The organism is Novosphingobium sp. ZN18A2 (genome assembly GCF_036784765.1).
Taxonomy (GTDB): Bacteria; Pseudomonadota; Alphaproteobacteria; order Sphingomonadales; family Sphingomonadaceae; genus Novosphingobium.
Window position 1 is genome coordinate 1397642 of record NZ_CP136651.1, and the last position, 115343, is coordinate 1512984.

General features: G+C 64.1%; 100 protein-coding genes, 1 tRNA gene and 1 pseudogene (1 of these 102 cut by a window edge). 64 read left to right on the plus strand and 38 right to left on the minus strand.

The window, feature by feature from the left end:
- Positions 1-40 precede the first annotated feature (40 nt).
- Entirely contained in the window at positions 41-1825 is a 1785-nt protein-coding gene (locus RXV95_RS06975) for an ATP-binding cassette domain-containing protein (RefSeq protein ID WP_338468283.1), read from the minus strand.
- A 145-nt stretch (positions 1826-1970) separates the two neighbouring features.
- Here RXV95_RS06975 and RXV95_RS06980 point away from each other — a divergent pair, with 145 nt between their 5' ends.
- From RXV95_RS06980 to RXV95_RS06995, 4 genes are all read left to right on the plus strand, one after another.
- Positions 1971-2693 carry an SIMPL domain-containing protein gene (locus RXV95_RS06980; protein WP_338468284.1) on the plus strand — a complete coding sequence of 241 codons (723 nt, stop codon included), beginning with the start codon at positions 1971-1973 and terminating at the stop codon, positions 2691-2693.
- Between the two features lie 73 nt (positions 2694-2766).
- Positions 2767-3081, plus strand: a complete 315-nt coding sequence (locus tag RXV95_RS06985; protein WP_338468285.1) for a hypothetical protein — start codon at positions 2767-2769, stop codon at positions 3079-3081.
- Positions 3082-3226: 145 nt separating this feature from the next.
- The gene (locus RXV95_RS06990; RefSeq protein WP_338468286.1) at positions 3227-3904 is read left to right on the plus strand and encodes a response regulator transcription factor; all 678 of its coding nucleotides are present in this window, start codon (positions 3227-3229) and stop codon (positions 3902-3904) included.
- Between the two features lie 73 nt (positions 3905-3977).
- Positions 3978-5297, plus strand: a complete 1320-nt coding sequence (locus tag RXV95_RS06995; protein ID WP_338468522.1) for a HAMP domain-containing sensor histidine kinase — start codon at positions 3978-3980, stop codon at positions 5295-5297.
- A gap of 147 nt (positions 5298-5444) precedes the next feature.
- On the opposite strand, the gene RXV95_RS07000 is transcribed toward RXV95_RS06995, so the two are convergent.
- The 3 genes from RXV95_RS07000 to RXV95_RS07010 all read right to left on the minus strand — a co-directional run bounded on the left by RXV95_RS07000 (position 5445) and on the right by RXV95_RS07010 (position 7490).
- Positions 5445-5942 carry a MarR family winged helix-turn-helix transcriptional regulator gene (locus tag RXV95_RS07000; RefSeq protein WP_338468287.1) on the minus strand — a complete coding sequence of 166 codons (498 nt, stop codon included), beginning with the start codon at positions 5940-5942 and terminating at the stop codon, positions 5445-5447.
- A gap of 86 nt (positions 5943-6028) precedes the next feature.
- A complete protein-coding gene (locus tag RXV95_RS07005) occupies positions 6029-6202 on the minus strand; it encodes a rubredoxin (RefSeq protein ID WP_338468288.1) in 174 nt (57 codons plus the stop codon).
- A gap of 16 nt (positions 6203-6218) precedes the next feature.
- Positions 6219-7490: a cytochrome P450 gene (locus RXV95_RS07010; protein ID WP_338468289.1), complete on the minus strand. Its 1272-nt coding sequence runs from the start codon at positions 7488-7490 to the stop codon at positions 6219-6221.
- Positions 7491-7639: 149 nt separating this feature from the next.
- On the opposite strand from RXV95_RS07010, the gene RXV95_RS07015 reads away from it, so the two are divergent.
- The 3 genes from RXV95_RS07015 (at position 7640) to RXV95_RS07025 (ending at position 9769) form a co-directional block, all read left to right on the plus strand.
- Positions 7640-8272 (plus strand): TetR/AcrR family transcriptional regulator, encoded by a 633-nt coding sequence (locus RXV95_RS07015; protein WP_338468290.1) that lies wholly within the window; start codon positions 7640-7642, stop codon positions 8270-8272.
- A 64-nt stretch (positions 8273-8336) separates the two neighbouring features.
- Complete coding sequence (locus tag RXV95_RS07020) at positions 8337-9137, plus strand: TlpA disulfide reductase family protein (RefSeq protein WP_338468291.1); 801 nt, start codon at positions 8337-8339, stop codon at positions 9135-9137.
- Positions 9137-9769 (plus strand): DsbA family protein, encoded by a 633-nt coding sequence (locus tag RXV95_RS07025; protein ID WP_338468292.1) that lies wholly within the window; start codon positions 9137-9139, stop codon positions 9767-9769. Before RXV95_RS07020 ends, RXV95_RS07025 begins: the two co-directional genes overlap by 1 nt.
- Before the next feature lie 17 nt (positions 9770-9786).
- On the opposite strand, the gene RXV95_RS07030 is transcribed toward RXV95_RS07025, so the two are convergent.
- On the minus strand, positions 9787-10386 hold the full coding sequence (locus RXV95_RS07030; protein ID WP_338468293.1) for a murein L,D-transpeptidase catalytic domain family protein: 600 nt from the start codon (positions 10384-10386) through the stop codon (positions 9787-9789).
- 73 nt (positions 10387-10459) lie between these two features.
- On the opposite strand from RXV95_RS07030, the gene RXV95_RS07035 reads away from it, so the two are divergent.
- On the plus strand, positions 10460-11608 hold the full coding sequence (locus RXV95_RS07035; RefSeq protein WP_338468294.1) for a L,D-transpeptidase family protein: 1149 nt from the start codon (positions 10460-10462) through the stop codon (positions 11606-11608).
- A gap of 82 nt (positions 11609-11690) precedes the next feature.
- Positions 11691-12722: a quinone-dependent dihydroorotate dehydrogenase gene (locus RXV95_RS07040; RefSeq protein WP_338468295.1), complete on the plus strand. Its 1032-nt coding sequence runs from the start codon at positions 11691-11693 to the stop codon at positions 12720-12722.
- Positions 12723-12780: 58 nt separating this feature from the next.
- Here the strand turns inward: RXV95_RS07040 and cydX are convergent, their stop codons facing one another.
- From cydX to RXV95_RS07055, 3 genes are read right to left on the minus strand one after another with little or no spacing between them, the layout of a single operon-like run.
- Positions 12781-12891, minus strand: coding sequence for a cytochrome bd-I oxidase subunit CydX (gene cydX / locus RXV95_RS07045; protein ID WP_338468296.1), 111 nt, complete (start codon positions 12889-12891; stop codon positions 12781-12783).
- Positions 12892-12933: 42 nt separating this feature from the next.
- Positions 12934-14082 (minus strand): cytochrome d ubiquinol oxidase subunit II, encoded by a 1149-nt coding sequence (gene cydB, locus RXV95_RS07050; RefSeq protein WP_338468297.1) that lies wholly within the window; start codon positions 14080-14082, stop codon positions 12934-12936.
- A gap of 24 nt (positions 14083-14106) precedes the next feature.
- Positions 14107-15690: a cytochrome ubiquinol oxidase subunit I gene (locus tag RXV95_RS07055; protein ID WP_338468523.1), complete on the minus strand. Its 1584-nt coding sequence runs from the start codon at positions 15688-15690 to the stop codon at positions 14107-14109.
- Positions 15691-15825: 135 nt separating this feature from the next.
- Here RXV95_RS07055 and RXV95_RS07060 point away from each other — a divergent pair, with 135 nt between their 5' ends.
- The gene (locus tag RXV95_RS07060; RefSeq protein WP_338468298.1) at positions 15826-17364 is read left to right on the plus strand and encodes an ATP-binding cassette domain-containing protein; all 1539 of its coding nucleotides are present in this window, start codon (positions 15826-15828) and stop codon (positions 17362-17364) included.
- Positions 17361-18974 carry an ATP-binding cassette domain-containing protein gene (locus tag RXV95_RS07065; protein WP_338468299.1) on the plus strand — a complete coding sequence of 538 codons (1614 nt, stop codon included), beginning with the start codon at positions 17361-17363 and terminating at the stop codon, positions 18972-18974. The genes RXV95_RS07060 and RXV95_RS07065 overlap by 4 nt, the downstream gene beginning before the upstream one ends.
- A gap of 9 nt (positions 18975-18983) precedes the next feature.
- On the opposite strand, the gene RXV95_RS07070 is transcribed toward RXV95_RS07065, so the two are convergent.
- From RXV95_RS07070 to RXV95_RS07095, 6 genes are all read right to left on the minus strand, one after another.
- Positions 18984-19340 carry a metalloregulator ArsR/SmtB family transcription factor gene (locus RXV95_RS07070; protein ID WP_338468300.1) on the minus strand — a complete coding sequence of 119 codons (357 nt, stop codon included), beginning with the start codon at positions 19338-19340 and terminating at the stop codon, positions 18984-18986.
- Positions 19337-20023 carry a peroxiredoxin gene (locus RXV95_RS07075; protein ID WP_338468301.1) on the minus strand — a complete coding sequence of 229 codons (687 nt, stop codon included), beginning with the start codon at positions 20021-20023 and terminating at the stop codon, positions 19337-19339. The genes RXV95_RS07070 and RXV95_RS07075 overlap by 4 nt, the downstream gene beginning before the upstream one ends.
- Before the next feature lie 113 nt (positions 20024-20136).
- Positions 20137-21387 (minus strand): TetR/AcrR family transcriptional regulator, encoded by a 1251-nt coding sequence (locus RXV95_RS07080; RefSeq protein WP_338468302.1) that lies wholly within the window; start codon positions 21385-21387, stop codon positions 20137-20139.
- Between the two features lie 8 nt (positions 21388-21395).
- Complete coding sequence (locus RXV95_RS07085) at positions 21396-23153, minus strand: AMP-binding protein (protein ID WP_338468303.1); 1758 nt, start codon at positions 23151-23153, stop codon at positions 21396-21398.
- A gap of 60 nt (positions 23154-23213) precedes the next feature.
- On the minus strand, positions 23214-23786 hold the full coding sequence (locus tag RXV95_RS07090; protein ID WP_338468304.1) for a carboxymuconolactone decarboxylase family protein: 573 nt from the start codon (positions 23784-23786) through the stop codon (positions 23214-23216).
- Positions 23786-24961, minus strand: a complete 1176-nt coding sequence (locus RXV95_RS07095; RefSeq protein WP_338468305.1) for an acetyl-CoA C-acyltransferase — start codon at positions 24959-24961, stop codon at positions 23786-23788. The genes RXV95_RS07090 and RXV95_RS07095 overlap by 1 nt, the downstream gene beginning before the upstream one ends.
- Before the next feature lie 299 nt (positions 24962-25260).
- Between RXV95_RS07095 and RXV95_RS07100 the strand changes: the two genes are divergently transcribed.
- From RXV95_RS07100 to RXV95_RS07125, 6 genes and pseudogenes are all read left to right on the plus strand, one after another.
- On the plus strand, positions 25261-26037 hold the full coding sequence (locus tag RXV95_RS07100; RefSeq protein ID WP_338468307.1) for a thioesterase family protein: 777 nt from the start codon (positions 25261-25263) through the stop codon (positions 26035-26037).
- A 20-nt stretch (positions 26038-26057) separates the two neighbouring features.
- Entirely contained in the window at positions 26058-27284 is a 1227-nt protein-coding gene (locus RXV95_RS07105; RefSeq protein WP_338468524.1) for a serine hydrolase domain-containing protein, read from the plus strand.
- Between the two features lie 42 nt (positions 27285-27326).
- Positions 27327-28562, plus strand: a pseudogene (locus tag RXV95_RS07110) (3-hydroxyacyl-CoA dehydrogenase NAD-binding domain-containing protein); the annotation flags it as partial.
- A gap of 10 nt (positions 28563-28572) precedes the next feature.
- Positions 28573-30132, plus strand: coding sequence for a class I adenylate-forming enzyme family protein (locus RXV95_RS07115; protein WP_338468308.1), 1560 nt, complete (start codon positions 28573-28575; stop codon positions 30130-30132).
- A 51-nt stretch (positions 30133-30183) separates the two neighbouring features.
- Positions 30184-31677 (plus strand): MFS transporter, encoded by a 1494-nt coding sequence (locus RXV95_RS07120; RefSeq protein WP_338468309.1) that lies wholly within the window; start codon positions 30184-30186, stop codon positions 31675-31677.
- On the plus strand, positions 31674-32708 hold the full coding sequence (locus RXV95_RS07125; protein WP_338468310.1) for an NADPH:quinone oxidoreductase family protein: 1035 nt from the start codon (positions 31674-31676) through the stop codon (positions 32706-32708). Before RXV95_RS07120 ends, RXV95_RS07125 begins: the two co-directional genes overlap by 4 nt.
- Positions 32709-33004: 296 nt before the next feature.
- On the opposite strand, the gene RXV95_RS07130 is transcribed toward RXV95_RS07125, so the two are convergent.
- Positions 33005-33430 (minus strand): MarR family transcriptional regulator, encoded by a 426-nt coding sequence (locus RXV95_RS07130; protein ID WP_338468311.1) that lies wholly within the window; start codon positions 33428-33430, stop codon positions 33005-33007.
- 132 nt (positions 33431-33562) lie between these two features.
- Between RXV95_RS07130 and RXV95_RS07135 the strand changes: the two genes are divergently transcribed.
- The 3 genes from RXV95_RS07135 to RXV95_RS07145 all read left to right on the plus strand — a co-directional run bounded on the left by RXV95_RS07135 (position 33563) and on the right by RXV95_RS07145 (position 37636).
- Positions 33563-34417 carry a p-hydroxycinnamoyl CoA hydratase/lyase gene (locus RXV95_RS07135; protein WP_338468312.1) on the plus strand — a complete coding sequence of 285 codons (855 nt, stop codon included), beginning with the start codon at positions 33563-33565 and terminating at the stop codon, positions 34415-34417.
- A 149-nt stretch (positions 34418-34566) separates the two neighbouring features.
- Complete coding sequence (locus tag RXV95_RS07140) at positions 34567-35994, plus strand: M20/M25/M40 family metallo-hydrolase (RefSeq protein WP_338468313.1); 1428 nt, start codon at positions 34567-34569, stop codon at positions 35992-35994.
- A 31-nt stretch (positions 35995-36025) separates the two neighbouring features.
- Complete coding sequence (locus RXV95_RS07145) at positions 36026-37636, plus strand: NAD(P)/FAD-dependent oxidoreductase (protein ID WP_338468314.1); 1611 nt, start codon at positions 36026-36028, stop codon at positions 37634-37636.
- Positions 37637-37779: 143 nt separating this feature from the next.
- Here the strand turns inward: RXV95_RS07145 and RXV95_RS07150 are convergent, their stop codons facing one another.
- A complete protein-coding gene (locus RXV95_RS07150; RefSeq protein ID WP_338468315.1) occupies positions 37780-38154 on the minus strand; it encodes a tetratricopeptide repeat protein in 375 nt (124 codons plus the stop codon).
- A 302-nt stretch (positions 38155-38456) separates the two neighbouring features.
- Here RXV95_RS07150 and RXV95_RS07155 point away from each other — a divergent pair, with 302 nt between their 5' ends.
- Together RXV95_RS07155 and RXV95_RS07160 are read left to right on the plus strand one after the other, a co-directional pair.
- Positions 38457-40085, plus strand: coding sequence for a hypothetical protein (locus tag RXV95_RS07155; RefSeq protein WP_338468316.1), 1629 nt, complete (start codon positions 38457-38459; stop codon positions 40083-40085).
- A gap of 92 nt (positions 40086-40177) precedes the next feature.
- The gene (locus tag RXV95_RS07160) at positions 40178-42874 is read left to right on the plus strand and encodes a TonB-dependent receptor (RefSeq protein ID WP_338468317.1); all 2697 of its coding nucleotides are present in this window, start codon (positions 40178-40180) and stop codon (positions 42872-42874) included.
- A gap of 71 nt (positions 42875-42945) precedes the next feature.
- Here the strand turns inward: RXV95_RS07160 and RXV95_RS07165 are convergent, their stop codons facing one another.
- The 3 genes from RXV95_RS07165 to pobA all read right to left on the minus strand — a co-directional run bounded on the left by RXV95_RS07165 (position 42946) and on the right by pobA (position 47262).
- Complete coding sequence (locus RXV95_RS07165; protein ID WP_338468318.1) at positions 42946-45204, minus strand: transferrin receptor-like dimerization domain-containing protein; 2259 nt, start codon at positions 45202-45204, stop codon at positions 42946-42948.
- A gap of 134 nt (positions 45205-45338) precedes the next feature.
- Positions 45339-46010: a response regulator transcription factor gene (locus tag RXV95_RS07170; RefSeq protein ID WP_338468319.1), complete on the minus strand. Its 672-nt coding sequence runs from the start codon at positions 46008-46010 to the stop codon at positions 45339-45341.
- A gap of 82 nt (positions 46011-46092) precedes the next feature.
- A complete protein-coding gene (gene pobA, locus RXV95_RS07175) occupies positions 46093-47262 on the minus strand; it encodes a 4-hydroxybenzoate 3-monooxygenase (protein ID WP_338468320.1) in 1170 nt (389 codons plus the stop codon).
- 112 nt (positions 47263-47374) lie between these two features.
- Here pobA and RXV95_RS07180 point away from each other — a divergent pair, with 112 nt between their 5' ends.
- The 4 genes from RXV95_RS07180 to RXV95_RS07195 all read left to right on the plus strand — a co-directional run bounded on the left by RXV95_RS07180 (position 47375) and on the right by RXV95_RS07195 (position 50653).
- Positions 47375-48232 (plus strand): helix-turn-helix domain-containing protein, encoded by an 858-nt coding sequence (locus tag RXV95_RS07180; protein ID WP_338468321.1) that lies wholly within the window; start codon positions 47375-47377, stop codon positions 48230-48232.
- A 136-nt stretch (positions 48233-48368) separates the two neighbouring features.
- Entirely contained in the window at positions 48369-49502 is a 1134-nt protein-coding gene (locus RXV95_RS07185) for a cobalamin-independent methionine synthase II family protein (RefSeq protein WP_338468322.1), read from the plus strand.
- Complete coding sequence (locus RXV95_RS07190; protein WP_338468324.1) at positions 49499-49894, plus strand: nuclear transport factor 2 family protein; 396 nt, start codon at positions 49499-49501, stop codon at positions 49892-49894. The genes RXV95_RS07185 and RXV95_RS07190 overlap by 4 nt, the downstream gene beginning before the upstream one ends.
- Before the next feature lie 6 nt (positions 49895-49900).
- A complete protein-coding gene (locus RXV95_RS07195; protein WP_338468325.1) occupies positions 49901-50653 on the plus strand; it encodes an IclR family transcriptional regulator in 753 nt (250 codons plus the stop codon).
- 10 nt (positions 50654-50663) lie between these two features.
- On the opposite strand, the gene RXV95_RS07200 is transcribed toward RXV95_RS07195, so the two are convergent.
- The 7 genes from RXV95_RS07200 to RXV95_RS07230 form a co-directional block, all read right to left on the minus strand.
- A complete protein-coding gene (locus tag RXV95_RS07200) occupies positions 50664-51677 on the minus strand; it encodes a hypothetical protein (protein WP_338468326.1) in 1014 nt (337 codons plus the stop codon).
- Between the two features lie 102 nt (positions 51678-51779).
- Positions 51780-53174: an aminomethyl transferase family protein gene (locus tag RXV95_RS07205; protein ID WP_338468327.1), complete on the minus strand. Its 1395-nt coding sequence runs from the start codon at positions 53172-53174 to the stop codon at positions 51780-51782.
- A gap of 137 nt (positions 53175-53311) precedes the next feature.
- Entirely contained in the window at positions 53312-54154 is an 843-nt protein-coding gene (locus RXV95_RS07210; protein WP_338468328.1) for an HAD hydrolase-like protein, read from the minus strand.
- Positions 54151-55623 carry a biotin carboxyl carrier protein gene (locus RXV95_RS07215; protein ID WP_338468329.1) on the minus strand — a complete coding sequence of 491 codons (1473 nt, stop codon included), beginning with the start codon at positions 55621-55623 and terminating at the stop codon, positions 54151-54153. The genes RXV95_RS07210 and RXV95_RS07215 overlap by 4 nt, the downstream gene beginning before the upstream one ends.
- On the minus strand, positions 55620-56957 hold the full coding sequence (locus RXV95_RS07220; protein ID WP_338468330.1) for a biotin carboxylase N-terminal domain-containing protein: 1338 nt from the start codon (positions 56955-56957) through the stop codon (positions 55620-55622). The genes RXV95_RS07215 and RXV95_RS07220 overlap by 4 nt, the downstream gene beginning before the upstream one ends.
- The gene (locus tag RXV95_RS07225) at positions 56954-57406 is read right to left on the minus strand and encodes a biotin/lipoyl-containing protein (RefSeq protein ID WP_338468331.1); all 453 of its coding nucleotides are present in this window, start codon (positions 57404-57406) and stop codon (positions 56954-56956) included. Before RXV95_RS07225 ends, RXV95_RS07220 begins: the two co-directional genes overlap by 4 nt.
- A gap of 4 nt (positions 57407-57410) precedes the next feature.
- A complete protein-coding gene (locus RXV95_RS07230) occupies positions 57411-58622 on the minus strand; it encodes a Tm-1-like ATP-binding domain-containing protein (protein ID WP_338468332.1) in 1212 nt (403 codons plus the stop codon).
- Positions 58623-58712: 90 nt separating this feature from the next.
- Between RXV95_RS07230 and RXV95_RS07235 the strand changes: the two genes are divergently transcribed.
- The 14 genes from RXV95_RS07235 (at position 58713) to RXV95_RS07300 (ending at position 72611) form a co-directional block, all read left to right on the plus strand.
- Positions 58713-59513, plus strand: coding sequence for an IclR family transcriptional regulator C-terminal domain-containing protein (locus tag RXV95_RS07235; RefSeq protein WP_338468333.1), 801 nt, complete (start codon positions 58713-58715; stop codon positions 59511-59513).
- 126 nt (positions 59514-59639) lie between these two features.
- Positions 59640-60653, plus strand: coding sequence for an NAD(P)-dependent alcohol dehydrogenase (locus RXV95_RS07240; RefSeq protein WP_338468334.1), 1014 nt, complete (start codon positions 59640-59642; stop codon positions 60651-60653).
- A 118-nt stretch (positions 60654-60771) separates the two neighbouring features.
- Entirely contained in the window at positions 60772-61317 is a 546-nt protein-coding gene (locus tag RXV95_RS07245; protein ID WP_338468335.1) for a VOC family protein, read from the plus strand.
- Positions 61318-61357: 40 nt separating this feature from the next.
- On the plus strand, positions 61358-62602 hold the full coding sequence (locus tag RXV95_RS07250; RefSeq protein ID WP_338468336.1) for an MFS transporter: 1245 nt from the start codon (positions 61358-61360) through the stop codon (positions 62600-62602).
- A 49-nt stretch (positions 62603-62651) separates the two neighbouring features.
- Positions 62652-63581 carry a helix-turn-helix domain-containing protein gene (locus tag RXV95_RS07255; protein ID WP_338468337.1) on the plus strand — a complete coding sequence of 310 codons (930 nt, stop codon included), beginning with the start codon at positions 62652-62654 and terminating at the stop codon, positions 63579-63581.
- A 158-nt stretch (positions 63582-63739) separates the two neighbouring features.
- Positions 63740-66412 carry a TonB-dependent receptor gene (locus tag RXV95_RS07260; protein WP_338468338.1) on the plus strand — a complete coding sequence of 891 codons (2673 nt, stop codon included), beginning with the start codon at positions 63740-63742 and terminating at the stop codon, positions 66410-66412.
- 65 nt (positions 66413-66477) lie between these two features.
- Positions 66478-67011, plus strand: a complete 534-nt coding sequence (locus RXV95_RS07265) for a 2,4'-dihydroxyacetophenone dioxygenase family protein (RefSeq protein ID WP_338468339.1) — start codon at positions 66478-66480, stop codon at positions 67009-67011.
- Between the two features lie 26 nt (positions 67012-67037).
- The gene (locus RXV95_RS07270; RefSeq protein WP_338468340.1) at positions 67038-67565 is read left to right on the plus strand and encodes a 2,4'-dihydroxyacetophenone dioxygenase family protein; all 528 of its coding nucleotides are present in this window, start codon (positions 67038-67040) and stop codon (positions 67563-67565) included.
- 13 nt (positions 67566-67578) lie between these two features.
- Positions 67579-68112: a 2,4'-dihydroxyacetophenone dioxygenase family protein gene (locus tag RXV95_RS07275; RefSeq protein WP_338468341.1), complete on the plus strand. Its 534-nt coding sequence runs from the start codon at positions 67579-67581 to the stop codon at positions 68110-68112.
- Positions 68113-68114: 2 nt separating this feature from the next.
- Complete coding sequence (locus RXV95_RS07280; RefSeq protein WP_338468342.1) at positions 68115-69191, plus strand: aromatic ring-hydroxylating dioxygenase subunit alpha; 1077 nt, start codon at positions 68115-68117, stop codon at positions 69189-69191.
- Positions 69192-69216: 25 nt separating this feature from the next.
- Positions 69217-70056 (plus strand): SDR family NAD(P)-dependent oxidoreductase, encoded by an 840-nt coding sequence (locus RXV95_RS07285; RefSeq protein WP_338468343.1) that lies wholly within the window; start codon positions 69217-69219, stop codon positions 70054-70056.
- A gap of 78 nt (positions 70057-70134) precedes the next feature.
- On the plus strand, positions 70135-71142 hold the full coding sequence (locus tag RXV95_RS07290) for an alcohol dehydrogenase catalytic domain-containing protein (protein ID WP_338468344.1): 1008 nt from the start codon (positions 70135-70137) through the stop codon (positions 71140-71142).
- Between the two features lie 11 nt (positions 71143-71153).
- Positions 71154-71765, plus strand: a complete 612-nt coding sequence (locus RXV95_RS07295) for a hypothetical protein (protein ID WP_338468345.1) — start codon at positions 71154-71156, stop codon at positions 71763-71765.
- A gap of 18 nt (positions 71766-71783) precedes the next feature.
- Positions 71784-72611 (plus strand): SDR family oxidoreductase, encoded by an 828-nt coding sequence (locus RXV95_RS07300; protein WP_338468346.1) that lies wholly within the window; start codon positions 71784-71786, stop codon positions 72609-72611.
- A gap of 42 nt (positions 72612-72653) precedes the next feature.
- On the opposite strand, the gene RXV95_RS07305 is transcribed toward RXV95_RS07300, so the two are convergent.
- The 3 genes from RXV95_RS07305 to RXV95_RS07315 form a co-directional block, all read right to left on the minus strand.
- Positions 72654-73559 carry an ROK family protein gene (locus RXV95_RS07305; RefSeq protein WP_338468347.1) on the minus strand — a complete coding sequence of 302 codons (906 nt, stop codon included), beginning with the start codon at positions 73557-73559 and terminating at the stop codon, positions 72654-72656.
- Entirely contained in the window at positions 73552-75054 is a 1503-nt protein-coding gene (locus RXV95_RS07310) for an MFS transporter (RefSeq protein WP_338468348.1), read from the minus strand. The genes RXV95_RS07305 and RXV95_RS07310 overlap by 8 nt, the downstream gene beginning before the upstream one ends.
- A 117-nt stretch (positions 75055-75171) precedes the next feature.
- Positions 75172-76206 carry a LacI family DNA-binding transcriptional regulator gene (locus tag RXV95_RS07315; protein ID WP_338468349.1) on the minus strand — a complete coding sequence of 345 codons (1035 nt, stop codon included), beginning with the start codon at positions 76204-76206 and terminating at the stop codon, positions 75172-75174.
- A 296-nt stretch (positions 76207-76502) separates the two neighbouring features.
- Between RXV95_RS07315 and RXV95_RS07320 the strand changes: the two genes are divergently transcribed.
- Both RXV95_RS07320 and RXV95_RS07325 read left to right on the plus strand, forming a co-directional pair.
- Positions 76503-79328, plus strand: coding sequence for a TonB-dependent receptor (locus RXV95_RS07320; RefSeq protein WP_338468350.1), 2826 nt, complete (start codon positions 76503-76505; stop codon positions 79326-79328).
- A 90-nt stretch (positions 79329-79418) separates the two neighbouring features.
- On the plus strand, positions 79419-80918 hold the full coding sequence (locus RXV95_RS07325; protein WP_338468351.1) for a tryptophan halogenase family protein: 1500 nt from the start codon (positions 79419-79421) through the stop codon (positions 80916-80918).
- A 14-nt stretch (positions 80919-80932) separates the two neighbouring features.
- Here the strand turns inward: RXV95_RS07325 and RXV95_RS07330 are convergent, their stop codons facing one another.
- Positions 80933-81619 (minus strand): DUF6445 family protein, encoded by a 687-nt coding sequence (locus RXV95_RS07330; protein ID WP_338468352.1) that lies wholly within the window; start codon positions 81617-81619, stop codon positions 80933-80935.
- Positions 81620-82090: 471 nt separating this feature from the next.
- Between RXV95_RS07330 and RXV95_RS07335 the strand changes: the two genes are divergently transcribed.
- The 16 genes from RXV95_RS07335 to RXV95_RS07410 all read left to right on the plus strand — a co-directional run bounded on the left by RXV95_RS07335 (position 82091) and on the right by RXV95_RS07410 (position 102142).
- Complete coding sequence (locus RXV95_RS07335; RefSeq protein ID WP_338468353.1) at positions 82091-83725, plus strand: alpha-glucosidase; 1635 nt, start codon at positions 82091-82093, stop codon at positions 83723-83725.
- Positions 83726-83734: 9 nt separating this feature from the next.
- Positions 83735-85294 (plus strand): tryptophan halogenase family protein, encoded by a 1560-nt coding sequence (locus RXV95_RS07340; protein WP_338468354.1) that lies wholly within the window; start codon positions 83735-83737, stop codon positions 85292-85294.
- On the plus strand, positions 85284-86339 hold the full coding sequence (locus tag RXV95_RS07345; RefSeq protein WP_338468355.1) for a cupin-like domain-containing protein: 1056 nt from the start codon (positions 85284-85286) through the stop codon (positions 86337-86339). Before RXV95_RS07340 ends, RXV95_RS07345 begins: the two co-directional genes overlap by 11 nt.
- 125 nt (positions 86340-86464) lie before the next feature.
- Positions 86465-88471 carry a glycoside hydrolase family 97 protein gene (locus RXV95_RS07350; protein WP_338468525.1) on the plus strand — a complete coding sequence of 669 codons (2007 nt, stop codon included), beginning with the start codon at positions 86465-86467 and terminating at the stop codon, positions 88469-88471.
- Positions 88472-88681: 210 nt separating this feature from the next.
- Positions 88682-90130, plus strand: a complete 1449-nt coding sequence (gene zwf / locus RXV95_RS07355; RefSeq protein WP_338468356.1) for a glucose-6-phosphate dehydrogenase — start codon at positions 88682-88684, stop codon at positions 90128-90130.
- Complete coding sequence (locus tag RXV95_RS07360; protein ID WP_338468357.1) at positions 90123-90764, plus strand: 6-phosphogluconolactonase; 642 nt, start codon at positions 90123-90125, stop codon at positions 90762-90764. Before zwf ends, RXV95_RS07360 begins: the two co-directional genes overlap by 8 nt.
- On the plus strand, positions 90764-92599 hold the full coding sequence (edd, locus tag RXV95_RS07365) for a phosphogluconate dehydratase (protein ID WP_338468358.1): 1836 nt from the start codon (positions 90764-90766) through the stop codon (positions 92597-92599). The genes RXV95_RS07360 and edd overlap by 1 nt, the downstream gene beginning before the upstream one ends.
- Before the next feature lie 15 nt (positions 92600-92614).
- Positions 92615-93586, plus strand: coding sequence for a glucokinase (locus RXV95_RS07370; protein WP_338468359.1), 972 nt, complete (start codon positions 92615-92617; stop codon positions 93584-93586).
- Between the two features lie 65 nt (positions 93587-93651).
- Positions 93652-94434 carry an SDR family oxidoreductase gene (locus tag RXV95_RS07375; protein ID WP_338468360.1) on the plus strand — a complete coding sequence of 261 codons (783 nt, stop codon included), beginning with the start codon at positions 93652-93654 and terminating at the stop codon, positions 94432-94434.
- Between the two features lie 121 nt (positions 94435-94555).
- On the plus strand, positions 94556-95005 hold the full coding sequence (gene mce / locus RXV95_RS07380; protein WP_338468361.1) for a methylmalonyl-CoA epimerase: 450 nt from the start codon (positions 94556-94558) through the stop codon (positions 95003-95005).
- 22 nt (positions 95006-95027) lie between these two features.
- A complete protein-coding gene (locus RXV95_RS07385; protein WP_338468362.1) occupies positions 95028-95810 on the plus strand; it encodes an enoyl-CoA hydratase-related protein in 783 nt (260 codons plus the stop codon).
- Positions 95811-95812: 2 nt separating this feature from the next.
- Positions 95813-97951, plus strand: a complete 2139-nt coding sequence (scpA, locus tag RXV95_RS07390; protein WP_338468363.1) for a methylmalonyl-CoA mutase — start codon at positions 95813-95815, stop codon at positions 97949-97951.
- A gap of 18 nt (positions 97952-97969) precedes the next feature.
- A complete protein-coding gene (locus RXV95_RS07395) occupies positions 97970-99244 on the plus strand; it encodes an O-acetylhomoserine aminocarboxypropyltransferase (protein ID WP_338468364.1) in 1275 nt (424 codons plus the stop codon).
- Between the two features lie 30 nt (positions 99245-99274).
- Positions 99275-101299 carry an acetyl/propionyl/methylcrotonyl-CoA carboxylase subunit alpha gene (locus RXV95_RS07400; protein WP_338468365.1) on the plus strand — a complete coding sequence of 675 codons (2025 nt, stop codon included), beginning with the start codon at positions 99275-99277 and terminating at the stop codon, positions 101297-101299.
- Positions 101299-101670 carry a tRNA-binding protein gene (locus RXV95_RS07405; RefSeq protein ID WP_338468366.1) on the plus strand — a complete coding sequence of 124 codons (372 nt, stop codon included), beginning with the start codon at positions 101299-101301 and terminating at the stop codon, positions 101668-101670. Before RXV95_RS07400 ends, RXV95_RS07405 begins: the two co-directional genes overlap by 1 nt.
- A 13-nt stretch (positions 101671-101683) precedes the next feature.
- Positions 101684-102142 carry a DUF488 domain-containing protein gene (locus RXV95_RS07410; protein WP_338468367.1) on the plus strand — a complete coding sequence of 153 codons (459 nt, stop codon included), beginning with the start codon at positions 101684-101686 and terminating at the stop codon, positions 102140-102142.
- Positions 102143-102151: 9 nt separating this feature from the next.
- Here the strand turns inward: RXV95_RS07410 and RXV95_RS07415 are convergent, their stop codons facing one another.
- The 3 genes from RXV95_RS07415 to RXV95_RS07425 form a co-directional block, all read right to left on the minus strand.
- Positions 102152-103558, minus strand: coding sequence for a peptide MFS transporter (locus tag RXV95_RS07415; protein WP_338468368.1), 1407 nt, complete (start codon positions 103556-103558; stop codon positions 102152-102154).
- Between the two features lie 72 nt (positions 103559-103630).
- The gene (gene aroB / locus RXV95_RS07420) at positions 103631-104737 is read right to left on the minus strand and encodes a 3-dehydroquinate synthase (protein ID WP_338468369.1); all 1107 of its coding nucleotides are present in this window, start codon (positions 104735-104737) and stop codon (positions 103631-103633) included.
- Positions 104728-105309, minus strand: coding sequence for a shikimate kinase (locus RXV95_RS07425; RefSeq protein WP_338468370.1), 582 nt, complete (start codon positions 105307-105309; stop codon positions 104728-104730). The genes aroB and RXV95_RS07425 overlap by 10 nt, the downstream gene beginning before the upstream one ends.
- A 236-nt stretch (positions 105310-105545) precedes the next feature.
- Between RXV95_RS07425 and RXV95_RS07430 the strand changes: the two genes are divergently transcribed.
- Genes RXV95_RS07430 through RXV95_RS07440 form a run of 3 tightly spaced genes read left to right on the plus strand, consistent with a single transcriptional unit; the run spans position 105546 to position 109302 of the window.
- Positions 105546-107444 (plus strand): hypothetical protein, encoded by a 1899-nt coding sequence (locus RXV95_RS07430; RefSeq protein WP_338468371.1) that lies wholly within the window; start codon positions 105546-105548, stop codon positions 107442-107444.
- A 3-nt stretch (positions 107445-107447) separates the two neighbouring features.
- Positions 107448-108326: a tyrosine recombinase gene (locus RXV95_RS07435; protein ID WP_338468372.1), complete on the plus strand. Its 879-nt coding sequence runs from the start codon at positions 107448-107450 to the stop codon at positions 108324-108326.
- A 31-nt stretch (positions 108327-108357) separates the two neighbouring features.
- Positions 108358-109302 (plus strand): acetyl-CoA carboxylase carboxyltransferase subunit alpha, encoded by a 945-nt coding sequence (locus RXV95_RS07440; RefSeq protein WP_338468373.1) that lies wholly within the window; start codon positions 108358-108360, stop codon positions 109300-109302.
- Positions 109303-109437: 135 nt separating this feature from the next.
- On the opposite strand, the gene RXV95_RS07445 is transcribed toward RXV95_RS07440, so the two are convergent.
- Together RXV95_RS07445 and RXV95_RS07450 are read right to left on the minus strand one after the other, a co-directional pair.
- On the minus strand, positions 109438-109620 hold the full coding sequence (locus RXV95_RS07445; RefSeq protein ID WP_338468374.1) for a Flp family type IVb pilin: 183 nt from the start codon (positions 109618-109620) through the stop codon (positions 109438-109440).
- 111 nt (positions 109621-109731) lie between these two features.
- The gene (locus RXV95_RS07450) at positions 109732-109914 is read right to left on the minus strand and encodes a Flp family type IVb pilin (protein WP_338468526.1); all 183 of its coding nucleotides are present in this window, start codon (positions 109912-109914) and stop codon (positions 109732-109734) included.
- Between the two features lie 100 nt (positions 109915-110014).
- Between RXV95_RS07450 and RXV95_RS07455 the strand changes: the two genes are divergently transcribed.
- The gene (locus tag RXV95_RS07455) at positions 110015-110410 is read left to right on the plus strand and encodes a (deoxy)nucleoside triphosphate pyrophosphohydrolase (protein WP_338468375.1); all 396 of its coding nucleotides are present in this window, start codon (positions 110015-110017) and stop codon (positions 110408-110410) included.
- 42 nt (positions 110411-110452) lie between these two features.
- A tRNA-Arg gene (locus RXV95_RS07460) sits at positions 110453-110529 on the plus strand.
- 89 nt (positions 110530-110618) lie between these two features.
- On the opposite strand, the gene RXV95_RS07465 is transcribed toward RXV95_RS07460, so the two are convergent.
- The 3 genes from RXV95_RS07465 to RXV95_RS07475 are packed head-to-tail and all read right to left on the minus strand — an operon-like array spanning position 110619 to position 113956.
- Complete coding sequence (locus tag RXV95_RS07465; RefSeq protein ID WP_338468376.1) at positions 110619-112244, minus strand: NAD(P)/FAD-dependent oxidoreductase; 1626 nt, start codon at positions 112242-112244, stop codon at positions 110619-110621.
- A 4-nt stretch (positions 112245-112248) separates the two neighbouring features.
- Positions 112249-113142, minus strand: a complete 894-nt coding sequence (locus RXV95_RS07470; RefSeq protein ID WP_338468377.1) for an alpha/beta hydrolase — start codon at positions 113140-113142, stop codon at positions 112249-112251.
- Positions 113143-113188: 46 nt separating this feature from the next.
- Positions 113189-113956, minus strand: coding sequence for an SDR family oxidoreductase (locus RXV95_RS07475; RefSeq protein WP_338468378.1), 768 nt, complete (start codon positions 113954-113956; stop codon positions 113189-113191).
- Between the two features lie 416 nt (positions 113957-114372).
- On the opposite strand from RXV95_RS07475, the gene pdhA reads away from it, so the two are divergent.
- Positions 114373-115343, plus strand: the 5' portion of a protein-coding gene (pdhA, locus tag RXV95_RS07480; RefSeq protein WP_338468527.1) for a pyruvate dehydrogenase (acetyl-transferring) E1 component subunit alpha. Its footprint extends 40 nt past the window's final position; 971 of the gene's 1011 nt are visible here — the first part of the coding sequence; the start codon lies at positions 114373-114375; the stop codon falls past the right edge of the window.

The window sequence follows — 115343 nt, forward strand, 5'->3', positions numbered from 1 at the left end:
CGGCATTGGTCGGAACGGCGAAAACCCGCCGCCCGGACAATCACATGGCTTCGACCATTTCCGCCAGCTCCAGCCAGCGTTCCTCGGCCGCGTCCTTTTCGGATCGCGCCTTGTCCAGCGCTTCGGTCAGCTTCGCGAAGCGGGCAGGGTCGCGCGTATAGAGATCGGGATCGGTCAGCGCGGCCTCGTCACGCGCGATGGCCGCGTCCAGCTCCTCGATCCGACCGGGCAGCAGATCGTAATCGCGCTGGTCCTTGTAGGACAGCTTTCCCTTGCGCTGCTGCGGGGCAGGTGAGGGCGGCGCAGGTGCCGTTCTGGCCGCCTTGACCGGCGCCGTGCGCTTTTGTCGCCGGGCCTCCCAGTCCGCATATCCGCCCGCGACGATATCCACCTTGCCCGACCCGTCGAGCCCCAGCGTGATCGTGACCGTCTTGTCCAGGAAATCGCGGTCGTGGCTGACGATCAGCACCGTGCCGTCATAATCCGCGATCACTTCCTGCAAGAGATCCAGCGTTTCGAGGTCAAGGTCGTTGGTCGGCTCGTCGAGCACCAGCAGGTTCGATTTCCGCGCGAATTCGCGCGCCAGCAGCAGGCGCGAACGCTCTCCGCCGGAAAGCGTGCCCACGCGCGCATCGACAAGGCCGGGTTCGAACAGGAAGTCTTTCAGATAGCCCTGCACATGCTTGCGCGTGCCGCGCACATCGACCCAGTCGCCGCCTTCGGCCAGCACGTCGCGCACGCGCTTTTCGGGGGAGAGCAGGCTGCGCTGCTGGTCGATCATCACGCCGTGCAGCGTCTTTGCCAGCGTTACCTCGCCCTCGTCGGGTTCCAGTTCCCCGGTCAGCAGCTTGAGCAGCGTGGTCTTGCCCGCGCCGTTCGCGCCGACAAGGCCGATCCGGTCGCCGCGCTGGATGCGCAGGGAGAAATCCTTGATGATAGTGCGTTCGCCGAAGCGCTTGGTGACATGCTCCGCCACGATCACCGACTTCGTCTTCACATCGTCGGTGGCCAGTTTCATCTTCGCGGTGCCCTGCGGGCTGAGCATGGCCGCGCGCTGGGCGCGCATCTGGTGCAGCTTTTCCAGCCGCCCCTGGTTGCGCTTGCGCCGCGCGGTAACGCCGCGCTGCAACCAGTGCGCTTCGATCTTCAGCTTCGCGTCCAGCTTGTCGGCGGCGCGCGCCTCTTCCGCAAAGACCTGTTCTTCCCACGCCTCGTATCCGCCGAAGCCCACTTCCTTGCGGCGCAGGCTGCCCCGGTCGAGCCAGAGCGTTGCCTTCGTAAGCCGCGTCAGGAAGGTGCGGTCGTGGCTAATGACGATGAACGCGCCGGTATAGCGGTTGAGCCAGGATTCCAGCCAGTCGATCGCGGCAAGGTCAAGATGGTTGGTCGGCTCGTCCAGCAACAGGAGGTCGGGCGAAGAGGCCAGCGAGCGGCAGATCGCGGCGCGGCGCTTCTCACCGCCGCTGGCGCTGGTGGAATCGCGCGAAAGGTCAATGCCCAACTGGCTGGCGATGGCTTCAACCTCGTGCTGTTCGGGGGCGTCAGGCCCTTTCAGCGCGAAGTCAAGCAGCGTGGCGCAGCCCGCGAAATCCGGCTCCTGCTCAAGCATCACGACCCTGGTGCCCGGCTGGATGGCGCGCAGGCCCTTGTCCGCCTCTATCGTTCCCGCCACCAGTTTCAGCAGCGTGGTCTTGCCCGCGCCGTTGCGCCCGATCAGCGCCAGCCGGTCACGCGGGGCGATATGCAGGTCAAGGTCGCGGAAGAGCCAGCCCGAGCCTTGATGAAGGCTCAGGCCTTCCCACGAAAGGATCGGTGCGGCAGCCATGGCCGCGGCGCCTAGCCGCTGGCGCGCGCAAGGTCCAGTGCAAGCGCGGTCCGGCGCGCGTTCATGCCCGCGTCATACGGGAACGCGAGGATAGGCGCCGACCAGAAAGACGAATTACAAGACCTGATTACAAGGAGAAACCCGAATGCGCGCAATCCTGTTCGCAGCCCTGCCGTTCGCCGCCGTTTCCGCGATAGCCGCGCCGGCGATGGCCGCCGAAATCCAGATCCAGGCGCAAGGCCCGGTGGTGGAAATCAACGCGACGCACACGGTGAACGGCGCGCCGGATGTGGCCGTGGTGTCCGCTGGCGTTACAACGCGCGCGCAATCGGCGGTTGCGGCCATGCGGCAGAATGCGGAAGCGATGACCGGGGTGGTCGCGAAGATCAAGGCGCTGGGCGTCGATCCCAAGGACATCCAGACGCAGGGCATCAGGCTCAACCCGCAGTATCGGTATAACGGGAACGAGCCGCGCACTTTCCTCGGTTACGACGCCAGCAACCGCGTCAGCATAAAACTGCACAAGGTGGCGGAAACGGGCGAAGTGCTGGATGCGCTGGTTGCGGCAGGTGCAACCGATATATCGGGTCCGGACTTCCAGTTGGAAGACGATGCCGCCGCCAAGGCCGCCGCGCGCAAGGCGGCCTTTGCCGAAGCGCGCGAGCGGGCGAGCGAATATGCGCGCATGGCGGGGTATTCAGGCGTCAGGTTGCTGGAAATCGACGAAAGCGTCAGCCACCAGGGGCCGGTGCCGATGATGGTGCAGGCGCGCATGGCAGATTCCGCGCCCATGGCGAAGACGCCGGTCGAACCGGGCGAGGTTGGCACCTCTGTCTCCGTAACCGCCAAATTCGAGATGACGCGCTAGGAGGCGGCACGATGGCACCGATCGGTAGCATTCAGACCTTGTTCAATCCCGCTGGCCTAGGCAATCGGGTGTAATGGTTCGCAAATTCATCCCGATCGTTGCCGGTGCGCTTGTGCTTTCGGCGCCGCTGGTCCTGCCTTCGCAGGCGATGGCGGCAGAGCGCCAGAGCGAGCAGAAAGCCGCGCGCAACAACGTGAAGAGCGGCGGTGCGATGCGCATCCGCGATATCGAGGCGCGCGTCGTGCCGAAGATGAAGGGCATGAAATACATCGGTTTCACCTATTATCCGGTGGAAAACGTCTATCGCCTGCGCTTCATGCGCGGCGCGCAGGCCGTGGACGTAGAGGTGGACGCGCGCACCGGGCGGATCATCGGCGAGCAGCGTTGAGCGTGGGCGGTTTGAACACGGCGCCGTCCGGCGTGGGGGCAGGGCGATTGCTTGACCGCATGGAACCGAACGCCCATCTAGCCCCTTGTAACAAGTACCGCATAACGGATGCCGCGGGGATGCGCGGCCAGCAGGGGATTTTTCGATGCGTATCCTGATCGTCGAGGACGAGCCGACCCTTGGCCAGCAGCTCAAGAACACGCTTGAGCAGAACGGCTATGCGGTGGACCTGTCGACCGATGGCGAGGACGGGCATTTCCTCGGTTCCACCGAAGATTACGATGCAGTGATCCTCGACCTCGGCCTGCCAGAGATCGACGGGCTCACGGTGCTGGGCATGTGGCGCAAGGAAGGCCGCCAGTTCCCGGTTCTGGTGCTGACCGCGCGCGACAGCTGGTCCGACAAGGTCGCCGGGCTGGACGCCGGGGCCGACGATTACCTGGCCAAGCCGTTCCAGACCGAAGAACTGATCGCCCGCCTTCGCGCGCTGATCCGCCGCGCATCGGGCAATTCCTCGTCCGAGCTGATGGCCGGCGACGTGCGGCTGGACACGCGTTCGGGCCGCGTCACGCTGAAGGGCGAGCCGGTGAAGCTGACCGCGCAGGAATACAAGCTGCTGTCATACCTGCTGCATCACAAGGGCAAGGTCGTCAGCCGCACCGAACTTATCGAACACATCTACGATCAGGACTTCGATCGCGATTCGAACACCATCGAGGTGTTTGTCACCCGCATCCGCAAGAAGCTGGGTGCGGACGTGATCACGACCATCCGTGGCCTCGGTTACAGCCTCGACGACCCCGCAGACGCCCCGCGCGGCTGAGCCGGAAGAGGTGGACACGCCCGAAGCGATCGCTTCGGACGATTCCCGCCATACCGGCTCGCTCGCGCGCCGGATGCTGCTTATCGCCTTCGTGTGGGTCGCGGTGTTGTTGCTTGGTGGCGGGATCGCGCTCGACCGCACGCTGACCAGCCTTGTCACGCGCAATTTCGAGGATCAGCTGAACTATATGCTCACCGCGATGGTCGCCTCGGCCGAGGTGGGCATCGACGGAGACGTGCTGTTCACCCGCCCCCTGGGTGACCAGCGCTTTCTCGAACCAAATTCGGGCCTTTATTGGCAGATCAGCGGGAAGGGGCACGAAGATTATCTCTCGCGCTCGTTGTGGGATCGCAGCCTGAAGCTTGGCGGCAATGTGACCGATGCAGAGCCGCACGTTTACGATTCCGACCAGTTCCGCGACGAGCCGCTGCTCATTATCGAGCGCACGGTGATCCTGCCGGGCAGCAAGACGCGCTGGCAGTTCGCTGTCGCCGCCAGCCGAACGGACCTCGACGCGCAGATCAACCGCATACGCGCGATCCTTATCTGGAGCTTCGTGGTCCTGGCTCTCGGGTTGTTCGTCATGGCGGTGCTGCAAAGCTATTACGGTCTTTCGCCGCTGCGCCGCGTACGCCGGGCCATCGCCGCGATGCGCGCGGGCGGGGGCAGCCGGTTGAGCGAGCCATTGCCGTTGGAGGTCCAGCCTCTCGTCGAGGAGATCAACGGGCTGCTAGCCCATTCCGAACGCCAGGCGGAAGAGGCGCGCACCCATGCGGGCAACCTGGCCCACGCGCTGAAAACCCCGCTGACCGTGGTGATGAACGCAGCCACCGCCCATGCGCCCGACCTTGCCGATACTGTGATCCGCGAAGCGACCGTCATGCGGCGGCAGGTCGATCACCACCTTGCGCGCGCGCGCGCCGTGGGGCGGCGCGCCGGCGGCATGTCGCGCGCGCGGGTGTGGGACAGCGCGGAGGCGGTGGAGCGCGCGGTCACCCGGCTCTATCCAAATGTGCGCTTCGACATGTCGGGCGCGCGCGACGCGCAAGTCGCGATAGAGCGGCAGGATCTTGACGAAATTCTTGGCAACCTGATCGAAAACGCGGCGAAATACGGCGGCGGCAGCGTGTTCGTGACGATCGACGCGCATCCCGAAGACATCTCGCAATGCGATATCTGGGTGGAGGACGACGGCACCGGCATCCCCGAAAGTGCGCGCGAGAAGATCTTCGCCCGCGGTGCGCGGCTGGACACCGGAAAGCCTGGCACCGGCCTTGGCCTTGCCATCGTGCGCGACGTGGCGGAAATCTATGGCGGGTCCGTCACGCTGGACGAAAGCGAAGACCTTGGCGGGCTGATGGTCGTGCTGACCCTGCCACGCGCGATTGGCTGACGACCCTGGATGCTCAACTGGTTCCGCGCGACTGAGCGGTGGTTATCGGGAATGCACTTCGCTTGTCTGTATGGCTGGAATGGAAGTTTTCAGCCCGCAATGCAGGACAACGGCGCCATCCTTCGGCCGCTGCCCCGGCGCTTCACGTTATTCCGGCCGTGTCGCTTCCAGAAACTTAGACCGGCCTTGCTCATCCTCTGCCTCAAGGCTGTCTATCAGTGCGCTGATCGTTTCGCCGAACGCGGCGACTTCGGCCGGGCCGAGCGACTGGAACAGGTAATCTGCCACTTTCTCGGTCGTGGGCAGCATCTCGCGGTAAAGTGTCTCGCCTGCGGGGCTGAGGCGCAGGATCTTGCGACGGCGGTTTGCGGGGTCAATCTCCGTCACCAGTCGGCCCTGTTTTTCGAGCGCGGTAACCGCGCGGCTGATGCTCATCGGGCTGACCGCGGTGATTTCTGCCAGTTCGTGGCTGGCGGTGGTGCCCAGCCGGCCGACCAGCATGATCACGCGAAATTCGTTCACCGTCACTTCGAAGCGTTTTTCGAGGTGGACAGAGAACGGCGCGATCAGCCTGTTCTGCAGCTTCAGGATGCGGTGCAGCAGCTCCGCCGGGTCAACCGCTTCCGCCTGTTCCTTGTTCGTCATCGTGGTCCGTCTGCCCCTCATGCGCCTTCAAGCCGCAAAGCTGTGCGAATTGCAAACGGATTGTAACGGGCGAGACGATTGGGCGCCTATTCGACCAGTTCGAAGTCCTGCTTCTCGCTGCCGCAATCGGGGCAATACCAGTCGTCCGGAATGTCCTCGAACCGGGTGCCGGGGGCAAGGCCGTCCTCGGGCCAGCCCAGTTCCTCGTCATAGATGAAGCCGCAGTTCATGCAGCGCCACTTGCGATAGGGGGCGCTCATCTCGTCTTCTCCTGAATCAGTTGGCCGTAAAGCGGATCGGCACGTGCTTGGGGCCGCACACGAAGTTGGAAATCGTGCGCTTCGGTTCGCCATTCAGTTCCACCGACTTCAGCCGCTTGAACAGTTCTTCCCAAAGGATGCGCATTTCCATACGCGCAAGGTGCTGGCCCAGGCAGACGTGGACGCCGTATCCAAAGGCGATCTGCGGGTTCTGGCCACGGTCGATGCGGAATTCGAACGGATCGTCCCACACCGCCTCGTCGCGGTTGCCCGACTGGTAGGCGAGCATGAGCCAGTCGTCTTTCCTGATCTTCTGCCCGGCGATCTCGCAATCCTGCGTGGCGCTGCGCATGAAGTGCTTCACCGGCACCACCCAGCGGATGGATTCTTCAACGAACGCGTTGATGAGCGCGGGATCGTCCTGCATCTGCTTCAGCATTTCGGGACGTTCGGCCAGCGCCCACATCGCGCCCGCCGTCGTGTTAGACGTGGTATCGTGCCCGGCGGTGGCAGCGATGATGTAATAGCCCATCATCTGGCGGTGGTTCAGGTATTCACCGTCTATTTTCGCGTTGGCGATCAGCGAGTTGATGTGTTTCGTGGGGTTGGCGCGGAATTTCTCGGTCACCTTGGCGAAATACCGTTCCAGTTCCAGGTTGGTTTCCCACAGAGACTTCAGCATCTCCTCCGGCGTCAGCTCGGCGCGGCGGCGATTGAGTTCCGGGTCGGCGTTGGAAAACAGCTCCTGCGTCAGGCGCAGCATGAAGGCTTCGTCCTCTTCCGGAACGCCCAGCACGGTCATGATCACGCGCAGCGGATAAAGGAACGCGACGTCCATCGCGAAATCGCATTCGCCGTCGAAACCCAGCATGTGATCCACGAAACCGCGCGCGATTTCGCGGATGCGGTCTTCCATCGGCCGGACCGCGCGCGGGGTGACGTGCGGGAACACGATTCCGCGCAGGTCTTTATGTTCCTTTCCGTCGATGGAGACGAGGCTGCGGATCAGGTTGGGGTCGCCGCCGGTAAGGGCTTTTACCTTTTCCTCGTTGTCGCGCGGGCTGAGGAAGGTGGAGCGGTCGCCGTTGTGGAACAGGTCGGGCTGGCGTTCGACTTCCTTGATATCGGCGTGGCGGCTGACCACCCAGAACGGGTCGAAATTTTCCGGTTGCGCGACGTCGAGCGGGGTATTGGCCCGGATTTCCCTGAAGGCCGCGTCCACGCGATCTCCGTCTGCATAGGCGCTGCCGCTGATGATGGTATCGGCGAGTTCATTTGCGATGGTCATGTCTGTCCTCTCCAATCCCGTCCACGTTTCGGATCGGGGCCCCGGATGACCGACTCGCCGGCACGCGCAGGCGGATTTGCCGAGAACGCGGGAAGGCTATAAAGTGGTTAGTTGTCGGTCAACAACTAAATAAGGGGCGCAAGGCAGGAATGGCGACACAGGCGGCAAACCGGCGCACGCAGCGCGAACGCAGCGAGGAATCGGAAAACAGGCTGCTGGCCGCGGCGGCCGAAATCCTTGCCCGCGAAGGCTATGCCGCCGCCACGCTTGAACGCGTGGGAGAACGCGCGGGGTTCAGCCGCGGGCTTGCCAGTCGCAAATACGGATCGAAGGACGGGCTGATCGAAGCGGTGATCGCGCGCGTTTCCAGCCACGTGCACCGCCAGATAGACATCGCGGTGGCCGGGGCGGGCAGCCCGCTGGAGCAGCTTCTCGCCACGATTGACCGCTTTGCCGACCTTGTCGTCACCGATACGTCTGTGCGCGCCTATTTCGTGCTGTTCAGCGCGATGATCGCCAATGCGCTGGAAACGCGCGAGGCGTTCCAGGCGGTGGAGGAACGCTATGCCGAACGGCTTGTTTCGATGATAGAGGCGGGGCGCGCGGCGGGTGAAATCGATTCCGCGCTCGATCCACGCACAACCGCATACGTGCTGGGGTGCCTGCAGGCGGGGCTGGCGATCGAGGCGGCAATGGGCAGCGCTTCGGGGATGGAACCCGATACCGGCGCTGTGCGCAGGCATTTGCGGGCCATGGTGCGTCCGGCCCTGATTGGGGGATGACGCGGCAGGCCGGACGTGGCAGGACATGCATTAGCAAATCCTGATTTTAATCACCGGGTCCACCTTGTCTTTCGTTTCCCTTGGTCCCCTTGTGCTTTCGGCGGATCGCCTTGTCGCGGTTGTCGCCATCTGGCTGTTCGTGGCGCTTGTCGCGTTTGGCGGGCGCCGGTTGCGCCAGCCGGGCGAGCGCGCCGCGCTGTGGGCAACGGCGCTGGGGCTGGTGGCGGCAAGGGCAGGCTATGTCGCCGCGCATCTGGATAGTTTCGCCGCCGGTTGGGCAAGCGCCTTTGCGGTCTGGCAAGGCGGGTTCATGGTTCCGGCGGGGCTGGTCGTGGCCGCGCTGGTGCTGGTCGTGATGCTGCGCGGCGCAAGGGCGAGGGGGCTTGCGCTTGCCGCTCTGGCAGCGACAAGCGCGGCGTCGCTGGGCGTGCTTGCGCTGATCGGTCCCGCACCCGTGCCACTGCCGAAAGTCGCGCCGCTGGAACGCCTTTCGGGTGCGCCGCTTGACTTTGCCGGTTTCAGGGGGCGGCCGGTGGTTATCAACCTTTGGGCCACGTGGTGCCCGCCCTGCCGCCGCGAATTGCCGCTTCTGGCCGAAGCCGCGAAGGATTCGACCGTGCCGATCGTGCTGGTCAATTCGGGAGAGGATGCCGCGCAGGCCGGACGCTTCCTAGCGCGCGAGGGGATCGCGCCAGATCACGTCGCGTTGGACCCTGCCGCGTCGCTGGCGCAGGCAATCGGGGTGAAGGGCTATCCGGTGACGCTGTTCATCGACGCGCACGGCATGATCGTGCAAAGGCACACGGGCGAAATCGGGCGGGCAGGGCTTGCCGACGGAATTACCGAGATCGAGAAGGAAGAGTGATGACCTTGCGTTCAATCCTTGCGGCACTGGCCGCCGTTGCCATGCTGGGCGCCGCACCGCAGGCGATGGCGGGCAATATCGCGCAGACGATGGCGGTGTTCACCGACAATCCGCTGGCGCCCAAGGTTACGCCGCGCAGCTATGACGTGACGATCGTCGAGTATTTCGATTACGCCTGCCCCTATTGCAAGCGCATGGAACCGGTGCTGGAGCAACTGGTGGCAAGCGATCACAAGGTGCGCATCGTCTATCGCGACTGGCCGGTGATCCGGCCGGAATCGCGCATCGCCGCCCGGCTGGCCATCGCATCGCAATACCAGGGCAAGCATGCCGCCTTCCACGATGCGCTGTTCAACGTGCCGGGGCGGCTGAACGACCAGTCGATCCGCGCGGCGGCAAAGACGGCGGGCGTCGACTGGAAGCGGCTGGAGGCGGACGAGAAGGCCCATGCCGCCGATATCGACAAGCTTCTGGCCGAAACCGATTTCCACGCGCAGAAGCTGGGCCTGCAGGGCACGCCGGCTCTGCTGGTGGGCAATCACCTGCTGCGCGGCGCGGTGGACCTGCCGACACTTAAGCGCGTGGTCGCCGCGGTGCGCGCCGAGGAGGCCGGAGGCAATGCTCCGGCGTAATGCCTGCGCGCGATGCGTCAGCGTCCGGCGTAGAGCAGCGATCCGGGGCCGAGCCGGGTCAGCACTTCGTGGATGACGTCGCGCGAAACCGCGAAACACCCCTCGCTCCGGCCAACGCGGCCGTGGTTGGTGGCCATGTTGCGGTTCACGTAACTGGCCGAATGGATCACGATGGCGCGCGGCATGGCAAGGTTGTTTTCGGGGTCCAGCCCGATCAGCCGGCGCGATCTGCCGTGCTTGCCCGAATATTCGTTGCTGGTGACATAGGCGCCGCGCGACGTGGCGTTGGAACCGGGCCGGTTGGAAAAGCTTTGCACCCAGCCGGTATTGCGCGGATCGGAGCCGCGCCCGTGCGAGACGAGGTAGCTTTCCAGCACGCGCCCGCCCGCGATGTCGACAAGGTGGAACCGCGCATCGCCCGAATTCCGGGAAAAGTCGGCGATAGCCACGACATTCCGGTTGGGAATGTGCCCGGCGTGCGATTGCAGCGCGGCGCGCGCTTCATCAAGCAGCGGCGGCCGTTCTCCGGCCTTGACGGCGGCAAAGGCGCGCGGCGATACGATTCCGGCCGTTCCGGCAACCATGCCGCCAAGGATGCGGCGTCGGTCATATACCATATATTGCGATCCCTTATAATTGATCCCAACTATATGTTGTGCTTATCGCGTGAATTCCAAGGGGGAACAGCCAATGTTTCGTAAACGCGCGTTGTCGATTTTCGGCGGGATGGCACTGGCCTTTCCGGCGCTTGCCGGCGCGCAAGTGCCCGGCTGGACCGACGCCGATATCGCGGTGCTGCGCCAGCAGGTTGCCGCGGCCCCGGCAGACGCCTTGCCCGCGCCGTCCACCGCCGCGCTGGACAGGGCTGTTGCATCGGGCGACCGCGCCGCGATGGATGTGGCGGCGATGGCGCTCGCCACGCGGTTGGCGCGCATGCATCTTCTGGGCACGGCGACCGGAGCGCAGAAGGCGGGATGGAATATCGAGGATACCGACAAGCGGATCGACATTGCGCCGCTGCTGGTGAATGCGCTGGCAAGCGGAACGCTGGGAACGTTCTTCACCGGGCTTGATCCGCAGGACCCGGAATATGCGGCCTTGCGCCGCGCCTATGCCGCCGAAACCGATGAAAAGCGCCGCGCGACGATCGGCAAGAACATGGAACGGTGGCGCTGGATGCCCCGTTCGCTGGGACCGGATCACGTGCTGGTGAACGCGGCGGCGTTCCAGGCGCGGCTTACGCGCGGCGGCAAGCCGGATGGCAGCTGGCGCGTGATTGTGGGCAAGACGAGCACGCCCACGCCCGTGTTCCACACCGATATCACCGGCGTGATCTTCAATCCCTGGTGGGAAGTGCCCGCCAGCATCGTGCGCGAAAGCGTGGGGGCGCTGGTCCGGCGTCATCCGGCGACGGCGCGGGCGCGGGGGTACGTGGTGCAGAACGGGCGCTATCGTCAGGCGCCGGGGCCGAACAATGCACTGGGGCAGATGAAACTGGTCATGCCCAACAGGTTCAGCGTGTTCATGCACGATACGCCCAACCGCACCCTGTTCGAACGCGAGAACCGGGCGCTGAGCCACGGTTGCGTGCGCACCGACGATGCGATCGGGTATGCCGCGACGCTTCTGCAAGGGGTGAAGACGCGCGAAGAGATTGACGCGATCGTCGAAAGCCGCAAGACGACGCAAGTCGACCTTGCGCGGCCGATGCCGCTCTACATCGCCTATTTCACCGCCGGAACCGACGCCGGCGGGGCCGTCGTCACCTACAAGGACATCTACAAGCGCGATGTGCGCGTGCCCGCGCCGCCGGCCGCCAATATCCCCTGCACGGATTGATTGGTCCTGACCCTGGCATAAGCCGACCGGAATGGGCATGGGCAATGGACGCGCGCGCGCGCCTTTGCCATAGCCGCGCGCGATGAGTTACGCGCTGATCCGTCCCGCCGTCTTCCTGCTCGATCCCGAGCGGGCCCACCGCCTGTCGATTGCGGCGCTGAAGTGGATGCCCAGGCGCGCGCCCGCGCCCGGGGGCGGCCCGCTTTCCACAACGGTCGCCGGCCTGGCCTTTCCCAATCCGCTGGGGATGGCGGCGGGTTTCGACAAGGATGGCGAAGTGCCCGATGCAGTGCTGGGCCTGGGGTTCGGGTTTACCGAAGTCGGCACCGTCACGCCGCGCCCGCAGCCGGGCAATCCGAAGCCGCGCCTGTTCCGGCTGGAAGAAGACCGCGCGGTCATCAACCGCTTCGGCTTCAACAGCGGCGGGGGAGAGGCGGCGGCGGAACGGCTGGCGGCGCGCGCGGGGCGGCTCGGTATCGTTGGCATAAACATCGGGGCGAACAAGGAATCGGCGGATCGCATTGCCGATTATGCGGCGATGACGCGGCTGATGGCGCCGCTTGCCAGCTATCTTGCGGTGAATATCTCAAGCCCCAATACGCCGGGCCTGCGCGCGCTGCAGGACGAAGGCGCGCTGACCGGCCTTCTGGATGCGGTTCTGGCCGCGCGGGGCGAGGGCGGGCCGCCCGTTTTCCTGAAGGTCGCCCCCGATCTTGAGCCTGCCGATATCGATGCCATTTCGCGCATCGCGATCGATCGCGGGCTGGGCGCGCTGATGGTCAGCAACACCACGATTTCGCGTCCGCCGCTGCAATCGCGCTTTGCGGCGGAGACGGGCGGGCTTTCGGGCGCGCCCTTGCGCGATCTTGCGCAGCAGCGGCTGAAAGACTTCCGCATGGCGACGGGCGGGGCGATTCCGTTGATCGGGATTGGCGGCATAACGTCCGGCGCGGATGCATGGGAGCGCATCCGCGCCGGAGCCAGCCTCGTGCAACTGTACAGCGCCATGGTTTACCAAGGCCCCGGCATTGCCCGGCGTACCTTGCGCGACCTCGAAGGGCTGATGCGGCGCGAGGGCTTCAAATCTGTCGCCGAGGCGGTGGGGACCGCCTGACGCTTGGTTTGATGCCGCTATCGCGCCGGTACAACCGAAATGAGACGAGCGGTCCCATTCAAAGGGTCAGGTCGTCTTCCGGCTTGCTGTGAAATTGATGCCAGATGCCGTTGAGGATGCCGAAGCCGACTGCAAGGCCGACACCCAGGATCCATGAAAAATACCACATCGGAAGCTCTCCTTCGCGGGAATCGATGGCTGAAACCGGGGCTCAATAGAAATCCGGGTTGTTGCGAACCTGGTCCATGGTCACGCGGCCGAACATCACGCGATAGGCCCAGGCGGTGTAGGCAAGGACGATCGGCAGCAGGACCACGGTCACGATCAGCATGGTGAACAGCGTGCCCTTGCTGGAAGATGCGTTCCAGACCAGCAGGCTGGATTGCGCATCGATCGAACTGGGCAGGATGAACGGGAACATCGAAAGGCCAACCGTGGCGATGATGCCCGTCGTCGCCAGTGTCGATCCGGTAAAGACCAGCGCGTCCTTCGCCTTGCGGATGCCGATCAGCGCCACGAGCGGACCGGCAAGGCCGATCAGCGGGGCGATCAGCATCCAGGGATGGCTTGCGTAATTGGCAACCCACGCCCCTGCGGTGGGCAGGGTTTCCGTCAGGCGCGGGTTCGACGGGCCGCCCGGATCGGCGACGTTGGCGATGGCATAGCCGATTGCGCCATTCGCGACCCACAGGCCGCCGATGGCGAACAGCGCCACCGAAGCGATTGCCGCGACCTGGCCCCAACGGCGCGCGCGGTCCAGCACCGGGCCGGGCTCTGCCTTCATGCTCAGCCAGCCGGCGCCGTGAAGCACCAGCATCGTTACCGAAAGCAGCCCGGCCAGCAGCGCGAAGGGGGAGAACAGGCCCAGCAGGGAGCCTTCGTAGAACATACGCAAGTCATCGTCGAAGCGGAACGGCGCGCCGACAAGCACGTTGCCGACCGCCACGCCGAATACCAGCGCGGGCACCAGTCCGCCGGTGAACAGCGCCCAGTCCCAGCGCGTGCGCCAGCCGGTGTCTGCCCGTTTCGAACGGTACTTGAAGCCGACCGGGCGCAGGATCAGCGCCGCCAGCACCAGGAACATCGCGAGGTAAAAGCCCGAAAAGCTGACCGCATAGACCAGCGGCCACGCCGCGAAGATCGCGCCGCCGCCCAGGATGAACCACACCTGGTTGCCTTCCCACGTGGAAGCGACCGTGTTGATCACCATCCGTCGTTCCTCGTCGGTCTTCGCGACGAAAGGCAGCATCGCCATAGTGCCAAGGTCGAAACCGTCGGTCAGCGCGAAACCGATCAGCAGCACGCCAAGCAAGGCCCACCAGATCAGGCGCAGCGTTTCGTAATCGAAGGGAATAGCCATCTTACCAGTATCCTTCGCTTGGGCTTATTCGGCGGGAACCGCGGTGAAGTCCGGGCCGGAAAGCGGCTCGTCCGGGCTGTTGGGCACGTGGCGCGGATCGTGTTCCGGACCGTGGCGGATGGTCGAAAGCATCAGCCGCACTTCTATCACCGCCATCGTGCCGTAAATCAGCGTGAAGCCGATGATCGTGGTCCACAACTGCGGCACGGTAAGGCTGGAATTGGCAAGGAACGTGGGCAGCACGCCGTCCACCGCCCAGGGCTGGCGGCCCAGTTCCGCAACAAGCCAGCCGATCTCCGCGGCAAGCCACGGCAGCGGGATAATCAGCACCGCCAGTTTCAGGAACCACTTGCGGTTGAACTTGCGCGTGCTCGAAAAATAGAACGCGGTGGCGAAGAACGCGATGAAGCCGAAGCCAAGCCCCGCCATGCCGCGAAACAGCCAGAACAGGGCGGGCACGTTGGGCACCGTGGACCATGCCGCCGCGTCCACATCCCTGGCGGTTGCCTGGCGCGGATCGGCGACATAACGTTTCAGCAGCAGGGCATAGCCAAGATCGTCCTGGCTTTCGGCCCAGGTCTGGCGGGCCGGGACGTTCGCGGGGTCTTTCTTCAGCGTCTGCAGCGCGTCATAGGCGAGGATACCGTGCGCGATGCGCTGCTTTGTCGTATCGACCAGTTCGGTAATCCCTTCGACCTTGCCGGTCAGGCTGCGCGTGGAAATCAGGCCCAGCACATAGGGAATCTTGACGTCCAGCCTGGTGTCGCGGCCGCTGTTCGAAGGCAGGCCGAAGATGCTGATCCCGGCGGGGGCCGGCTCGGTGTGCCATTCGGCCTCAATCGCGGCCAGCTTCATTTTTTGGTTGTCGGTAAGCGCGTATCCGCTTTCATCGCCCAGCACCACGACCGAGAGAGAGGCGGCAAGCCCGAAGGCCGCGGCCACCGTAAAGCTGCGCTTGGCAACCTCGCAGTGGCGGCCTTTCAGCATGTAGTATGCCGATACGCCCAGCACGAAGACCGACGCCGTCACGTATCCCGCGCTGACCGTGTGAACGAACTTGGCCTGGGCAACGGGGTTGAACAGAACGTCATAGAAGCTGGTCACTTCCATGCGCATCGTCGCGGGATTGAAGGCAGAGCCGGTCGGGTGCTGCATCCAGCCGTTGGCGATCAGGATCCACAGCGCGGAGAGGTTGGAGCCGAGCGCGACCATGAACGTGGCGAACAGGTGCTGGCGCTTGGTCAGGCGCTCCCACCCGAAAAACATCAGGCCGACAAACGTCGCTTCAAGGAAGAAGGCCATCAGCCCTTCGATGGCCAGCGGCGCGCCGAAGATATCGCCGACATAGTGCGAATAGTATGACCAGTTGGTGCCGAACTCGAATTCCATCGTCAGGCCGGTGGCCACGCCCAGCACGAAGTTGATGCCGAACAGCTTGCCCCAGAAGCGCGTGATGTCGCGCCAGATGGGCCTGTCCGTCATTACATAGACGCTCTCCATTATGACGAGCAGGAACGAGAGGCCCAGCGTGAGCGGCACGAACAGGAAATGGTAAAGCGCGGTCAATGCGAACTGGAGCCGCGAAAGCTCCACAACAGCCATGTCGATCATGATTCCTCGGCGCCTTCGGTCAAAAGTTGGGTTGGGATAGACTCGGCGGGAGTGATATGTCCGCATTTAGGGGAGTGACAGCGGCTCGTCAACATCATACTTACACGATAAATGAAACTGAAAAAATCAGGATTGGCGGCGGCTGCCCTGGCCGATGTCGCCGGTGCCGCGCTGTTTGCCTACGGTATCGCGAGCGCGGCTGCCGCACTGGCGGATGGCGCGCGCGTGGGATGGCTTGCGCCCGTGGCATTGTTGGGCGGCGCGGTAATCCGGGCGGGTGCGATCCTGTGGGGGCAGGATATCGCCGCGCGGCATGGCGACGCACTGGCGGCCATGTGGCGCAATCGCATTGTGCCGCGCATGCTGGGCGGGCGGCTTTCGCGCCCGCTGGCGAGCGGTGAGGCCGCGTCGCTGGCGGTAGAGCACGTCGCCGCGATTGAGGGCTATGGCACGCGCTTCGTGCCCGCGCGTGTTGGTGCGACGCTTGGCCCGCTGTTCGTTCTGGCCTTCGTCTTTCCGGCCAGCTGGTTTTCCGGGCTGATCCTGGTTGGAACTTTCATTCCGTTCGTGTTCGGCATGGTCCTGGCCGGTCACGCCGCGCGCCGCGCGTCGGAGCGCCAGCTTTCCGCCCTGTCGGCCATGTCCGCGCTCTTCGTGGACCGCGTGCGTCACTTGCCGCTGATCCGCCATTTCGGGGCCGAAGACCGGATGGCGCGGCAGGTCTCGGTGGCAACGCGGGCGGTGGCCGAACGGACGCTGGCGGTTTTGCAGGTGGCGTTCCTTTCGGGTGCGATCCTGGAATTCTTCGCGTCGCTGGCGATTGCATTGGTGGCGGTCTATTGCGGGTTCAGCCTGTTGGGCCTGCTTCCGTTCGCCCCGCCGGAGGCGCTGACGCTTCAGCGCGCATTCTTCGTTCTGGCGATGGCGCCCGAATTCTATCTGCCGATGCGGCGGTTGGCGGCGGCTTATCACGAAAAGCAACTGGGCGAAGCGGCGATGGCTGCGATCGAGGCGATAGAAGGGCAATCGCCCGATGCGGTTGCGGCGGCCCCCCGGTTTTCCGGACTGGCGCTGAACGACCTTGAAATCGCCTATCCCGGCACGCGCATCGGTCCGGTTTCGCTCTCGCTGGAAGGGGCCGGGATGGTGGCGCTTACCGGCCCCACCGGAAGCGGGAAGAGCAGCGTTCTGGCGGCGATTGCCGGGCTGGTCGATCCCGCCGCCGGCACGGTCGCGGGCGCGGACGGTGGGCCGCCGCCCGGCAAGGCGCTGATCGCCGTCGCCGCGCAACAGCCGCTTCTGCTTCCCGCCACACTGGCGCAGAACATCGCGCTCGCCCGTCCCGATGCGCCGCGGGTCGAGATAGAGGACGCTGCCCGCCGCGTCGGCCTGCAGCCGTTGCTGGCAAGCCGAGCGCAAGGGTTGGACATGGCGATCGACCACACAGGGGCCGGCCTGTCGGGAGGCGAGCGGCGGCGCATCGGACTGGCGCGCGCCTTGCTGTCGCAGCGGCCGCTGCTTCTGCTGGATGAGCCGACGGCCGACCTGGACGCCGCATCTGCACGGGAAATCGCCGCGCTTGTGGCCGGGCTTTCGAAAGACAAGGCGGTGGTCGTCGCCACGCACGATCCGCAGGTTATCGCGCTCGCGCAAGCGGAGGTGCGGCTGTGAGCGGCGAGGTGCGCAATATTCCCGCGGCGATCTCCGCGCTGGCGGACGGGCCGGAAACCCGCGCCCGCATCCGGCTGGCGGCGCTGGCCGCGGCGGCGGGCGGGATTTCCGGCGTGCTGCTGCTGGCGATTTCCGGATGGTTCCTTACCGCGGCGGCCGTTGCCGGGGCAGCCGGACCAGCGGTGGCGGCGGGTTTCAATTACCTGATTCCCAGTGCGCTGATCCGCCTGCTGGCGATCTTGCGCACGGTTGGCCGTTACGGAGAGCGTGTGCTGTCCCATCGCGCCGCCTTGCTGGCCATGGCGGACCTGCGTGCCGGGCTGTTCCGCCGCCTTGCCGAACAGGATACGCGCACCGCACCCGCGCTTTCCGGCGGCGATGCCAGTGCGCGGCTGATCGGCGATATCGATGCGCTGGAAAACCTTGTGGTGCGGCGGCCGTTGCTGGCGGGCAGTATAGCCAGCGCGATTGCCGGCGCGGCGTTGACGCTGCTGGCGGGCTGGCTGGCGGGCCTTGCACTTGCCGTGCTTCTGGCGACGCTGCCGCCCGTGATCACCCGGCTGTCGCGGCGCCTTGCCGCCCCGGCCGCGCGCGAGGCGGCTGACGCGCTGGGCGCGTTGCGCAGCCGCTTCGTGGAACTTGCCGCCGCCCGCACCGAAATCGCCGCCTATGGCATCGTCGCGCAAGCGGCGGAGACACTCACGCCCGATATAGACCGCTTCCGCGCGGCCAGGCGCACGTTGGTTGCCACCGAAGCGAAGCTGGGGGCCGTGATCGCGCTTTATGGCGGCGTGGCCGTGGCGCTGGTGCTGATGCTGGCGGACGCGGGCGCGGCGTTGACCGCGCTGGGCGCATTGGCGGCGGCAGGCGCGGCGGAAGCGATGGCCGCCTTCGCCCAGTCGAACATCAAGGATGCCGGCGCGGCGGAAAGCATGGGTCGCCTGCTGGCGCTGGAAAATGCCGACGCGCCCACCGTCCAACCGGTCGTGACGGAAGGGAACGCCGCATTGACGCTGGGCACGCAGCTATATCCTCAGGGCGCGCGCGTTGCCGTATGCGGCCCTTCCGGTTCCGGAAAAACGATGCTTCTTGAACAGCTTGCGGGAGAAAGGTGGGCAAGCCTGCCCGTTGCTCTGGGTGGGGCCGCGCTCTCCGCGCTTCCCGCAAGCGCGATTGCGGCCGGCTTCTCCCTGTCGCCGCAGGATGCGCCGGTGGTGATCGGGACGGTGGCCGACAACTTGCGCGTCGCCCGCCCGCACGTGGACGAAGCGGCGATGTGGCGGGCGTTGGAACTGGCGTGTTTGGACGTGCGCGTGCGCGCGCTTCCCGGCGGGCTGGACACCCGCATCGGCGAAGGCGGGGTGGCGCTTTCGGGGGGAGAGCGCAAGCGGCTGTCACTGGCGCGTGCCGTGTTGGCGGAGCGGCCGTGGCTGCTGCTTGACGAGCCGACAGAGGGTCTAGACGCGCGGACAGAGGCAGAGCTTGTCCAGCGGTTGTCTGCATGGCTCGATCGCACGGGAACGGGGCTTGTCATCGCCTCGCACCGAGCCGCGCCACTTGCGCTGGCAAATCGGCGCATCGATGTGCAGGCGTTGCGGGAAAGTTCCTAGGATCTGACCTTAAGGGCGGGTCACGCGGGCGAAAACGGCCGCGCCGCCGGTGCCGCGAACCGGATCTGTGGGCGGCGCATCGGGCGATTTGCCCACAAGCCCGGCGCAGAATTCGTGCAGCTTCTGCAACGGCTCTCGGTTCAGGCTGTAGAATACCTGCTTGGCTTCGCGGCGCGCGGTGACAAGGTCCGCCTTGCGCAGCACGGCAAGCTGCTGCGAAAGGCCGGGCTGCGTAATCCCGGTGGACGCCTCTATATCGCCGACAGACCGTTCGCCGCCGATCAGCGCGGTCAGTAGCTCCAGCCTGACCGTATGGCCCAGAACGCGCAGCAGGTCCGCGTTGGTATCAAGATCGTCGCCGCTCATTTCCCGGCCTTTTCCGCGTCGGGCACGGTTGCATAGAACCAGTCGCTGGCGGTTTCCGAAGCCAGCACGTCGTCGATGGTGTGCAACGGTGCGCGCAGCAGGTCGTCCCCGTCCTGCCAGTCGGCGGGCGTCAGGACCGCGCCCTTGTCGGTTTTCCGCAACGCGGCGAGGATGCGCACCATCTCGTCGACCGAGCGTCCAATTTCCGAGGGATAGCAGGTCGATGCGCGAAGCGCGCCGTCGGGATCGAGGAAATATGTCGCCCGCACAGAGGCCGCATCGGGCGAATCCGCGCCGATCATTCCATAGGCACGCGCGATTTCCAGCGTGGGATCTTCGATAATCGGGAAATCGACCCGCACGTTGAAACGGTCGTGGATCATGCGGATCCACGCAAGGTGCGAAAACAGGCTGTCGACCGAAAGTGCAAGCAACTGGCAATCGAGCGCGGCAAAGCGCGGTTCGGCGCGGGCGAGGGCCACGAACTCGCTGGTGCAGACGGGCGTGAAATCCGCCGGGTGCGAAAACAGCACCACCCATTTGCCCCGGAATTCCGCCAGTTCGATCGGCCCGCGCGTGCTGCGCGCGCGGAAGTTGGGCGCGCGCTGGCCGATGCGCAGCGCCGGCGCGTCGGTCGGCTGGAACGTGCTGGCGGTCATTTCTCCGGGTTGCCCTTCGGTCATGCGATCTCCATCGCAGACACTTACACACTTACACGGTTAAGGCAAAACTGATTTAAGCGACATCCGGACGGAAAAGCGATGACGGCCGCGCAAGGTGCCCCGCAGGCCCGTTCCTATCCGCAGTCGCCAGTAAACATGCCGTAGGCGAACGAGCAGGCATAGCATCGAACGGCCTCTGCCGGATCGTCGAAGCCTTCCGACCATCCGCGCATTTCATATGCCGCGTTCAGCGTTGCGAGCAGCACTTGCGCGGCGATCAGCGGGTCCACGATGCGGATCGAACCTTCGGCAAAGGCATCTACCAGCATTCCCGAAAACCGCCGCGCCACGCGTTCGGAGCGTTGCAGCACCGTGTTGCGCCGCTCAATCGGCACGGCCTGGAGCGCGGCCGTGCGCAACAGCGGGGTGGGATCGCGGAATTGCAGGTCCAGCAGTTCGGCGATCGAGCTGACGATGCGCGTCCAGCCGTCCGCATCCAGCGAAAGGGCGGCAAGCTGGACGGCGGACAGGCGCTCGTAACTGTTTTCGAAGCATTGCAGGACCAGGTCGTCCTTGGCGTCATGGTGGTGATAGAAGCTGCCCTTGGTCACGTTCAGGCCGCTGGCGATGCTTTGCACCGATGCGCCCTTGTACCCGCGCTGATTGATCATCTGCGTGGCCATCCGCAGGAACTCGGCCTGCGGCCCCTGTTCCGCCGTGCGCGATCGCCAGCCTTCCGAATGGGGCAGGGGCAGGGGGGGCCAGTTCTTGCCGGGGAGGGCGATGCCATTCCCGATCACGTCCATCAGCCGGTCTTTCACGCGTTCGAAATCGCGCGAGGAATAAAGCGGCGTCCAAGCCGGCAGCCAGAACACGATCTCAAGCAGGATGTGCGCGCGTGCGGTGGACAGCCGCTTTTCCGCGTCGTCTTCCGGTTCGCCAAAGAAGCCGCGGATCTTGCGGAACAGCTTTACATAGCTGTCGTTCAATGCGCGCAGCATATCTTCCGGCAGGGTGCGCATTTCGGAAAGGACGGCGATCCTTCCTTCGCTGCCGCGCCGAATGGAATCGCGCAGGTCGATATGCATGCCCACCCAGTGCGCCACGCGTTCGCGCGGGGTGGGATGCGCGCCGGCCTCGTCCGCCATTGCGGACATCCGCTCTATCGTCGCGTCATAGACCGCCTGGACCAGTTGTTCCTTGCGCCGGAAATAATAGGTGATGCTGCTGGTGTTCAGCCCCACCATCCGCGCCACTTCCTGGAACGTGGTGCCCTTGATTCCGTGATCGTTCAGCAGGGTGGTCGCGGCGCGCACGATATCCTGCTTCTTCCGGCCGAAACGGTCGGGCTCGGCCGGATCTTCGCGTGATGTGGTGGCCGCCATCGTGATGTCTATTCCGTTGCTGCATTGACGAACAGCTTGCGCAATTCGCCCTTCAAAATCTTGCCGTTAGCATTGCGTGGCAGCGTTGCCTTGCTGAACACGATCCGAACCGGAATCTTGAACGCGGCAACGCGCGGGGCAAGCCACGCCTTCAGATCGTCCTCGTTCGCGCTTGTTCCGGGCGCGAGATAGACCACCGCCGCAGGCTCTTCCCCCAGAGTCTTGTGGGGAATGCCCACAAGGGCGGCGTCGGTTACGGCCGGATGTTCGTACAGCGCGTTTTCCACTTCGGAGGAATAGATGTTCTCGCCGCCACGGATGATCACGTCCTTCGCGCGGTCGACGATGAAGCAAAAGCCTTCCGCGTCGATCCGGGCAAGGTCGCCGGTACGCACCCAGCCGTCGACAAACGTTGCGGCGGTGGCTTCGGGTCGGTTCCAGTAGCCGGCGACTATCATCGGGCCGCGCGCCCACAATTCACCCACTTCCCCGGCGGGAAGAACGGTTACGCCGTCGTCCGCGCGAATTTCGATGTCGGCGACGGGCGCAGCCGGCCCGCACGAATCGGGGCGGTTGAGATAGTCCTCGGCGGAATGGTGGGTGACGGTGGCCATCGTTTCGGTCATGCCCCAGCCATTGCCGGGCAGGGCGCCGAAGGTCTGCCATATCGCCTGCACCAGTTCGGGCGCGGAAGGCGCGCCGCCATAGGCAATCGCTTCCAGAGACGAGAGATCGTAGGCCTCGCGATCAGGATGCTCGATCAACTGCCAGGCGATGAATGGCACGCCGCCGGTCAGCGTCACCTTCTCGCGCTCTATCAGTTCGAACGCCTTCACCGTGTCCCACTTGCGCATGAACACCAGCGTATTGCCCGCGAAGAGCGATCCCATCAGCGTGGCGCTGCACGCGGTTACGTGGAACAGCGGGATCACGATCAGCCCGGTGCGGTGCCGGGGCGCGGGTGGCGCTTCGCCACGGCGCAAGGCTGCCTGCGCCCCCGAATAGGCGCTGGTGACGATGTTGGTCACAAGGTTGCGATGCGTGCCCAGCGCGCCCTTGGGCTTGCCGGTGGTGCCGCTGGTGTAGAAAATCGTTGCCGGATCGTCCGGCGCGATGTCGGCGGCTGGCAGGTCGCGGGCGGGAAGCGCGGCATAATCGTGCGGCGTCCCGATCAGGTCTTCCAGCAGCGTAACCCCGTCGGGCTTGCCGGCCGCGCGCGTTACAATGACCGTTTCCAGCGCCGGGCATTCGCCGCGATGGTCCGCGATCCGTTCCCAGCGTTCGGCGTCTGCGACCAGCGCCTTGCAGCCGCTGTTTTCAAGCCCGAAGGCAAGTTCGGGGCCGGTCCACCAGGCGTTGAGCGGCACCGCGATGGCGCCGAGCACGGTCACCGCGAAGAAGCACACGCTCCATTCGGGCAGGTTGCGCATGGCGATGGCGACACGATCACCCTTTCCGATCCCGCGCGCGCGAAGTGCGTGCGAAAGAGTGGCGACCGCCTTGTGCCAGTCCGCGAACGAAACCCGCTCGTCCTCGAACACATGGAACGTGCGGTCGCCGTGTTCGATCGCCTTGCCGGCAAGTGCGGCAAGGCTGGGCAGGGCGTTCTTCCAGACGCGCGTGGGGACGCCGCGCACCTCCACCGTTTCCATCTCGAACGGGGTTCCCGGTGCGCAAAGCGTTTCGCGCACCTTTTCGATCCGCATTGCGGGCCAGTTGTCAGGGATGACGAACGTTCCGCGTGGCGCGGTTGCCGGTTCGCCCATCTATTCTCTCCCGTTCGTTCGGCCCGCCGTTCGCGGCGTGGCGGTTTTATGCCCCGTTGTTCATCCCGTGCGCCGGTCAAGCGCCGGGTCCAGCACCTGTCCTTCGTCAAGTTGCACGCCGAAGGTGTTCAGCATCATGGATACCTGGGTGTACTGTCCGACCGTGAAGACCAGGTCCATCCGGCCCCGGTCGCCCAGGTCCGAAAGTGCGGCCCAGGTTGCGTCGGTAATGAAATGTTCGCGCACCAGTTCGTCGCACGCGGTCAGCGCCGCGCGGTCGAGACCGGACCAGCCAGGCGCATCGGGGCCTTGCTTGATCGCTTCGATTTCTTCGGCGGTAAGCCCGGCATTCAGCCCGATGCGCGTGTGCTGTGTGAATTCGTAACCCGATCCGCACAGGAACCCGGTGCGCAGGATCACGATTTCGCGCAACCGTGCATCGAGGCTGTTCTTGCGCGACAGCGTATAGCTGCCCCAGCCGAGAAAGGCTTTCAGCGCCTCCGGTCCGCGCGCCAGCGTGCGGAAGATGTTGAGCACCTGCCCCCGCTGCATGACGGGGGCAAGCGCATCGGCCTGTTCCGCGTCGATCCGGTCAAGGTCGACCGGATCGATCCGCGGAGACGAGAGCCGCATCAGAGAACCTCGAACAGGCCCGCGGCGCCCATGCCGCCACCCACGCACATGGTGACGACCACGTATTTCACGCCGCGACGCTTGCCTTCGATCAGCGCGTGCGCGGTGCAGCGCGCGCCGGTCATGCCATAAGGGTGGCCGATGGAGATCGCCCCGCCGTTAACGTTGAACCGATCGTTGTCGATGCCCAGCTTGTCACGGCAATAGAGCGCCTGCACCGCGAAGGCCTCGTTCAGTTCCCAAAGGCCGATGTCGTCGATCTTGAGGTCGAACCGTTCAAGCAACTTGGGAATGGCGAAAACCGGGCCGATGCCCATTTCGTCAGGCTCTGTTCCCGCGACGGCCATGCCGACATAGCGGCCCAGCGGCGCAAGGCCCCTTTTCGCTGCAAGCGCCGCTTCCATCACCACCACGGCGGCGGAACCGTCCGAAAGCTGGCTGGCGTTGCCCGCGGTGACGATCCCGTCCGCCAGAACGGGGTTGAGCGCGGCGAGCGTTTCGAGCGTTGTTTCGGGGCGGTTGCCTTCGTCCCTGGTGATCGTCACGTCCTTGAACGAGACTTCGCCCGTCTCCTTGTTCATCACGCCCATCGTGGCATCGCAGGCGACGATTTCGTCATCGAACTTGCCGGCTGCCTGCGCGGCGGCGGTGCGCTGCTGCGACTGGAAGGCATATTCGTCGCACTGTTCGCGCGTGATGCCGTACCGCTTGCCCACGACTTCGGCGGTCTGGAGCATCGGCATGTAGATCGCGGGATGCATTTCCATCAGCGACTTGTCAGGGCCGACGCGCATTTCCTTGGTCTGGACCAGGCTGATCGATTCCTGCCCGCCCGCGGCGACCACGTCCATTCGGTCAATCACCACCTGTTTCGATGCGGTGGCAATGCTCATCAGGCCGGAAGAGCACTGGCGGTCCATGCTCATGCCCGAAACGGTGACGGGAAGCCCCGCGCGCAGCGCCACCTGTCGTGCGATATTGCCGGCCTGATTGCCCTGCTGCAGTGCCGCGCCCCACAGCACGTCATCAACTTCGGCGCCTTCGATCCCCGCGCGCTCTACCGCGGCCTTCAGCGAATAGGCGCCCAGCGTTGCACCGGCAGTGGCGTTAAAGCCGCCCTTGTAGGCGCGGCCAATGGGTGTGCGGGCTGCACTGACGATAACGGCATCGCGCATGGAAAATCTCTCCCGTTGGAACTGGTGGCCGGCAGCTTGCCGGGCGTCATGAACCTTCTAGACTCGGGGCGAGGCTCAGGCAAGACGGCGAAATTGCCGTCCCGAAAAGGCGGTATGGCGAAATAGCTTCGGGCGATCCCTTGGTTTCCGTAACGTAAAGTAGGAAATTTGCAGGTGCTGGTCACTATGGACCTTGCGCCGGGCTTGCGTCTGCTTCGATTCAAAGTTTACGGTATGGTCGAAAACAAGCCGGAGCCTCCGCGTCCGGAACGGTGTCCGGACAGGGAGAGAATGCGGCTGTGAGCCTTGGTGATCTTGTAAAGCGCATCGAACCGTCGGGGGGCGGATTCGTGCTCCATGGCGCGGACGGCTGGACGCAGGGGCGCACGATGTATGGGGGCGCGTCCACGCTGATCGCTTATGCGGCAGCGCGGCGCGCGTTTGCCGATCTTCCACCCTTGCGGGGCGCGCAGGTGGGTTTCGTGGGTCCGGTGGGCGAGGATCTTGATATTTCGGTGTCGATGCTGCGCCAGGGGCGCAACGTCTCGCAAGTCGTTACCGACATGTTCTGCGATGGCCAGATCGTGCATCGCTGCCTGTGGCTGTTCGGCAGCGCGCGAGAGCCGAACGCGAAGGTCGAGCCGCAGCGGGTGGAGGGCGTTTTGGCGGTCGATACCGCGGACGAGATGCCGCCGCCGATGGACAACCTCCATTTCATCCGAAAGCTTGAGCTTCGCCGTGCGGAAGGCAGAGGCGGTTCGCGGCCCGGCACGGTGCGTCGCTGGGCCCGTTTCCGCGAACGTTCGGGCCTCGATCCGATCGGTGAACTGCTTGGCATTGGCGATGCGCTGCCGCCCGGATCGATGCGCACGATGCGGCGGCGCGGCCCGATCAGTTCGATCAACTGGTCGCTTACCCTGCTCAACGACCATCCGCAGACGCGCGATGGCTGGTGGCTGCTGGAAACATCGTCGAACTTCGCGGATGACGGCTTCAGCAGCGAAACGCTGCGGTGCTGGAATGCTGACGGGGTAGAAGTTATGCGCGGCCTGCAAAGTGTCGCGATATTCGGATAGGGATTCAGCTTATGGGCGAGATGATTTCAGCGGCACAGGCCGGGTTCGACGAAGGCCGGCTGGCGCGGATCGGAGCCTTCGTTGACGAAGCCTATGTCTCGCCGGGCAAGTTGCCTTGCGCTCAGCTTCTGCTGGCGCGCGGCGGCAAGCCCTTTCACCGCTTTTCGATCGGACAGGCGCGCGCCGATGGTACGCCGGTGCGCGACGATACGATCTTCCGCATCGCTTCGATGACCAAGCCGATCACGTCGATCGCGTTCATGATGCTGGTAGAGGAAGGCAAGGTCGCGCTTGACGATCCGGTGACGCGCGTGATCCCCGAATTCGCGCGGCTGGGCGTCTATACCGGCGGGGGCGGGGAAGTGGACTTCATGCCCGCAGGCCCCGCGGCGCAGATGCGCATGGTGGATCTTCTGGCGCATATGTCCGGGCTGACATACGGCATACAGAATCGCACCAACGTGGATGCCGCCTATCGCAAGGGCGCGCTGGACGGGCATCGCAAGCTGCCGGGCAACGATCACTTCCTAGAAGAGCTGTCAAAGATCCCGCTGGAATTCTCTCCTGCATCAAGCTGGAATTACTCGGTTTCCACCGACGTTATCGGCACGATTGTCGCCCGCCTTTCAGGCATGAGCCTGGGCGAGTTCTTCCGTACCCGCATTTTCGAACCGCTGGGCATGATCGACACCGGGTTCCACTGCCCGCCGGAAAAGGCCGACCGGCTGTGCGATGCCTGGCAATATGTTCCGGGCAAGCCGCCAAAGCTGATAGAGAAAGCATCCGGCAGCAACTTGACCAGGCCCGCGCAGTTCGAAAGCGGCGGGGGCGGCCTGCTATCTACGCTGGACGACTATCACCGCTTCTGCGCGATGCTGATCGGGCGCGGTGCGGCAAACGGCGCGCGGATCGTTTCGCCCAAGACGCTGGACCTGATGACGCGCAATCACCTGCCGGGCGGCGCCGACCTGACCGAGATGTCAAAGTCGCTGTTCAGCGAAGCCTATAATGCGGGAACCGGCTTCGGCCTTGGCTTCGGCATAACGCTGGACCCGGCGCGCACGCTTGTTCCGGGCACGCCCGGCGAGTTTTTCTGGGGCGGCATCTATTCCACCGCGTTCTTCGTCGATCCGGTCGAAAAGCTGCACATGGGTTTCATGACCCAGCTTCTGCCGTCATCTTCCTATCCCATCCGTCGTCAGCTCAAGACGCTGATCTATGGCGCCATGACAGACAGTTACGCCTGATACCCGAGAGGATTTATCAAGATGTCCGATCCGCTTCCCGGTGCCAAGCAGCACATCGAGACCGCTCGCAAGGCGGCGGCCCGTGTTGACGATATTCCCGCCGATACCCCGCTGATCCCGATCAACAAGGTCGGCGTGATCGGCGCGGGAACGATGGGCGGCGGCATCACCATGAACTTCCTGACCGCGGGCATTCCCGTCACCATCGTCGAGCGTGAGCAGGAACCGCTGGACCGCGGCGTTGCGGTGATGCGCAAGAATTATGACCGCACCGTGTCGCGCGGCAAGATGGACGCGGCGCTGGCCGACGCGGCGATGGGCCGTCTTACGCCTTCCACCGATTTCCACGACCTTGCCGATTGCGACCTGGTGATCGAAGCGGTCTATGAATCGATGGACGTCAAGAAAGAGGTGTTCACCCGGCTTGACGGCATCGTGAAGCAGGGCGCGATCCTGGCAAGCAATACCAGCTATCTGAACGTGGACGAGATTGCCGCCGTCACCAAGCGGCCCGAAGCGGTGCTGGGCATGCACTTTTTCTCACCCGCCAACATCATGAAGCTGCTGGAAGTGGTGCGCGGGGCAAAAACCGGCAACAGCCAGCTTGCCACGGTGATGGACCTTTCGGTGAAGATCGGGAAAGTGCCGGTGGTTTCGGGCGTTTGCCACGGCTTTATCGGCAACCGCATGCTCAGCCCGCGCCAGCAGCAGGCGAACCAGCTGATCATGGAAGGCGCGAATTATTGGGACGTGGACGAAGTGCTGCTGGACTTCGGCTTCCCGATGGGGCCGTTCCAGATGGGCGACCTCGCCGGGCTGGACATCGGCTGGCACCGCGATCCCACGCGGATCGAAACGGTGCGCGAGGCGCTTTGCGCGGTCGGCCGCTGGGGCCAGAAAACCGGCAAGGGCTTTTACGACTACGATGAAAACCGCCAGCGCAAACCGTCGGAAGAAGTAAAGAAGATCATCGCCGATTTCGCCGCGAAGCAAGGCAACGAGCAGCGCGATATCGGCCGCGACGAGATATTCGAACGGCTGGTCTATCCGATGATTTCGGAAGGCGCGCTGATCCTTGAGGAGGGCATCGCGCAACGGGCGAGCGACATCGATACGGTGTGGCTCAACGGCTATGGCTGGCCCGCATGGACCGGAGGGCCGATGTTCTGGGCCGATCACGAAGGGCTGGGCAAGATCGTGGCGGGGCTGGAAAAGCATGGTCTTCCGGTCGCCCCGCTGCTGAAACGCAAGGCCGATGCCCGCGAAACCTTCAACTAAGGAAATCGCGATGCTGGTTGAAGAAATCGTCGAGGCGGATTTCATCCCCTACAGCGAAATCCTGCGCGCCCATGCCGCGCGCCGGGGCGATGCCATCGCGCTTGCCGACGAGGACCGGCGGGTCAGCTGGGCCGAAATGGACGTTCTGCTAGACCGCGTGGCCGCCGCGCTTCAGCGCGACGGCGTGGTGGCGAACGAGCCGGTGGCGATGGTCGGTGCCAATTCGGTGCCCTATGCGCTGACGTTCCTCGGCGCGATCCGGGCTGGCGCGGTGGCGGCCCCATTGACGACATCGGCCAATGCGGAGGCGCTTGTCGCCATGCTGAAGGACAGCGGCAGCCGCCTGCTGTTCTGGGACAAGGCCAGCGCGGAAAAGCTTGCGGGGCACGCATTGCCAGACGGCGTGAAGACGGTCGCCTGGGAAGACGGCGCGCCTGGCGTTCCGTTCGAGCAGTGGATGGAGCCTGCGGGGGCAAAGCCGGTCGAGCGGGTTCCCGATCCATCGGACCCTTTCAACATCATCTATTCATCGGGCACGACCGGCACGCCCAAGGGCATCGTGCAGAGCCACCAGATGCGGTATGAGCATATCCGCAGGACGGTCGCCGGCGGTTATGGCGACGATGCCGTGGTGATCAATTCCACGCCGCTCTATTCCAACACCACGCTGGTCAGTTTCCTTCCGGTGCTGGCGGGCGGCGGCAAGGCTGTTCTGATGCCGAAGTTCGATGCGCACAAATTCCTGCAACTGTCCGAGCGCGAGCGGGTGACGCACGCCATGCTGGTGCCGGTGCAATATCGCCGGATCATGGAATTGCCCGATTTCGACAGTTTCGATCTGTCCTCCTATCGGCTTAAATCCTGCACGTCCGCGCCGTTTCCCGCGTGGCTGAAGCGCGATATCCTCGATCGCTGGCCGGGCGGGCTGATGGAGGCCTATGGCATGACCGAGGGCGGCGGCACCTGCCTGCTGCTGGCGCACGAACATCCTGATAAGCTTCACACTGTCGGCCAGCCGCAAGCCGGGCACATCATCAAGCTGATCGACGAAGCGGGCAACGAGGTTCCGCAAGGCGAAATGGGCGAGGTTGTGGGCCATTCACCCGCTATGATGAACGGCTATCACGGCCAGCCCGGCAAGACGCGCGAAACGGAGTGGTATGACAAGGAAGGCCGCCGCTACATCCGCCACGGCGACCTTGCCCGTTTTGACGAGGACGGCTTTCTGATCCTGATGGACCGGTCCAAGGACATGATCATTTCGGGCGGGTTCAACATCTATCCCACCGATCTGGAAGCCGAGCTCACGCGCCAAAGCGCGGTTCGCGAAGCCGCCGTGGTGGGCGTTCCGTCAGACAAGTGGGGCGAAACGCCGCTTGCCATAATCGTTCTGGCCGATCCTTCGGCCGACCCGGACAGCATTCTTGCCGAAGCGAACAGCGCGCTGGGCAAGACGCAGCGCATCAGCGGCATCCGCGTGGTGGACGAACTGCCGCGCAGCCAGATCGGCAAGGTATTGAAGCGCGAATTGCGTGACAGGTTCGGAGGCAACCCGATCGCCAACGCGTGATCGCAACCGCAAGCGCACGCCCGGGCAAAACGGGCGGCGCGGGGAGAATGAATGGCGACGACGGCACCTGCCGCGCCCGGCGAAAGGCATCTCGGCCTTGGCACGAAGCTGGCCTATGGGGTCGGCTCGGTCGCCTATGGGATCAAGGACAATGGCTTTTCCACGCTGTTGCTGTTGTTCTACAATCAGGTCGTGGGCCTGCCCGCCGACCAGGTGGGGCTGGCGATCATGGCCGCGCTGGTTTTCGACGCCTTCGTCGACCCTGTTATCGGCCACTTTTCCGACCATCTGAATTCGCGCTGGGGTCGGCGGCATCCGTTCATGTATGCGTCCGCGCTGCCGATCGGCGTGCTCTATTTGCTGTTGTGGAACCCGCCGCGCGGCGGTTCTACGGCGGAAACGCTGGGGTGGCTGTTTGCGGTTGCCGTGCTCGTGCGCACCGCCATCAGTTGTTATGAAGTGCCGTCGAGCGCACTCGCGCCGGAACTGACCGCCGATTATCATGAGCGCACGTCCGTGCTGGGCTTTCGCTACCTTTTCGGCTGGCTGGGCGGCATGGGGATGCTGCTGCTGACTTTCGCGGTTTTCCTGGCAAACACGCCCGAATATCCGCAGGGCCAGCTAAACCCCCACGGCTATGTGCGATACAGCTATGTCGCCGCGGCGCTGATGACGACCGCGATCCTGATGTCCGCGCTGGGCACCCACCGCCAGATCAGGCACTTGCCCCGCGCCGCGCCGGTGCGCCCGCCGTTAAAGCGAACATTCCACGAAATCCTTGGCACGCTTTCCAACAAGGCGTTCCTGATCCTGTTCCTGACCGGCATCTGCACCTATACCAACCAGGGGCTTACGTTCGCGCTGGCGACCTATTTCAACACCTATCTGTGGGAATTCGGATCGCACGTGCTGGTGATCTATACGGTCGCGGTGCTGGTGGGCGTGGCGCTGGCTTTCGGTTTCGTGCGCATCCTGTCGCGGCGAATGGGCAAGAAACGCGCGGCGCTGTGGTGCGTGGCGATTTATCCGGTCATCGCGTCCGCGCCGTTGCTGGGCAGGGTGGCAAACGTGATGCCCGCCAACGGCACGCTGATCCTGCTGCCCCTGCTGATGGGGCTGACGGCGCTTGCCATCGTTTTCGGCGTGGGCGTTGCGATCATGCTGGCATCCATGATGGCCGATGTGGTGGAAGACGCACAGGCCCGCACGGGGGAGCGGCGAGAGGGTATCTTCTTCGCCGGGTCGTTTTTCATGCAGAAATGTGTTTCGGGCTTCGGCCTGTTCCTTTCGGGCGCAATCCTAACGGCGGTTGCCTTCCCGGTGGGGGCGGTGCCCGGCAAGGTGGACAAGGCCGTGCTGGACCAGTTGATAATCGTCTACTGCGGGCTGATGGCCGTCTTCTCGGTGATCGCCCTGTTTGTCCTGTCGCGTTTCCCGCTGGGCGGCGAGGCAGAACATCGCCAACGGCTCGAACGGCTGGCGGAAACCGCTTCGCACAGTTCCCCGCTGCCCGGCAGCGAACCTGAAATACCGGTGATCGAATGACCCACGATGCTACCTATCCGGCAAAAGCCGGGCAGATCCCTACGTTCATGCAGGCGCTGGAAGTGCAGGGCCTGTCAGACGATTGTTCCCGCTGCCATATTGTAGAGATGCGCGTGCCGCGCCCCGGCCCCGGCGAAGTGCTTGTGCGGATCGAGGCGGCGGGCATCGGCTTTCCCGACCTGCTGATGACACGCGGGGAATACCAGTTGAAGCCGCCGCTGCCGTTCGTGCCCGGCATGGAAGCCGCGGGCACCGTCGCCTTGGTGGGTGAGGGTGTGCAGGGGCTTGCGACTGGACAACGGGTGATGGCCGGGGGAAAGACCGGCGGGCTGGCGGGCTATGGCGTCTATCGCGCCGATGCGCTGGTGCCGATCCCCGACACGCTGGATTTCGCACATGCCGCCGCGTTGCGGGCCGCCTATCTTACCGCGTGGGTCGCGCTGGTCCGGCGCGGTATGGCGGTGCGCGGGGAATGGCTGTTGGTTCACGGTGCGTCGGGCGGGGTAGGGCTCGCCGCTGTTGACCTGGGGCGGCACCTGGGGCTGAAAGTGATTGCCGCGATATCGGATGCCGGGAAACGTGCACGCGTGCGCGATCTTTACGCGCCCGAACACGTAATCGATCCGGCAGACGGGATTCGCGAACAGGTTCTGGAAATCACCGGCGGGCGCGGTGCGGACATCGTTTACGATCCGGTGGGCGGCGACGTCTTCGACCAGTCGCTGCGCTGCATCGCCTTCAACGGACGGCTGCTGGTGATCGGCTTTGCCGGAGGGCGCATCCCCACGGTTCGCGCCAATATCCCGCTGATCAAGGGCTTTTCGGTGGTGGGCGTCCGCGCGGGTGAATATTCGCGCCGCATCCCCGAACACGGGGCCGAGGATACGGCAACGATCGTTCGCCTTGCGGGCGAGGGCGCGATTCGTCCCTTTGTCGACCGGATGCTGCCGCTGCAAGAATGGCGCACTGCATTCGGCGCGATGCACGATCGAACGGTGATCGGGCGCACGGTTCTTCTGCCGCACGCGTGACGGCGGAGCGAGCCGTCCGAATCGGCGCCAGATCGGCAAGCCATCGGATTCGCGCAAAAAAATGGGCCGCCCGAGGGCGGCCCTTGAAAAGTTTGGGAGAGGATGCCTGAAAGGCAGTGTCTGTTTGGCGCAATCGTAACCATTGTGCAAGTGCGAAAACAACAATGTAAATTGCTAAAATTGCAATCGTTATTACCTAAAATAATGCATACGAATGCGCAAGTGCATTGCAAAAACGACGTTTTTGTGCGTATTCAGTGCATATTAGGTACTGCGCAAATGCGCGGCTTGCATTGCTAGCCACGCTTATCTTGCTGCCAGAGCGCGTTGAGTGCGGGCAGCAGGTGAGCACGGTGTTCGGCGGGAACACGCGCCAGCAACTCGCCTTCGAACTGTTCGATAATGGCTTTTGCTTCGGATAGGCGCCTGTGCCCCTTGTCCGTCAATTCAAGCGAGTGCGATTTCCCGTCCAGCGGCTTGCGCTCTATCAGGCCCGCCGCTTCAAGCCGCCCGACCAATGGCACCATGTTGGCGCGCTGGATATCGAGCAGGCGACCCAGTGCGCTGGCCGTCACGTCCGAATTGGCATCGATCAGGATCAGGGCCGATGCATCGGTGTGGCGAAGCCCGATTTCCGAAAGCCGGCTGGCCAGCTCTGCGATCATCGCATTGGCGGCGCGGCGCAAGGCATATCCGGGCAGGCGGGTGAGCGGGTCCTTCATTGAACGCAGCGTAGCTATTGTTCTTGCCCATAGCAAACCGTATTGCTATGAGTCATAACAAATAAGGGAGAGTCGATTGCGGCGCCGGCAATGGCCGGGGCACGGCTCCCGCAGCATGGAAGGAGCACCATCATGGCCGACAAGCCCGTTACCGATCGCGCCGAAGAGGATACCGTAGCCTACGAGGTGGCTGACGGTATCGCATGGGTGAAGTTCAATCGCCCCGAAAAGCGCAATTGTATGAGCCCCAAGCTCAATCGTCAGATGAAGAAAGTTCTGGAAGAGCTGGAATTTCGCGAAGAGGTGAAGGTTCTGGTGCTCACCGGCGAAGGTGACGCATGGACGGCCGGCATGGACCTCAAGGAATACTTCCGCGAAACGGAAGCGCAGGGGCTATGGGCCATCCGCAAGTCGCAGCGTGAATCCTATGGCTGGTTCGAACGCCTGCGCTGGTACGAAAAGCCCACCGTGGCGATGATCAACGGCTGGTGCTTCGGCGGCGGCTATGGTCCGCTGTTCGGTTGCGACATCGCGGTTGCCGCGGACGATGCGCAGTTCGGCCTTTCCGAAATCAACTGGGGCATCCTGCCCGGCGGCGGTGCTTCGAAGGTGGTTCAGGAACTGATGCCCTTCCGCAAGGCGATGTACCACGCGATGATGGGTGAGAACCTCTCGGGCAAGGAAGCCGAAGCGCAGGGCCTCATCACCGAAGCGGTTCCGGCGGACAAACTTAAGGCCCGCGTGCTGGAAATCTGTGAAGCGTTGAAGAAGAAGGACGGCCACGCCCTTCGCGCCACGAAGTGGGCGGTGCGCCGCATGGTCGACATGACGTATGACAACGCGCTCGATTACCAGATCCGCTCGCAGGAAGCGCTGCACAGCTTCGGCGGCGCGGCAGCACGTCAGGAAGCGACGCGCCAGTTCCTTGACGAAAAGAGCTTCAAGCCGGGGCTGGGCACCTTCGATACCAGCAAGGTCAAGCGCTGACGCCGGTCAGGCCAAACGCAATTCACCCTGGACGGGCCGCGCCGGAGTTAATCCGGCGCGGCCTTTTTTTTCGATCCTGCACTTTCGTTACAAAAGCGACTTCCCTCTGCGCGCCGCGCCGCTAGCTTGCGCGCGACGATATATCACAAATGAACACCGGGGATTCGCACACCATGACCTTCCGTCTTTCCGCCCTTTGCCTTTCCGTGGCCGCCGCAGCGATTTCCATGCCGGCCGCAGCGAAAACGCCCTGGCCCGCAGCGGCGGCGCAGACGCTGGACCTGGCCAGGAAGGCCATCGCGCTGCGGTCTGTGGAAGGAGAGGGAAACAAGACGCCCGAAGTGGACGACCTGTTTCGTAACGCGCTTGTGGCCGGGGGCTGGGACCCGGCGGATATCCGCATCGTTCCGCTTGGCGATACCGCCTATATGATCGCCACGTGGCCGGGCAGCGATCCGTCGCTGTCCCCGCTGGTCATTTCGGGCCACCTCGATGTGGTGGAGGCCGACCCCGCCGACTGGGAACGCGATCCCTTTACGCCGGTCGTGGAGAACGGGTTTTTGTTTGGTCGCGGCTCAAGCGACATGAAATTCAGCGCCGCGCTTGCCGTCAGCGCGCTGATCCAGATGCGCAAGGACGGCTGGAAGCCGCGCCGCACCATCGTCGTCGCGTTTTCGGGGGACGAGGAAACCTCTATGAAGACCAGCGCGATTATCGCGAAGGAATTGAAGGGGGCGGACCTTGTCATCAACATCGACGGCGGCGGGGGCACATTCGACGAGACAACTGGCAAGCCGCTGTTCTGGAACTTCGACGGCGCGGAAAAGACCTATAACGACTACACGCTGGCAGTGACCAATCCGGGCGGGCACAGTTCCATGCCGCGTCCGGATAATGCCATCGTCCAGATGGCGACGGCGCTCGATCGTATCGGCGCATACCGCTTCCCCACAGAGCTTAACGCCGTGACGAAAACCTATTTCGAGAACGCGGCAAAGTTCGAACCCGATGCGAAGATCGCCGGTGCGATGCGCGCCTTCGCCGCGAACCCGCACGACGAGCAGGCAATCGCGACGCTGAGCGTGGAGCCGGGGATTGTCGGCAAGCTGGGAACGACCTGCGTGCCGACGATGGTATCGGGCGGCCATGCGCTGAACGCCCTGCCGCAAAGCGTGACCGCCAATATCAATTGTCGCATCTTCCCCGGCCATACGCGTGAGGAAATCCGCAAGGATCTGGAACGCGTGGTGGACATGCCTGTGGTCACGGTCACCGATGCGACCGGCGATGCCTCCATCGCGTCTCCCGCATCGCCGATGCGGCCCGATTTCCTGGCGGCGGCGAAGAAGGCCATGGGCAAGGCTTGGCCCGGCGTGCCCGTGTTTCCGGTTCAGGCCTCGGGCGCGTCGGACAATATGTGGTTCCGTGCGCAGGGGATCGATTCCTATGGCGCGAGCCCGATCTTCATCAAGGATTCGGACGATTTCGCACATGGCCTGAACGAACGCGTCCCGTTGTCCAATATCGAACCGGGGCTAACATATTACATGACGTTGATCCCCGAACTGGCGAAATAGCGGTTGGGCACGGTCAAGGCGGAGACGGCTTGTGACGGGACGCTATGATGCCGTTATCATAGGCGGCGGGCACAACGGGCTTGTCTGCGCCTTCTATCTTGCGCGCGCGGGAATGCGCGTGCGCGTGCTTGAACGGCGCCACGTGGTGGGCGGCGCGGCTGTGACCGAAGAATTCGCGCCGGGATTCCGCAATTCCACCGCCAGCTATACTGTCAGCCTGCTGCGCCCGCAGGTGATCGCGGACATGAAATTGCATGAACGCGGTTTTCGCGTGATCGAACGGCAGATCAGCAACTTCTTTCCGTTCGAGGACACGTACCTGAAACTGGGCGGGGGCACGGAGCGCACGAAGGCAGAGTTTGCCCGCTTTTCCGCGAAGGACGCGGCAGCCTATCCGCGATACGACGAGGCGCTGGACCGTGTGGCGCAAGTCCTGCGCGATATCGCCCTGAAGCAGCCACCCAATCCGGCGGGCGGGTTGAAAGCGCTCTTTTCGGCGGCGCGGCAGGGCTGGCCGCTGGCAAAACTGGACATCGCCGTTCAGCGCGACCTGCTCGACCTGTTCACGAAGTCAGCGCGCGAATTCCTTGACGGATGGTTCGAGGACGATCGCGTGAAGTCCGCCTTCGCGTTCGATGCGGTGGTGGGCAACTATGCCGGCGTTTCCACCCCCGGCTCCGCCTATGTCCTGCTGCATCACGTGTTTGGTGAGGTGAACGGCAAGCCGGGGGCGTGGGGCCATGCGGTTGGCGGAATGGGCGCGATCACGCAGGCGATGGCGCGGGCGTGCGAGGATCAGGGCGTGGAGATCAGCGTGGACGCGCCGGTCGAGCGCGTCTTGCTCGATCGGGGCAGGGCGGCGGGCGTAAGGCTCGAAAGCGGGGAAGAGATCGCCGCGCGCATCGTTGCCGCCAATGTCGGGCCGGCGCTGCTGTTCCGCCGGATGGTCGATTCCAGCGACCTGGAACCCGATTTCCGCAAGCGCATCGCCGGCTACAAGACCGGATCGGGCACCTTCCGCATGAACGTGGCGCTTTCCGAACTGCCGGACTTTACCGTGCTGCCGGGAAAGGCGCAGGCAGAGCATCACACGGCGGGCATCGTCATCGCGCCGGGCATGGATTACATGGACCGGGCCTTCACCGATGCGAAGGCGCACGGCTGGTCGAGCCAGCCGATCGTGGAGATGATGATCCCCTCGACCGTGGATGACAGTCTTGCGCCCGAAGGTGCGCACGTCGCCAGCCTGTTCTGCCAGCAGTTCGCGCCCGAACTGCCCGATGGGAAATCGTGGGACGATTGCCGTGAACAGGTGGCGGACCTGATCGTGGACACGGTCGACGCGCACGCACCCAACTTCAGGAAAGCAATCGTCGCGCGGCAGATCCATTCGCCGCTGGACCTTGAACGCAAGTTTGGCCTTGTCGGCGGAGACATCTTCCACGGGCATATGAGCCTTGACCAGATCTGGGCCGCGCGGCCCGTGCTGGGGCATGGCGATTACCGCTCGCCAATCGCCGGCCTTTATATGTGCGGATCGGGCACACATCCCGGCGGCGGGGTGACGGGCGCGCCGGGGCACAATGCGGCGGCGGCCATCCTTGCGGACAGGCCGCTGGTCAGGAAATTGCTGCGATCCTGAGCGGTATTCCAACCCGTGCCGACGGACCAATACGGCTTTGCGCGTCGCAGGAAGGCCGAAAAGTCGTGCCGAAAGCAACGGAGCGCGAACCTCGGCGGGATGCGCGCTCCATCGTCAGATCGAAATGCCCGCTTGCCCGGCTATCAGCGAAGCGCGAGATATTCGCCTTTCTCAAGCGATTTTTCGGCCAGGATCGCCGCATCGCGCGAATCGATCCAGTCTCCGTTCGCCAGTTCAAGGTCATAGCGGTTCGAACTGAACTTGGCCTTCTGGTATGCATCCTTTGCCTCGGCCTTGTGGCCCAGCATTGCATAGGCCGTTCCCAGGTTGATCAAGGCAGCAGGATCGCGCTGTTCCAGCGCGCCGGTCGCGCGGATGTGGTCGATCGCCTTGCCCGGCTGGCCGGCGACAAGCTGCACATACCCTACGTCAACCTTTTCGGGCGGCGGTGCGGGAACGGTGAAACCCGCGGTGGACTGCGCGAAAAGCACGCTGGCCAAAAGCATTGATACGGACATCGGCATTCCCCTTCGCATTCGCTTTATCTTGTGAACACAATCCTATGCGCGGCGGGATAATCCCGCAATCAAACTGTCATGTTGTCACAAAAACGACACATAAGGCGGCCCGGCATAGGAAAATGGCGGACGATCACAGGGCGGGAGTCTCCAATACGTCACTTTGACTTAAACACGTAACATCATGAATAAATGGCAATTTCGCCGAAATATTGACAAGAAACTGTCACGCTTCCCGCCTAGGCGCCGGACTTGCGGCGCGGGACTCGCCCCGTCGCGAAGACTGCATGGGGGAATCCACAGTGAAGACTATTCATGGCCTGCTCCTCGTCGGCTGCAGCGCCCTTGCGCTCGCCGGTTGTGGCGCCAACGACATCGCATCGCCCGGTGCTGGCAGCATCACGATCAACAACCCGGCGCCCACGCCGACTCCGACACCCACGCCGACCCCGACGTCGAGCGGTGTGACCGCGGCAGCCAGCTGCCCGAGCACGGGCGGCGTTACGCTGACCAACGACGGCGTGATCACCAGCCCCGAAGGCACGTGGCGCGTCTGCACGCTGCCCAAGCTGGTCGACAAGAGCTCTGCCCTGCCGAAGGTCGCGGGCGTGCTTTATCGCATTCACGGCCGTACCGACGTGGGTTGCGACGGCGGCTTCAGCGCGCCGAGCGCCGCCGCGCCGGAAACCGTCACGACCGTGAACTGCATCAACGCGGGCATCACCTCGCTGACGTCCGATACCAATGTCACGCTGACAATCGATCCGGGCGTGATCCTTTACGGCGAATCCGATGCGCAGCCGGCCTGGCTTGCGGTCAACCGCGGCAACAAGATCTCGGCCACGGGCACGGCCAGCCAGCCGATCATCTTCACCTCGGTTGAAAACGTGGTCGACGGCACGCAGCACGTGACCGACGCTTCGCAGGGCCTGTGGGGCGGCGTCGTCCTGCTCGGCCGCGGCATGGTTACGGATTGCACCGTTGCCGGCACCGTCGCGACCGGAGATCCGGCAACCCACACCTGCGAGCGCGACACCGAAGGGTCCGTCGATCCGGCGGTGTTCGGCGGCAACAACCAGAACGACAGTTCCGGTGTGATGAAGTATTTCCAGATCCGGTATTCGGGCTTCGCGCTCTCGCCGGGCAAGGAACTGCAGTCGCTGACCGGCGGTGGTGTCGGCTCGGGCACGCAGCTTGAATACTTCCAGTCGGTCAACAGCTCCGACGACGGTTCGGAATGGTTCGGCGGCACGGTCAACTTCAAGCACTACATCGCGGTTGGCGCCGACGATGACAGCCTCGATACCGATACCGGCCTGCAGGGTTCGTTCCAGTACATCCTGAACATCCAGCGTCCGGATGCCGGCGACGCCCTGTTCGAGCTCGACTCGAACGGTGCCGAAGCCGACAAGCCGCGCCAGAACCTGAAGCTGGTGAACTTCACCGCGATCCAGCCGGGCGACAACAGCGGCAACTCCGATCAGGCGGGCATCATGGTTCGCGGCAACAACGACGTCCATTTCGTGAACGGCGTCGAAGTGACCAAGAACAACGTCTGCCTCAACCTGTCGAACAACGCTGCGAACCCGGCCGACGGTCCGACCATCGCGGCGGATTCGTTCCTGATGACCTGCGGCGGAAGCGGTCCGTTCATCGGCACCGGTTCGGCGACCGTTGCGGACGTGCAGGCGTTCTTCAACGCCGGCACCAACAACGACACCGCCTATGCCGGAGCGGTGACGAACTTCGCCATCGACCAGACGACGGCCACGCCGTTCGACGCCACCGCGCTTTCGTCGTTCTTCGACGGGCCGGGCTATGTCGGCGCGGTCAAGGACGCATCGGACACCTGGTACCGGGGTTGGACCTGCGACAGCTCGATTGCGGACTTCGGCTCTGGCCAGGCCTGCACGGCGCTTCCGACCACCTGATCGGACCGCCCGTAACAAATGAGGGGGCGGTCCGTTCCGGCCGCCCCCTTCTTTGCATGATTGCACAGATATTCGTTCCAGGGGGACATGAAATGACCAAGCCGCGGCTTGCATCGCTGCTGCTGCTTTCCACTGCGATCGCCACGCCGTCGATTGCGTGGGCGCAGGATAGCTCCACACCCGCCGATCCGGCGACCGCCCCGGAAAGCGGCCGGACCGCCGACGATCAGGCGCAGGCTCCCGAAGTTTCGGTTCCCGGCGGTGCGATCATCGTTACCGGTCGCCGCCAGCGGAACCTGCAGCGTTCCGCGGCCGAAGTCGTCTCCGTGTTGTCCACCGAAGACATCGCACGGACCGGCGAGGGCGACATCGCAGGCTCTCTCTCCCACGTGACGGGGCTTTCCGTCGTGGGCAGCGGCTATGTCTATGTTCGCGGCCTGGGTGATCGCTATTCGCTGGCGCTGCTCAACGGCTCTCCGCTTCCCAGCCCCGAACCGCTGAAGCGCGTCGTCCCGCTCGATCTGTTCCCGACAGACATCATCGCATCGTCGCTTGTGCAGAAAAGCTATTCGGTAAACTTCCCGGGCGAGTTCGGCGGCGGCGTGATCAACCTCACGACGCAGGCGATCCCCGAGGAAAGCTTCCTGAAGATCGGCGGCGGGATCGGCTGGGATACGGAAACGACCAACAAGCTCAGCTATACCTATTTCGGTTCGAAGTCGGACTGGACCGGCTATGACTATGGCAACCGCAGCTATCCGGCCGATCTGAAGGCGCTGTTCGACAGCGGCCAGGTGCTTGTCCCCGCCAGCGATCAGGCGCGCGCCATCGGCAGCGTCCTGTTCACCGCGCGCAATTCGGTCGTCCAGAAGGACGATCACACCCAGCCGAACTTCTCGGCGGACATCACCGGCGGCACCTCGTTCGATCTGGGCGGGGCCACGCTCGGCCTTATCGCGACGGGCGGATATTCGAACAAGACGCAGACGCGTTCGATCCGCCAGCAGACGTCGAAGAACACCAGCGCCGATCCGGGCGCGCTCTACAAGGACTTCAACACCGTCCAGACGGACAACCGGGTTGTGGTGAACGGACTGCTCGGTCTGGGCCTCGAGTGGAACCGGAACAAGATTCGCTGGACCAACGTCTATATCCACGACACCGACAAGAACGCCTCGCTCAGCCTCGGTCACCGCAACGGCGTGACCACGAACGACATCCTTGGCCAGCGCACCGCGTGGTACGAACGCCAGCTGATCAGTTCGCAGGTGGTGGGCGAGTTCAAGCCCGAACCCGACACCAAGATCGATGTGCGCGCGGGCTATGCGAATTCGAAGCGCCTCGCGCCGTTCGAAATCAACGCCGAATACGAACGCACCAACGCGAACAACGATTATGGCAGCCAGTTCATCAACTACCTTGGCACCAGCCAGCTCAGCGATCCCACAACGATCCAGTTCGCGCGACTGAACGAGAACCTGTGGTCGGCGGGCTTCGACGTGACGCACCAGTTCGTGCCGGGGTGGAGCGGGACGGTCGGCTATGCGTTCCAGGATACGCGCCGCACCAACTTCTCGCGCCAGTTCGGTGTCTATGTGAACGGCGATCCCAAGGATATCAGGGCGCTGGGCCTGCTGCGGCTCGACGTGCTGTTGCAGCCCGGCACCTGGTATCTGCCGACGATTGCGGACCCCGGCGTGAACTATACGCTGCGGCTACAGGATTCGACGGCGAGTACCGGCTTTTTCAAGTCCAGCCTGCTGAACCACGCCTATTACGGCAAGATTGACGGCCAGGTTACGGATTCGCTGTCTATCGACGCCGGTTTGCGCTGGGAGTGGTCGCGTGAAACGACCACGCTCATGCCCGTGGGGTCCGCGTTCAATCAGACCAATTCGCTGAAAAACCAGTACTTCCTGCCCGCCGGCACGCTGACATATGAAATCCGCCCCGGTATGCAGTTCCGCATCAGCGGGTCGAAGACTATCGCGCGTCCGCAGTTCCGCGAATTGCTGACCCAGCTGTTCTACGACCCGGAAAGCAGCCGCACCTATCAGGGTAACCCGAAGCTGAAGGATACCCAGATCTACAACGCCGAAGCGCGTTTCGAATGGTACTTCCGCGGCAGCCAGCACATTTCGCTGGGCGCGTTCTACAAGCATTTGAACCACCCGATCGAATCGATCCTCTACGGTTCGGAACTGTTCATCACCACATATGCCAATGCGCCGGCCGCCGACCTGTACGGTGCCGAGCTGGAGGTCCAGAAGGACATCGACCTTTCGTCGATGGGCGGCGCCTTCACGTCGCGCAAGCTGGTGGTGACCGGCAACTACACCTACACCAATTCCAAGTTGAAGGTGGGGCCGGGCGACACGATCGAGATTGGCAATACGTCGGCTCTGCTTCCCGCAAGCAACGCCTTCGTGGATGGCGCGCCGCTTACCGGCCAGTCGGACCACATCGCCAACCTCCAGTTCAGCCTGGAGGATTCGGACAGCCTGTCGCAGCAGACCATCCTGCTGAACTATGCCAGCAAGCGCGCGGTAAGCCGCGGCCTGTTCAATTCGGGCCAGCCGGACGTGATCGAAAATCCGGGCTTCACCATCGACGTGGTCGTGCGCCAGGGTTTCACCATCGCGGGCAAGCAACTGGAAGTGAAGCTGGAAGGCCGCAACCTGACCGGTCGCCGCCACGAGGAGTACCAGCAGCTCAGCAACGGCCGGATCGAATTCAACACCTATGACCTTGGCCGGGTGTTCAAGGCGTCCGCATCGATCAGGTTCTGACCGACCAAACAGGACAACCCTGGAAAGGGAGGCGGCTTCCCTCAAGCCGTCTCCCTTTTTTCATGGCCTTGTTATTGCGCGGTACCGGCCGCCGCCACGGCGGCATCCAGCCTGTCGGCATAGGCGTTGAGCACGGCAGCTGTCTTCTTCACGTATTCGCGGGCATCGTCCCAGCGACGCTGCTCTATCGCTTCGCGCACGCCGGGCAGCGTCTTTGCGCCATATCCGGTCAGCGTTCCGGGGGCATAGACCAGGTTCTTGAACCACGGGCGGCCGGGCAGACCGTCTGGATCAATCAGCGACTGGTCTATGGTCCGCAATTGCGCGTCCACCTTTGCGCGCGTTGCCGGGGGAAGGCTATCCAGCTGGCCCACCACGGCATCGGCGGCGTGGGCGGACCGTTCCAGCCGGTCCGCCGCGTCCTGCAGGGCGAGCATGTCAATCAGCGGCGTAATGCCCTTGTCTTCGGGAGCAACGGTGGGATCGTCTGGTCGCGAGGTGAGCTTGAACGTGCCCTGATCGGTGAGTTCCTTCAGTTCACGGTCCTTCGCCCGCTGCTTCGTCGCCAGCTTGCCGAGTTCCCCGACGTAGCGTTCCACCGTGGAAGCGAAGTCCGAATAGTGCGCGGGCACCCGCTCCGCATCGGCGGCGCGCATGACCATGCGGCCCACGACTTTCGATACGGCTGCGCCGTATTTCATGCCAGGATCGTCAAACTTCATCACGTGGTCGAAGCTGTCGTAAACCGAGTGATACGATCCGCCTTCATAGTCTTCACCGCCAAATCCGGTGTCGATCGTGGCGATGCCAAGATGCTGGAAAAACGCGGAATAATCCGATCCTGACCCCAGCGCGGAAATCGGCAGGTCGCCGCCCGCCTTCGCCGCCTTGTAAAGCCAGGGCTTCACGCTGGCGGGATCTTCGTAATGATCGGCAAGGATTTTCGCGCGGGCGCGTTCGACCACCGATACGCCGGTCTGCGGGTCCATCACCGGGCGCGCGGCCTGGTTGGCGAAATGCTGCAGGTCATGGCTTCCGCCTGCGCCCCAATAGCCGCGGCCGGGGTTGTCAGTATTGATGTAGAGTACCGCCTTCTGCTTCAGTTCGGCGGCGTGCTGCTCCACCCATTCGGTTGAGCCGATCAGGCCCGGTTCCTCCGCATCCCAGCTGGCATAGACGATCGTACGCTTCGGCCGCCAGCCTCCCCTGTAGAGTGCGCCCAGCGCTTTCGCCTCGCTCATCAGCGCGACTTGCCCGGCCAGCGGATCGGCGGCGCCGAACACCCAGCCATCGTGGTGGTTGCCGCGGATTACCCACTGGTCCGGATAGGTCGATCCCTTGAGCATGGCGATCACGTCATAGACAGGCTTCAGCGACCAGTCCGACTTGACCGCGAGATGCACCTTGACCGCATCCTTGCCGCCCCAGTGATAGGTCATGCCCAGACCGCCGCGTTCCTTGCCGGTCACCACCGGCCCCTGCAGCGCCGCGATGATCTTCGACGCATCGGCATAGGAGATGGGAAGGGCGGGGATATTGAGGATAACCTTAGACGTTTCGCGCGTAAGGCGCTTGGCTTTTGCCGTCGCCCCCACGCCCGGCGTCAACGGGTCTCCGGGATAGGTCGTCATGTCCTCGACAGAGCCGCGCTGGATGCCCTGCGCGGGCCGGGCGCCACCTTTGGGATAGCTGTCCGCATGCGCATAGCCGTCGTTCGCCGGGTCGGAATAGATCAGGCACCCCGCCGCGCCGTGTTCCTGCGCCAGCTTGGGTTTCAGGCCGCGCCACCCGCCGCCATAGCGGGCCAGCACGATCTTGCCCTTCACGCTGATCCCGCGCCGGGCAAGCGCGTCATAGTCGTCGGGCATGCCGTAGTTCACGTAAACGACGCCGGCGGTAACGTCGCCGTCGCCCTGGTATTCCAGATAGGGCGGCATCGCGCCCGCCGTGTTGCCCGATGTTGCATCGCCCGGCACGGCGGGTTCCTGGCCGCCGAGCGCGACGCGCGTCGGCGCGATCATTTCCACCGTGGTGGATATCGGCGTGGGATACAGCGCCTGGAACGTTTCGATATGCGCGTCCCACCCCCACTTGCGGAACATCGCCAGCTGCATTTCGGCGTTGGCCTTGTCATGCGGGCTTCCCACCTGGTTTGGCGCAGAGGACATTTCCTTCAGCCATGCAACCTGGTCGGCAGGATCGATCATGGAATCGAAACGCGCCTCCAGCGCTTCGCCCGCGCTATCGTTCGGCGCGGCGGCAGCAGGAATGATGGCGCCCGCGGCCAGCGCGATGGCGGCCGCCGACGTAAGCAGCGTCCTTGAGATCATATGCGAGATCATTTGCGATTGCCCCACTTCTGAACATGGCCTTCCGGCATTCCCCGCCGCGCATAGTGTGCGCGGCGCGATGCCGAGTCAAAGCCGGGGACAGGCGCGGGGTGAAATTGTCGCGCGGGTTGGTATCAGGGCCGGTCTAGCACGTATCCCAATGATCGCACGGTGCGCAGCGGATACCCCGCGCCCGCTTCGCGCAGGGCACGGCGAAGGCGGCTGACCCAGGCATCGACCGTGCGTTCGTCGATGGGTTGCGCCTGCTTTCCCAGCGCGGCGATCAGCTGCGTGCGGCTGAACACCTGGCCCGGCTTTTCCATGAAAAAGCGCAGCAGCCGGAACTCGTTGGGCATCAGCGTCAGCGGCTTGCCCTTCCAGCGCGCCTGAAGCGCGGCAAGATCCATCGTCAGGTCGCCCAGTTCGAGCGAGCGCAAGGCCGGATCGTTTTCGATATGCTGGGCCGCAAGCACCCTGTCGAGCACGGTCTGCCGGTCGATCGGGCCAAGGATATAATCGTCCGCGCCGGCACGAAGGGCGCGGCGGCGGTCTTCCAGGTCGTCTTCCTCAAGTATCATCGTCACGTGCGCGTGTTCGGTCTGCGCGTCGCAGCGAAGGCGACGGCACAGCTCCAGACCGGAAAGATCCGGCAGCAGCCAGTCGACGAATGCCCATGCCTGCCCGTCGAGCAGGGGCAGCGGCCCCGCGCCTTCCCAGACGTGGAATGCAACGCGCAGATCGTCATGCACGAAGGGGTCCAGCCCTCCTTCGATCCGGCTTGTCAGTATAATGTCGATCCGCCCCATTCCCGGCCCCGTCCATCCGAACGGAACTGCTCATGATGCGGTCATGTGACGCGCCTGTGACGATGTTACGACTGTTGAACGGTCAGACCGGCAAGCCAACGTAATTTTCGGCAATCGCGGTGCGTGCGGCCGTGCTGGAAGCGATGTAATCCAGCTCCGCCAGCTGCATCCGGCGTTCGAACGGGCCGTCTTCGGGAAAGCGGTGCATCAGCTTGGTAAGCGACCAGCTGAAGCGTTCGGATTTCCACACGCGGGCCAATGCCTTGTCGGAGTAGGCGGCAATCGCGTCGGCATCGTTGGCCTTGAAGAAGGCGACCAGCGCTTCGCTGGCATAATGAACGTCGGACGCGGCAAGGTTCAGGCCCTTCGCTCCGGTTGGCGGCACGATATGCGCGCTGTCGCCGCACAGCAGCAGGTTGCCGTGGCGCATCGGTTCGAACACGAAAGACCGCAGCGGCGCGATCGATTTCTCGATTGACGGTCCGCGCGTGATGTTTGCCGCCGCATCGGGGCCAAGGCGGATCGCCAGCTCGTCCCAGATACGATCGTCGGACCAGTCCTCGATTTTCTCGGTCAGCGGCACGTCGATGTAATAGCGGCTGCGGGTCTTGCTGCGCATGGACGCGAGCGCGAAGCCGCGTTCGTGGTTGGCATAGATCAGTTCGTGGTTGCATGGCGGAACCTCGGCCAGGATGCCCAACCAGCCAAACGGATATACCCGCTCGAACTCGCGTCCCACGCTTGCCGGGATGGCCTTGCGCGAAGGGCCGTGGAAACCGTCGCACCCGGCGATGAAACGCGCATCGATGCGGTGGTCCGCGCCATCCTTGCTGTAGGTGACATACGGCGCGTCGCTCTCAACGTCGTGCAACGCGACATCCGCCGCTTCATAGATCACTTCAAGGCCGCGTTCGGGGGCGGCATCCATCAGGTCCTGCGTGATTTCGGTCTGGCCATAGACCATGACCTGCTGGCCGGTCAGCGCGGCGATGTCGACGCGGATCAGCCGCTCTCCATCGGCAAGGTTGAAGCCGTCGTGCGGCAGCCCCTCGGCCTTCATGCGCGCGTCGAGCCCAAGGCGCTCCATCAGGCCGACGGTAACCTGTTCCAGAACCCCGGCGCGGATGCGCGAGAGGACATAATCGGGTGTCTGGCGTTCGAGCACGACGCACTCGATGCCCTCGGAGCGAAGAAGGTGTCCGAGCAGAAGGCCGGCAGGACCGGCGCCGACGATGGCGACCTGGGTGCGCATTGGTATCTCTCCCATTCCCCCTGGGTGGGGCGTTCAATGCTGCGCAAGTTGACAAGGTGCGCGCGTCGGGGGAAGGGACGAGGGTGACGTTAAATGGTATTTATGGGACATAATGCTCCGACCATCGATCCCTTCCTACGCGCTGTACGGCGAAGCTGATCGCGATCAGCCTACGGGTTTCGCGCATATCGAGACAATCGCCGCGCGCAGTTCGTTGCACGATTGGGAAATCGGAACGCACCGCCATGCGGGCTTCGTGCAGATCCTGTTGGTGAGCGAGGGTACGGTCCGCGCGATGGTGGATGAAGAGGAGCGTACGCTTTGCGCGCCCTGCCGCGTCATCGTGCCGCCAGGCGCCGTTCATGGCTTTCGCTTCGAACCGGATACGCGCGGGCACGTGCTGACGCTGGGCGCCGATTTTGCCGTTGCCAATGCCCGGCATGATAGCGACCCCGTGCCGCGAGCGCTCGCAGAGGGACGTATGGGGGCGATCGGGTCCGAAGATGCCGTGCGCGTCGAATGGCTGGCGGCGCAGATGCTCGATCTTCGGCCGGGCTGGAGCCAGGCGGAGACGGCCTTGTTCCATTCGCTTGCCGAAGCGATGGTGCGTTTTCTGTTGCGCGGCGAAACTGCGGAGGAAGCTCCCGGAGATCCGCGCATCGCGCGGCTGCGCGCACTGGTAGAACGGCACTTTCGCGAGCAGCGTCCGATTGCGTTCTATGCCGGCGAACTGGGCATGACGCGCCGCACCCTCTCTCGCCTGACGGCTGCGCACCTTGGCTGCACCCCAACCGAGTTCCTCCATCGCCGGCTTGCGATGGAAGCGCGCCGCCTGCTGCATTACACCAACGCCAGCGCCGCACAGGTGGCGGCCGAACTCGGATTCGACGATCCTTCGTATTTTTCGCGCTTCCACCTGCGCGTGACCGGACGACGCCCGCGCGACGAACGCATGACTTTCGCGCCGTAAATCATGGCGGGAAACCGGGCCTCGGAATGTCGCTTTTGAAATCCCGGCGGAAAGCGGGGCGCAGACGGTTGCCAGCCGCTGCGCCAGCGCTATGAAGTTTTCACAAACGTGAACACAAGCAGCTGAGGATTTTTCCATGCCCCGCATCAAGACCACTCACGTCGGCAGCCTGCCGCGCGGCGAGGAACTGACTCCGCTGCTGCTGGCGCGCGACGCGGGCAAACCCTATGATGCGGCGGAGTTCGACCGCGTGGTGCAAGCCGCGGTGAACGAAGGCGTGAAGAACCAGGTCGCGGCCGGCGTCAGCGTCGTTTCAGACGGCGAACTGGGTAAGGTGGGCTATTCGACTTACATGATAGAGCGGCTTTCGGGCTTTGGCGGCCATACCGATCGCAAGCCCGCCGCCGATCTTGCCGAAGTGCCCGATCTCGCCAAGAAGCTCTCGGCCATCATGGGCAGCCAGGAATTCGTGCGTGCTTCGTGCATCGGCCCGGTCAAGCTGGTGACGCTGGAGCCGCTGCACGACGACATCCGCCGCTTCAAGGCCGCGCTGGCCGAACACGGCGGGGAAGGCACGCAAGCCTTCATGAACTCGGCATCCCCCGGCCTGATCACGGCGTTCCAGGTCAACCGCCACTATCCCAGCCACGAAGCCTATCTGGCCGATCTCGTCGATGCGATGCGCGAGGAGTACGAGACGATCGTTAACGCGGGTTTCCTGCTGCAACTCGATTGCCCTGACCTCGCGATGAGCCGGCATACCGGATACCAGGACATGAGCGAGGACGAATTCCTGAAAGTGGCGGATGCCAACGTCGAGGCGCTGAATGCCGCGACGGCGAACATCCCGCCCGAAAAGATGCGCATGCACGTGTGCTGGGGCAATTACGAAGGCCCGCACGATCACGACATCCCGTTCGAACGCGTGGCCGATATCGTTATCAAGGCGCGCCCCGGCACGGTTCTTTTCGAAGCGGCCAACCCCCGGCACGAGCATGAATGGAAGGTGTGGAAGGAAAAGCAGATTCCCGATCACAAGGTGCTTGCGCCGGGCTTGATAGACACCTGTTCGAACTATGTTGAACATCCTGAACTGGTCGCCCAGCGGATCGAACGGTTCGCCGATATCGTCGGCGCGGATCGCGTTGTCGCCAGCACCGATTGCGGCTTCGGCACGTTTGCGGGCTATGGCAAGATAGACCCCAAGGTGACGTGGAAGAAGCTGAGGAACCTGCGCGAAGGCGCCGATATCGCGGGGGCGCGGCTGTGAACGCGGATGATCGCATGAGAGTGGAATGGCAATGCGCACGGCTGGTTGCGCACTATGCCAACCTCAACGACGAAGCGCGCTGGGACGAAGTGGCCGATCTCTACGCCGATGACGGTGTGATGTACCGGCCGACCGACCCCGATGTGGCGATTACCGGGCGCGAGGCCATTCGCGAAGCGTTCAAGGGCCGTCCGCCGCGCAAAACGCGACATGTCTGTTCCAACGTGGTGATCGATGTGGAAGGCCCGGCCACCGCGCGCGGGACCAGCGCGATGGTGCTGTTCACCGGCGACGGCGAGCCGAAGGTCGGATCGTTTCACGATCGTTTCTGCCTTACCGAAGATGGCTGGCGCTTTGCCGAGCGGCGCGGCAGCCTGACGTTCAGGGACTGACGCGCGATGCCCGCCGTTGGTGCCGCGCAGGCCCCGGTCAAGTCGGCGATGCGCACGCTGGACGTGATCGAGTTCGTTGTCGCGCATCCCAAAGGCGTGATCGCGCAGGAAATCGCCGGCGCGCTGTCGATCCCGGTATCCAGCCTTTCCTATCTGCTCGCCACACTGGCGGAACGCGGATATCTGCTGCGGGAAGGGCGGCGTTACCTTGCTGGGCCGGGGCTTGAAAGGCTGCGCGCGCCGCAGGGCGAGCTTCCCCTGGCGGACCGCGTAGCGCCTCTGGTGCGCGGCTTGCGCGGGGAACTGAACGAAACGGCTTCGTTCTTCGTGCGCATCGATGATGACGCGGAAGCCTTGCTGACCGAAGCGAGCGCGCAGACGCTGCGTTACGCAATCGATCCCGGCGCGCGCCGTCCGCTGCACACGCTCGCGGCGGGAAAGGCGATTCTGGCGATGCTGGGCGCAAGCGACCTTGCAGAATACTTCACGCATGGCCCGCGCGCCCGCATGACCGATCGCACGCGCACGTCCGAGAAGGACTTGCGCGCGGATATCGAAACGATCCGCGCGCAGGGTTTCGCTGTCGCCTGCGAGGAAGCGACGCCCGGGATCTGCGGTGTCGCGGTTCCCGCGTTTGCGCAAGGCGAACTGGTCGGCGCGTTCAGCGTGGCCGTGCCCGCCGTGCGCTTCAATGACGATCTGCAGGCCCGTATCCGCGCGCTTCTGGCCCGCACCGCCGCGGCACTGGGGGAGCCATAGGTACGGACGGTTAGCCGCCCGGTTTGCAGGACTTGCCCTGGTATTCGAAGCCGTGGCGGGAATAGGCGTGGCCGTTCCAGTGCATCACCGGGAAGCAGAAGCCGGGGCCACCCAGAACGAAGTCGGGATAGCCGTCCGCCCCGGTCGAATGTTTCCAGGCGGGATAGCCGGTCATCGTGCCGCCGGTCATCGATCGCCACGTGCCGTGATCCTGCCGCAGGACCTGGAAGCCCGCGCCTGTGTTGCCGAAGCAGGCGGTGCCTTCTTCGTTCACGATCGCTTCGGGTGTCCCGTCACCGTTGAGATCCGACAGTTCCACGTCCTTGCGCTCGATCGTGGTCGAACCGCCGCAACCCTGCCACACGGTGCCGGTGCGTGTATAACCGCCGGCCTGCATGATCGCGGCGAACTGCGCCGGGCTCAAGACCGCGGCATTGACGCCGCTTGGCAGCTTGCCGTTGATGACGGGCGAGGGATTTGCCTCCGGCGTTTCGGACCTTGCCGCGGGAACGAACGCTGGCGTCGCGACGGGCGCGGCGCCGCTTTCATCGACATAGCGCGCACCGTCGAAGTGCAGGCGGTGCTGCGTGTTGTCGCTCGTCCACAGGATGTCCTGCCAGCCGTTGGTGCTCGATTGCAGGCCCTTGGCGGTGCCGGTCACACCCAGCAATGGTTCCCACGTGCCGTTCACCCTGGAAGCGATCGCCAGCCATTGCCGGTCCGCGCCATAGCAGGCGCCGGTATCGTTGAAGAGCGCCTCTGCCTGCTTGTCGCCGTTGAGATCGACGAAGCGCACACGCGGGCGGGCCTTGTCTCCGCAGCGGTCCAGCACGCCGGCATAGCCCTGCGCCGGGGCGAAGCCGCCCGCGCGGAACAGCTCCATCACTTCGGCGCGGGTCATCTTCGGCGCCTGCGATTTCCCTGCGCCCGGCGATTGATCCGCGCCTTGAGACTGGCCGGCGGCAGGCGCGGACAGGATCGTTGTTGCGGCAAGTGCTGCGGCGAGCGCCAGTTGGCGGGGCACGGCTTTTCTCCCTCGGATCAGGCGGGAGAGTCTAAGGAAACAACCCGGCCCGTCCAGCCCGCGGGGCCGGACGTGACCGGGTTGTAATGTCGGTTCCTGAAATCAGGCTGGCTGCTTGGTGCGCCAGCTTTCGGCATAGCTGTCGCGCGCGACTTCCGAATAGGGCACGGGGGCGACCACGGCCTTGATCTCGGTCTGCACGTGCGGTTCCACCGTCGGCTTCGAGGTGCCGCCGTTCGGTTCGCCCCACAGCAGCGAGACTTCGGTGCCCGGCGCGGTGAAGCCTTCGTCCATCATTGCCAGCGTCAGGAACTTGCCCTCGTTCGCGGTATAGCCGATCCAGGTGGACAGGCCGACCATCTTGCCGCCCGAGAGAACCTGGTCGAACGGGTGCATCGAATAGACCGAGCTGGGATATTCCATGAACTTCGCACGGTCGCCCTTCGACAGCGCGGATGACTGCACGCGCATCACGTCTTCGTTGTCGAGCGCGAGCGTCACCTTGGTGCGGTGCGGGCCGTCGGCCATCTTTTCCAGCGCGGCGCGTCCGATGAAGTCATGATCGAACTTCACGAAGGGGCCGTAACCCAGATCCCACGGCGTGGTGTAATAGCCTTCGACGCTGTCGGGCACCCAGCTTCCGCCGATGGAGCACTTGCCTTCATACGAATTGGCGGAAAGCCATTCGCGATAGGGGGCCAGTTCCTCACCGGTGTAGATCGCGGGGAAGGGGGAGGGGATCCAGCCCGATTCGAGCGTGTTGGACGAATAGGCGCGGCCGCCGACCAGCGCCATGCCGAATTCCTTGCCCGCTTCGACCAGCGCGGAATGGACCGCGCCGTAATCTTCCCACGGACCGAACAGTTCGAAGCCCGGCTGGCCGGCCATGCCGTGACGCAGCGCGCGCACTTCCTTGCCGCCGATGGTCATGCGGGTCATGTGGAAGAACTTGAGGTCGGGCGGGGTCGTGCCGATGGCCTTTTCGATGACCTTCATCGCGTTCGGCCCCTGGATCTGGAAGCGATAGGAATTGCGCTTTCCATCGGTGCGCATCGCCCAGCGTTCGTCACGCTCTACCGTCACGTTCCAGTTGCCCGTCGCGGCATGGTATTCCACCCATTCGATCGCGGGGGCGCGGCCGACCAGGTTGAACTCGTTCTCGTCAAGGTAGAACAGGATCACGTCGCCGATGACATAGCCATAGGGCGTGACCGGCACGAACTGCTTGGCGCGGTCCGGCCTGAAGTTCTTGAAGCTGTTGACGCCCAGGTATTCGAGCATCTTGAAAGCGTCCGGCCCGCGCACGGCCAGATCGACCATGTGATAGCTCTGGTTGAACAGGATCGCGCTGTGCGCCCAGGCCCACTGTTCTGCACGCCAGTTCGAATATTCGGCCGGCACGCCCGGATAGACGTTGGGACCAAGCTGCTGGTTGCGCAGGAAGTGGACGAGATCGCCCTGCGAGGCGATGAGTTGTTCAAGGTTGGCGTCGGCCATCGGATTCTCTCCCGGAAGATTGCGTGGGACTGTATGTGTCGCTTACGATCTCGGGTCAAGTTCGCAAATATGAAATCTTCGCAAACCTGAAACATTTCATTTTCGCGCGCCATGCGATTGCGGCAGACGCCAATGGATTATCGACTCACGGCTTCCAGCAGCGGGGACAGGTCGTCAAGCATTGCCGCCGGCCGGTCGCGTTCGGGAAGGTCCGCGTCGCTCGCCATGATTCCCGTCGCCATGCCGATGGAAAGCGCGCCCGCGGCATTCGCCATGCGCATTTCAAGCGCCGAATCGTCTCCCACCACCACGATGTCGGTTGCCGCCTTCGCGGGCAAGCCCATCACCGAAAGCGCGGTGTCGAGCGCGGTCCGGCTCGGCTTGCCCAGCACGCGGGGGCGCTTTCCGGTCAAGGCGGTCAGCATCTTGTTGATCGCGAAGGACGAGCCGATGCCCCGCCCCGTGGCGGTGGCGAAGAATGGCACGTGGCTGGCGGTGACAAGGCGCGCGCCGGACCAGAGCGATTCGCATGCGGCTTCAAGGTCGGGAAAGGTGAACTCCCTGAACCAGCCGGTATAGACCGCTTCCACGCCGTTCGCTTTCGCACCCGGCGCGATCACGTCCAGCCCGGCCTCGACAAGCGGTGCCGCGCACCCGCTGTTGCCCAGCACGCGCACGCGCTCAATCCCTGTGCGCGCCAGCCAGTTGGCGGCAGAGGACGACGGCGTAAGCATCTGGCGGTCGTCCACCGGGAAGCCGGCATTGCGCAGCGACGCGGCATAGTCCGCCGGTGGCTTGGCGGTGCCGTTGGTGAACACGACATACGGTGTCCCGCGCGTCTTCAGCCGGTCCAGCAGTTCGATCGCGTGGGGCAGTGCCTTGTGCCCGCCGCTGTCACGGTCGCCCAGCGCAATTGTGCCGTCCATGTCGAACACGAACCCGGCGGCATCGCGGACGCGATCTGCTACATCCGGCGTCATGCGGCTGCTCCGGCGTGGAGCGCGATCCTCAGGCCCGGCCGCTCGATCACGACATCGCGCGCTTCCGGGCCGGCGGCGAGCTTGCGCAACAGCGAAAGGACCGGCGCGGCCTCCGGCGAATACGTCGCGCGGCTGCGCCCGGCGGAGAGCATCGCGTCGACCTGTTCGCCCGGCATGACCGCGCGCAGCAGAAATTCCTCATCGGGCATACGCGTTCCGAACTGGCGCTTGAGGTCGCCCAGTTCGGGGAAGGTGGGTTCGTCTTCCAGTTCGCGGGCGCGGGGCCGGTCCATGATCGTATCGAGGATACGCGTGTCCACCGGCGACGTGGGCTTGCCGAACTTGCCCATCACATAACGGATCACCTGATCGGACACTTGCGCATAGCGTTTCGTGCCGATCACGTTGAACAGGGCCTGGCTCATGACCATTTGCGGGAAGGGCGTGACCATGATCGGATAGCCCAGTTCGGCACGCACCTGCTCGGTTTCCGCGATCACCGCGCCCAGCCGGTCGCCAAGGCCCAGTTCCTCCAACTGACGCTTCGTTGTGGTCATCACCCCGCCCGCGATCTGGTGCCGCAGGAAGCTGCCGTCGAAGTTCTGCGGCGTGCCCGGCGGCAGCCCTTCCGCCGCTGCGAGGCGCGACCAATAAGAGGTCAGCTTCGCCAGTGCATCGCGGTCGATATCGACCGTGTGGCCCGCTTCCTCAAGATTGGCGAGCATCCGGTTGGCCTCGGGCAACGAAGACCCGTCACCACCGGGCCCAACGCCGACATGGATCGCGGAAACGCCCAGTTTCGCCGCTTCGAGGCTGGAGAGCATTCCCTGGCCGATAGTGGTGTGCGCATGGATTTCCAGCGGGCGGTTTCCGATTGCCGCCTTCACTGCCGGGGCCAGCGTGCGCACGCGATCGACCGAGAGCAGGCCCGAAGGATCCTTGATGTAAAACAGGTCCACGTCCTTGCTCTGCCCTACGGCGCGCGCGAAATTCGCGTAGAATTCGTCGGTGTGGAACTCGCTGAGAGTGAAGGTCAGCGCGCACATCACTTCGGCGCTGCCTTCTTCCTTCACCAGCCGCGCCGCATCGATCACCGCGGGCACTTCGTGCATCGGGTCAAGCAGTACGAAACGGCCGATGCCATTCAGTTGCAGATGGCGATAGACCAGCCGCATGAATTCCGGGTCGGCCTGCTGCCAGGCGATGAAGCGCAAGCCGGTGGTGATGAACTGCAACGGCGTGGTCGGCGTCGCGGCGTGCATGCGCCGGATGCGTTCCCACGGGTCGTTCTGGAAATAGCGAACCGCCACCGCCATGTGGCTGGACGAGGTGAAATCCACCGCGCGGAATCCGCAGGCTTCGGTCAGTGCGGCGGCTTGCAGCATGTGCGCGGTGTTGAGGCCGGTGGCGCCCCACAGGCTCTGGTTGCCGTCGCGCATGGTGACATCGACGAGTTTCAGTGCGGTCATTTCGCAAGCCCTTGAAGGAAGGCGGTGTCCACTCCGCCCGCGACGAAGCGCGGGTCGGCCACGATGCGGCGGTGAAGCGGGGCGGTTGTCGGCATCCCGTCGATGCGGATCGACGCGAGCGCCGCAGACAGGCGCGCAACGGCTTCCTCGCGCGTCGAACCGTGGACGATCAGCTTGCCCATCAGCGAATCGTAGAACGGCGGAATTTCGCCGTCATCGGCGATGTGCGTGTCCACGCGCACGCCCGGTCCGGCCGGCCATGCCGCGCCGGCAACACGGCCCGGCGCGGGGCGGAAATCATGCTCCGGGTCTTCGGCGTTGATGCGCACTTCTATGGCGTGGCCAAAGGGGCGCACCATCGCCTGCGTCAGGCCAAGCGGCTTGCCGCCCGCCACCAGCAACTGCTGTTCGACAAGATCGACCCCGGTAATCGCTTCGGTCACCGGATGCTCCACCTGGATGCGCGCGTTGAGTTCAAGGAAGTAGAACGAGAAATCCGCCGCATCGACCAGGAACTCGGCGGTCCCCGCGCCGCGATATTGCAAATGCCGCGCGAGTTTTACGGCTGCATTTTCAATGCTTTCCCGCGCAGCATCGGGAATGGCGGGAGCGGGCGCTTCCTCGACCAGTTTCTGGAAGCGGCGCTGGATTGAACAGTCGCGCGTGCCAAGGTGGATGGCACTGGTGCCGTCGCCCAGGATCTGCACTTCGACATGGCGGCCCTTGCCGACAAAGCGTTCGACATAGACCGCGCCGTTGCCGAACGCGGCCTGCGCTTCGGCCTGCGCCATGTCCAGCGCGGCATCGAGGTCTTCCTTGCGATCGACCCGGCGCATGCCTTTGCCGCCGCCGCCCGCCACGGCCTTCAGCAGCAGCGGATAGCCCGTTTCTGCGGCGCGGGCGTGGACGGCCTCTCGCGTGGCGGCCTCTCCGCCGGGAAGGACCGGCAGCCCGGCCTCCACCGCGATGCGCCGCGCGGCGAGTTTGTCTCCCATCGATTCCAGCGTGGCGACGTCGGGACCGGCAAGCACGATGCCTGCTGCTTTCAACGCGCGCGCGAATTCGGCATTTTCCGAAAGAAAGCCATATCCGGGATGCACCGCGTCGCAGTTTGCTTCCCGCGCCGCCGCTACGACCTTTTCGATGACGAGATAGCTTTGCGAGGAAGGCGCGGGGCCAAGCAGCACGGTCTCGTCCGCCTCGCGCGCGGGCAGCGATGCCTTGTCCGCTTCCGAAACGCCCAGGACAGTTGTGATCCCCATGCGGCTCGCGGTTCGGATCACGCGCCGCGCGATCTCGCCGCGATTGGCAATGAACAGGCGTTTGATCGTCATGATATGCGGATCAGCGACTGGCCCTTGGCGACCATCGTGGCATTGGGCACCAGCACATCGGCCACGGTGCCTTCGCGCCCGGCGTGGACCGGGTTCATCAGCTTCATCGTCTCGACAATGCCAACCACGGTTTCGGGGCCGACCGTGTCTCCCACTGTCACGAAGGGCGGAGCGCCGGGCGAGGGCGCGTGATAGAACGTGCCGGGCAAGGGCGCGCCGATGCAGTCCGGATCGGTCTCCACTTCGGCCGCGTCTTCCGCGTTGGCGGATTGCGCGGTTCCGGCCCATTGCCATTCCTGCGTCATGCCGCCGTCCTCGCCATCGCCTTTCGCGACGCGCAGGCGGAAGCGGCTCGTGGCGATGTCCACTTCGCGGTAGCCGGATTTTTCCAGGATCTCCGCGATTTCGGCCACGTCTTCGGCGGTCAGGGGGATTTCGTTTTCGCTCATGGTATCAGGCCAGCATCTCGCGCGCGGCGGCGATCACGGCGTCGGAGAACGCCTCGTCATTGAAATGGGAATCGACCGTCTCGACAGCGGCGTTCGCGGGGATCGTCTGCTTCAGATAGTCCGCAAAGGGACGGGGCAGGGTGGTGTCCTGGATATGGCCGGTTGGGCTGTCGTGGCTGGAAAATCCGCCCAGCGGGGTCATCACCTTCACCGGCCCCGTTGCTTGCGCGACCATGCCCGCCATGTGGTCCGCAAGGCGCTTCAGGTCGTCAAGATCGGTGCGAACGGCCGTGAGTTGCGGGTTGTGTTCGTGATAGCGCTTGCCGGGGAACTGCGCCTTGGCGGCGTCTATCGGGCCGGCGATGATGAAATCCGCGTTGCCGGGCGCCAGGATCGTCGGAATCCCGCGTTTCAGGCCGGCAAGGCCGCGTTCCGGCCCTGCGTTGGCAAGGCCGCCGTGGATGTGGTCCATCACTTCGGTCATCGACAGGTCTAACACCAGCGCCACGTCCTTGTCCGCCGCCAGCCCGTCCAGCGTCGGCCCACCCGCGCCGGATGAATGGAACACCATGACTTCGCAGCCGTCTTCCTCCAGCGCCTGCCGGATGCGCTTCACGCTTGCCTCGGTGGTGCCGAGCGTGGTGATGAGGACAAGCGGCTTTTCCGCGTGCTCTTCGCGGCCATAGCCCTTGGCCATCCCGGCAACCGCGTTGGCGGCGTTGCGGAACACGTCGCGGCTGATGGTGTTGAGGCCGGAGATGTCGGTCACCGCGTTCATCATCGCGATGTCCTTCACGCCCATGTAGGGCGCGGTGAATCCCGAAGCCATCGTGGAGACGATCAGCTTGGGCAGGCCATAGGGAAAGCTCTGCATCAACGCACCGGCAAGCGCGGAGCCCATCGATCCGCCGATGGCCAGTATGCCACTGACCGGGTCTTTCGCGTCCCACGCATGGGCGGCGGCAATCGCGCCCCGGATCATCGCGTCCTGGCATTTGCCTTCGTGGCCCAGCGCGCGGACCTCGCTTATGGTCATCCCCGCGGCCTGCGCCACGTCTTCCGGCGAAATCTCTGCGCCGCCCAGCGTGCGGCGGATACTGGGATCGAGGTGGACCACCCTTACGCCGGCCTGCTCCAGCACTTGGCGGGCGTATCGCGCCTCTTCTTCCTTGGTGTCCTGCGTCACGACCAGCATGACGCTTGGCATCTCGTTCATCGTTTTTCCTCTCCGGCCCCAAGGCTGCGACAACGCGGTTGACTTTGCACCCGGCTTTCGCCGATCCTCGTTCCACAAGGTGAAACGAGGATGCTGGACCGCAAAGTAAAGACCGTTCGCGCGCTTGAGCGTGGGCTGGACGTGTTGCTGGAAGTGCAGGCGCGGCGGGCTGTAAGCCTGCATGAACTGCACCAGGCGACAGGTCTGCCCAAGGCGACCCTGCTGCGTATGCTGATGACGCTGGGGCGAAAGGGACTCGTCTGGCAGCGGCTGGCCGACGGTGCCTATCTTCCGCACGTGGAGGAATTGGTGCGCACGGCCAACGCCACGGTCGAACAGATCGCAGAGGTGGCCTCGCCGCACATGAAGGCGCTCAGCGAAAAGGCTGCCTGGCCGTCCGTCCTCGCGGTGCCGCGGCTCGATCACATGGAGATCATAGAGACCAACAGCCCGCTTTTCCGGCTCGATGCGGCAACGCTCGGCCCGGTGGGGGTGAAGCTTTCCTATATCCACACCGCCACGGGCCGCGCCTATCTCTCCGCGTGCGATCCGGCAGAGCGCGACGCGATTATCGCCCGGTTGCGGCCCGCCGATGCGACGGACGCGAGCGAAGCGGAACTGCGCGCGATCATCGATCAGGCGCGCGAACGCGGCTATTCGGTGCGCGAGCCGGTGCATCCGTGGCCGGACCGTTCACGCCAGCTGGTGCTGCGCGACGGGCGCCGGTCCATGGGAGTCGCCATTCTCCAGCGCGGCGCGCCGGTGGCGACCATCAATGTAACCTGGCCGGGGAAGCGGGCGACGGACGAGCAGGTCGTGCAACGCCACCTTGCCGCCTTGCGCGCCACGGCCGAGGCGATCGGTTCCGACCTTAGCGGGCTTGTGGAATAGGCATTGCCACCTCTTCGTCCTTGCGAACGATTCATATTGGTGAAAATTGCGTCAGGTGAAACTGGCTGCACAGGAGCGTTGGGGCTTTTGCGTCCATCGGCGATGGTGCGGGCGGGAGAAGACGGCATGAAGCAGTGGCTGGTCCGCAAGGGCGCGACCTCACTTGATGGCCTGCACATGGTCGAGGCGCAACGGCCCGAACCGGGTCCGGGCGAGGTGCTGGTGCAGGTGCGCGCCTGCTCTCTCAACTTCCGCGACCAGATCATCCCGCTCGGAAAATACATGGGCGGCGCTGTCGATCGCGACCAGGTGCCGCTGTCCGACGGCGCGGGGGAAATCGTGGCGTTGGGCAAGGACGTGGATGACCTTGCGGTGGGCGATCGCGTGGCCGGCACATTTTTCCAGAACTGGACGGATGGCCCGCCCAATCCGCAGGCTGGACCGGCGCTGGGCGCGCCGCCCGCGACCGGCATGCTGCAGGAATACGTTGCGCTTCCCGCGAACGGCGTCGTGAAACTCGCGGAAAGCCTGGGGTTTGACGAAGCGGCTTGCCTGCCCTGTGCGGGCGTCACCGCCTGGAACGCGCTGATGGAAGGCCCGCGTCCGCTGAAGGCGGGCGAGAGCGTGCTGGTGCTGGGTACCGGCGGCGTCTCGCTGCTGGCCTTGCAGATCGCCAAGGCGGCTGGGGCGAGGGTGATCGCAACGTCCTCGTCCGACGAAAAGCTCGAACGGGTTCGGGAAATGGGCGCGGACGAGACGATCAATTACCGCTCGACCCCGGAATGGGGTGCGGCGGCAGCGAAGCTTGCGGGCGGCGGGATCGACCACGTGGTCGAGGTCGGCGGTGCGGGCACGCTGGCGCAGTCGATCGAGGCGGTCGGCTTCAATGGCGAGATCGCGCTGATCGGCGTGCTCACGCGTGAGGGTGACACCAGTCCGCACGGGCTGATGTTCAAGGGTGCTTCGATCCGCGGCATTTTCGTCGGCTCGAAAGGCATGGCCGAGCGACTGAATGCTTTCGTTGACGCGCACGGCATCAAGCCGGTGGTCGACCGCGCGTTCCCCATCGAAGATGCGCGGGCCGCGTGGGACTATCAGGCATCGCCGGCGCTATTCGGCAAGGTCGTTATCACGACATGACCGACCGGACAGGCTTCGCGCCGCGGACCGCACCGGTCCGCCGGCCTTCGACACCGTCGAAGGTTTTGTATTTGTTGCATACTATTGCGCTTTGCGCTGCGAAAGGATGGAGGGCTGGATGACGGATCGGCTGGGCTTCGGTCAACCGTTCGGCGGCGTGATGCAGACCGCTTTCGTGGTGGAGGACATCCGCGCCTCGATCGATCATTTCATCCGCGATTGCGCCGCGGGTCCGTTCTTCCTGCTCGATCATTTTCTTGGCCCCGGGCAGGTCTATCGCGGTCAGCCCAGCACGGCCGATGTGACCATCGCGATGGGATTTGCGGGGCACATGCAGATAGAGCTGATCCAGCCGCTGGACGATAATCCGTCCGTCTATCGCGAGACGGTGGCAAAGCGGGGATACGACTTTCACCATTTCGGCATCGCCTGTCGCGACGTGGACGCGGAAATGCCCGCTTATCTCGATCGCGGATACGAACTCGCGTTTCGCGCGCAAGTGCCCACGGGCGGGGCGGTCGCCTATCTGGAACAGCCGGGTAATCCGGCGCCCGGTTTCCTGGAACTGATCCCGGCGACACCCGGCATGGACGAACATTTCACCCGCTTCTGGGAAGCCTCTTGCGGGTGGGACGGAAGCGATCCTGTACGGCCGTTTCTATAGGCAGCCGCGCAACAAACAAACGAGGGGAGGGCAAGGCCAGATGAACGCGGGAACGCAACGAAGCGGACGCTACCAGACGTGGCTGGTGTTCCTGCTCAGCCTCAATTTCGGCATCGTGTTCTTCGATCGGAACGCGACCAATTTCCTTATGCCGTTCATCCAGCCGGACCTGGGTTTCTCCAACAAGGAAGTCGGCTTTGTCAGCGCCGCGCTTTCGCTGACCTGGGCGATTTCGGGCTTTGTGGTTGGTGGCCTGTCAGACCGCATGGGTGTGAAAAAGCCGGTCGTCGTCGTGGCTACCGTCCTGTTCTGCGCCTGCTCCTTCGTCTCGGGCGCGGCGACATCGTTCCTTATGCTGCTGGGTGCGCGCCTGTTGATGGGTGTGGCCGAAGGCGGGATCATGCCCATCAGCCATTCGATGATCGTGAACGAGGTTTCGCCCGAACGGCGCGGCCTTGCCATGGGCGTCGGCCAGAACCTGGGTTCCAACCTGCTCGGCAGCTTCGTTGCGCCTCTGGTGCTGGTGTGGATCGCCACGCACTGGGGCTGGCGCGAAGGGTTTTACATGGCCGCCGTGCCGGGCCTGTTCACCGCCGCGCTGATCTGGTTCACCCTGCGCGAACCGCCGAAAGACGCGCCGCACGAGACGCATGAGAAGGTCACGCTGAAGCAGGCGTTTGCCAATCGCAACGTGCGGCTTTGCGCGGCGATCTCCGTGCTGCTGGTTTCCTACCTTGTGGTGACCTGGGCCTTCATGCCGCTTTACCTGACGAAAGTGCGCGGCGTCGATCCCGACACGATGGGTTGGCTGATGGCGACGCTGGGCGTTTCGGCGGGCGTGGGCAGTTTCGTGGTGCCGGCGATTTCCGACGCCATCGGGCGGCGCCCGGTGCTGGTGTTCTTTTCGTTCCTGGGCGTGATCCTGCCGCTCGGCGCGCTGTTTTACGCTGGTTCGGCGTGGGTCCTTGCCGCGATCTTCTTCTTCGGCTGGGGGCTTAACGGCGTGTTCCCGCTGTTCATGGCCACAATCCCGGCGGAATCGGTCGATCCGCGCCTCGCCGCGACGCTGACCGGAATCGTGATGGGCCTGGGCGAGGTTCTGGGCGGCGTGTTCAGCCCGATCCTTGCCGGTGCCGCCGCGGACCAGTGGGGGCTTACCGCGCCGCTTTGGATCATGCTGGGGCTGACGATCGCCGCCGGAATGCTTGCGCTGGGCCTTGTGGAATCGGCCCCGCGCATCGTCGCGCGCCGCGGCACTGCGCCGGCCGCGCCAATGCCGGGATGAAGGACTGAAGACGACTGCAACCTGCCGATACGAAGAAAGGAGCAGGGCGATGGGAGAGGTAGTCAGGTACGCAACAGAGCATGTCGCTCCATCCGACCGCTTGCGGTACTGGAACGACCTGGTCGACCGCATCTACACGGGCACGTTCGTCAACGCGAACGAACCCGATTTCCGTGGCGAGATGTTGAGCTGGTCGGTCGGCGAACTGGACATGATCCGTCCTATGTCCGGACCGTCGTTGGTCGGTCGGCTGCCACGCGATGCGGATGAGGAACGCATCATCCTTCACCTGCAATGCAGGGGCACGACGCTGCACACGCAGAGTGGCCGCGAATGCATGCTGGAGCCGGGCGACTTCGTGCTCGGTTCGCCGCACGATCGCTATGACCTGCGGCTTTCGGCGCACGAATTGCTGGTGGTGGAATTCCCGCGTGCTCCGCTGATGGAACGATGCCCCGGCCTTGACGAGATATTGGCGCAGCGCATCAACGGCGCGTCGCCGGGCGGAAGGGTGTTCCACGATTTTCTGCTCTCGCTGTGGCGGCAAGGTGACCAGAGTGCTGCCGATCCCGAATGGGAAACGGGCGTCAGCCGCGTGTTTTACGACCTTGCCGCCCTTGCCCTGCGCGGGGCGGAGCGCGAAGCGCCGAGGCTGGCGGAGTCGCGCTTTCGTGAGCGGGCCTTGGCGATGGTAGAGGCGCGGCTCTGCGATCCGTCGCTGCGCACCGCGACGCTCGCCGCCGAACTGGGCACGTCGGTACGCACGGTCCAGAACCTGTTCGCCGGAATGGGGACCACGCCGTCTGCCTGGATTCTTGAACGCAGGCTGCGCCGCGCGGCCGACCAGCTTATCGCCGACCCGCAGGCGAGCATTACCGAAATCGCGTTCGATCACGGTTTCAACGACAGCGCCTATTTCACGCGCTGCTTCCGCCATCACTTCGGAACCGCCCCGCGCGAATGGCGCGGCGGTCATTAAATTACGGGAAAATGCGCGCGCATTGCCGGTGATTGCGCAAGAGTCCTGTTCTGCTTGCGCGTGAGTGCAAGCAACCGTGTGGCCAGCTGTGGAATAAGCTCTCTCTAATAGGCGGCGGAACCGGGCGTTCCGCCGGATAAAACGGAGGGAGAGTGACCATGAGATTTACAGCCGTTTCGCTGTCCGTACTTGCCATGGCGATTGCAACCCCGGCAGCGGCGCAGGATCAGTCGTCGCAGCAGGCGCAGAACGATCAGCAAGGGGGCATCCAGCAGATCGTCGTCACTGCACAGAAACGCGCGGAAAACGTGCAGGACGTGCCGATCGCGATCAGTGCGTTTACCGCTTCTGCCCTGAAAGAGCGCGCGGTTGGCGACGTTGCGAACCTTTCGTCCATCTCGCCCAACGTCACGCTCGATTCCTCCACCCCGTTTTCCGGGTCCTCGGCGGTACTGGGCGCATCGATCCGCGGCATCGGCTCTGCCGACTTCGCGTTCAATATCGACCAGACGGTGGGCGTCTATCTTGATGGCGTTTACCTCGGCCGCTCGGTCGGCGCGAACCAGGATCTTCTCGACGTCGAGCGGATCGAAATCCTGAAAGGCCCGCAAGGCACGCTGTTCGGCCGCAACACGATCGGCGGCGCGATCTCTATCGTCACGCACGATCCGGGCGACACCTTCCGTTTCGTGGGCGACGTGACCACCGGCAGCTACAAGCGCATGCAGGTGCGCGGGACGATGGACGTTCCGCTGGCGACCAACCTGTCCTCCTCCGTGTCGTTCGCGATGATGCGCCGCGACGGATACCAGCATCGAATTCCGTATACTCAGGCCGCGCCCTATTCGGTCGATTCGTTCCAGAACTTTGCGGCGGCCGGATACAATAACAACGGCAACCGGCAAGGTGGCGACGACAGCTGGAGCGCGCGCGCCAAAATCAAGTACGATACCGATCACTTCAAGGCGACATTCGCGTTCGACTATACCAACGTCGATCAGGAATCGACGGCGAACAGCCTGCTGGCGACGACCGAGATGGTGCCGGGACCGTTCGGGGGGCTTGCGGCCAATGACGTCCCGGGTACGGCACTCGATCCTAGTCCAACATCACCAACGGGCTTCCTGTTCGCGGGCCTTTATAACTTCTGCGTCACGTCAACCGCTGCGCAGATCGCCGCGCGCAACGCCGGGAACCTGTGCGGACCGCGTACCGGGGTAAATGGGTTCAACACGCTTCCGGCTCTGGCTGGCGCGGCGATTCCCGGGCCGGGCAATCCGAACCCTCTGATGGTATACAACAGCCGGTTCGTCACGGGTAATCCCGATACGACTTATGCCAACGGCAACAATTATTCGAAGGTCAGGCAGCACGGTTTCACGCTGACACTTGAAGACGACGTCACCGACAGTTTCCAGATCAAGTCGATCACGGCTTATCGCCAAGTGGACTTCAACGCCGGTGTCGATCTCGACGGGTCGCCGATGAACTTCCTTCAGACCAGCTTCACCGTGAAGCAGCACCAGTGGAGCCAGGAACTCCAGCTAAATGGCTCGGCGCTGGGCAACCGCCTTAAGTACACACTCGGCGGGTACTTCTTCAACGAAGTCGGCGGGCTGCACGACTATGTGACCTTCGCCGACGGATTGCTGCAGGTTGACGGACCGGGGCGGATCAACACGGTGTCCTACGCCGCCTACGGTCAATTGGACTTCCGCGTGAATGACCTCATCGGACTGACCTTGGGGGGGCGCTACACGCGCGAGGACAAGAACTACTATGGTGGCCAGGCCGACGATAACGGCTTCAACTACAAGCTGTTCAATTGTCCTGCCGCAGGTGGCTTGCCGACCGCCGCATGCGGCGCGGCGCTGGGCTTCCCGATCAACAACAACTATGCTGCCTATTTCCTCAACGGGTCCAATGCCTATGGCTCGAACCTCGGGTCGCTGGCGACCCTGCTCGACTATTATCCCAATAGTCCGAACAGCGCGAAGTTCAGCAACTTCTCGCCCAAGGCGGGTATCCAGATTCATCCGACCGACCGGGTGATGATCTACGGCACCTGGTCGCGCGGCTACCGCTCGGGCGGCTGGACCACGCGCCTTTCGAACCCGTTGCTCGTCGCGCCGACATTCGGCCCCGAAAAGGCGGAAAGCTTCGAAGTTGGCGTCAAGTCGCAGATCCTCGACCGCAAGCTGCAACTCAACCTCGCGGCGTTCACCACCCGCTACAAGGGCATCCAGCTGAACCAGCAGATCGGCGTCTCTCCGACGGTCGCGAACCTGGGTATCGCGCAGATCAAGGGCTTCGAAGTCGAGATGGTTGCCGCGCCGACCCGCGCGCTGACGATCAACGGTTCCGTCGGCTACCTGGACGCGCACTTCAGCTATATCTGCGGTGAAAGCGGAACGCCCCAATCGTTCTGCGCGGGGAACTCGGCCTATGTTCCCACAAATCCGTTCCAGGCGGGCATTTATGCCGGCGCTCCGCTGCCGAAGGCGCCTGAATGGAAGTTCAATATCTCGCCACGGCTCGAGGTTCCGGTGGGTATCGGAAACGTCGTCTTCCTGCTCGACTACACGCATACCAGCAGTATGCGGAACGATACCGAAGGCACGTTCCTGCTGATGCGCCAGCCGACCGACATCCTGAACGGAAGCATAGCCTTCACGCCGGACAGCGGCCACTGGAACCTCACCGTTGGCGGAACGAACATCACTGACCAGCGCTATATTATCACCGGACAGGCGCAGATCGCCGGCGGCGAGATCTACGGCACCTACAACCGTCCGGCAGAGTGGTATGCGCGCCTAGGCGTGAAGTTCTGACCACTCTGCTCAATTCGGGGCGGGCCATGTTCCCCTTGGTCCGCCCCACCTGAAAGGAAGGATCAATGGCGGAAGCCGCGCACACCGAGTTCTGGAAAGACATAAAACCGGTCGAAAAGGTATTCCGCGAAGGCGGTCTGCCCGAAGTCTATATGCCCAAGATCGCCGAGGGAGACGAGCGATACTGGGTGCCGATCAGCGAGACGGTGTTTTCCAAGCCGGTGTGGATCAGCCCGGCCAAGAACATGTGGGCCGACGTGCTGATGAGCAAGGCCGCCGGGCTGGTGAACCGGCATTATCATCCGCACCCGATCTGGGCCTACACGATCAGCGGCAAGTGGGCCTATCTCGAACACGACTGGACCGCGACGGCAGGCGATTTCATTTATGAGACGCCGGGCGAAAGCCATACTCTCGTCTGTTACGATCATCCCGATCCGATGAAGGTGTTCTTCGTCGTGTCCGGTCCATTGATGTGGCTTGACGACGACGGGAACACGACCGGCCATTTCGACGTGTTCGATTACATGGCCGCCGCCCGCGAACATTACGACAAGGTCGGCATCGGTGCCGACTATGTCGATACGTTGATCCGCTGAAAAAGGACATTTCGATGGATACCGTGATGAAGGCACCGCCCTCGAGCAAGGCCGAGATTGTCAACGTGCCATGGGCGCACCGCGCATTGGTCGACCGGCTCAGCCCGGGCGGCCGCTATATCGATGCGCAGACCGATGTGGACAGCCCGTGGGTGCCGTTTGGTGACAGCGCCGCGATCAAGCACCTGGCGTTTGACGTGCGGCAGGGCATATTCTCCAACATCCTGTGGATGAAGGGGCCGGGCGTCGTCGGCACGCACCTTCATCGCGGCACGATCGTTATGGTGTGTCTTGAAGGCAGCGTCCGCTATCTCGAATACGATTGGGTGGCATCGCCTGGCGGGCTGATCCTGGAAGTGCCGGGCGAAAGCCACACGCTGGTCACCGACCACCCCGATGGCGTGAAGCTGTTCGGCTGGATGCAGGGACCGATCGAGTTCTATGACGAGAACGCGAACTTCGTGGAAACGGCTGACGTCTGGTGGTTCATCAACCACTACGAGACCTATTGCCGCGAGAACGGCATTGCCATCAACGAGAAGCTCTACCTTTAAGGGAGAAGGCGACATGGCAACAATGTCAGCGCCCCCTTCGGGCGCATACAAGATCGTCGACGTTCCTGAACTCTACGGCGACCTGATCCGCGCCAAGGGGATCGAGGGAACATATGTCGGCGCCTCGGAAGAAGAGAGTCCCTGGGTTCCCTTCGGTGACAATGCCGCGATCCGGCACCTGGCGTTCGACGTGCGCGAGAACATCTACGTCAACATCCTGTGGATCAAGGGGCCGGGCGTGATCGGCACGCACAAGCACCGCGGACGCGTGTGGGCGGTGGGGCTGGAAGGTTCGTTCCGCTATCTCGAATACGACTGGGTCTGCCGCCCCGGCGAGTTCATTACCGAGACGCCCGGTACCGCGCACACGCTGGTGACGGACGATCCCAAGGGGATGAAGGCGCTGTTCCACATGCAGGGGGCGAACGAGTTTTTCGACGAGGACGGCAACCACGTCGAAACGCTCGACGTGTGGTGGTTCATGAACCACTACGAAAGCTACTGCAAAGAGCACGGCATCAAGATCAACCCGCAGCTCTACCTCTGACGATGGCCGAGGAACGCACACCCGTTCCCGCGCTTTCCGCCGCGCCGCGTGGCACATATCTGCGCAATTGCTGGTATGTTGCCGCGTGGGCGGACGCCTTGGCGGACGAGCCGCTTCAGCGCACGTTCCTTGAAGAACCGGTCGCGCTGTTTCGCGATGGCGATGGCGTTGCTCATGCGGTGGAAGGCCGCTGCCCGCACCGCTTTGCGCCGCTGGGGCACGGCTGCGTTTCGGACGGCGCGCTGCAATGCCCCTATCACGGGTTGCGCTTCGACGGGACAGGGGCCTGCGTGCACAATCCGCATCCCGGCGGCCATCTCCCCGACGCGCGGCTGAAGGTCTATCCGCTGGTCGAACGACACGCGCTGCTGTGGATCTGGATGGGTGATCCGGCAAAGGCGGATGCGGCGCTGATTCCCGATTTCGGCTGGCTGGCCGATCCGAAGTGGGAAGCGGTGAAGGGCGCGACACGGGCCGAAGGGCATTACGAGCTTTATTCGGACAATATCCTTGATCTTTCCCACGCCAATTTCGTCCATCCCGCGCTGGTCGCGGGTGCGTTCACCGAGGGCGAGCGGCGTTTCTGGCAGGATGGCGATAGGGTCCATTCCGAATACGTCCACCTTGAAGACTACCTGTCCGAAGGCATCTCTGCGATCGTCGGCAAGGAGGGCGTGAAGCAGGACTTTTACGGCCAGGTCGACTGGCATGCGCCCGCCGTGCTCTATTTCGATTTCCGCACGGGCGATCCCGGCACCCCGCGCGAGGAATGCCTGTTGCTGCCCTCGCTCCACGCCTTCACGCCCGAAACGCCCGATACCACGCATTACGTGTGGGCGACGGCGCGCGATTTCGCTCTGGGAAACGAGGAGTTTGCCGCCGTGATGCGCGGCGCGCTGGAATATGCTTTCGAATACGAGGACATGCCGATCATCCGCGACAGCCACCGGCTGATGCGGGGCGGGGATTTCTGGGCATTGAAGCCATTGATCCTTGGCGGTGACGGCGGCGGGGTGCGCGCGCGGCGCATGCTGCAACGCCTGATAGAGCGCGAGCGGCAGGAACAGGCCGCCGCCTGAAAACGCCGCGCACGAGAGGATGGAAATGGCGACGTTGGACAAGTTCGACGTTACGGGCCGCTCGGCGCTCGTGACAGGGGCCGCATCGGGCATAGGGCTAGCTTATGCGGAGGCGATGGCCGAAGGCGGCGCGAAAGTGACGCTGGCGGATATCGATATCGAAGGCGCAGAGCGCGAGGCGGAGAGGCTGCGCGGCGAAGGCCATGACGCGCGCGCGGCCGCGCTCGACGTGTCTGACGAGGAAGCGACAGGTCGCGTGTTCGATGAACACGATGCGGCATATGGCGGGCTGGACATCGCTTTCGCCAACGCGGGCATCGATACGGGCGCGGGGTTCTGGAACCCGGGCGGGTATCGCAACCCGGATGGCCAGGTGGATACCTACGATCCCAAGCGCTGGGACAAGTCGATCGCGGTCAACCTTTCGGGCATTTTCTATACCGTGCATCACGCGGTGCGGATCATGAAGAAGCCGGGCCGCGCCAATGGCCGCACCGGTGGTTCCGTGATCTGCACCGCCTCCAACGCGGGGCTTGTTACCGAACCGATCGTGGGCCTGCCCTATATGCCCGCCAAGGCCGGCATCCTGCACATGGTGCGCGCGCTGGGGCTGGAACTGGCCGAGTTCGGCATTCGCGTGAACGCCATTGCTCCGGGGCCGTTCGTCACCAACATCGGCGGTGGCTGGGTCAAGAACGATCCGGTGGCGCGCAAGGCGTGGGACGCGATCGTGCCGCTGGGCCGCATGGCGGAACCGGACCAGATCAAGCCGCTGGCGCTGCTGCTGGCATCCGATGCGTCCGATTACATGACGGGAAGCCACGCGGTGATCGACGGCGGCATGATGCTGGGGAAATACCAGTGAAGCCGCCCCGCGATCCGATCGCCGGCAGTGCGACAATCGTGACCGGCAGAGGCCGGACGCCCCATTGAGGAGAGAGACATGCGCGCCGCCGTTATGCAGGGGCTGCACAAGCCGCTGGTCCTGAAAACGCTGGACGACCCGACGCCGGAAGTGGGCGAAGTCGTGGTCAAGGTCGGCCGTTGCGGCATTTGCGGCTCGGACCTGCATATGACCGAGGACGAGGCTTACGGGCAGGGACCGGGATCGGTGCTGGGCCATGAGTTCGCGGGCGAAGTCGTCGCGCTGGGCAAGGGCGTGGAAGGTTTTGCCACGGGCGACTTCGTCTCTGTCATCCCGCTGATGAGCTGCGGCAAGTGCGCGGCCTGCAAGGCGGGTGAGGTTGCCTGGTGCGAAACCTTCGGCCTGCAGGGCGGCGGCTATGCCGAATACGCGGTGACGCGGCCAAACCAGTGCGTGAAGCTGCCGAAATCCGCCAGCATTGCCGACGGCGCGATTATCGAGCCGCTGGCGGTCGCGCTGCACGGACTGAACATGAGCGCGATGCGAACCGGCGACCGCGTGCTGATCCTTGGCGCGGGGCCGATCGGCCTTGCGGTCGCCTTCTGGGCGCGGCGGCACGGCGCGGGGCGCGTTGTGGTGCAGGACATCGCCGAATTCCAGCGCGAACGGGCGCTGGAGATGGGCGCGCACGATTTCGTGGTCGATGCGGCCGATCCCGTCGGCAGCGCCGAACGCGCGCTGGGCGGCAAGGCGGACATCGTATTCGAATGCGTGGGCATTCCCGGCCTGATCGCGCAAGCGGTGGAACAGGTGCGCAATCGCGGCACGATCCTGCTGCTGGGGCTTTGCACCCGGCCCGACACGTTCAATTCGTTCGCCATGCTGTCAAAGGAAGTGCGCCTTGTAACGTCTGCCTTCTTCACCCGGCAGGAATACGAAGCGGCGCTCGACGCGCTCGATTGCGGAGCGGCAGAGCCGCGCCACCTTGTTACCGACACCATCTCGCTCGCGTCGACGCCCGACGTGTTCGAAAGCCTGAAGAAGCGCACGCACCAGTGCAAGGTGCTGATCGACCCGACCGCCTGAGGAGACAGACCATGAACCCGGTAGAGCAGGCCGTGTGGGACTGCATGAAGCCCACCGAGGCGCTTTACGAAGCGACCGGCAACCCGCTCCACAAGGCGATCGTGCTCAATTTCTGGCGTCACGTCCATCTTGAGGGCGCCGGAATGTTCGATGACATCTGCAATGACGAGATGATGGTCGAACACCCGGTCTATCGCGTCAGTTGGGGAGACAGTCCCGCCGTGGTCGAAGGGCGCGACGGGGTGAAGGCTTTCTACAACAGCGTTGGCGAAGCCGTGCTGTGGCATTCGGATGACCGGATCGCCGTGGCCGACTGGGGCATCTGCGACGAGATTACCTTTCACCAACTTGCGAAAGGCTCGGATTTGCAGGCCATCGGCTACACGGTGGACAAGGCGGACGGGCTCTATCACGTTTCCAGCCGGCAGGCCTTCATCTGGCCCTATGACGGCAAGGCGCGGCTGGCTGGCGAGCATCTTTACGAAGACAAGACCAGCCTGGAGATCGAGGAAGTCGATCCCGCGATGGCGACAACGCCCGCGCGCATCCGGGAAATCCACAAGGCGCAACTGGCGAAGCTGGAAGAGCGGTTCGGTCCCCGGTACTGGGTCTACAAGGGCTGAAAAAGGACTTGCGTTTCAATGGCGATTGAAAGCTTCGAGGGCCGCACCGCCTTCGTCACCGGCGGCGCTTCGGGCATCGGATACGGTATCGTTCACGCACTGGCGAAGCGTGCGTGCTTCGTGGTGATCGCCGATATGCGCGCCGATCACATCGCGGTGGCGCTCGACAAGCTGAAAGAAGCGGGGCTCGACAACCGGGTGGCCGCGGTCGAACTCGACGTTACCGACCGTGACGCCTATGCGCAGATCGCGGAGCGGATGCAGGCCGAACATGGCGGTATAGACATCCTCGTCAACAACGCCGGGGTCGGGCTGGAAGGGCCGCTGACCAGGTCGACCTTCGCCGACTGGGACTTCGGCATGGGCGTGAACCTTGGCGGCGTGATCAACGGCATCCTGACCTTCATGCCGCAGATGCTGGCGCACGGGCGCGGGGGGCATATCGTCAACACATCGTCGCTTGCCGCGACGACGCGGATGCCGGGCTTCCTGGCGATCTATGCCGCCAGCAAGGCGGCGGTGCTGAACATCTCGGAAAACCTGCGGGCGGATCTTGGCGAACACGGCATAGGCGTAACCGCGCTTTTGCCCGGCTGGGTCAAGTCCAACATCCACGAAGCCGCGAAGAACCGCCCCGCGCACTTGCGGGAGAACAGCGGCTTTGCCGAAAGCGAAGCAAAGCTGGGCCATCGGCAGGTGGGCGAGGACTGGATGGAGCCGGAGGACGTGGGCGAACTGGTCGCGAATGCGATCCTGGCGGACGAGCTTTACGTCATCACGCACAACGTCTTTCGCGAACAGATGGAAGAAAAGTGCCGCGTGCTGCTGGAGGCGGTGCCGGACTGAACCGGCGCCCGAACGCGGCGCAAAAGACCCGGCGGGGGACGGTCAGGCTGAAGCATCCAGCGCCTGCCGGCCGAGTGCGATTGCGCCGGTAATCCCCGCGTCGTCGCCAAGACCCGGCAAGACGATATAGCGTTCCAGACCCGGATCGAGCCTTTCGTTCGCCACATAGCCGCCCAGCAGGACTTCCGCCTGCCTGCGCACAGCGGCGATCAGGCCCGGTGCGTGCATCACCCCGCCGCCATAGATCAGCCGGTCGGGCATGTGCATCAGCACCAGCGTTGCCGCATGTTGCGCGATATAGGATGCGACAAGCTCCACCGCCGTTTCGCGTGCTTCCAGCTTGTCCAGGCTATCCCCCCAGCGGGCGACGATGGCGGGGCCGGCGGCCAGTCCCTCAAGGCAATCGCCGTGGAACGGGCAGCAACCGCCAAAGGGGTCGCGGGCCGGATCGCGGCGCACGGGAATATGACCTGCCTCATAATGCGAAAAGCCCGCCAGCTGTGTGCCCGCCGTGACGACGCCGGTGCCGATGCCGGTTCCGACGGTGGTATAGGCCAGCGTGCGGCATCCGCGCCCCGCGCCTGCCAGCCATTCACCCATGGCCGCGCCGTTGACGTCTGTTTCTATACGCACCGGAACGCCGAATTCGCCCAGCGCATCGTGAAACCGCGCGCCCTGCCAGCCGGGTTTGGGCGTCGCGGTGAAGGTTCCATAGGTGGGAGAGGCCGGATCGATGTCTATCGGGCCGAAGCTTGCCACGCCGAACGCACCGATCGGTCCGTGGCTTGCGCTTGCCGTGCGGAAGAAGTCCGCCATTTCAGCAAAGGTTTCACGCGGATCGCGCGTGGGAATGCGCGTTTCCCGCAGTATCGTGCCGTCCTTGCGGGCGAGGGCGAGCACGAACTTCGTGCCACCCGCTTCGACCGCGCCGATCAGGGCTTCAGCCATCTTCGCCCGGAACCTTTACGCCGGCCATCGCGGCCGCTGCGATCACCAGTGTCCCGGCCGCGAAGGCCATCGTCCAGATCGGCTGGTCGGGGAAGAAATGCTTCATGATCGAGCCCATGACCGTCGCCACCAGCAATTGCGGGATCACCACGAAGACGTTGAACAGCCCCATGTAAATGCCCAGTTTCGCCTGCGGCAGGCTGCTTGCGAGGATGGCATAGGGCATGGCGAGGATCGAGGCCCAGGCGACGCCGATACCGATCTCGCTGACCAGCAGCATGTCGGCGCTGTTGAACACGAAGAAGCTGGCATAACCCGCTGCACCCGCCAGCAGGCAGGCCATGTGTGTCTTCGCCTTGCCGATGCGCCGCGAAAGCAGGGGCAGCAGCGTCATCGCGGCGATTGACGCAACGCCGTTATAGACCGCGAAAAGCACGCCAACCCAGTTGCCGCCATCCTGGTAGGCCGCGCTGGCCGGGTCCGCCGATCCGAAGAAGTTCTGCGCGACGACGGGCGTTGTGTTGATCCACATGATGAACAGCGCCGACCAGCTGAAGAACTGCACCACGGCCAGCCGCTTCATCACCGGCGGCATCCCCGAAAAATCGCCGACGATGGATGCCAGCATGGACGTTTCCCGCCCCGCGCGGGCCAGCAGGATCGCGGCGATGGTCGCCAGGCCATAGGCGGCCAGCAGTCCGGCCAGCAGATAGACTTCCTTTTCCAGCCCCCATCGTTCGACAATGAGGGCGACCGCCACGCCCGCGGCAATCCATGCGAACGCGCCGCCGAAGCCGCGCGCGGCAAGCGCGCCCGTGGTGTGTGCCTCGTCCAGCGCGTCGCCTTCGTGGCTGGTGAAGCGGGCCAGTTCGTCCGGCGCGTATTCCTGCGTGGTCAGCACGGTCCACAGTACGGCGACCAGCAGCGCCGCGCCGCCCGCCCAGAAGCTGAACCGCACGGTATCGGGCACGCCCCCGCCGATCGCGGTGTTCGAGACACCCAGATGATCGAGCACGTAGGGGAATATGGAACCGACGACCGCACCCGCGCCGATAAATGCCGTCTGCACAGCATATCCTGCGGTGTGCTGGTCCTTGCGCAGCATGTCGCCCACAAAGGCACGGAACGGCTCCATGGATACGTTGAGGCTGGCATCGAGCATCCAAAGCAGCAGCGCGGCATAGATCAGTCCGCCCGCCTGCGGCATCGCGACCAGCGCGATGGTGGCAAGGATCGCGCCGCCAAGGAAATAGGGGCGTCGCCGGCCGAAGCGACCCAGCCATGTCCGATCCGACATATGGCCGATGATCGGCTGGACGAGCAGGCCGGTAAGCGGCGCGGCGATCCATAGCGCGGGCAGATCGTCTATGCTGCTGCCAAGTGACTGGAACACGCGGCTCATGTTCGCATTTTGCAGCGCGAAGCCGATCTGGATCCCGAAGAAGCCGAAACTGATGTTCCACAGCCCCCAAAGGGACTGGCGCGGCTTTTCCATTTGCACCCTCTCTGCCGGCCGGTCCGGTATTCCGGCGGCCTTCCATCGTTTTCGGGTCGCACGTCCGCGCCCGTGCGGCAATGCGTGGCGCTGCCGATGTATACGAATACCCGCGCTTCAGCCGCCCGTGCTGCCGCGCACGACTAGCCGTGTGGGCAAGGTGGAAGGGGGGGCGGGGCGATCTTCAATGCTGGCCAGCAGCGTTTCGACCAGCAGTTCACCCGCACCGCGCAAGTCCTGCATCACCGTGGTAAGCGGCGGAGCGGTAAGGCTGGCGGCGGGAATGTCGTCGAAGCCGACGACGGCCACGTCATCGGGCACTTTCAGACCCCTTTCGGCAAGCGCGCGCATTGCGCCGATGGCGATCAGGTCGCTTGCCGCGAAGATGGCGTCAAACGCGATGCCGCTTTCCACCAGTTCGCGCGCGGCGTTGTAGCCCGCTTCTTCGGTGGTGATCGCATCGCGCTGCAAGGCGGGATCGCATTCCAGCCCCGCCGTCGTCACCGCCTTGCACAGGCCGTTATAGCGCGCCTGGAATTCGGGATAGTGCGCGTCCGCCGTGCCGATGAAGGCGATCCGCCGCCGCCCGCGCGCCAGCAGGTGTTCGCCCGCAAGCCGCCCCGCGCCGAAGTTGTCCGAACCGACCGTCGAACCCAGGCTGGCCTCGTCGACCGAACCCCAGCGCACGAAATGGGTTTCCTGCCGTACAAGCTGGCGCAGGCGGGCTTCGTAAACCGCATAGTCACCATAGCCTAGCAGGATCAGCCCGTCGGCGCGGTGGCTGTCCTGGTATCGCTGGTGCCAGTCATCCTCCATCCGCTGGAACGAGATCAGCAGGTCCAGCCCCCGGTTCGCGCAATGGCGGGTGATGGACCCCAGCATGGCCAGGAAGAAGGGATTGATATTGGATTCGTCCGGCGTCGGGTCTTCGAAGAACAAAAGCGCCAGCGTGTTCGAACGCTGGCTGCGCAGTGACGACGCGTTCTTGTCGACCGTGTATCCCAGCTCTCGCGCGATGCGTTCGATCTTTTCGCGCGTGGCTGCGCTGATGGACCGGCTGCCGCGAAGCGCGCGGCTGACGGTCGGCTGCGAAACGCCGGCGAGATAGGCGATATCGAAGCTGGTCGGCTTGTTCGAAGGTTTGCGGCCCATTGCAGTCCCCTGCGCCGCCAGGTCATCGCGCCGGGTCGGCACGGATCATGCTACTCGCATCGCGATTGGTATGCAATTCCATGCGCGCTGTATAATTCAGTGCAAATACAGAAGGTTGTGTGGTGCCTTGGCGGCGTTGCCAAAATGTCGCAACCGGCGCCGCGCTGGCGCAGTATACGTATGCCTCCTTCGGTCACCGCGCTGTCAGCCGTAAGACGCTGCCGACGCGCTTTCCCGCCATAAGGGACCGCGCTTGTGTTTGCCGGCCGATTGGTCCGGCCGGGAGGGAGACTCTGATGACCGATACTTTTGCGGCCCGCCGCGCCTATCCGCTTTCCAGGCAGATGCTGATGGCTGGCGTTGCTGCCGTTGCCGTGGCGGCCGCCACGCCCGCCTTCGCCCAATCGAACACCAATTCGCCGGACACGGCTTCGAGCGATAGCGGTTCCACCGATTCCGGATCGATGAACGAGAGTGCCGCGAACGAGACGGCCATCGTCGTCACCGGTTATCGCCAGTCGGTCGACAACGCGATCAGGGTGAAGAAGAACGCGATCGAGATCGTGGAATCGGTCAGCGCCGAAGACGTGGGCAAGCTGCCGACCAATTCGATCACCGACGCGCTGGCAACCCTGCCGGGCGTGACCGCGCAGCGGCTTGACGGCCGCGCAGACGTTCTGGCGGTTCGCGGCTTCGGCCCGAACTTCACCACCACCACCTTCAACGGCCGCGAAATCGCCACGATCTCGGACGACCGCGGGTTTCAGTACGACCAGATTCCGGCCGAACTGATCAGCCGCGCCGACGTGACGAAAACGTCATCGGCGGACCTGTTCGCGCAGGGCATCGCCGGCACCGTCAACCTGATGACGATCGACCCGCTGGCGCAGGATCACCGCATCCTGTCGATCTCCGGCAAGGTAGAGCGCAACGCCTATTCCAAGGAAGCGCCCGACGTCACCAACTACGGCTATCGCGGCACGATCATCTATGCCGACAAGTTCGCCGACGGCACGCTGGGCATCTCGCTGGGCGGCACGATCCTCTCATCGCCGCAGCAGGAGCGCCAGTACCAGGCGTGGGGTTATCCGACCGACGCGAACGGCAATTATGTGCTGGGTGGCGCCAAGTATTTCGCGACCGGCAATATCCAGGAACGCCAGTCCGGTTTCGGCAGCATCGAATGGCAGCCGAGCGACAAGTTCGAGATGGCGATCGACGGCTTCTATTCGCACTTCAAGACCAAGCAGCAGCAGCGCGGCCTGGAAGTGCCGCTCGCCTGGGGTGCGGGCACGCTCGATCCGGCGTCGGAAGTCGTGACCGGCAACGTGGTTTCGCAGATGACGTATAACAACGAATACGCCGTCCAGCGCAACAACTACAACCGTCGCGACGCCGATACCTACGCCATCGGCTGGAATGGCAAGTATCACTTCAGCGACCGGATCACGTTCACGCTCGACGCGAACTATTCGCGCGCGCACCGCAACGATTATAACCTCGAGACATATACCGGCACCTGCTACAACGCGTACAACAGCACCTCGTCCGCATGCGTACCGGATTCGGTGACTGTCACGCAGCAGCCCAACGGCATCTTCGCGCTGTCGAACACGCTCGACTATACCGATACGAACCAGGAAGTGCTGACCGACCCGCTCGGCTGGGGCTACAACGGCACGTCGCCGGTTGTGCAGGCAGGCTTCCTCAACTCGCCCGATTATGTCGACGAGATCAAGGCGCTGCGCGGCGACCTGCAAGGCAAGACGGGCGGCAGCTTCTTCAATGCCTGGTCGATGGGCGTGCAGTACAGCGACCGCACCAAGACATCGAAGTTCAAGTCGTACTTCCTCAATCCGGGGCCGACGACCGCCGACACCCAGTTGGCGATCCCGTCCGATATCCTGCTCGGTACGGTCAATCCCTTCGGCTTCAACGGCCAGACACTGGCATACGATCCGGTTGCGGCGGCGAACCTGCTGACCAACACATTCGACGATCGCCCGCAATCGACGGTGCGTGACTGGAAGGTGGAAGAAAAGGTGTTGAGCGCATATTTCATGCTCAACATCGACGGCATCGCCGGCAGCCTGCCGATCAAGGGCAACATCGGCGTGCAGGTTGTGCACACCGACCAGTCCTCCACCGGCAATTCGGCGTTCCTCGATACGTCGACCGGCGACGTCACCTATTCGGCGGCATCGGGCGGGGCGAAGTACACCTATGTGCTTCCCAGCGCGACGATGAAGCTGGAATTCGCGCCCAACACCTTCCTGGTCATGGCGGCCTCGCAGGCGATGAGCCGGTCCGAACAGGGCTATGAAGCCGTGCCGTTCCAGATCTCGTACAACACGACCACGGGCGGCACCGGCGGCGCCAGCTTCTCCGGCAATGGCGGCAACCCGGCGCTGCGCCCCTATCTTTCGACTAACATCGACGTGGGCGTGCAGTCCTACTTCGCGCGCGGCCAGGGGCTGCTGTCGGTCAACGCGTTCTACAAGAACCTGACGAACTTCGTGGACCCGGTGGGTGCCTATTTCACCACGATCTCGCAGAGCGCGGCGGACGCGATCTCAGGTGGTCAGGCAGCCAACAACAACGTGCTGGTGACCGTGCCGAACAATGGCGGCACGGGGTATGTCGCGGGCTTCGAGGTCCAGGCGGAAATTCCGCTGCGGGCTATCTCTCCGGCGCTCGACGGGTTCGGCCTGCGTCTGAACGGCACGCACAACATCAGCTCGGTCAGCTTCGCGGATGCGGCGGGCAATATCCAGTCGGTCACCGTGCCCGGCCTTTCCAAGTGGACCGGCGTTGTTACCGGCTACTTCGAGAAGGGCGGTTTCTCTGCCCGCGCGACCTATCAGTATCGTTCCAGCTTCCTTGGTCTTTCGACCACGGTGGAACAGGCCCAGTCGTACAACATCACCAGCGGCGAAGGCATCCTGAGCGCGCAGATCGGGTACGAATTCCAGCATGGTCCGCTTGAGGGTCTGAGCCTGATCGCGACGGGTTCGAACCTGACGAACGCACCGTTCATCAACTACTATTCGAACACCAGCTTGCCGATCAATTACGAGACCTACGGGGCGACGTATTCGATCGGTGCGTCCTACAAGTTTTAAGGTTCCCTCGGGGCGCATCAGGCGGCGCGTCCGGTTTTTGCCGGGCGCGCCGTCTTTTTATCCGGCTATCAACAGGGCTAGAGGAGGGGAATGGAACAGTCGCGCACCATAACCATCGTCGGCGGCGGGACCGCGGGCTGGATGACCGCCGCCACGCTGTCGCGCTATCTGGGCCGTGGCTGGCGCATCGTGCTGGTGGAATCGGAAGAAATCGGCACGGTGGGCGTCGGCGAAGCGACGATCCCGCAATTGCAGATATTGCACCGCGCGCTGGGCATCGACGAGGACCAGTTCCTCTCCCGCTGCAACGGCACCTACAAGCTGGGGATAGAGTTTGCCGGGTGGGGCGATGCGGACAGCCGCTATATCCATGCTTTCGGAGAGATCGGTCGCCCGCTGGGGCTGGTGCCGTTCCACCATTACTGGCTGCGCAGCCGGGGCAAGGCCGCTTTCCGCGCGCTTGATGCTTATTCGCTGAACGCCGTCGCCGCCTATGCGGGCCGGTTCCAGCGCGGCGCGCCGCAAGGCCGCGCGCCGCTGGGCGGGCTGGGCCACGCCTATCATTTCGACGCGTCGCTCTATGCCCGCTTCCTGCGTGAATATGCCGAAGCGCGCGGCGTTATGCGGATCGAGGGGCGCATCGTCGATGTCGCGCTCGACGGCGAAAGCGGCAATGTGACCGGCGTAACGCTGGCCGGTGGCGAACGCATTGGCGGCGACCTTTTCGTCGATTGCTCCGGCTTTCGCGGTCTGTTGATCGAACAGGCGCTGGGCACGGGATACGAGGACTGGACCCGCTGGCTCCCGTGCGACGGTGCGATTGCCGTGCAATGCGCGCGCACCGATCCGCTGCTGCCGTTTACGCGATCCACCGCGCGCGAGGCAGGCTGGCAGTGGCGCATCCCGCTGCAGACGCGCACCGGCAATGGTCATGTCTTCTGCAGCCGGTTCATGGAAGCGGACAAGGCGCAGGACGTGCTGCTGGCGAACCTTGACGGAGCGCCGGTGACTGAGCCGCGTCTGCTGCGCTTCACCACCGGGCGGCGCAAGCGGTTCTGGCATCGCAATGTCGTGGCGCTGGGTCTTGCGGCGGGGTTCATGGAGCCGTTGGAATCGACCAGCATCCACCTTGTCCAGTCCGGCATAGAGCGGTTGCTCAGGTTCTTGCCCGGCTCTGACCTGCGCGATGCGGATGTTGATGCGTTCAACGCGCAGACCGTATTCGAATACGAAGCGGTGCGCGACTTTCTGATCCTGCATTACAAGGTCAACCGCCGGGCGGAACCGTTCTGGCGCGCCTGCGCGGAAATGCAGGTGCCAGACAGCCTGGCCGCAAAGATCGACCTGTTCGAAGCGAACGGTCGCATCACCCGCTTCAATGAAGAACTTTTCGCGGAAGTCGGCTGGCTGCAGGTCATGGCCGGGCAAGGCCTGAAGCCCGCCGGGCATCACCCGTTGGCAGACCAGCCCACCGATGCCGAACTGGCGGAGTTCCTGTCGCTTCTGGCGAACGGTGTTGCGCAGCAGGTTGGCGCGATGCCAACGCATTTGGACTTCATCGCGCGGCACAGCCCTGCGGCCCTAGCCTGATCTGACGCCGCTCTTCAGGTCGGGACGCCCATCAGGAACGTGTTGACGGTAAGCCTGCCAAACCGTGGATCGGCGGAAAAGCTGGCGTCCGGCGCTATGTCTGCGCAGTGCAGCGACTGTCCGCGATAGATCAGCGCGCGGTTGAAGCGACCCTCGAACCGGGCGATGCGTTCGAAAACCGGCGTGTCTCCCGCGATATAGGCGGGGCCGGGCATCCCGTTTTCCGCCACATCGCGGCGAAGCGCGGTTTCGTATTGCCCTAGCCGGTCCTTGTCGACGGTTTCGAACCCGGTTGCGCGATGGCGATAGAACGCGGTGCCGCTGCCTTCGCATCCGCCAAGGAAATGCAGCAGGGCCAGCCGCTCAGGCTCGCAGCCGTCGAAATGGGGCAGGCGCTGGATCGGGCGAAGCTGCGCGGGCGAGGTGGTGACCAGCGAATACATCGCTTCGATCAGCCCCAGGTCGGCGTTTACACCGAACGTCTGCGCGATCGCTTCGGCCACCGGCGCGACGAAGGTGGCCACGCGCGGCGTCGGAACGGCGGCGCGCAGGCCGGGATAATACGGCCCCATCGGCCCGAAGCGCAGCGCGGCAGCCTCTTGCGCCAATGCTTGCGGATCGGGGACAAACGCGTCGATCACGATAACCGGCTGCGCTTCCGCGCCGATGGTTTCGATGGAGATGTGTCGCCCCGCGTGCATGGCGGCATAGTGCGTTCAAACCGGCGTAAGTTCCAGCGCCCTTGGCCTGCGCGACTATCGGCGCATCGACGCAGAATCGCTACATTCATGATATTGAATATAAAGCGTTTCGCTGCCGCTTCCGGTGCGCCGGGCCGGGGTGCGCGGCGGTAGGGGAGGTATACGTATTCGTCGCCAAATCGGACGCAAAGCTGGCAAAAGGGCAGGCGAGGAGAGGGTATTGCCTGGCACCAGCGAAATGAAATTCGGCCATGGGCTTTTCGAAGCGTCGGTCTTGGCCGGTCCGGCCACGCCGCCTGCGCCTGCTGCTGCGCGGGGTGCGCCGCAGGTTGGCGCTCTGCGGTCTCACCCGCGCGGTCGGTTTGCCGGCGTGTGCCGCGGAATGGCCGGTGCGCCCGGACCGGCGCGCGTCGTTTTTTCTTCCCCAGGCTTCGCGGTCCGCGCCGCCCGGCCTTGAGACAGACGGATTCCATGAACGAACAGCCCGCCATTTCAGCCGTGCCGGCTTCCACCGATCTGCCCTGGTGGAAGGGCGCGGCGATTTACCAGATCTATCCGCGCAGCTTTCTCGATTCCAACGGGGACGGAATCGGCGATCTGCCGGGTATTGCCGCGAAGCTGGATTATGTCGCCTCACTGGGCGTCGACGCGATCTGGATTTCGCCGTTCTTCACCTCGCCGATGGCCGATTTCGGCTATGACGTGGCCGACTATCGCGGTGTCGACCCCATCTTCGGCACGCTGTCCGATTTCGACGCACTGGTGCGCCGCGCGCACGAGCTGGGACTGAAAGTCACCATCGACCAGGTCTATGCCCACACGTCCGACAGGCACGCCTGGTTTGCCGAGAGCCGCGAAAGCCGCACCAACGGCAGGGCCGACTGGTACGTGTGGGCGGATGCGAAGCCCGAGGGGGCGCCCCCCAGCAACTGGCAATCCGTGTTCGGCGGGCCGGCGTGGACGTGGGACGCGCGGCGCGGGCAGTATTACCTGCACAATTTCCTCAGCGCCCAGCCGCAGTTGAACGTGCATGAGCCCGCAGTGCAGGATGCGCTGCTGGATGTGGCACGTTTCTGGCTGGATCGCGGGGTAGACGGGTTCCGGCTCGATGCGCTGAACTTCGCGATGCACGATCCGCTGCTTCGCGACAATCCGCCCGCGCCGGACGATGGCAAGCCGCGCACGCGTCCGTTCGATTTCCAGCTTCACACCTACAACCAGTCGCACGCCGATATCCCGGCGTTTATCGAGCGCATTCGCGCGCTGTGCGACGGATATGGCGCGGTGTTCACGGTGGCAGAAGTGGGCGGCGCGGATGCGGACCGCGAAATGAAGCTGTTCACCGCCGGGGAACGCCGGCTGAACTCCGCCTATGGGTTCGATTTCCTTTATGCGGACCGGATCGGCCCCGCGCTGGTCGCCCGCGCAATCGATAACTGGCCGGACGAGCCCGGCACCGGCTGGCCGAGCTGGGCATTCGAGAATCACGATGCCCCGCGCGCGCTGTCGCGCTGGATCGACGCGGCGGACCGCGATGCCTTTGCGCGGATGAAGGCGCTGTTGCTGGGGGCGTTGCGCGGCAACGTGATCCTCTATCAAGGCGAAGAACTGGGTCTGACGCAGGTGGATATCCCCTTCGACAGGCTGCAAGACCCCGAAGCGATCGCCAACTGGCCGCTTACCCTGTCGCGCGATGGCGCGCGCACGCCGATGCCGTGGCAGGCGGACGCGGTGCAGGCAGGGTTCACGGCGGGCGAGCCCTGGCTGCCGCTGGGCGATGAGAACATCGCGCGCGCGGTGGACCGGCAAGAGGCCGATCCGGATTCGCTGCTGGCGTGGACGCGCAAGGTTCTGGCCCTGCGCCGCGCGCATCCGGCCTTGCGGATCGGCAGCGCGAAAGTGCTGGAAGCATCCGGCAATGTCCTGGCGATAGAGCGCGAGGCTGACGGCGACCGCATCCTGTGCGTGTTCAACATCGGGCCTGCCGGCGCGCGCTGGGAACCGGCCGATGCGCAAGGCTGGGACGTGCTTCTGGAAACAGGAAGCGTAACCGGCTGGTCCTTCGGCGGCTATGGCGCACTCGTCGCGCGCCGTCGCGCGGGTTAGGCACACGGCATGAACGGCACGCAGACCAACCCTTCCGCCAGCGGCCAGCCTGATGCCCTTCGCAGCATCGCGGTGATCGGCGGCGGTTCTGCAGGCTGGATGGCGGCGGCGGCGATTGCCAACGCGGTTGGCCGGTCGATCGCGGTAACGCTCGTCGAATCCGAACAGATCGGCACGATCGGCGTGGGCGAAGCGACGATCCCGCCGATCAAGATGTTCAACGCCCAGCTTGGCATTGCAGAGGCGGATTTCATCCGCGCCACGCAGGGCAGCTTCAAGCTGGGGATCGAGTTCGTCGGCTGGGGAGGGGCGGACTGCCGCTATTTCCACCCGTTCGGAACGTATGGCGCCGATTTCGACCGCGTGCCGCTGCACCATTACTGGGTGCGCGAACACTTGCGCGGTAAGGGCGCCCCGATCGACGACTGGTCGATGTGCTGGGCGCTGGCGCGCGAAAACCGTTTCGGTCCGCCCAATCCGAACCCGCGCGTCGTCCATTCCACGCACGATTATGCCTATCATTTCGATGCCGGGCTCTATGCGAAGCTGCTGCGCCGCTATTCCGAAGATCGCGGGGTCACGCGCATAGAAGGACGGATCACCTCGGTCCGGCGCGACGGGGAAACCGGCAATGTCGCTTCCGTCACGCTGGCGGACGGGCGGGAGGTTGCCGCCGATTTCTTCATCGATTGCACCGGCTTTGCCGGGTTGCTGATCGAAAAGACGCTGGACGCAGGGTACGAGGACTGGACGCATTGGCTGCCCTGCGATCGCGCGGCCGCGATGCCGAGCGAGAACGTGGGGCCGCTTACGCCCTACACCCGCTCAACCGCGCATCGGGCGGGCTGGCAGTGGCGCATTCCGTTGCAGCACCGCATGGGCAACGGCCACGTTTATTGTTCGGCCCGTCTGAGCGACGACGAGGCGGTAAATACGCTGCTGTCCAACGTGGAAGGCCAGCCGCTGGGCGATCCGCGCCTGCTGCGCTTCACCACCGGCAGGCGGCGCAAGACGTGGGTGCAAAACGTGCTCTCGCTGGGGCTGGCGGCGGGCTTCATGGAGCCGCTGGAATCGACCGGCCTGCACCTGGCCCAAAGCGGCATCAACCGCTTCCTGCTGCTGCTGCCAGATCGCGGCCATGACCCGTTGCTGGCAGAGGAATACAACCGCCTGACCGCGCTGGAATACGAACGCATCCGCGATTTCCTGATCCTCCACTACGCGGCGAACACGCGCGACGAGCCGTTCTGGAAGGCCTGTGCGGCGATGGCGGTTCCGGACGAGCTTTCATACAAGATCAGGCATTTCGCAAAGAACGCGCGGCTGGTTTCGCGCGACGACGAACTGTTCCGCAATCCGAGCTGGCTGGCGGTATTCGTGGGGCAGGGCGTGATCCCCGAAAGCTATGACCGGCTGGCCGATGCGCGGCCGCAGGTGGATGGCGCGGCGATGCTTGGCCGTTTGCGCGACATGATGCGCGATGCGGCGCGAACCTTCCCGACGCATGACGATTATATCGCGCAGCATTGCGCGGCTTCGCCGATCCCCGCCGCATCCGATGTCCGCTGATATCCCCTCCGTTCGCGAAACCGGGGCGACAGAGCGCGCGCGGTTCGAGGCGGAGATCGTCCCCGCCGGCGAGCCGGTGGCGCTGCGCGGGCAGGTTTCCGGCTGGCCGCTCTGCGCGCTGGCGGGCGACAGCGACGAGGCATTCTGCACGTACCTGACGGCGCGCGCCAACGATCGCCCGGCGCAGCTTTGGGCCGGTCCTTCCGGCATGCGTGGACGCTATGGCTGGTCGGCCGGTCTTTCGGGCGAGAACTTCGAACGCAAAATGGCGCCGCTTGCAACGATCTGCGAGCTTTTGCTGCGCTCTACCCGCGAAGCCGATGCCCCGGCGATGTTCGCCGGCGCGGTTAATCTAGACGAGCACGCGCCGGACCTGTTGCCCGACCTTGCCATTCCGCTGCTCGATTCCGCGCGGCACAGGCTGACGTCGCTGTGGATCGGGAATCCGGGGCGCACCGCCGCGCATTGGGACTTGCCCGACAACCTTTCCTGCGTGGTGCGGGGAGAGCGGCATTACCTGCTGTTTCCGCCCGAACAGGTGGGCAATCTCTATGTCGGCCCCATAGACCGCACGCTGGCCGGCCAACCGACCAGCATGGTCGATTGCGAAAATCCCGATTTCGAACGCTTCCCGCGTTATCGCGAAGCGCTGGCCCATGCGCGCGAGGCGGTGCTGCAACCGGGCGACGCGCTGTTCATTCCCTCCATGTGGTTCCACCAGGTAATCTCGACCGCGCCGCTGGGCGCGCAAGTGAACTTCTGGTGGCGCGAGAACGACGCCGAGACGCTCTCTCCGCAATCGACCCTGCTGCACGCGTTCCTGACCCTGCGCGACCTGCCGGAGCGCGAAAGGAAGGCGTGGCGGGCGTTCTTCGATCATTATGTGTTCGGCGATCCCGAACAGGCGGCTGCGCATATTCCCGAAGCGGCACGCTCGATACTCGGGCCGATCGGCTCGCAGGAACAGCTCAAGCTGGCCGAGCAACTCGTGAGCGAGCTTGTCGGCTGGCACAACCGTTTGCTTGGCAGCCGCAAGGACGGCTGACAGTCCCGCTTCCCATTCGATCCCATTGCCCGCAAGCGGGCCGCAACAGGAGCTTCGATCCCGTGACAACCCTTCTTTCCGCCGTGCGCAAGACCGCAACGCTGGGCGCCGCGGCCGCGTTTGCCTTGCCGTTGGCCGCATACGCGCAGGACGCGCAACCTTCCGTCACCGCTACATCGCCCGACGGATCGATAGTGCTGACCGTTTCCACCGATAACGACCAGCGGCCGACCTACTCGATCTCGCGCAAGGGCAAGCTGCTGATCGCGCCATCGAAGCTGGGTTTCCTGCTGACCGACGCCATCGCGATGGAGCGCGGATTTGCGATCACCGGGTCCGAAAAGGCGAGCGCCGATACAACCTGGGAGCAGCCCTGGGGCGAAAGCCGCTATGTGCGCGACCACCACAACGAGATTCTGGTCCACTTCAAGCAGTCGGCCGACTGGGGCGGGCGCCTGATGGACGTGCGTTTCCGCCTGTTCGATAACGGCGTGGGCTTCCGGTACGAGATACCGAAGCAACCGGCGATGACGACGATGAACATCGCCGACGAAATCACCGAGTTCGACGTCGCTTCCAAGGGAACCGCGTGGTGGATTCCGGGCGGGGAGTGGAACCGGTACGAGCAGATCTATCAAAAGACGCCGATCGATTGCGTGTCCACCGCGCATACGCCGGTGACGATGCGGCTGGACGACGGCACGCACCTGTCGTTCCACGAAGCGGCGCTGGTCGATTATTCGGGATATTGGCTGAAGCACGTAACCGGCGGACTGTTCCGCACCACACTCGCCCCGTCGCCCGACGGTCCGCGCGTAAGCCGCAAGCTGCCGTTCGACACGCCCTGGCGCACGATCCGCATCGCGCCCGATGCCGCCGGGCTGGTGGAGAACAACCTGGAGCTGAACCTCAACGAACCCAACAAGGAAGGCGACGTTTCGTGGTTCAAGCCGATGAAATACGTCGGCATCTGGTGGGGCATGATCACCGGCAAGTGGACCTGGGCCGAAGGGCCGAAGCATGGCGCAACCACCGAACGCGCGATGAAGACGATCGACTTCGCGGCAAAGCACCACTTCGGCGGGGTGCTGGTGGAAGGCTGGAACAGGGGCTGGAACGGCAACTGGCTGGGCCATGGCGACCAGTTCAGCTTTACCAGGGCGACGCCCGATTTCGACCTGGACAAGGTTGCAGCCTATGCGAAGAAGAAGGGCGTGCAGCTTATCGGCCATAACGAAACCGGCGGCGATATCGCGAACTATGAAGCGCAGATGGAAGATGCCTTCAGGCTTTATCACTCGCTGGGCATGAACTCGGTCAAGACCGGCTATGTCGCGGATGCGGGCGGGATCAACGCACCGGGCGACAAGCCGGGCACGATCAAGATGGAATGGCACGACGGGCAGCGTAACGTCGAACATCACCTGAAGGTGGTGAAGATGGCCGCCAGGTATCACATCGCCATCGACAGCCACGAACCCGTGAAGGACACGGGCCTTCGCCGCACCTATCCCAACTGGATCGATCGCGAAGGCGCGCGGGGCATGGAATATAACTCGTGGGGCAAGTTCGCCAATCCGCCGGGGCACGAAGCGACGCTGGTCTATACCCGGATGCTTTCGGGGCCGATGGACTTCACGCCGGGCGTGCTGACGCTGGAGGGCGCGAACGGCGTGCCGATGGCCTCTACGCTGGCCAAGCAGCTGGGGCTCTATCTTGCGATCTATTCGCCGATCCAGATGGCCGCGGACTTCACCGATAACCTGGCGAAGTTCCCGAAAGAGCTGGATTTCATCTCCAGGGTTCCGGCCAACTGGTCGGAAAGCCATCTGATCGCCGGCAGCGTGGGCGAATACGCGATCTTCGCGCGCAAGGACCGCAACAGCGATGACTGGTACCTGGGCGGCGTGAACGATGCGGACCAGCGCACGCTGACGCTGAACTTCGATTTCCTCGATCCGGGCAAGACCTATACCGCCACGATCTACAAGGACGGCGAGGGGGCAACCTATCTGACGGATGCGCGCCACAGGATCGCAATCGAAACCCGCACGTTCCGCAAGGGCGATACCTACAAGCTGTGGCTGGCCCCCGGCGGCGGCGCGGCCATCCGGCTGCATCCGGGCAAGTAATCGGGCAGCGATTTGAGATCCAGGGCCGGGGTGTCCGGAGGCTAGTCCGGGCACCCCTTTTGGTCTCATGCGTTATGCCCTTGGAAGAGGGCGCGGTTCTTCGCATACTTATGCGACGTGCAAGCCCGGCCCCAAGCGGCTATCCGGCGATCCGAGCGAGCAGGCACGCGCAGTACGGATCGCCGCTCCACCAAGGGAGAAGCGCTGGTTATGAACGACGGAAGTTCCTCCGCCCTGCTGCTGTTCGGCGCCACTGGCGACCTTGCGCGGCGCATGTTGCTCCCCTCGCTCTATGCGCTGCACGAGGACGAGCTGATCCGTCCCGGCCTGCGCATCGTCGGCACGGCCCGGTCCGAACACAGCGACGAGGAATTTCGCGAGATGGCGAAAGCCGCGCTCGACGAATTCCTTCCCGCGGACCGCAAGGACGATGCGAAGCTTGGCACGTTCCTGAAGCGCCTGTCCTACCAGGCGCTGGACGCATCGACGATCGAGGGTTTTGACGACCTCGCGAAGAAGGTGGGCGATACCTCTGGCGGCCTGTCGATCTTCCTGTCGACCGCGCCTTTCCTGTTCGAACCCACGATCAAGGGGCTTTCGCAATCCGGCCTTGCCCATCCGGGCGTGCGGATCGGGCTGGAAAAGCCGCTGGGCGAGGATCTGGAATCCAGCCGCGTGATCAACGACGCCGTGGGATCGGCCTTTTCCGAAGACCGCATCTTCCGGATCGATCACTATCTGGGCAAGGAAACCGTGCAGAACCTGATGGTCCTGCGCTTCGCCAACATGATGTTCGAGCCGCTGTGGAACGCGCACGGCATCGACCATGTGCAGATCACCATCAGCGAGACCGTGGGGCTTGAGGGCCGCAAGGGATTTTACGACGATACCGGCGCGTTGCGCGACATGGTGCAGAACCACATGCTCCAGCTTGTCGCCCTGACCGCGATGGAACCGCCGGCCGATTACGACGCGACATCGATCCGCGACGAAAAGGTGAAAGTCCTGCGTGCGCTGCGCCCGGTTGGCGCGGACGAGATGGTGCGCGGGCAATATGCCAAGGGCGCGGTCGGCGGCACGGCGGTGAAGGGGTATGTCGAGGATCTTGGCGCCCCGTCCGAGACGGAGACGTTCGTTGCGCTGAAGGCCCATGTCGACAACTGGCGCTGGCAGGGCGTGCCGTTCTACCTGCGCACCGGCAAGCGCATGGCCGAACGCCGCAGCGAGATCGTGGTCCAGTTCAAGGAAGTGCCGCACAACATCTTTGCCCAGCGGCAGGGCAAGCTGCGCGCCAACCGTCTGGTGATCCGGTTGCAGCCCGAAGAATACGTGCGGCTTCAGGTCATGGCCAAGGAGCCGAGCCTCGACCGCGAAGGCATCCTTCTGCGCGAGGTTCCGCTGGACCTGTCGCTGACCCAGGCCTTTGCCAAGGCGCGCCGCCGCATTGCCTATGAACGCCTTCTGCTTGACCTGATCGAAGGCGAACAGACGCTGTTCGTGCGCCGCGACGAGGTGGAGGCGCAGTGGCGCTGGGTCGATGCCATCCGCAAGACCTGGCGTGACGACGACGTGGAAGTGAAATCGTACCCGGCCGGAAGCTGGGGGCCGAATGCCGGGATCGCCCTTGTCGCCCGCGACGGGAGAAGCTGGAATGACTGAGGAACGGGAGTTCAAGCCTGTTCCCCGCATCGTCTGGGCGGAACCCGGCGACGCCGAAGCGGTGGCCGAACGTATCGCCGCGGAAGTGTCGAAGCCGGGCAGGAAGCGCATTGCCGTGCCCGGCGGTTCTACCCCGATCCGCATTTTCGACCTGCTTGCCCACCGCAAGCTGGACTGGTCGGGCGTCACGCTGACGTTGACCGACGACCGCCAGGTGCCCGACGATCACGAGGCGAGCAACTTTCGCAAGCTGTCCGCCGCGCTGGGATCGAGCGGCGCGACGATAGAGCGGCTGGAGGAAGGGCGGCGTGTCGACCCCTTCGATCTCGTCTGGCTGGGCATGGGCGCGGATGGGCACATCGCATCGCTGTTCCCGCACATGGTTGCCGAAATCCGCCCCGGCCGCACCGTGATTTCCACCACGCCGATCCCGCTTCCGCCTGAAGCGCCGTTCGCGCGCCTGACGCTGAACCGCAGGGCGCTGTGCGCCGCGAAAGAAGTGATCATCGTGATAACCGGCGACGAAAAGCGCCGCGTGATCGAAAAGGCGCAGAACGGCAACGACGCGTCTTATCCGGTCAGCGACGTGCTGCACGGCTGCGGCGCGCCTGTCACCATCTACTGGAGCAAGTGATGTCTCTCCACCCCGTCGTCGCCCGCGTTACAGCTCGCATCGTCGCGAAGTCGAAGGACAGCCGCGCCGCCTATCTCTCGCTGATCGACGATGCGCGCGATGCCGGCGTCAACCGGCCGAAACTGTCCTGCGGCAACCTGGCGCACGGCTTTGCCGCAAGCGGGCCGGACAAGCTGGCCCTGCGCAAGGGCGGCGCGATGAACATCGGCATCGTCACGGCTTATAATGACATGCTTTCCGCGCATCAGCCCTATGGCCGCTATCCTGAACAGATAAAGGTCTGGGCGCGAGAGGTGGGTGCGACCGCGCAAGTCGCGGGCGGCGTCCCCGCGATGTGCGACGGGGTTACGCAAGGCCAGGATTCGATGGAGCTTTCGCTGTTCAGCCGCGACACAATCGCGCTGTCGGCCTCTGTCGCGCTCAGCCACGGGATGTTCGAAGCGGCGCTGCTGCTGGGCATCTGCGACAAGATCGTGCCCGGCCTGCTGATCGGCGGCCTGCGTTTCGGCCACCTGCCGATGATCCTGGTGCCCGCGGGGCCGATGCCGTCCGGCCTGCCGAACAAGCGCAAGGTGGAAGTCCGCCAGCTCTATGCAGAGGGCAAGGTGGGACGTGACGAACTGCTTGAGGCGGAAAGCGAAAGCTATCACGACGCGGGCACCTGCACGTTCTATGGCACGGCCAATTCCAACCAGATGATGATGGAGATGATGGGCCTGCACATGCCTGGCTCCAGCTTCGTCCATCCCCATGCCAAGCTGCGCCAGGAACTGACGCGCGCCGCCGTCCACCGCGCCACGCAGATCGGGTGGGAGGGCGACGATTACCGCCCGCTGGGCCACTGCGTCGATGAAAAGGCTATCGTGAACGCGATCGCGGGCCTGCTGGCCACCGGCGGTTCGACCAACCATTTCATCCACTTGCCCGCCATCGCGCGCGCCGCAGGCATTCAGATCGACTGGGATGACATGGACGAACTGTCTCGCGCGGTTCCGCTGATCGCCAGCGTCTATCCCAACGGCGCGGGGGATGTGAACGCCTTTGCGGAAGCGGGCGGGATGCCGTTCGTGATCCGCGAACTGGTCGAAGCCGGGCTGGCGCATGGCGATATCCGCACCGTTTATGGCACGTCGTTGCTGGACGGGGCGAAGCAGCCGGTGCTCGATGGCGATGCGCTCGCCTGGCGACCCGCGCCGGCGCAAAGCGCGGACGATCGCCTGCTGCGCCCCGCCTCCGCGCCGTTCCAGGCCGAAGGCGGACTGCGCCTGCTGGGCGGCGGTGAGCAGGGAATCGCGCTGGGCCGCGCCTGCATAAAGGTCAGCGCGGTCGCGAAGGAACGCTGGACCATCGAAGCGCCTTGCCGCGTCTTTGCTGACCAGAACGAGGCACTTGCCGCGTTCAAGGCGGGTGAACTGGAACGCGACGTGATCGTTGTCGTGCGCTTTCAGGGACCGGCGGCGAACGGGATGCCCGAATTGCACAAGCTGACGCCGGGGCTGGGCGTTTTGCAGGATCGCGGCTTCAAGGTCGCGCTTGTTACCGATGGCCGCATGTCCGGCGCGTCCGGCAAGGTGCCCGCGGCGATCCACGTTTCTCCCGAAGCCAAGCTGGGCGGACCGCTGGCGAAGTTGCGCGATGGCGATGTCGTGCGCGTTTGTGCGGAGCGCGGAGAGCTTTGCGCGCTGGTCGATCAGGCCGAATGGAATGCGCGTGAGGCCTGCCCCGCGCCGCCCGAGGCAATGGGAACGGGGCGCGAGCTTTTCGCCTTGATGCGCCATCACGCCGATCCGGCGGAACGCGGCGGTTCCGCGATCCTTGCGGCCGCCGGGCTCTGAGGGCAAGTAGGCGCGATGAAGATCGTCACGGTCGATATCGGCGGCACCCATGCCCGCTTCGCGCTTGCCGAGGTTTCCGGCGGCAAAGTGACCTCGCTGGATGATCCGGTTACGCTGAAAACGTCGGAATACGGAAGTTTCCAGCTTGCCTGGCAGGAATTCGGGCGGCGGCTGGAAGGGCCGATGCCAACGGGCCTTGCGATGGCCGTCGCCGGGCCGGTGGGCGGAGAGATAATCAAGTTCACCAACAATCCGTGGATCATCCGTCCGGCACTGGTGCATGAAAAACTGGGCGCCGAAACGCACGTGATCGTGAACGATTTCGAAGCGGTGGCGCACGCGGTTGCGCACGCCGGGCCGGAATACTTCATCCACCTTGCCGGTCCCGATACCGATTTGCCGGCGGAAGGCACGATCAGCGTGGTGGGGCCGGGCACCGGGCTGGGCGTTGCGCACCTGTGGCGCGGCAAACACGATTATCGCGTCCAGCCGACCGAAGGCGGGCATATAGACTATGCCCCGCACGACGGGATCGAGGATGCGATCCTGGCCCGGTTGCGCAAGCGGCTGCGCCGCGTGTCGGTGGAGCGTGTTGTGGCGGGGCCGGGCCTTGTCGATATCTATGAAACGCTCGCCGCGCTCCAGCACGTGCCGGTTGAATCGCGCGACGACAAGGAGTTGTGGCAACTTGGCACGTCGGGTGATGACCCGCTGGCGGCCGCGGCTGTGGACCGGTTCTGCCTTTCGCTCGGTTCGGTCGCGGGCGATATCGCGCTGGCGCAGGGCGCGAAGGCGGTTGTCATGGCCGGGGGGCTGGGGCTGCGCATCAAGGATACGCTGGTCGCATCGGGCTTTTCGGATCGCTTCGTGGCCAAGGGCCGGTTCGAAGGGATGATGGCTGCCATGCCGGTGAAACTCATCACCCATCCCCAGCCTGGCCTGTTCGGCGCCGCCGCCGCCTATGCCCAGGCGCACACAGGTTCCTGACAAGCGGGCTGGAAAAACCGCACAATTGCGTTAGTCTATCGCCCGATAAACGGGAGAGACTGCATATGACGTACCAACCTTTCGATCTTGGCGGAAAAGTCGCGCTGGTTACCGGCGGCAATGGTGGGATCGGGTTGGGCATGGCCGAAGCGCTTGCTGCTGCGGGTGCCGACGTGATGATCTGGGGCACCAATCGGGAAAAGACGAAAGCGGCGGAAAAGCAGCTTCGTTCGCACGGCGGGCGTGTCGAATCGGCTATTGTCGACGTGGCGGACGAAAGCGCGGTGGTCGATGCAATGGGATCGGCGGCAGAGGCGATGGGACGGCTGGATTTCGTCGCCGCCAATTCGGGCCGCGGCGCACGCTCGCCTTCGTTTCACGAGATGACGACGGAAAGCTGGCACCACGTCATGGCGCTAAACCTCGACGGCGCCTTCTGGACGCTTCGCGAAGCGGCAAAGCACATGGTCGCGCGGGCCGAGGCGGGCGACAGGGGCGGCTCGCTGGTCGCGATTTCGTCAACCTCCGTGATCCATGGCGCGCCCGCGAACGAAGCCTATGGCGCCAGCAAGGGCGCGCTGATCCCGATGGTGAAGGGCATAGCGGTCGAATACGGCAAGCACGATATCCGCGCCAATGCGATCCTGCCCGGCTGGACCCGATCCGAAATGACCGCGCCGCTGCAGGCGTGGGACAAATTCAATGAAAAGGCGATCGGCCGCGTGCCCGTCCGTCGTTGGGGAGAGCCGGAGGATTTCGGCGGGATTGCGGTCTATCTCGCGTCCGACGCTTCACGCTTTCACACGGGCGATACCTTCGTGATTGACGGCGGATACACCGTGTTCTGATCGCGGTGATCTCTGACGCTGCGGCTTGCCAAGCGCGCCGCCAGCGCATAGCGGAAATTTAATCGCGCGATGAAATTCGTTTCTCGCGCACCTGAAGACCGCATCCGCAAGGGGACCTGCGATGAAACTCGGACGGCTGAACCACATTGGCGTTGCGACGCCCTCCATCGCGGATTCCGTGGCGTTTTACCGCGACGTGATGGGTGCCACCAAGATCCACGATCCCTTCGATCTTCCCTCGCAGGGGGTGAAGGTCTGCTTCGTCGATACACCCACCGATTCGGGCATGAACGGCACCCAGATCGAACTGATCGAACCGCTGCCGGGCAATACCTCGATCAAGGGGTTCCTCGAAAAGAACCCGCAAGGGGGGCAGCATCACATGTGCTATGAAGTGCCCGATATCCACGAGGCGAAGGCCTGGTTCGAAAGCCAGGGCAAGCGTGTGCTTGGTGAACCGCGCATCGGCGCGCACGGCACGCCCATTTTTTTCGTCCACCCCAGGGACATGGGCGGGATACTCACCGAAATCATGGAAACACCAAAAGAAAATACACACTGGTCGAACTGACCGGGCAGGAAAGGATGGCTGAATGACCTACGAAACGATCACGCTGGAAGTTGCCAACCAGGTCGCCACGCTGACGCTCAACCGGCCTGACCGGCTCAACGCCTGCTCGCTGGGCATGGCCGACGATATTTCCGCCGCGCTCGACCAGCTTGGCGATGCGCGGGTACTGGTGCTGAAGGGTGCGGGCCGTGCGTTCTGTTCGGGCGCAGACCTTCAGGCGCGGGGCGATCGCCCGGTGACCGGCGGGCAGGGCAGCTACATCGCGCTGACCGAGAAATACAATCCCATGATCATGAAGCTGGCGCGGCTCGATATGCCGGTCATCAGTGAAGTCAGGGGCGCCGCGGCGGGCGTGGGCTGCTCCATCGCGCTGGTGGCGGATTTCGTCGTTGCGGCCAAAAGCGGTTACTTCCTGCAGGCATTCGTCAACATCGGACTGGTGCCCGATGGCGGCGCCACGTGGATACTGCCGCGCCTGATCGGCAAGGCGCGCGCCACGCGGATGATGATGCTGGGCGAAAAGATCTATGGCGAACAGGCGGAAGACTGGGGCCTGATCTACAAGTGCGTCGATGACGAGGAACTGGATAACGAGGTGGATTCGCTGGCCGCGCGGCTTGCGGGTGGACCGACTGTTTCTTACGCGACGATGCGCAAGAACATCCTCTACAGCCTTGAGCACGGCTATGCCGATACGCTCCAGGCCGAAGCGGAAGGGCAGCGCATTGCGGGCGGCAGCGCGGACGCGGCCGAAGGCGGCAAGGCGTTTCTCGAAAAGCGCAAGCCGGAATTCAAGGGCAGGTAATCATGGCAAAAATCGAAGACTGGCAGGCTGCGGCTGACAAGGAAGTCAAGGGCAGGGACCTTACCTGGAATACGCCCGAAGGCTTTGCGATCAAGCCGCTTTATACCGAGAGCGACGTGACCGCCGATCCCGGCCTGCCGGGCTTCGCGCCGTTCACGCGCGGCGTGCGCGCCAGCATGTATGCGGGCCGCCCGTGGACGATCCGACAGTACGCGGGCTTTTCCACCGCAGAGGAATCGAACGCCTTCTATCGCCGCAACCTGGCGGCGGGACAGAAGGGCCTGTCGGTCGCCTTCGACCTTGCCACACACCGCGGGTATGACAGCGACCATCCGCGCGTTGTGGGCGACGTTGGCAAGGCCGGTGTTGCTATCGACAGCGTCGAGGACATGAAGATCCTGTTCGACGGCATCCCGCTCGACAAGATGAGCGTGTCGATGACCATGAACGGCGCGGTCATCCCAATCCTCGCCTTCTTCATCGTCGCGGGTCAGGAACAGGGCGTTCCGACCGAGCAGCTCGACGGAACCATCCAGAACGACATCCTCAAGGAGTTCATGGTCCGCAACACCTATATCTATCCGCCCGAACCCTCGATGCGGATCGTTTCGGATATCATTGCCTATACGTCGGCCAACATGCCGAAATTCAACTCTATTTCGATTTCCGGCTATCATATGCACGAAGCCGGGGCGACCGCGGTGCAGGAACTGGCCTTTACCATTGCGGATGGCAAGGCATATACCCAGCGCGCGATGGACGCCGGGCTGGATATCGACGCATTTGCCGGACGCCTCTCGTTCTTCTTCGGCATTGGCATGAACTTCTTCATGGAGATCGCCAAGCTGCGCGCCGCGCGCACGCTGTGGTGGCGCGTGATGGACGGGCTGGGCGCGAAAAGCGAACGCAGCAAGATGCTGCGCACCCACTGCCAGACCAGCGGCGTCAGCCTGCAAGAGCAAGACCCCTACAACAACGTGATCCGCACCACGATTGAAGCGATGGCCGCGACGCTGGGCGGAACCCAGTCGCTCCACACCAACGCGCTGGACGAAGCGATTGCGTTGCCGACGGACTTTTCCGCGCGCATCGCCCGCAACACGCAGATCGTGCTGGCCGAGGAAAGCGGCATCACCAAAGTCGTCGATCCGCTGGGCGGCTCATACTACATAGAGGCGCTGACGCAGGAACTGGTCGATGGTGCCTGGGCGCTGATCGAAGACGTCGATGCGGCGGGCGGGATGACGGCATATGTCGCCAGCGGCCAGCCCAAGGCGCAGATCGAGCAGGCGGCGGCGGCCAAGCAAGCGCGCGTCGACAAGGGCGAGGACGTGATCGTCGGCGTCAACAAGTACCGGCTCACCGATGAAGAGCCGATCGAAACGCTCGACATCGATAATCACAAGGTTCGCGAAGCGCAGGTCGCGCGGATCAAACGCACGCGCGAAAACCGCGACGAAGCGAAGTGCAAGGCCGCGCTCGCCGCGTTGACCGAGGGCGCGAAGGGCAAGGGCAACCTGCTTGAACTCGCGGTGGAGGCGGCGCGCCACCGCGCGACGCTGGGCGAGATTTCGGACGCGATGGAAGCCGCCTTCGGCCGTTACGACACGATGCCGACCCCGGTGAAGGGCGTTTACGGTCCGGCCTACAAGGATGACAGCCGTTACCGGCAGGTGATCGAAGGCGTGGAGGCCGTAACCCGCCGTCTGGGCCGCGCGCCGCGCGTGCTGGTCGCCAAGATGGGGCAGGACGGGCATGATCGCGGCGCCAACGTGATCGCCAGCGCGTTCAGCGACATGGGCTTCGATGTCACTAGCGGCCCGCTGTTCCAGACGCCGGAAGAAACCACCGCGTTGGCGTTGGAAAAGGATGTCGACGCGGTGGGCGCATCAAGCCTTGCCGCCGGGCACAAGACGCTGATCCCCGAACTGGTGCGCCGCCTGAAGGATGCAGGTAGGCCCGATATAAAGGTTGTTGCGGGTGGCGTGATCCCTCCGCAAGACTATGATTTCCTGCGTGACGCCGGGGTCCAGGGCATCTACGGCCCGGGATCGAACGTCGTCGAATGCGCGGCCGACATGCTCCGACTGCTGGGCCATAACATGCCCCCGGTCGGGGATGAACTGGAAGCCGCCGGATAACGCAGGAGAGAGCCGGAAATGGCGCAGAAACTTGAAACGATGGCAGTCCACGCGGGCACCGCGCCCGATCCGGCGACCAATGCGCGTGTCACGCCGATCTATCAGACCACCAGCTATGTCTTCGACAGCCCGGACCATGCGGCGGACCTGTTCAATCTCGATGCGGTGGGCAATATCTACACCCGGCTGATGAACCCCACCAACGGGGTGCTGGAAGCCAAGGTGGCGGCGATGGAAGGCGGCGCGGCGGCGCTTGCCACGGCGTCGGGCCATTCCGCGCAGTTCCTTGCCTTCCACACCATCATGGAGCCGGGCTGCGAAATCGTTGCGGCGAACAAGCTCTATGGCGGCTCGCTGAACCAGTTGGGCCAATCGTTCCGCAAGATGGACTGGCACACCACGTTCGTCGATGCGGACGATCCTGCGAATATTGCAGCGGCGATTACCGACAAGACCCGCGCCGTCTTTATCGAAAGCCTCGCCAATCCGGGCGGTGTGGTGCAGGATATCGCCGCCATCGCCGATGTGGCGCACAAGGCCGGCGTGCCGCTGATCGTGGATAACACGATGGCAACGCCTATCCTGTGCCGCCCGATCGAACACGGGGCCGATATCGTTGTCCATTCGGCAACCAAGTTCCTGAACGGGCACGGTAATTCGCTTGCCGGGGTGATCGTCGATTCGGGCAGGTTCGACTGGGCGAAATCGGGCAACTATCCCTATCTCAGCCAGCCGAATGCCAGCTATCACGGCAAGGTGTTCACCGAAGCGTTCGGCGAAGTGGCGTTCATCCTTGCCTGCCGTGCGCTGGGTATGCGCGATCTTGGGCCGCAACTGGCGCCGATGAACGCGTTTCTTGCGCTGACGGGCATGGAAACGCTGGCGCTGCGGATCGAACGGCATTGCGCGAACGGCCTGGCGCTCGCGCAGTGGCTGGAAAAGCATCCCAAGGTGGAATGGGTTTCCTATGCCGGCCTGCCATCCAGCCCCTATCACGCGCTGGCGCAGAAATACCTGGGCGGAAAGGGCGGCTCTGTTTTCACCTTCGGGCTGAAAGGCGGATACGAAGCGGGCGTGAAGCTGGTGACCGCCGTTGAACTGTTCAGCCATCTTGCCAACCTGGGCGATACGCGCAGCCTGATTATCCACCCGGCATCGACCACGCACCGCCAGCTTGAAGCGGCCGCCCAGATAGAGGCCGGCGCCGGGCCGGACGTGGTGCGCGTTTCGGTAGGCATCGAAAATATCGACGATATCATCGCCGATCTGGCGCAGGCGCTGGATCAGATATGACTTTGGACCTGGTTTGACGAAAGGTCATTGATGTTCAAGAAAATCCTTATCGCCAACCGCGGCGAAATCGCTTGCCGCGTGATCAAGACCGCGCGCCGCATGGGCATCAGGACGGTTGCGGTCTATTCCGATGCCGATGCGCGGGCGCCGTTTGTGCGCATGGCCGACGAAGCTGTTCACATCGGCCCGCCGCCCGCCGCGCAGTCTTACCTGATCGCGGACAAGATTATCGAAGCCTGCAAGCAGACCGGGGCCGAGGCGGTGCATCCGGGCTATGGCTTCCTGTCCGAGCGGACCAGCTTTGCCGAAGCTCTCGCCAAGGAAAACATCGCCTTCATCGGCCCGCCGGAAAACGCGATTGCGGCCATGGGCGACAAGATCGAATCGAAGAAGCTGGCGAGGGAAGCGGGCGTCAACGTCGTGCCCGGCTATGTGGGCGAAATCGACGATACCGAGCACGCGGTGCGTATCTCGAACGACATCGGCTATCCGGTGATGATGAAGGCCAGCGCGGGTGGCGGCGGCAAGGGCATGCGCCTTGCCTTCAGCGAAAAGGACGTGCGCGAAGGCTTTGAAAGCGTGAAGCGCGAAGGGCTGAACAGCTTTGGCGATGACCGCGTGTTCATCGAAAAGTTCATCGAAGACCCGCGCCACATCGAAATCCAGATCCTGGGCGACCAGCACGGCAACATCGTTTACCTGAACGAACGCGAATGCTCGATCCAGCGCCGCCACCAGAAGGTGGTGGAAGAAGCGCCGTCGCCCTTCGTCACGCCGGAAATGCGCAAGGCAATGGGCGAACAGTGCGTCGCGCTGTCAAAGGCCGTGGGATACTATTCCGCGGGCACGGTGGAACTGATCGTCTCGGGCAAGGACAAGACCGGAAAATCGTTCTATTTCCTCGAGATGAACACGCGCCTTCAGGTCGAGCATCCGGTGACCGAAGCGATCACCGGGATCGACCTGGTGGAACAGATGATCCGCGTGGCGGCGGGTGAAAAGCTGCCGTTCACGCAGAAGGATATCGGCATCGACGGCTGGGCGATCGAAAACCGCGTCTATGCCGAAGACCCCTATCGCGGCTTCCTGCCCTCCACGGGCCGCCTTGTGCGCTACAATCCGCCGGTGGAAGGCTGGACCGACGACGGTGCGGAAAACGGCCGCCGCGGTGTGGACGGCGTGCGCGTGGACGATGGCGTCTATGAAGGCGGCGAAGTTTCCATGTTCTACGATCCGATGATCGCCAAGCTCATCACCTGGGGCAAGACGCGCGACGAGGCGGCGGACAAGCAGATCGCCGCGCTCGATGCGTTCGAGATCGAGGGGCTGGGCCACAATATCGATTTCGTGAACGCGATCATGCAGCATCCGCGCTTTCGCTCGGGCGATCTGACCACGGGCTTTATCGCGGAAGAATATCCCGAAGGGTTCCACGGCGCGCCCGCGTCGCCAGAACTGGCGCGCCAGTTGGCCGCCATCGGGGGCTTCATCGCCACCGCGCGGGCGGATCGCGCGCGGCGCGTGGACGGCCAGCTTGGCGAAACGCTGGAAGCGCCGTCCGACTGGTCGGTGAAGGTTGGCGACACGGTGCTGGCGGTCTCGCTCGACGAGGACGAGGGCATCGCCGTCGACGGGGAGGTGATCGATCTGGCGATGGAATACACGCCGGGCGATCGCATGGTGTTTGCCGAGGTCGATGGCGAACCGTTGACGGTGAAGGTGGCAACCACCCGCACCGGCTTCCGCCTGACGACACGCGGCGCGATCCATGACGTGACGGTGCTCGCCGCGCGCGTTGCGGAGCTTTCGAAGCACATGATCGAAAAGATCCCGCCCGATCTTTCCAAGTTCCTGATCTGCCCGATGCCGGGCCTGCTCGTCACGCTTCACGTCAAGGAAGGCGACAAGGTAGAGGCCGGCCAGCCGCTGGCGGTGGTCGAGGCGATGAAGATGGAAAACATCCTGCGCGCCGAAAAGAGCGCCGTCGTCGCCAAGGTCAACGCGCAGGCGGGCGAAAGCCTTGCGGTCGACGCCGTGATCCTTGAAATGGAGTAATGCACCTAGATCACGACCCCTCCGCCGCGCCGGCCGATACGATCGGTTTCGACGACTTCCTGAAGGCCGACATTCGCGTTGGCACGATTGTCGAGGCCGAACCTTACCCCGAGGCGCGCAAGCCGAGCCTGAAGTTGCGGATCGATCTTGGTCCCGGCGTGGGCGTGAAGAAAAGCTGCGCCCAGATCGCCGCGCTCTATTCGCCCGAAACGCTGGTCGGGCGGCAGGTGGCGGCCGTGGTCAACTTCCCGCCGCGCCAGATCGGCAAGGCGCTGTCCGAAGTGCTGACGCTGGGCTTCGCGGACGAGGAGGGCCGGGTGGTGCTGTTCCAGCCCGACCGGCCCGTGCCCAACGGTTCGCGCCTGTTTTGATGGGGCACACGCCGTGACCAATCCTGTGCACACGATCTGGAGCATCGGGTATGAGCATTCCAGCCTGCCCCAGGTGATCGGTGCACTGGTCGCGGCCAGGGTTGAAGTGCTGGCGGATGTGCGCGCGCTGCCGCTTTCGCGCAGGCCGGGCTTTTCCAAGACCGCGCTTGCCGCCGCCGCGCGGGACGCGGGGATCGAATATCGGCATTTCAAGCCGCTCGGCACTCCGGCGGACGGGCGCGCGGCCGCGCGTGCCGGGGATCATGCCGCGCTTGAACGCATCTATGCCGGCCAGCTTGAGCTGCCCGAGGCGATCGCGGCGGGCGCGATGCTGGCCGATCTGGCGGCGGAAAAGCGCGTGGCGATGATCTGCGTGGAGCGTGACGCGGCCTGTTGCCATCGCACGCTGCTGCGCAAGGCGATGCTGCCCGATTTCGCGCAAGTGGACCTTGTTCCGCTCGATCCTGTCTAGGTCCCGTCGTCAGCTTAACGCGTCGGCGCGTTCGGGCGCTTCGTGCGCGATCATGCGGCCGAGGAACAGCTTGAACAGTATAAAGGCGATCAGCCCCACCGTGGCACTTGCCACGTGGACCAGCCAGAACTGCGGCGTGGGCATGGTAGAATACCAGCCGCCCACGATGCCGACGACGTAGTTGGCACCGACAAAGGCGAAGTAATAGATACCGATGACGGTCGCGTTGATCGCCTTGGGCGCCAGTTTCGAGAAAAGGGCGAGGCTGACGGGCATCATCGTGCCGAAGCCGATCGAGTTGATCAGGTGGAACATCAGCGGCCAGAACATGCCGACTTTCCCGTTTCCGGCTGTCACAGCACCGATATAAAGGCACAGCCCGCCGCCGATCACGAAGACCGTGCCGATAATCATCTTGGTCAGTTCGTCCGGCTCTGTTCCGGTGCGCTTGCGATAGAACGACCAGAACGCCGCCACTGCAACCAGCATCGTGAACGAACAGGCGGCGTCGATGGTAATCATCCAGCTTGACAGGAAGTGAAAGCCAAACAGCGTGAGCGTGAACTTCTGGTCCGCCCAGACGAGGTAGGCGTTGAAGATTTCCTGATTGGTAAGCAGCGTAACGGCCAGCACGGGAACAAGCGCCAGCAGCGCGATCAGGCGCGGCCAGTCCTCCGCCTTCATCCTGGGGCGCTCGGTCTTGCCCGAACGGTCTGGCCGGTTGTCCGCAGGCAGCCACGGCCCCGCCTTCAGATAGAGCAGCAACCCCGCGACCATCACGATACCTGCGGTGCCGAAGCCATAGTGCCAGCCAACGTCTTGCCCCAGCGTGCCGGAAATCAGCGGGGCGATAATCACCGAAGCGTTGATGAAGATGTAGAAGATCTGGAACGCCATGCCACGCCGGTCGTCCTCCTCGCTGTAAAGCTCGCCCACCTGGCTGGCGATGTTGCCCTTGAACAGCCCCACGCCGACCACCAGCGTGATCAGCGCGAACAGGAATGCGCCTTCAATAGCCATCAGGAAATGGCCCAGCGACATGATAACACCGCCGGCCACCAGCGCCGCCCGCCGGCCCAGCCAGCGATCCGCAATGATCCCGCCAAGGATCGGCGTTACGTAAACCAGCGAGGTATAGGCACCGAAGATCTTGGAAGCGAGCGGCTGCCCGTCCAGCCCATAGAACCCGCGCAGCCAGTTCAGCCCCAGCACGCCGTTCATGTGCTCGGGCAGCAGCAGGTACTTGGTCATGTACAGCACGAGCAGCGTCTGCATCGAGTAGTACGAAAACCGTTCGCAAGCTTCTACGAACGAGAGAAAGCCCAGCCCCTTGGGATGGCCGAAGAAGGCATGATCCGATGCCGCGCGCTCGACAGCCTCTACGGTGACTTCGGGGGTTGCTTCTGCCGTGGTCATTCAGATCCTCTGGTCCGGTTGCGTTTGTAACCGACTAGCGCCTTCAGCCCGAACTGCAACCGAATTGGAAATTCAGCCTTTCAACTGTTCGTCAAGAAAGGTGCTCACATCATCCAGATTCACGTCGCGCGCGACGAAGGTCTGCCCGATTCCGCGCATCAGCAGGAACGGCAGAGTGCCGGCGTCCATCTTCTTGTCATGCAGCATGTGGTCGACCAGCCTGGCGCCGTCGCATTGTAGGTCCAGCGCGCGAAGCGAGGCGGGTAGTCCGCTTGCCGCGACGTGCGCTGCGATGCGTTCCGCGTCCTGTCCGTTCATCAGGCCGCGATGAACGGAATAGCGCGCCGCCAGAACCATCCCCAACGCCACGCCTTCGCCGTGGATCAGCCGGTCCGAAAAGCCCGTTTCGGCCTCCAGCGCGTGCCCGAATGTGTGCCCGAGGTTGAGCAGCGCGCGCCGGCCGGTGGTTTCCTTTTCGTCTTCGGCAACGATCCGCGCCTTGGCCGCAACGCTGGTCGCGATTGCGTATTCGCAGGCGGCGGGGTCGTTGCGCAGCACCTTGCCGCCATTCGCCTCGCACCATTCGAAGAAGGCGGGATCGTCGATCAGGCCATACTTGATGACTTCCGCGTATCCGGCGCGAAGTTCGCGCGGGGGCAGGGTGTCCAGTCCCTCCGGATCGATCAGCACCAGGCTTGGCTGGTGGAATGCGCCGACAAGGTTCTTGCCCGCCGCCGTGTTGATCGCGGTCTTGCCGCCGACGCTGGAATCGACTTGCGCAAGCAGGGTGGTCGGAATCTGGATGAAACGGCATCCGCGTTTCACGATCGACGCGGCAAAGCCTGTAAGGTCGCCTATCACACCGCCGCCTAGCGCGATTATCGCGTCCTTGCGTTCCACTTCCTGCGCCAGAAGCCAGTCGACCAGCTTTTCCAGTTCGCCCCAGCTCTTGCTCGATTCACCCGGCGGCAGGACGTGCCAGCGCGTTTCGATCCCTTCGGCGGCAAACGAGGCTTCCACCTTTTCGCGCCAGCAATCGGCAACGCGTCCGTCCGTTACGATCAGCGCGGCGGGCTTTTGCAGGAACGGGCGACATTGCGCACCAGCCCGGTGCAGCAGGCCGGGTTCTATCCGCACGTCATAGGGCGCGCCGGCGATTTCGACCGGAATTACAGGCATTCGTCTATGGCTTTCAGTATCTTGAGTGCCGTCTGGCTGTGCGGCACGTTGCCGCTGGTTACGTGGACCGGTGCCTGGGAATAGGCCGGCATCCGTTCTTCCCGCAACCGGGTGAGAATCTCGCGCGGGTCGCCCGATTTCAGCAATGGACGGTTGCCTTTGCGCGCCGTCCTTTCCACCAGCGTGTCTATATCGCTGTCGAGCCAGACGGTGATCGCTTCATCGAGGATAAGCTTGCGCGTTTCCGGATCGCAGAACGCCCCGCCGCCGGTTGCGATCACCTTGCGCCCGTTCTCGCCGTTTTCGCCGAGAAGCCGCGCGATCACGCGGCGCTCGCCGTCGCGGAAATAGGCCTCGCCATATTGAGAGAAGATTTCGGGGATCGAAAGCTGGGCAGCCTGTTCGATCTCGTCGTCGGCATCGACGAATGGGATGTGCAGCAGTCCGGCCAGCTTGCGCCCTACCGTGGACTTGCCAACGCCCATCATGCCCACAAGCACGACAGGCCGCGATATGCCGTGCGCTATGCGCGCTACGTCGTGCGGGTTGGGAAGGTGCGTTTCGTGGTCCATTGCGGCGCCGGCTATAGTTGCGCTAGGGCCGAGCGCAAGCGTTGCCGGAATCCGGTTGTCCGACCGGTGGTGTGCGGCGCACCGGCAAGCAGACAGGTTTGCGTGAGTCGAATGAAATGGATTTTGGCGGTCGCCGTCCTGGGTGTCGCAATCGTTCTGGTATTGGCATGGATCGAAGGAGGGCCCAGGCCCGTGCGGGATATTGAGCTTCCGGTTCACCTTCGGGACAACGCGGCGTGAGTGCGCGCCGCCTTTTCGCAGGGCGCCGCTGGGCGTTGCTTGCGGGCGCTGCGATGCTGGCAGGAGTTTCGGGCGCCGTGCTGGCGCAGAACGGGCCGCAATCTCTTCTTCCGCCGGGCTTCGACAAGCCGGTTGAACCGGCGCCCAAGCCCACGCCCCGTCCATCGGCCGCGCCCGCGCCCACGCCTTCCGCAAGCGCATCGCGCCCGGCAGCCGCGGGCACCGCGCCCGCGGCAGGTGCGACCACGGCGGTGCCTGTCGTGCAGCCGGTGCCCGGCGCGCAGGCTGGCGCCGTGGCGGACGGGGTCGAAGACGACAAGCTGCTGGACACCATCGATCCCGACCTGCTTGAGAAGCTCGTCGAGAGCACGCAGCCGAAATACGATATTCCTCCCAGGCAGCAGCGCAGCCTGGCGGTGATCGGGCCGATGGCGCAGTCGGACGGCGGATTTCCGGCGCTTTCGACCTATTACCTGAACGGCGCGTGGGTGAAGACCCTGCTTGAGCGGACCAAGGGCCCGCTGGTTTCGCGCTGGGGCGAAATCCTGCTGCGCCGCGCACTCGTCAGCCGGCTTGCCACGCCGGTTGGAATGAACGGAGCGGACTGGGCAGCGGAACGCGCCCAGCTTTTGTTGCGGCTTGGAGAGGCGGACGCGGCACGCCTGATGGTCGAGCAGGTCGATTCCGGGTCTTATACCCCGGCGCTGGAAGACGCCGCGATGTCCAGCTTCCTAGCCACCGCCGATCCCGTTGGCCTGTGCCCGATCACGGCGCTGACCGCGCGTGACAGGCCCGGCTGGCAATGGGATCTTTCGCGCGATGTATGTTCGGCATTCACCGGCGACGGTCCTCCGGCGATGAGTCGCCTCGACAAGGCGATGCGCGCGGGCAAGAGCGACAAGATCGACATCCTCCTGGCGCAGAAATTCGCCGGCGCGGCTGCCAAGGCGCGTCGCGCGGTGACGATCGAATGGGATGATGTGGACAGCCTCACGCCCTGGCGCTTCGGATATGCCGTCGCAACGGGCGTGGAACCGCCGGCAGACCTGATGGACAAGGCGCCGCCGACCTATCGTTTGTATGCCTCGCTTTCGCCCGTCCTGCCGCTCGATGCGCGCGCCGGTTTTGCCGATCACGCGGCGGGCCGGGGCATTCTTTCCGCATCGGCGATGGTCGATCTTTATTCGCAGATCTATGCAACCGGGCAGAACGACAGCGATCCCGAAAAGCTCGCCGAACAATTGCACACCGCCTATGTCGCGCCCGACGAGAACAAGAGGATGGCGGCGATCCGCGCGATCTGGGGCCGTGGCGGCGATTCGGTAGAGGCCTATTCGCGCCGTGTGCTCACCGCATATGCCGCCGCGCGCATGAAGCCCGACGATGCGCTGGCGGGCGAGGCCGGGGGCCTGATCGGGTCGATGCTGACGGCCGGGCTTGACCGGAACGCCGCGCGCTGGGCGCCCTTTGTTTCGCGGGGCAGCGATGGCTGGGCGATGCTTACGCTCGCATCGCCGGACTTGCGTCAGCCAGTCGGCTCGAACGGGCTCGACGCGTTCCATGACGACGATTCGTCGTCGGGCCGCTTCCGGTCGAAGCTGCTGCTTGCGGGTCTGATGGGGCTGCAACGCGTCGATGGCGGCACGGCGGACGCGTTCGCCAAGCGGCTTGAGGTCAACATGAACCGTGCGACGCGCTGGACGAGGGCGATCGATTCGGCGGCGGCATCGGGCAACCAGACGCTCGTGACCCTGCTTGCGGCTTTCGGGATGCAGGGCAGCGGGTGGGACAAGATGACGCCGGTCTATCTCTACCACATCGTTTCCGCGCTGCACCGTGTCGGCCTGGATGGCGAAGCGCGGATGATCGCTGCAGAGGCGATCGCGCGGACCTGAACCATGAGCGGGCGCGGACGCGACGCGATCGACGCGTTCCTGGCCATGCTGGCGGCGGAACGCGGTGCGGCCGCGAACACGATCGCTGCCTATCGCCGCGACCTGGAAGCGTCGGACGCGGTCACCGGCAACATCGCCGCGGCGACGCGCGAGGACATGGTTCGCCTGGCGCACGAATGGCGTGATCTCGCGCCTTCCAGCCTGGCCCGCAAATCGTCGGCGCTGCGCCAGTTCTTCGGCTTCCTTGTCGATGAAGGATGGCGCGATGACGATCCGTCGCCGGCTCTCCCAAAACCCAAGGCCCGCCGTCCGTTGCCCCGCGTGCTGGATCACGAAGAGGTCGGCCGCCTTTTCGTGGTGGCGGAGGAAGAGGCGGGGGAGGGGCGGCCCGAAGCGGTGCGCATGCTTGCGCTGCTGGAACTGTTATACGGTTCCGGCCTGCGCGCAACCGAGCTGGTTTCGCTTCCCTTGAACGCCGTGCCGCGCGATGCGCCATTCCTGACAATTACGGGCAAAGGCGGGCAGCAGCGCATGGTGCCGGTCAGCCAGCGCGCCCGCGCGGCGCTTTCCGCGTGGCTCAGGGTGCGGCCGCACGGAGGGCGGTTCCTGTTCCCGTCGCGCGACAAGCACTTGGGCCGCGTGCGGCTTTTCCAGATTTTGCGAGGACTTGCGGGCCGCGCCGGGCTGGACCCCGCGAAAGTGAGCCCGCACGTTTTGCGGCACGCCTTCGCCACGCATCTGCTTGAGGGCGGGGCGGACCTGCGCGTGCTCCAGACGCTGCTGGGCCATGCCGATATCGCGACCACGCAGATATACACCCACGTCGATGCAGCGCGCCTTGTCGCGCTCGTCAACCGGCGCCATCCGCTCGCAAACAATTGACCGGACGGCCCGCACTGCTTAGCGCGATTGCATGATTTCCTATCTCGAATTCGAAAAGCCGGTGGCCGCTCTTGAAGCACGCATCTCCGAACTGCGCGAAACCGCGCAAGGCGGAGAGGTCGATATCGCCAGCGAGATCAAGCGGCTCGAAGCGAAATCCGCCGCCTTGCTGAAGAGCACCTATGGCGCGCTGACGCCTTGGCAGAAGACGCAAGTGGCGCGCCATCCGTCGCGTCCGCACTTCTGCGATTACGTGGAACGCATCTTCACCGATTTCATGCCGCTGGGTGGAGACCGCCTGTTCGGGGAAGACCTGGCGATAATCGGCGGATTCGCGAAGCTGGGCGATCGCCGGATCATGCTGATCGGGCATGAGAAGGGCCACGACACGCAAACGCGCCTCAGGCACAATTTCGGCATGGGCAAGCCCGAAGGCTATCGCAAGGCGGTGCGCCTGATGGAACTGGCCAGCCGGTTCGGCCTGCCGGTTGTAACGCTGGTCGACACTTCCGGCGCGTTTCCGGGTGTCGAGGCAGAGGAGCGCGGCCAGGCGGAGGCGATTGCCCGCTCTACCGAAGCGTGTCTTTCACTCGGCGTGCCGATGGTGGCGACCATCGTGGGCGAAGGCGGTTCGGGTGGCGCGGTTGCGCTGGCCAGCGCCGAGCGCGTGCTGATGCTGGAACACGCGGTCTATTCGGTGATCTCGCCCGAAGGCTGTGCATCCATCCTGTGGCGCACGTCGGAAAAGGCGCCCGAAGCGGCCGAAGCGATGAAGGTGACGGCGCAGGATCTGCTGGGCCTGGGCGTGATTGACCGCATCGTTCCGGAACCCGTCGGCGGCGCGCATCGCGATCCGGCGGCAATGGCCCAATCGCTGGGCAAGGCAATCGGTGAAGAGATAGATTCGCTGGCGGGCAAGAGGCCCGACGAATTGCGAGACCTGCGGGCCAAGCGGTTCCTCAAGATCGGCGCCTGATAGGGGGGCTCAGTGTAAGTTTGCCCGACGCACGGGCACGCATTCGCGCGGGGGATCGGAAGCAGGCGGACGCCAAAATGAAAGGGGCCGGGAAGCGTTGCGCTTCCCGGCCCCCGTCAAACAAGGCTTGCGCTATTAGAGCGTGCCGTTGTTCGCGTTGTCCATCTTGCCCGAAACGGTCTGGAAGGTGTTCTTCACCGAGTTGCCGAGCGAACCCATCGCGACGGTCGCGGCAACGGCGATCAGGGCGGCGATCAGGCCGTATTCGATCGCGGTGGCGCCTTCATTGTCCTTAAGCAGGTCACGGAAAAACTTCATGGTCGGTCTCCTGTAAGCGTCTTCAAGTCCCTACCCGCGGATCGAACAAATCTTTCAGCGGATACGCCAACTATTAGAAGGGGAGAGTTTAATAACCCGTAAAAGCCCCAACTATTTTGCGTTGGCGATTGCCGTCGTGGTGGAATTGTCGATGTAGGTGTACATGTTGAACAGAGAGTTCCCGAAGGAGTTCAACCCGAACACCATCGTCAGTGAAATCAGAGCGACCAGCAGGGCATATTCGATAGCCGTGGCCCCCGAATCGTCTTGCAGGATTGCCTTGATGATTCCCATTTTCACCAACCTTCTCCATTGCGGCAGGTTCAGCGTATGCACACTCGTCCCTAAGAAAAGGTTGAGGGGAGCCGCGTAATTGCAAATAAATCCGACACCGATGCTGGTGGTTGCTGCCGCATTGATAGATCCGAAAGGACGTGTGCTGGTGCAGCGGCGCAAACGCTCTTCGGAACATGGCGGTCTTTGGGAGTTTCCGGGCGGCAAGGTTGAACCGGGCGAAACGCTGCCCGGCGCCCTGGTGCGGGAGCTTGCGGAAGAACTGGGCATCGCGATCGAGCCTGCCGACCTTGCCGCGCTGACCTTTTCCACCCGCCTGCGCGAAGACGGGCGCGAACTGGCGCTGATGCTCTATTCGTGCCGCCGTTGGGAGGGCGTGCCCACCGCGCTGGATGCCGAAGCCGTGGCATGGCACGCGCCCGCCGGGCTGGGCGCGCTCGATATGCCGCCGCTCGACATCGAATTGGCTCGGAATGCAATTCCTTTGCTGATGTGACTTGCCAAGCGCGAATCTGGCCCCTATGTGCGCACCTCCAACGCGCCCGTAGCTCAGCTGGATAGAGCATCAGACTACGAATCTGAGGGTCGGACGTTCGAATCGTTCCGGGCGCGCCATTCACCAAAAAAGGGCTCTCCTTCCGGAGAGCCCTTTTTTGTTCGGGCGGAGCGTCGCGCCTTTTGTCGCGCACAGTATCGTACTGACCCTAAGCGGGCACAGGCTCTCCGATCGCAAACCCGCGATAGCCGTCGGCGGCCACTTCGCTGCAATAGTCCCGATAGGGACCAACACCGCCGACATAGGGCATGAACACGCGCCGCCCGTCGCGCGCGGTGGTGTGATACCAGGTGCCCGCAGCCTTCGGGAAAAGCGTAGTGTGGGCAACTTCGTCCACATGGTCCACCCAATGCGCTTCGGCTTCGGGAGTCGCGGCGATTCGCGTCTGCCCGTGCGCGCGCAGCGATTCGATGCAATCGCCGATCCAGTCCACGTGCTGCTCTATGGACAGGATCACATTGCTGAGCACCGACGGACTGCCCGGCCCGGTGATCGTGAACAGGTTGGGGAAGCCCGCCATCATCAGGCCCAGATAGGCGCGCGGACCATCGGCCCATTCCTCCTTCAGCGACCTGCCGTCTTCTCCCCTTATGTCGATTGCGGTCAGCGCCCCGGTCATCGCGTCATATCCGGTTGCGAGCACCAGCACGTCGAGTTCGAAGCGACGCCCGTCGGCAAGGACAACAGCCTTGCCCTCGACCCGTTCGATCGGCGCGTCGCGCACGTCCACCAGTGTCACGTTGCCGCGATTCATCGTGTCGAAATAACCGATTTCGGAACAGAGCCGCCGCGCCCCGATGGGATAGCCCGTTGGCGTAAGCAGTCGTGCTTTTTCCGGATCGCTGACAATGCTTGCGATCTTGCCGCGTGCGAATTCGGCGGCCTTGTCGTTCGCCTCCTCGTTCGCCAGCAGGTCGCCATAGGCCTGTAGCAAGCCGGTGGTGCCGGCGTTCCAGCAGCGTTCGAACTGTGCGGCACGTTCGGCCTCGCTGGCGTCGAGCGCCGAATCGGGATTGGCTTCCGGCAGCTCGAAGAAGCCGAGGAACGATGCGCGCGCCTTGTCTCGCAGCGCGTCGTACCCGGCCTGGGTCGCGGCGATCTCCGCATCGGCAAGCGGGCGGTTGTTTGCCGGTACGAAAAAGCTGGGCGTTCGCTGGAAGACCACCAGTTCATCCGCCTCGGCGGCGATGGTGGAGATCACCTGGATGCCGGACGAGCCGGTGCCGACCACGCCCACGCGCTTGCCCGTGAAATCCACGCCGCCTTGCGGCCAGTCGCCGGTGTGGTGGATTTCCCCGCTGAAGCCCTCGATCCCCGGCCAGTCGGGCAGGCGCGGCTTTGACAGGCATCCCGTCGCCATTACCACCCACCGGGCGGTGAGCGATTCGCCGTTATCGGTAGTGACAGTCCACGTGTCGCTTGCCTCGTCCCACCGCGCAGAGGTTACGCGCGTGGAGAGCCTGATGCCGTCGCGCAGGCCGAAGCGATCGGCAACGTGTTCCATGTAGGCCAGGATTTCCGGCTGTGCGGCATAGCGTTCCGTCCAGCGCCAGTCGGACTGGAGTTCACGGTCGAAGGAATAGCAGTATTCCATGCTGGGAATGTCGCAGCGCGCGCCGGGATAGCGGTTCCAGAACCACGTTCCGCCAATGCCGTCACCCGCTTCGATGACCATCGCGTCAAAACCCTGCCGGCGCAGCTTGTGAAGCATGTACAGGCCCGCGAAGCCCGCGCCGACAATTATGACGTCGCGCCCGATCGCCTTGTCCGTCATGGCATCATCCTTCCATCGCCTTGCGCATGAAGGCGCCCGCGCCGTCGATTGCATCGCGTCCGTCGGAAAGGAGGAAGGCGAAGACGTGCCAGACGTGGATCATCTTCGGCCAGACCTCGAGCGTGACGCGCGTACCCGCGGCGCCAGCTGCCCGGGCGACGCGGATCGCGTCGTCGTAAAGAATCTCGGCAGACCCGACCTGGATCAGCAGCGGCGGAAGGCCGGAAAGGTCCGCATGGATGGGCGAGGCGACCGGGTTCCTTGTGTCCGCGCCCGCATAGTGGCCCGCGCAGGTGTGCAGGGCCGTTTCGGTCAGCGACGGGTCTTCTTCCGCCTTGCTTTTCATGCTGGCGCCTTCGCCTGCCAGGTCTGCCCAGGGGGAAATCAGGAAAGCGGCTGCGGGAAGGGGAACGCCGGCATCGCGCAACGCGACCAGTGTCGCAAGTGTCAGCCCGCCGCCCGCCGAATCCCCGGCAATCACGATCTTCGACGGATCGACGCCGCTTGCCACCAGCGCCTTGTAGGCCGCAACGGCATCGTCGACGGCGGCGGGCATCGGGTTTTCCGGCGCCAGCCGGTAATCGATCGCGTGTGCCACCACACCCGCCGCGCGGCCCAGCCTCGCGGCGAGCCCGCGATAGCCGTGCGCATTGCCGACCACATAGCCGCCGCCATGAAGATAGAGCACGGCGCCCGAATCGCGCATTCCCGGTCCCGTGACCTTCAGGTCCGGTATGCCGCCCAGATCGCCCTTGCTGAAAGTGAAGCTGTCTTCGACCGGGATGGCTTCGACCAGCGCATCGAATCCGGCCCGAGCCTCTGCAGGCGGTGCGCCAAGGTCCAGATCGCCTTCGCGCATCTGGGCAACCAGAATGCCGATTTCCTCGTCTCGCGTCATGTTCCTCTCCTTTTGCATTTGCCAGTAAATCCAGCCGACGATAAATTCAGCCGACGATCTTCCCGCCGTCGACCACCACCTGGCTTCCGTTCATGTAGCTTGCCTCGTCCGATGCGAGGAAGGCGACCGCCTTGCCCACTTCTTCGGGGCTGCCCAGCCTTCCGGCAGGGACCGCTTCGGCCAGCGCTTCCTGCGTCCCGCCCAGCCGTGTGGCTATATCGCTGAGCATCCGGCTGTCGATGAAGCCGGGATGGACCGAATTTACCCGAACCCCGGCGGGCGCGCCTTCCAGCGCCGCTACGCGGGTCAACCCCAGCACCGCGTGTTTCGACGCGATATAGCCGGCCATCGAGTGCGCCCCGATCAGGCCGGCGATGGACGATGTGTTGACGATCGCCCCGCCGCCTTGCGCAACCATCACCGGCATCACGTTTTGCAGACCCAGGAACACGCCCACCACGTTCACGTCCATGACCTTGCGGAACGCATCGGCGGGATAGCTTTCGATCGGTGCCTGCGGCCCTTCGATCCCGGCGTTGTTGAAGAACACGTCGATCCGGCCGGTTACGGCCTTTGCCGCTTCAACATAGGCGGCGACGTCCGCGTCCTTGGTTACGTCGGCGGAAAGGTAGGTCGCGGCCTCGGCAGAGGGAAGGGCGGCGCGGGTATCGCTCCAGTCTGCATCGGGATGGTCGACCAGCACGAGAGTAGCGCCGCGTTCCGCGAAAATTCGCGCCGTTGCGCGGCCTATCATTCCCGCCGCGCCGGTGATGAGTGCGGTCTTGCCGTCGAACGGGCGATCAAGTGCTGCCATATCGGATCAATCCTCTCGTTTGTTATTGTCGGCTGCAGGATGCGTCAGACGCGCGACCTTGGGAAGATGCTGCGTGCCAGCCTGTTGCACGGTGGGAAACATCGCGGCAGATCGCGCGTTATCGGTAGCGTGAATAGCTATCCGCGTGCGAAGCCGTAGCGTCCGGCGTTGCACGTCCGCACACCTTGGTCTTATAGGGCGGTGGTCCGGAACCTTCCTCCCCAGACCGGACCGCCAGAAAGGAAATCGCACCCTTGGCAAAACCCGCCACACCCCGAGCCGCGAAGGGCAAGGCCGCCGAAGGCAAGTCTGCCCCGGCCAAAGCCCCTGCGCGCCGCCGCACCGCCGCGCCGAAGAAGCAAGTCGTTGACGTTGAAGAGGCTGGATTTGACGGCCCCGACGATCCGAACTTTGCGTTGCACAGCCTTCAACAGGCCCACGCCAACAACAAGCGATACGACGCCAGTGACGAGGAACTGCTCCACTACTATGAGCAGATGACGCTGATCCGCCGCTTCGAGGAAAAGGCCGGCCAGCTTTACGGGCTGGGCCTGATCGGCGGGTTCTGCCACCTCTACATCGGACAGGAAGCCGTTGCCGTCGGTCTTCAGTCGGCGCTGGACAATGACAAGGACAGCGTGATCACCGGCTATCGCGACCACGGCCACATGCTGGCCTATGGCATCGATCCCAAGCTCATCATGGCCGAACTGACCGGGCGCGCGGCCGGTATTTCCAAGGGCAAGGGCGGGTCGATGCACATGTTCTCGACCGAACATCGCTTTTACGGCGGCCACGGCATTGTGGGCGCGCAGGTGCCGCTGGGGGCCGGGCTGGCCTTCGCGCACAAGTATCGCGACGATGGCGGCGTCAGCATGATCTATTTCGGCGACGGCGCGGCCAACCAGGGCCAGGTCTACGAGACGTTCAACATGGCCTCGCTGTGGAAGCTGCCGATCGTCTTCGTGATCGAGAACAACGGTTATGCGATGGGCACTGCGGTCAAGCGCGGCTCGGCCGAAACGCATTTCTACCGCCGCGGCACGGCGTTCCGCATTCCCGGCATTGGCGTGAACGGCATGGACGTGCTGGAGGTGCGCCAGGCGGCCAATGTCGCGCTCGACTATGTGCGTGCGGGCAACGGCCCGGTTCTGCTGGAACTGCATACCTATCGCTATCGCGGGCACTCTATGTCCGACCCTGCCAAGTATCGCAGTCGCGAGGAAGTGCAGGAAATGCGCGAGAAGCACGATCCGATCGAAGCCGCGAAGGCCGAACTTCTGACGCGCGGCGTTGCGGAAGACACGGTCAAGGCGATCGACAAGGCGATCCGCGCCAGGGTGGCCGAAGCGGCCGACTTTGCGGAAAGCTCACCAGAACCGGACAT

Excerpts from the sequence above, each read along its gene's own strand:
- RXV95_RS06975 (WP_338468283.1), bottom strand. The coding sequence starts at position 1,825 with ATGGCTGCCGCACCGATCCTTTCGTGGGAAGGCCTGAGCCTTCATCAA.
- RXV95_RS06980 (WP_338468284.1), top strand. The coding sequence starts at position 1,971 with ATGCGCGCAATCCTGTTCGCAGCCCTGCCGTTCGCCGCCGTTTCCGCG.
- RXV95_RS06985 (WP_338468285.1), top strand. The coding sequence starts at position 2,767 with ATGGTTCGCAAATTCATCCCGATCGTTGCCGGTGCGCTTGTGCTTTCG.
- RXV95_RS06990 (WP_338468286.1), top strand. The coding sequence starts at position 3,227 with ATGCGTATCCTGATCGTCGAGGACGAGCCGACCCTTGGCCAGCAGCTC.
- RXV95_RS06995 (WP_338468522.1), top strand. The coding sequence starts at position 3,978 with ATGCTGCTTATCGCCTTCGTGTGGGTCGCGGTGTTGTTGCTTGGTGGC.
- RXV95_RS07000 (WP_338468287.1), bottom strand. The coding sequence starts at position 5,942 with ATGACGAACAAGGAACAGGCGGAAGCGGTTGACCCGGCGGAGCTGCTG.
- RXV95_RS07005 (WP_338468288.1), bottom strand. The coding sequence starts at position 6,202 with ATGAGCGCCCCCTATCGCAAGTGGCGCTGCATGAACTGCGGCTTCATC.
- RXV95_RS07010 (WP_338468289.1), bottom strand. The coding sequence starts at position 7,490 with ATGACCATCGCAAATGAACTCGCCGATACCATCATCAGCGGCAGCGCC.
- RXV95_RS07015 (WP_338468290.1), top strand. The coding sequence starts at position 7,640 with ATGGCGACACAGGCGGCAAACCGGCGCACGCAGCGCGAACGCAGCGAG.
- RXV95_RS07025 (WP_338468292.1), top strand. The coding sequence starts at position 9,137 with ATGACCTTGCGTTCAATCCTTGCGGCACTGGCCGCCGTTGCCATGCTG.
- RXV95_RS07030 (WP_338468293.1), bottom strand. The coding sequence starts at position 10,386 with ATGGTATATGACCGACGCCGCATCCTTGGCGGCATGGTTGCCGGAACG.
- RXV95_RS07035 (WP_338468294.1), top strand. The coding sequence starts at position 10,460 with ATGTTTCGTAAACGCGCGTTGTCGATTTTCGGCGGGATGGCACTGGCC.
- RXV95_RS07040 (WP_338468295.1), top strand. The coding sequence starts at position 11,691 with ATGAGTTACGCGCTGATCCGTCCCGCCGTCTTCCTGCTCGATCCCGAG.
- cydX (WP_338468296.1), bottom strand. The coding sequence starts at position 12,891 with ATGTGGTATTTTTCATGGATCCTGGGTGTCGGCCTTGCAGTCGGCTTC.
- cydB (WP_338468297.1), bottom strand. The coding sequence starts at position 14,082 with ATGGCTATTCCCTTCGATTACGAAACGCTGCGCCTGATCTGGTGGGCC.
- RXV95_RS07070 (WP_338468300.1), bottom strand. The coding sequence starts at position 19,340 with ATGAGCGGCGACGATCTTGATACCAACGCGGACCTGCTGCGCGTTCTG.
- RXV95_RS07075 (WP_338468301.1), bottom strand. The coding sequence starts at position 20,023 with ATGACCGAAGGGCAACCCGGAGAAATGACCGCCAGCACGTTCCAGCCG.
- RXV95_RS07080 (WP_338468302.1), bottom strand. The coding sequence starts at position 21,387 with ATGGCGGCCACCACATCACGCGAAGATCCGGCCGAGCCCGACCGTTTC.
- RXV95_RS07085 (WP_338468303.1), bottom strand. The coding sequence starts at position 23,153 with ATGGGCGAACCGGCAACCGCGCCACGCGGAACGTTCGTCATCCCTGAC.
- RXV95_RS07090 (WP_338468304.1), bottom strand. The coding sequence starts at position 23,786 with ATGCGGCTCTCGTCTCCGCGGATCGATCCGGTCGACCTTGACCGGATC.
- RXV95_RS07095 (WP_338468305.1), bottom strand. The coding sequence starts at position 24,961 with ATGCGCGATGCCGTTATCGTCAGTGCAGCCCGCACACCCATTGGCCGC.
- RXV95_RS07105 (WP_338468524.1), top strand. The coding sequence starts at position 26,058 with ATGATTTCAGCGGCACAGGCCGGGTTCGACGAAGGCCGGCTGGCGCGG.
- RXV95_RS07115 (WP_338468308.1), top strand. The coding sequence starts at position 28,573 with ATGCTGGTTGAAGAAATCGTCGAGGCGGATTTCATCCCCTACAGCGAA.
- RXV95_RS07120 (WP_338468309.1), top strand. The coding sequence starts at position 30,184 with ATGGCGACGACGGCACCTGCCGCGCCCGGCGAAAGGCATCTCGGCCTT.
- RXV95_RS07125 (WP_338468310.1), top strand. The coding sequence starts at position 31,674 with ATGACCCACGATGCTACCTATCCGGCAAAAGCCGGGCAGATCCCTACG.
- RXV95_RS07130 (WP_338468311.1), bottom strand. The coding sequence starts at position 33,430 with ATGAAGGACCCGCTCACCCGCCTGCCCGGATATGCCTTGCGCCGCGCC.
- RXV95_RS07135 (WP_338468312.1), top strand. The coding sequence starts at position 33,563 with ATGGCCGACAAGCCCGTTACCGATCGCGCCGAAGAGGATACCGTAGCC.
- RXV95_RS07140 (WP_338468313.1), top strand. The coding sequence starts at position 34,567 with ATGAACACCGGGGATTCGCACACCATGACCTTCCGTCTTTCCGCCCTT.
- RXV95_RS07150 (WP_338468315.1), bottom strand. The coding sequence starts at position 38,154 with ATGTCCGTATCAATGCTTTTGGCCAGCGTGCTTTTCGCGCAGTCCACC.
- RXV95_RS07160 (WP_338468317.1), top strand. The coding sequence starts at position 40,178 with ATGACCAAGCCGCGGCTTGCATCGCTGCTGCTGCTTTCCACTGCGATC.
- RXV95_RS07165 (WP_338468318.1), bottom strand. The coding sequence starts at position 45,204 with ATGATCTCAAGGACGCTGCTTACGTCGGCGGCCGCCATCGCGCTGGCC.
- RXV95_RS07170 (WP_338468319.1), bottom strand. The coding sequence starts at position 46,010 with ATGGGGCGGATCGACATTATACTGACAAGCCGGATCGAAGGAGGGCTG.
- pobA (WP_338468320.1), bottom strand. The coding sequence starts at position 47,262 with ATGCGCACCCAGGTCGCCATCGTCGGCGCCGGTCCTGCCGGCCTTCTG.
- RXV95_RS07180 (WP_338468321.1), top strand. The coding sequence starts at position 47,375 with ATGCTCCGACCATCGATCCCTTCCTACGCGCTGTACGGCGAAGCTGAT.
- RXV95_RS07185 (WP_338468322.1), top strand. The coding sequence starts at position 48,369 with ATGCCCCGCATCAAGACCACTCACGTCGGCAGCCTGCCGCGCGGCGAG.
- RXV95_RS07195 (WP_338468325.1), top strand. The coding sequence starts at position 49,901 with ATGCCCGCCGTTGGTGCCGCGCAGGCCCCGGTCAAGTCGGCGATGCGC.
- RXV95_RS07205 (WP_338468327.1), bottom strand. The coding sequence starts at position 53,174 with ATGGCCGACGCCAACCTTGAACAACTCATCGCCTCGCAGGGCGATCTC.
- RXV95_RS07210 (WP_338468328.1), bottom strand. The coding sequence starts at position 54,154 with ATGACGCCGGATGTAGCAGATCGCGTCCGCGATGCCGCCGGGTTCGTG.
- RXV95_RS07215 (WP_338468329.1), bottom strand. The coding sequence starts at position 55,623 with ATGACCGCACTGAAACTCGTCGATGTCACCATGCGCGACGGCAACCAG.
- RXV95_RS07220 (WP_338468330.1), bottom strand. The coding sequence starts at position 56,957 with ATGACGATCAAACGCCTGTTCATTGCCAATCGCGGCGAGATCGCGCGG.
- RXV95_RS07225 (WP_338468331.1), bottom strand. The coding sequence starts at position 57,406 with ATGAGCGAAAACGAAATCCCCCTGACCGCCGAAGACGTGGCCGAAATC.
- RXV95_RS07230 (WP_338468332.1), bottom strand. The coding sequence starts at position 58,622 with ATGAACGAGATGCCAAGCGTCATGCTGGTCGTGACGCAGGACACCAAG.
- RXV95_RS07235 (WP_338468333.1), top strand. The coding sequence starts at position 58,713 with ATGCTGGACCGCAAAGTAAAGACCGTTCGCGCGCTTGAGCGTGGGCTG.
- RXV95_RS07240 (WP_338468334.1), top strand. The coding sequence starts at position 59,640 with ATGAAGCAGTGGCTGGTCCGCAAGGGCGCGACCTCACTTGATGGCCTG.
- RXV95_RS07245 (WP_338468335.1), top strand. The coding sequence starts at position 60,772 with ATGACGGATCGGCTGGGCTTCGGTCAACCGTTCGGCGGCGTGATGCAG.
- RXV95_RS07250 (WP_338468336.1), top strand. The coding sequence starts at position 61,358 with ATGAACGCGGGAACGCAACGAAGCGGACGCTACCAGACGTGGCTGGTG.
- RXV95_RS07255 (WP_338468337.1), top strand. The coding sequence starts at position 62,652 with ATGGGAGAGGTAGTCAGGTACGCAACAGAGCATGTCGCTCCATCCGAC.
- RXV95_RS07260 (WP_338468338.1), top strand. The coding sequence starts at position 63,740 with ATGAGATTTACAGCCGTTTCGCTGTCCGTACTTGCCATGGCGATTGCA.
- RXV95_RS07265 (WP_338468339.1), top strand. The coding sequence starts at position 66,478 with ATGGCGGAAGCCGCGCACACCGAGTTCTGGAAAGACATAAAACCGGTC.
- RXV95_RS07270 (WP_338468340.1), top strand. The coding sequence starts at position 67,038 with ATGAAGGCACCGCCCTCGAGCAAGGCCGAGATTGTCAACGTGCCATGG.
- RXV95_RS07275 (WP_338468341.1), top strand. The coding sequence starts at position 67,579 with ATGGCAACAATGTCAGCGCCCCCTTCGGGCGCATACAAGATCGTCGAC.
- RXV95_RS07280 (WP_338468342.1), top strand. The coding sequence starts at position 68,115 with ATGGCCGAGGAACGCACACCCGTTCCCGCGCTTTCCGCCGCGCCGCGT.
- RXV95_RS07285 (WP_338468343.1), top strand. The coding sequence starts at position 69,217 with ATGGCGACGTTGGACAAGTTCGACGTTACGGGCCGCTCGGCGCTCGTG.
- RXV95_RS07290 (WP_338468344.1), top strand. The coding sequence starts at position 70,135 with ATGCGCGCCGCCGTTATGCAGGGGCTGCACAAGCCGCTGGTCCTGAAA.
- RXV95_RS07295 (WP_338468345.1), top strand. The coding sequence starts at position 71,154 with ATGAACCCGGTAGAGCAGGCCGTGTGGGACTGCATGAAGCCCACCGAG.
- RXV95_RS07300 (WP_338468346.1), top strand. The coding sequence starts at position 71,784 with ATGGCGATTGAAAGCTTCGAGGGCCGCACCGCCTTCGTCACCGGCGGC.
- RXV95_RS07305 (WP_338468347.1), bottom strand. The coding sequence starts at position 73,559 with ATGGCTGAAGCCCTGATCGGCGCGGTCGAAGCGGGTGGCACGAAGTTC.
- RXV95_RS07310 (WP_338468348.1), bottom strand. The coding sequence starts at position 75,054 with ATGGAAAAGCCGCGCCAGTCCCTTTGGGGGCTGTGGAACATCAGTTTC.
- RXV95_RS07315 (WP_338468349.1), bottom strand. The coding sequence starts at position 76,206 with ATGGGCCGCAAACCTTCGAACAAGCCGACCAGCTTCGATATCGCCTAT.
- RXV95_RS07320 (WP_338468350.1), top strand. The coding sequence starts at position 76,503 with ATGACCGATACTTTTGCGGCCCGCCGCGCCTATCCGCTTTCCAGGCAG.
- RXV95_RS07325 (WP_338468351.1), top strand. The coding sequence starts at position 79,419 with ATGGAACAGTCGCGCACCATAACCATCGTCGGCGGCGGGACCGCGGGC.
- RXV95_RS07330 (WP_338468352.1), bottom strand. The coding sequence starts at position 81,619 with ATGCACGCGGGGCGACACATCTCCATCGAAACCATCGGCGCGGAAGCG.
- RXV95_RS07335 (WP_338468353.1), top strand. The coding sequence starts at position 82,091 with ATGAACGAACAGCCCGCCATTTCAGCCGTGCCGGCTTCCACCGATCTG.
- RXV95_RS07340 (WP_338468354.1), top strand. The coding sequence starts at position 83,735 with ATGAACGGCACGCAGACCAACCCTTCCGCCAGCGGCCAGCCTGATGCC.
- RXV95_RS07345 (WP_338468355.1), top strand. The coding sequence starts at position 85,284 with ATGTCCGCTGATATCCCCTCCGTTCGCGAAACCGGGGCGACAGAGCGC.
- zwf (WP_338468356.1), top strand. The coding sequence starts at position 88,682 with ATGAACGACGGAAGTTCCTCCGCCCTGCTGCTGTTCGGCGCCACTGGC.
- RXV95_RS07360 (WP_338468357.1), top strand. The coding sequence starts at position 90,123 with ATGACTGAGGAACGGGAGTTCAAGCCTGTTCCCCGCATCGTCTGGGCG.
- edd (WP_338468358.1), top strand. The coding sequence starts at position 90,764 with ATGTCTCTCCACCCCGTCGTCGCCCGCGTTACAGCTCGCATCGTCGCG.
- RXV95_RS07370 (WP_338468359.1), top strand. The coding sequence starts at position 92,615 with ATGAAGATCGTCACGGTCGATATCGGCGGCACCCATGCCCGCTTCGCG.
- RXV95_RS07375 (WP_338468360.1), top strand. The coding sequence starts at position 93,652 with ATGACGTACCAACCTTTCGATCTTGGCGGAAAAGTCGCGCTGGTTACC.
- mce (WP_338468361.1), top strand. The coding sequence starts at position 94,556 with ATGAAACTCGGACGGCTGAACCACATTGGCGTTGCGACGCCCTCCATC.
- RXV95_RS07385 (WP_338468362.1), top strand. The coding sequence starts at position 95,028 with ATGACCTACGAAACGATCACGCTGGAAGTTGCCAACCAGGTCGCCACG.
- scpA (WP_338468363.1), top strand. The coding sequence starts at position 95,813 with ATGGCAAAAATCGAAGACTGGCAGGCTGCGGCTGACAAGGAAGTCAAG.
- RXV95_RS07395 (WP_338468364.1), top strand. The coding sequence starts at position 97,970 with ATGGCGCAGAAACTTGAAACGATGGCAGTCCACGCGGGCACCGCGCCC.
- RXV95_RS07400 (WP_338468365.1), top strand. The coding sequence starts at position 99,275 with ATGTTCAAGAAAATCCTTATCGCCAACCGCGGCGAAATCGCTTGCCGC.
- RXV95_RS07405 (WP_338468366.1), top strand. The coding sequence starts at position 101,299 with ATGCACCTAGATCACGACCCCTCCGCCGCGCCGGCCGATACGATCGGT.
- RXV95_RS07415 (WP_338468368.1), bottom strand. The coding sequence starts at position 103,558 with ATGACCACGGCAGAAGCAACCCCCGAAGTCACCGTAGAGGCTGTCGAG.
- aroB (WP_338468369.1), bottom strand. The coding sequence starts at position 104,737 with ATGCCTGTAATTCCGGTCGAAATCGCCGGCGCGCCCTATGACGTGCGG.
- RXV95_RS07425 (WP_338468370.1), bottom strand. The coding sequence starts at position 105,309 with ATGGACCACGAAACGCACCTTCCCAACCCGCACGACGTAGCGCGCATA.
- RXV95_RS07435 (WP_338468372.1), top strand. The coding sequence starts at position 107,448 with ATGAGCGGGCGCGGACGCGACGCGATCGACGCGTTCCTGGCCATGCTG.
- RXV95_RS07440 (WP_338468373.1), top strand. The coding sequence starts at position 108,358 with ATGATTTCCTATCTCGAATTCGAAAAGCCGGTGGCCGCTCTTGAAGCA.
- RXV95_RS07445 (WP_338468374.1), bottom strand. The coding sequence starts at position 109,620 with ATGAAGTTTTTCCGTGACCTGCTTAAGGACAATGAAGGCGCCACCGCG.
- RXV95_RS07450 (WP_338468526.1), bottom strand. The coding sequence starts at position 109,914 with ATGGGAATCATCAAGGCAATCCTGCAAGACGATTCGGGGGCCACGGCT.
- RXV95_RS07455 (WP_338468375.1), top strand. The coding sequence starts at position 110,015 with ATGCTGGTGGTTGCTGCCGCATTGATAGATCCGAAAGGACGTGTGCTG.
- RXV95_RS07465 (WP_338468376.1), bottom strand. The coding sequence starts at position 112,244 with ATGACGGACAAGGCGATCGGGCGCGACGTCATAATTGTCGGCGCGGGC.
- RXV95_RS07470 (WP_338468377.1), bottom strand. The coding sequence starts at position 113,142 with ATGACGCGAGACGAGGAAATCGGCATTCTGGTTGCCCAGATGCGCGAA.
- RXV95_RS07475 (WP_338468378.1), bottom strand. The coding sequence starts at position 113,956 with ATGGCAGCACTTGATCGCCCGTTCGACGGCAAGACCGCACTCATCACC.